Origin of the sequence: Sphingobium sp. LMA1-1-1.1, assembly GCF_040676365.1 — a bacterium.
In the GTDB taxonomy this organism is placed as follows: Bacteria; Pseudomonadota; Alphaproteobacteria; order Sphingomonadales; family Sphingomonadaceae; genus Sphingobium.
In genome coordinates, this window is record NZ_JBEGHS010000023.1 from 341163 (window position 1) to 456505 (window position 115343).

Below are 115343 nucleotides of genomic sequence, written 5' to 3' on the forward strand. Positions count from 1 at the left end.
GCCCAGTTTGGTCGCCGCGTGACCCTGATCGACGATCAAGCCCGAGCGACATTTCAGCGTACCCACGGCTTCTGGGGTTTGACCAAGGACGCTGTTGAGCGGGACCGTGAGATCAAGACACCGCTGGCAACGCGGGCGCTTGTCCCGTCGCTTGCATCCACGCAGGCTCCGTCACCCCCTGTCATGAAGAGCGCATCAATGTCCGACCCACAGTCGCGACCGGCGTGCGCAAGGTGATTGAGGATGCACTGCGCGCCACCGGCTTCACTGTCGCTCCGGACGATTTCCTCGACATGGGCGTTCGCGTGAGCGTGGTACCGCTCTGAAGGGGTGCAGGAAGGCCCATGCCCAACGCCGCTCTTTACATCCAGATACTGGCGGGCCTCGGTGCGATCATATTGATGACGGCCTGGGTTCCGATGATCATGCGGAAAATGCCGCTCTCGCTGCCAATCTTCTGTGTCGGGGCCGGCGCAGCCTTGTTCATGCTGCCAGCGTTGCACCCCTTTGCCGTTCATCCGCTACAACACCCGATCGCTGTCGAACGCCTGAGCGAGCTGGTCGTGGTGGTTTCACTGATGGGCGCCGGCCTGAAGATTGACCGGCTTATCGGGCTTCATCGCTGGGCACTCACCTGGCGTCTTCTTGCAATTGCGATGCCGATCACGATCCTGCTGGTCGCGGCGCTCGCCTCGTCCCTTCTGGGGCTGGGAATTGCCGCGGCAGTGTTGATAGGATCAAGTCTCGCGCCGACCGACCCCGTGCTGGCCAGCGACGTTCAGGTTGGAGCACCCGGAGAGGGGGAGGAAGGGGAAGCCCGCTTCGCGCTCACATCCGAAGCGGGACTGAATGACGGGTTGGCCTTCCCCTTCGTCAATCTGGCGATCGCCATGACAGGCCTGTCGTTCGGGACCGAGGCGTTCGGGCGCTGGCTGCTGATCGACCTGATCTGGAAACTTCTGGTCGGGCTCTGCATGGGTTATGGCATTGGCAGGGTGCTTGGCCATTTGACCTTCCACCTTCCCAATGTGGCCAAGCTGTCGCGCACCGGCGACGGTTTCGTCGCCCTGGGCGCCGCGCTGGTTGCTTACGGATTAACGCAACTGGCCGGTGGGTACGGCTTTCTTGCTGTGTTCGTCGCAGCGCTCGGCCTTCGTCATGCCAGCCGTGACCACAGCTATCAGCATCGGCTGCATGCGTTCGCGGAGGAAACCGAACGCCTGCTCATGATGCTGTTGCTCGTCCTGTTCGGCGGCATGGTCATGCATGCCGGCTTACTGGCAAAGCTGGACGCCCGGATCATTGTGTTCACTTCCCTCACCATTCTTGTCGCGCGTCCGCTCGCCGGCTTCATCAGCCTCAGCGGATCGCAGATACCCTGGCGGGAAAAAGTCGTGATCTCTTTCTTTGGAATTAGAGGAATGGGCACGATCTATTATCTCGCCTTCGCCCTCAATCAGGCTGATTTCCCTGACCCGGCGAAGCTTTGGAGCATCGTCGCCTTGACGGTGCTTGTTTCGATCCTGCTGCATGGCATCACCGTCACTCCGGCCTTGCAGTTCCTTGATAAATGGCAGGCGCGGCCGAAGGCCGATGCTGGAAGGCCACCCTCAATGTGAGGAAGCAAGCTTCTCCGAGGACATTCTGGCATTGCTGGAAGGGGCTTCTTCCAAACAAGTCGTTAGGTGGCCTCACCGTTACATGCTGAATAGCCCCTAGTTTTCTAGACGCCTTCAATCCTACTTTTGAGGACAGGAGGTGATGATGGGGAAGCCCAATTTCAGCGATGAGTTCAAGCGTGATGCGGTGGCCCAGATCACCGAGCGCGGGTATCCGGTAGCCGAGGTCTCGCAGCGGCTAGGCGTGAGTCAGCACTCGCTGTATGCGTGGAAGCGGCAGCTGGCGAAGCAAGTGTCGAGCGATGCCGGCAAGGATGCCGAGATCCGCCAGTTGAAGCGCGAGCTGGCCCGGGTGACCGAGGAGCGCGACATATTAAAAAAAGCCACCGCGTATTTCGCCAGGGATGCAAAGTGAGATACGCGTTCGTTGCTGAGCATCGTGACCAGTTCAGGGTTCGGTCGATGTGTCGATGCCTGCGCATCCAGCCCAGTGGTTTCTATGCCTGGCAGAAGAGCCCGCTGAGCCAGCGGGCTCGAGAAGATGCTCGGCAGACGGAACTGATCCGGCAGGCCTGGAACGACAGCGGCAAGATCTATGGCTACCGCAAGCTGCACGATGACCTGCTGGATCAAGGCGAGACCTGCTGCCCGAACCGCGTTGCCCGGTTGACCAGGCTGGCGGGCATCAGGGCGCAGATCGGCTACAAGCGCAGGCCCGGCAGCTATGGCGGCAGGCCGTCCCTGGTGGTCGACAACACCCTCGATCGCCAGTTCGACGTGGCTGCACCAGACCGGGCCTGGGTGACAGACATCACCTACATCCGCACCCTGGAAGGGTTTGCCTATCTGGCTGTCGTGATCGATCTGTATTCCCGCCGCGTGGTGGGTTGGTCGATGCAGAGCCGGCAGACCACCGATGTGGTGCTGCAGGCGCTGCACATGGCGGTATGGCGGCGTAAGCCGAAGCACCGGGTGCTGATCCATTCGGACCAGGGCTCGCAGTTCACCAGTATGGACTGGGCTGCGTTCATCCGGGCTCACAATCTTGAGCACTCGATGAGCCGGCGCGGCAATTGCCACGACAACGCGGTGGCCGAGAGCTTCTTCTCCTCGCTCAAGCGCGAGCACATCCGGCGCCGGACTTACAGAACCCGCGAGGAAGCCCGGCAGGACGTGTTCAATTACGTCGAGATGTTCTACAACCCGGTTCGAAAGCAGGTCAGGAACGGGATGCTGTCGCCTGTCGAGTTCGAACGGCAGAAGATTTTGAAAGCGGAAGGCGTCTAGAAAACTAGGGGCTATTCATGAACAATTGACGCCAGCGCCCTCAAGCGCCGCATTTGGATCATGGAAAAAGGCATCATGAATATATCCCAGAACAGCGTTGGCCTGGCGGTTTCACTGATACAGGCACAATCTCGCCTGCCGTCTGTGCCGGCAAGCGAACTGATAAAATTACAGCGGCTGGAATGTCTGCTCACGACTGCTCGCGACAAGCTTGCGCGCGGGGGAGCGCTGTCCCGGGCCGATATGCAACGCCTCAACGGCGCCCTCGACGACCTGCAAGCCACGTGAGCGTCGCTGGCGGGTCGCGTGGTGAAGAAGGACCGGCGGCGGCATTCCTTTCCGCCCTTTCCCGTCCGCCTCGATTAGGTGCAGCCCTGAGCCATATCTGTGCTACAATGTGCGATCACCCGGATTTTTGCCCCAGGCATGTCGTGACAGAGAGACCATCGTGTTCCCGCCTGCAAATGGGAGATAATCGATGTCAGACGCTTTGCCGCCTACATGCCCCTCTAACGAGCAGCCGTCATGATCAGCCAGACCACCCACAAATCGGTGATATTTTCCGAGCCATTCCAACTGCCGGAATTCGAAACGCCTCTTCCCGCCGGCACCTATGATGTGGAAACGGAAGAGGAGGTGCTTAAGGGCAATGTCCATACGGCCTTACGCCGGATAGCTACAACGCTGCGCATCAGAAATGGCGCGGCCATCGAGCGTCACCCGGTCAACCCTGAGCATCTGGATGCGGCCTGGGAGCGCGATCAAAGGGCAGCGCGAGTGGCCGGGGTCCCGCCCGCGAATCGGGCCTCGGTTCCTCTCTGGGTCCAAAACATACCCGCCGACGACAGCCGATAGGTCAGCCATGCTCAACAGTTCAGCCATGTGCAGGCGGCAGGCAGCGTATCATCGGCAGGTCGCGGCGGCCTCACCCCTTGAGAAGGTGCGCAGGATCGCGCTTGCGGCCGCCAACGCCTGGGAGGTCCAGGCCATGGAGGCGGAGGCACAGGAAAGCGGAGAGCGGGGCATGTTAAGCGCACAAGGCGCAGCGATCGCTCTGGAATTGCACCGGGAGGACGAGGAAAAGGAACGCGCCCTCATGAAGCGCGGCGCGGACAAGAGCGATTTCAATCGTCTGCAACGCCCTGCAGACGATTGAAAGACGCACCCGCCCAGCACGGATAACGTCATCAGCTTTTCAGCGTCACGATGCTCAATGTACCCGGCTTCTGCGAAGGGCTGGAGGCATTGTGCTTCCGGGGCTTTGCGGCCTTGGGTTTACGAACTTCGCGGTTCGATCTTTTCTGACTTTTGGCCATCGGAACGCTCCTTCAAGATCAAAATGGACGGCTCGCAGCAGGAACGGCGCAACCGGGATCAGCATTCCCGCTGAACCAGGCCGCCACCCTCATTCTCCCATTCGTCGAGGGCATCTTCGAGCTCAACCTTTCGTCCCGCAGCCCACGCCTCGTCGCCGGCTCTTCGAATATGGCCTTTCAACCAAATCCTGGCAGCGACGATTTTCTCATAGCCGTGGATCGATCCCGCATAGGCCATGCGGGCGACCGCCCCGACAAAATCATCATTCCTTTGGGGATTTTTCGTCTCATATTTACGCATCGTAATCATAGGAGGAGCTCCCATCAGGCAAGCGGGAGCGGATGTCTCTCTGTCACAGGATGCTTGCGATCAAAAGCGAGTGATGAAGCACTATACCATATATCCGGTTGGATGACGGCATCGATTCCATCCTCATGGCCAATATTTCTGCAGCCCGGAGAAAAGCTGCGAGATCACCGCATTCAGGTCGCCAGAACCGGCTGAGTAATTTCCGAGGCTTCTTTGCGAACAGTGAACCCGACATTGTCGGCGAAGCGCGCTCGGAAGTGCGGATGGTTGCAGCAATACGGGGCGAGTGAAGCGGAAACATGGGGGAATTGCCATGACAAATGTGGGTCTGCACCGAAAGGGATCGCGTTCGGGAAGGAACTCGGCTTCCGATATCCTGACCAGACAGGATTTTCATCCATCCGGCAGTCCCAATTCGATCCGTCTGCGTTATTTCGCCCCGCCAGCCGATCTGCGATTGCACATCGGCTGCATATATCTGGTCACGACGGATACAGATCATGCCACTGGCATGATGGGCGCAGACTTTCCCCAATTGCGCTTCATGCTGTCGGGCAGCGGCCACTATATCTTTGCCGATTCCGCCACCTTCGCGACGCCGATGGTCTGCATGCTCGGCCCGACCATGGGGGCGACCCGCTTTCTGTTGGCTGGGCCTCTGCAAATGTTGGGGGTCGCATTGCTGCCGTTGGGCTGGCTTGCGCTTACCGGCCGTGATGCATCGGCGCATATTGACCGCCTTTATGACATGACGGCGAGTGCTGGTGGCGCCGCCCATGAGGAGATTCTCAGTCGACTCAAGGCAGCTGATGAGCCGGAAGAAGCGGTGATCTTGCTCTGGGATTATCTGCGAGCGAATATGGCCGAGGTGCGTCCGGCGATAAGGGCATTTGTCGCTACGGTGGACGACTGGCTGGCCAGCGAGACATCGCCGCAAGTGCGCGAACTTCGGGCCGCCACCGGCCTCTCGGAACGGCAAGTCGGCAGGCTGACCAATCGCCTCTATGGTGCGCCCCCTCAATATCTGGCTCGCAAATATAGGGCGCTCCGCTTTGCCGTGCAGATCGCGCGCGGTGGTCAGGACCGGCACGGGCTTTGCTACGACAGTTTTTATGACCAGTCTCATTCCATCAGGGAAATCAAGCAGTTCCTTGGCCGCACGCCCAGTCAGATCAGGAAACTGCCGATGGCCACGCAAATACCAGACGCGCCAGTTCAGGAAGCGACCTTGCCCCCATTTTACGCATGATCGATGCCCGGTGATTTTCTACGGTACGCTGGCTGATGCCCAAATCCGCAGCGATATTCTTGCTGGGATGCCCCAAAAGCACCATGTCCATTATTTGATGCTGCCGCTTCGTCAATGCAGCGATCCGGCGTGAGGCGGCTTCCTGGACCCCGGACGATTTACCGGCATCATGAGATTGTTCGAGCGCACCGCCAATGCTGGCGAGCAGTGCCGCGCGTCCGACCGGCTTTTCGATGAAATCGCAGGCACCCGCTTTCATCGCCTGAACCGCCAGCCCGATTTCGCCGCTGCCCGTGATGATGATCGCCGGCAATCGGTCGCCCCTGTCCCGAAGCGCTTCCAAAAGTGCGATGCCGCTCATGCCGGGCAGGTTGGCGTCGATCAGCAGGCATCCCTCGCCCCCCGGCAGATATCCGGCGAGAAACGCCTCCGGGCTTCCAAAAGCCTCGACATGGCTGCCGTCGGCTTCCAGTACGTCGCGAAGGGACGCACAAATTTCCGGGTCGTCATCCACGACGAACACGGTGGGCACCGGACCGGCGCCCGACGCCCCATCCATCGGGGCGCCATGCGGCGCACTGTCCGGCAAGAGCCGCTCCATCGCCGCGGCAAGTTCGCGGGGCTGTACCGGCTTGCTCAGTTGCACACAATCCTGAAGCGCGATCTCCGCAAGGGAAGCCGTCGATATGTCGCCGGTCAGGATGATGCCGGGCACGGGATGATTAAGCAGATTGCGGAGCTTCGCCAGCAGTTGCAGGCCGTTCATGCCGCCCGGAAGATTATAGTCGGCCAGGATGATATCCGGCCGGATCGCTCCACCCGATACGAGCTTCACGGCAGTCTTTCCGTCCGGCGCGATCCTGACGATATGCCCTTCAGCCTTGAGCAGTTGCGCGAGCAGGTCAAGGACGTCGGGATCATCTTCAACAAGGATGATCTCGCAACCTGAGCGGGCCGTTTTTCCGGCATCATGCTCGCCCCGTTCGGCAACGAGCGCCGGGCGGGAGCCGCCGCTGCCTCGCCTGACGCCGATGGAAAAAACCGACCCTCTGCCGGGGGCCGACCGGACGCGCACTTCATGATCCAGCAATGCCCCGAGGCGCTGGACGATCGACAGGCCGAGGCCAAGACCAAGGCTGCGTTCGCGCGCGGCGTTGTCGACCTGATGAAATTCATCGAAGATCGCATGAAGCTGGTCTTCCGGGATACCGATCCCGCTGTCCCAGACTTCGATGCGCAGCCCGTCGCCGCTGCGTCGGCAGCCCAGCACTATGCGGCCCCGCTTGGTATATTTTATGGCGTTGGCAAGCAGATTACGCAGCATCTGTTCCAGCAGGCGCGGATCGCTTTCGACTATCGCAGAGCTTGGCCGGACATGCAGAGACAAATGCCTCGCCTGGGCCAGATAGGTGAATTCATTCTGCAGCCGGTCGAGCAAATCCCTGATCGGGAAGGCCACGGGCCGCGCCGTGATCACACCCGCTTCGATCTGGTTGATGTCGAGCAAAGCGTTGAGCATGCCCGACATCGCGCCGACCGTCTGATCGAACCGGGCGATCAGTTTCTGAGCATCCTCGCCTTCGACCAGCTGCGCCAGAAGCGCCTGTAGCAGCGTCAGCGATTGCAGCGGCTGCCGCAGGTCGTGGCTTGCCGCCGCCAGAAAGCTCGATTTGGCCAGGTTCGCCCGTTCAGCTTCCTGCCTCGCCGCGTCCACGGCCGATACGGCCAGCTTGCGCTCGGTGATATCGACGAAGGTAATGACGACGCCTTCGACCCGATTGTCATGGGCAAGATAGGGAAGAATGCGCCGCACGAACCAGACACCGTTCTTCGCGCCGATTTCGCGTTCAATGGCATCCTTGCCCGCCAGGACCGCCTGGGCATCGGTGAGCAGATCTTCATCCGTCGCGAGCGAATGGAGGTCGGCGAGCGGCCGGCCAATGTCGCCAGGTATGACGTTGAAAATGGATCTGGTTGCGGGCGTGAAAAAGCGGATGCTGAGTTCACGGTCAAGGAACAGCGTCGCCACATTCGTGCTGTAGAGCACGTTCTGCAAATCGTCGGCGGTCGTCCGCTGGCGATCAAGTGTTTCCTGGAGCTGCGAGTTCAGTGCCGTCAACTCCTCGTTGAGGGATTGCAACTCTTCCTTGGATGTCAGCAATTCTTCGTTGGTCGACTGGAACTCCTCGTTGACGGACAAGGCCTCCTCATTGATGGCTTTCTGTTCCTGGGTCGACATTTCCAGATTCTGCAGCGCATTCTGCAATTCGTCCTGGGTTTCTTCCAGTTCGCGTTCCAGATCGGCGATCCGGGACCGGTCGACACGCGCCAGGATGGAACCCGGCATGCGTTCCCGGCCAGTCTCTTCGATGAAGCAGACGAGCAACAGCTCCTCTCCCTCATGCGTCAGAAACCGGACATCGATGTCAAACCAGATCGTCGCGCCATCGCGGTTCAGCCGGCTGCGTCCGGCGCTGACCTGCGGCCTGTCCTTCCCGGCCTGTTCGATCGCGAGCCTCAGCTTCGTCCGCAAGGCAGGGGTCGCCATCGCGAGCAGGTCGTGCGAGGGGTAACCGGGCGCTACGCGCAGATATCGGTCCGTGGGGCCAAGCGAATAGAGGCACTGGCGCTGACGATTGACCAGCACGGCGGCCGGCGCATGCGTTCTGAGCACGGCCTGACGACACAGATCGGCAAGCGTCGCCTGACGCGCCGGCGGTTGCGTTCCGGTTGACGCGGCCAATGTGGGAATGCTCTCGTCGAAACTCAACGGAAAGCCCGGATCGCCGGGCCGGCTCCGCGTGATATGCCGATAGATTTTCTCGGTCTTCGCGATCAGTTCGAAGCGGTCGTCGATATTACCGGCGGCATCCGAAGGGCCGAGGAGCAATATCCCCTGTTCGCGCAGGGCGAAATGAAACAGCGCGACGGCCTTCGACTGCGCTTCGGGGTTCAGATAGATCAGCAGGTTCCGGCACGATATCAGGTCGATCCGCGAAAAAGGCGGGTCCGCCAGCAGATTCTGGACCGTGAATATGACGTCGCCCCGCAGGTCGGCAACGACGCGATAGCCGCCGCCATCCTCCTTCCTGAAAAATCGGGCCAAACGGTCGGGCGAAACATCCTCCGAAATGGTTCCGGGATAAAGGGCTTCGCGGGCGGCAGCGATGGCATCGGGCTCAACGTCGGACGCAAATAGCTGGAGCTTGATATCGCGCCTGGCGGCCGTGATGGCGTCACGGCAAACCATCGCAATGGAATAGGCTTCCTCGCCCGTGCTGCAACCCGGCACCCATATCCGCAGCGCCCGATGCTCTTTCAATCCCCCAATGAGGTCTGGAATGATCGTTTTGCCCAGGGTCGTGAAGACCTGCGGATCCCGAAAGAAGCGGGTGACGTTGATGAGCAGGTCCTTGGCGAGCTGATCGCGCTCCCGCGGGTCATTCCGCAACAGCTGCAAATAGCTGTGCATATTCTTCGCCTCGATCGGGGCAAGGCCGATCCGTCTTTCGATCCGCCTTTCCAGCGTGCCACGCTTGTACAGCCGGAAATCATGCGCGGTCGTCTGCCGGAGAAAGTCGATGACATCGGGCAAGCCGGTCGATTCAGGCCGATCGGGCAAAGCAGCGACATGCTTACCGAATTTCGCAAGTGCTTCCGGCATCCGGCCCACAGGAAGCACCGCGTCGACCTTGCCGGTGAGAATGGCGCTGCGCGGCATACCGTCATAGTCCGCTTCGTCAGGGTCCTGCGCGATGATGAAGCCGCCCTTTTCCTTGAGTGCAGGCACGCCGAGGCTTCCGTCCGCGCCTGTGCCGGAAAGGATCAGGCAGGCAGTGCGTGAACCGCAATCCTGCGCCAGCGATTTGATCAGGAAATCGAAGGGAAGACGCGCGCCGTGCCGAGCCTGGGGCAAAGACAGATGCAGCGCGCCGGAGCGTACCGACAGATAGCGCCCGGGCGGAATGACATAGAGGCAATCGGGCTCAAGCAGCGCACCGTCGCTCGCCTGGACGACGTTCATGGCGCCATGTTCGGCGAGCAGTTCTACCATCATGCTCTCATGCGTCGGGGCTAGATGCTGGACCAGAATGAAGGCCATGCCGGAATGGGCGGGTAATCCGGCGACGAGTTTGGTGGCGGCTTCGAGCCCACCGGCCGAAGCCCCTATGGCGATGATGGGAAAAGAGGGGCTCCGCTGCATCATGTGCGCTGGCAAGGTCGTTCGGCGGCTGACGGAGTCGCATGCCCTTCGACCGAGATGCCGCGGTGTCGTTGGCCGACACCCGACTCGGGAGTAAATGCTGCCATGGATCGGATTATAGCATGTCGGCCAGCGCAACCCATTACGCCCAAACGATATGGCATATGCGAGATTTGAGTAATTTCCGACCCTGATCGGTCTGGTGACGGCTCTGCTATGGTCATGGGCAAGCCCCTCGCCGGACCGCTCTTGGGCGCACAGCGCCGGTCAGAATCGAAGATCGTCCAGAGGTGCACGCTTGGAAAAGGCGACGCATGGGAGTATGCCGCATCATGAAGCCGCTTCAGATATTGCTCGTGGAAGACGATGCGGTCATCGCAATGTCCCTTGCAGATCTGCTAAGCGGCCTGGGACACACCGTCTGCGCATTTGCCGAGACCGAAGCGGAAGCGGTGGCCGCCGCCGTTCGATGCAGGCCCGATCTGATGATCGTCGATGCCAACCTGTATGAAAGCAGCGGCATCTCAGCTGTCGCTCAAATCCTCCTCGGGGGCTTCGTGCCGCATATATTCATGACGGGCGATCCCTATCAGGTGCAGGAATTGGCGCCAGGTGCGGTCATCCTGCGCAAGCCATTCAAACTTCATGAACTCATCAGTGCCATCGAACTTTCCAGCCAGTCATCGGACTGATCCTTCACTCGACCAAATGAGTAGTTTCCGATCCTCAAAATACATCCTTAAGCCGTATATGATCATCCCTAATGATTAATAGCAATCATGGCTGGAGAGAAACTATGCGTATCTTCATAGCAGGTGCAATGGCCGCGGCCATGCTTACGGGCTGTATGAACGACGGCAATAATCGTCGTCCGTACGCACAATGGCGACAATATGACTATAACCGGCCAGACCCGAATTATAGCGGATATTATGCCGATCGATATTATCGTGAGGACCGTCGCTACGGCGAGCGCCGCCTGACGCAAAATGACCGCATCTATCGCGGTCAGGACGGGCGCTATTATTGCCGCCGTTCGGACGGCAGCACAGGCCTGGTCATCGGCGCCATTGCGGGCGGCGTGCTCGGTAACATGATCGCGCCCGGCGGATCGGAAACGCTCGGTACAATCTTTGGCGCCGGCGCGGGGGCGCTTGCGGGCCGCGAGATTGATCGCGATACCCGTTGCCGCTGAAGCAGCAACGGCATGGGATCGAACATTGCCGATCCATCCGCAGTGAGGGGATGGATCGGCAGGAGATAGGTTATGTCCATCGGTATCATCCTCATCATCATCCTCGTCATCCTATTGCTGGGCGGTTTCAGTGGCCGCTTTGGCGGCTATGGCTATGGCTATGGTCACGGCGGAGTTGGGGTGATCGGCGTTATTCTGATCATCGTTGCGCTGCTGTTTCTGACCGGTCGGCTGTGAATATAGTTCCCGGCGCGCTCGCAAGCGCGAGGGGGCTTCAGCTTCATTGATGATAATAGAACAGCATCAAAGGATATTTTTCATGCGCGCATTCATTCTCATGGCGTCAGTAGCCGCACTGACCATACCGCTGGTGTCGCTCGCTCCTGCGGCCCAAGCCCAATCAGGATGGTCGCGGCATGATCGGACATCGGCCGGCTATACCTTGAGGCAGGTCAGTATGTGGGCCGGGCCGGACACCGATTATCCTGCCATACGCTCCATCCCCGGTAACCGCCGGGTCGATATTTACGGCTGCCTGAACAACTGGAGCTGGTGCGATGTGGGCTACCGTTCGGATCGCGGCTGGGTTGCCGGCCGCTTTCTGGGTGCCGATTACCGGGGGAGACGGCAGTCGTTTGTCACGGTTGCGCCCTATATGAGCATCCTTGTGTTGTCGTTCCGGTTCGACGACTATTGGGACAATCATTATCGCAGCCGTCCATTCTATTCCGATCGCTCTCGTTGGGAGAGTCACTATTACGACAATTACAGGCCTGAATGGGGACCCCGTCCCACCACCCCGGATCGGTATCGGCGCGGGAGCGACTGGCAGCGTCCGCAGATGGCGCCGGACAGGCGTGGGTCTGGGCACAGGGATCAGCCGGTAAATCCTTACCGCCGCGACGCGACCCCCCAGGCAGTACCGACGCCCGACCACCCCAGCGTTAGCCCCGGTGCGATGCGGCATCGTGATCAGCGGCCTTGGGAAGCCACGCCCCCTGCGCAAGGAAGGAATGACTCCGCTGCCGGGAAGCAAGACGATGCCCAGGAGCACGCCAGGAGGAAGGCCGAGGGCGACAATATGCACAATGACCGGCAATAACGATCCGCGTCGTCGAAGGGCATATACCCTCATGAATGAATATGGAGCCTTATTGTGAGAATTTCACATTATATTCGATTTGCAATTTTGCTGGGCGGCTTCGCCGTTGCGAGTTGCAACACTGTCGAAGGCGCCGGAAAGGATGTGCAATCGGCGGGTAGAGCTGTTGAGCAAACGGCGCAGGATGCAAAATGACGGCGCGTAACAGGAATTTATGAAATCAGCCCGCTGGAACAGCGGAGGGATTAAGGGTCTGAAGTGCGGCCTGACCTCCGCGATAAGCGATGAAAAAAGCTGCCGTCTTGCCGCTTCACCCGAAAAATCGCGAAACGTTTCCTATGAATTGCAACAGGATTTGGTTGCGCTGGCTGATGAACAGGGTGGCATAGGATGAGTGAAATTCAGGTTCAACCGGCTCGCAGCATGGCTGAAGGCAAACCAGCCGCACGCGTTGCAGATCTTGCCCAGCGATTACTGGAGGGAGGGCTGTCCGAACTTTCGGTGCGCGAACAGCGGGTCATTTCCACAATTGTCGACCGGCATCATGTCACGCGCAGCGTCAATCGTGCGGTAGACGACGACCAGACCATTGGCGACCATATCGCGGACCGGGTCGCGCGCTTTGGGGGTTCCTGGACCTTCATCATCATTTTCGTGGTGGCGCTGGTTGCATGGGTCGGACTCAACACGCTGGTGCTGATATATTTCGGTCCAGCGCTCGACCCATATCCTTTCATTTTCCTGAACCTGATTCTCTCGATGATCGCCGCGCTGCAGGCACCTATCATCCTGATGTCGCAGAACCGCCAGGCTGCACGCGATCGGATTTCGGCCGGCCTCGATTATGAAATCAATCTTAAGGCTGAACTGGAGATCATGGCCTTGCACGAAAAGCTCGATGCTCTGCGGATCGACCGATTGGAAATGTTGCTAAGGAGCCAGGGTGAATTGCTTGAACAGCTTGTTCAATTCAGGCCAATGGAGCGCGCTCCAGTCGTCTCATGAAGCTCGACAGCCTTCCGACGTTGATGACGTCAACCCCAGGAGTATGAGGATGCCTATCCTACGTCTGGATGGGATATCTGATCGAACGATTGCCCCGGCTTTACCAATCCCCGTGTTACACCGAATTTGACCCCGGCATCTTCGTGTGGCCGGATATAGACACGATAGATGCTGGGAAAGTCTGTTCGCAATATCTGTTCGATCTCCCTGATGATACGCTCGACATCTCCCGCCGAAATCCGATTATCGAAATCGACATTTACAGTGGCAATGATTTCGGTCGGTCCGTTGTGGACGGTGACGATCTCGCCGATACCCATCACGCCTTCCCGGGTCGCGGCGCGGCGAATGCCGGCGATAAGTTCAGGATCGGCCGCTTCACCGATAAGTAGGCCTTTCGCTTCCCTGGCCAAAAAGATAGCCACGGCCCCGAGCAGCAGGCCGATCAGGATCGACGCAACACCGTCAAACCGTGGTTCACCGGTCGCCTGGGAAAGGCCAAGCCCAATCGCGGCGATAACAACACCGACCATTGCTGCACCATTTTCCAACAAAATGATGACGGTCGCCGCATCCTTGGTAGAAGTAAGCGCCTGCCACCAACGCTTGTCGCCCCGAGCCGCGTCGAACCGGCGAAACGCTGCTGCGGTCGAGGCTCCTTCCAGAAAAAAGGCTATTGCCAAAACTGTGTAAGCTATCAGCGGTGAGACAGCCGGTTCGGGGGCCAGTAGGTGAACGATTCCTTCATAGATCGCCACACCCGCGCCGAGCGCAAAGACAAGGAGCGCCACGACAAAGCTCCAGAAATAAAATTCGCGGCCGTAGCCTCCAGGATGAGCAGCGTCCGGAGGCTTGGCTGCCTGCTTCTGGCCATAGATCAATAATAACTCATTGCCCGAATCGACGAGGCTATGCACACCCTCGGTCAACATCGCGGACGATCCCGTAATCGCTGCCGCTGTGAACTTGGCGATTGAGATTCCTCCGTTCGCAACGAGTGCGATTACGAGAATCTTTGTTTCTGAATTCATCCCACCTGCCATAGCGGTCATTCTCAGAATATTGCTCATTCTTGTTACCATATACGGCCTTGCACGTCGTGATTCTCAGCGCGTGTACCTTCAGACCAGTACCTGCCTCAAAGAGAGAACAGGCGTGAAGGCAGACCCGGCGTTGGCAAATTGTATAACCGGCCTGCGCACAAGCGAACGGCAAATTCTTGCGGCCTAGTTCCGTAACCGTCATTCCGAAATGTCCGACATCCCTGCCGTGAGCGCTTACCCTCGACAATGACATTTGAAGCATGATTCGGTAGAAATAGGGCCGACGAATCGGCCTTATTTTTGGTCTGTGTTTCCGCGTTTGAGAATCGAACCCATTTTGATTCCAGCGATGATGGACCGATTGATGGATTCATTTGTCATACAAGTGAAATTTTGTTTATTTTTCATTATCTTATTTAAGTAATTCGATTCCGGCTCGGTCCAGATTGCTGTCAGCCAATGCTCGCTGATAATTGAAAAAACCCATGATTTCCGCTAGTTTACAGGTAATCGCTGATTGGCAGCGACTGCCTCTATTTGCCTGTGACCGCAGACGATGGGGCCCTACCTTGGGGGCCTCGCGAGGCCCGCTGACATCCAAAGCGGTTGCCGAGACCCTTTTGAACATGGCCATCGCAGCCTGCCTCATTCCGCTGATCATGGCGTGGCTCTGGCGTCGTTTCCAATACGGGACCGACAGGCTGCGGAAGCCACAAGAGCCAATCTACGCGAACGCCACCGACGAGACGCGGGAAGCGCTTGAAAAGCTCTTTGCCTATCTCCAGCGCGAAAGCGCACCAAGGGCCTACTACCGCAACTGGAGGGGCACCCCGATCTATCTGGAGCACCGTTATTTCTTCGGAAATTTACGAGTCCTGCTTCTGTCGGAATTTGCCGCCGTCCGGGCGCTTTGCGTCTCGCCGGGCGGGAACCGGATTTCCGGCGCGATCAAGATCGAGAAAGACCCCGACGAGGTTATCAAGGAACTCGGCATCAAACCCAAGCGGGCCGGTAGTCCAGGCCGGAACGCGAAATATGCCTATAGCGACGCTCGACTGAGCGCGCTGGACATGAGCAACCGGACAGCGGCGATCAGGGCAATCAAGAAATGACTGTCGGAATGGTTTGAGGAACATGCAGACGAGACCGGGGACGTGCCACGTGGCGACCTTCTCGCTCCCTATGCAGAAAAAATTTGCGTGCATTTAGATAGGGCGAGAAGCGGCACCATAGGCCGCAACCATCGGCAGCCAGACTGGGCTAGAATTCATTCACACATCTATTCAAGTTCGAATGTTTCAAACAACAATTATGCACCATTGCACTGCACATAAAGGATGACCGCTAATCCGCCGAAGCCTTCCATGTCGTACGCGCTTCAAAAAGCCACGAATATCTCGGATCGGTTCCTGCCACGAAGTTATATCAAGCCTGTGGCATTTGCGTGACAGCTTGTTTGAAAATTTCTTAAATCACAATAGTTTATACTTTACAGCTTTGCTCGGGGAATTAACCTGACCATCGCATTCCGCAAGGGTTCGGTTGGGGCGGGATAGTGAGCGGGGGGCGCGTACTTCCAGAGCAAGGGGACTGGAGCATGAACAGAATTTTGAAGACCGCGCGCCTGCGCGCGGGTGCAGCCACGGCTCTAGCCGGGGTCGCTTTGATGCAGGCGTCACTGCATGCGCAGGAACAGGCGCCTCAAAATGAGCAAGACACCGTGGAAGCCGGAGAAACGATTATCGTGACGGGTTCCCGCATCGTGCGGCCCGAACTCGATGTCGCCAATCCCATTGTCGCCGTCACCGCAGAGCAGATTGAGCAGACCGGCCGCACCAACATCACCGACGTCCTGCTACGCAATCCGGCCTTGTCGGCGTCGACCGGCAGTTCGCTCGCAGGCGGCGCGGATGCGGGCTTCGGCGAGACAGGCGTAAACCTGCTCAACCTGCGCAACCTGGGCACTGATCGCACGCTCGTCTTGGTGAACGGCAAGCGTCACGTCGCCGGAATCGCAAATTCCGCGGCGGTTGACATAAACTCCATTCCACAAGATCTGATCGACAGGGTCGACGTGCTCACGGGCGGCGCCTCCGCAATATACGGGGCAGACGGCGTGTCGGGCGTGGTCAACTTTATCCTTAAGCGCAACTTCGAAGGGCTTTCCGTCCGGGGCCAGTCAGGCATCTCCTCAAAGGGGGATGCTGCGAACCGCTATTTCAGCCTGACGGCTGGCCAGAATTTCAGCGAAGATCGCGGCAACATCGCTTTCGCTTACGAATATAACAAGTCAGACCGCCTCAGCCCCTTCAAGCGGAGCTTTTCGGGCGATCCCGCCCGCTATGGCGAAATCCTCCAGAATCAGGACGATCTGGGCGACGATCCGAGCGTCCCTGATCGCATTCTCTACCGCAATCTCACATGGGCAGACAGCGCACCTGATGGCGCCGTCGATATCGATCTCGACGGCATTCCCGACTTCACGGGCAGCGGTTTGCCTTATGATCGCGGCATCCCGTTGATCGGCGGCAACGCTCGCGCCGTTGGCGGATCCAACACGCCGGTCGCAGGCTATTTCGGCGACCTGCAGCCCAAAACCGAGCGGCATGTTTTCAACATGTTGACCAGCTATGAATTCTCGTCGGCCATCCGCTTCTACGCGGAAGGCAAATATGCCGCGACGCAGGCCTATTCGGTCGGACAGCCCAGCTTTGACTTTTTCACTTATCTCCAGCCCGACAACGCTTATCTTGTCGATCGCTTTGGCGCCGGTGCAGCGCCAGACGGCGCCTATGTCTCGCGCGACAATTTCGATTTCGGCATTCGCGGTGAAACCGTAAAGCGCAAGACGATGCGCTTCGTTGCCGGCTTCGACGGGGATCTGGGCAGCAACCTCAAATATGATATTTCCTACATTTACGGCCAGACGAAAGTACGGAACCGCCAGACGGCAAATCTGATCGGTGATCGCTACTATGCCGCACTGGACGCGGTCCGCGATCCGACGACGGGTCAGATCGTCTGCCGGTCGACGCTTGAATATGACGGCGTGATCGATCCCGACAATTTCGGCGGGCCGGCCACCACCTTCTCGCCGGGCGCCGGCAGCGCCTGCCGTCCCCTCAACATCCTGGGTAACGGCGTGGCGTCGCAGGAGGCGCTCGATTTCGTGCTGGCGGACAATCTTAGCCGATCGAAGATCACTCAGGAGGTCGTTACCGGTTCGATTTCGGGCAATCTCGACTCTGCCTTCACCTTCCCCGGCGGCGGCTCCTTCGGCTTTGCCCTGGGCGGGGAATATCGGCGCGAGAAAAGCTCCGATACGCCCGACCTGCTGATCCAGAATGGCGATTTCCGCGACACGGCGGCCTTGTCCCCTAGCAGCGGCAAGTTCAATGTGAAGGAGTTCTTCGCCGAAGTGAACGCTCCGATCCTGTCCAACATGCGCTTTGCCGAACTGCTCTCGGTTGGCGGAGCCATCCGCTTTTCCGACTACAGCACGGTCGGCAAAACGACGACATGGAAGGTCGACGGCATCTATGCCCCGATACGCGACATCCGTTTCCGGGGTTCCTACTCGCAGGCGGTGCGTGCGCCCAACATCGGCGAACTGTTCCAACCTGCTACCGGAACATTCGATTTTGTCGTTGATCCCTGCGATTTTCGCCGCATAAATGACGGCACGCAGTATCGGCAGGCCAATTGCACTACCATCCTGTCGGGGTTGGGGTTGTCACCAGCAGAAATCGCCGCCTTCAGTCCGACAACCGATCCGCAGGCCACCACATCACGGCGCGGCACGACCGGTGGCAATCCCGACCTGACGGAAGAAACGGCCAAGTCCTGGACTGCGGGCGTCGTCCTCCAGCCGCGCTTCATTCCAGGGCTGACGCTGACGTTCGACTGGTACGACATCAAGATCAAGGATGCGGTCAACACACCGACGGCTACCGAGCTCGCCGAACTGTGCGTCGATCAGCCAACGGTCGACAATGTGTTCTGCGAGAACATCTTCCGCGACACGGGCACCGGCTTCGTCCTGGGCGATGGCGACGATATCCAGCGGCGGATCGGCTTCAATGTCCGGCCGCAAAACGTCGCAGCGATCAGAACGGCGGGCGCCGATTTCTCCGTTCGCTATGCCTTCACTCCAGCGGGCAATCTGGGCTCCTTCGCCGTCAGCCTTGTCGGCGGCTATCTCGACAAGAAAACCGAGGTGCCTTCTATCGGCGCTGATGTGGATGACGATATTCTCGAATCCTACAACCCGCGCTGGCGCGGAACGCTGGACCTCGTCTGGAAGCTCAAGGGGTTCACGGCCAATTATTCGTTCAACTATTTCAGCAAGACACGCCGCTACACGACCGAGCAACTGGCGGCCAATCCGGACCTCGTGGACCCCAAATATGTCTGGTACAAGGAACTCAAGCAACACGACCTTCGCCTTGCCTATGACGTCAACGACCGGTTTCAGTTCTACGCAGGCGTCAACAATTTGACCGACCAGACGCCGGATATCGGTCAACTGAGCTACCCGATTTCGGGTGTCGGACGGTTCGTCTACGCAGGCTTTAAGGTGCAGACCGACCGGCTGTTCTGACCGAGGACGGGCAGCGGTCTGGCCTTTAGCGTTCTTCAGATTTTCAGGATCGGACGCCATGGCGCCAACTTAGGGCCGGAATAGGAGATGACCGATGGTTCGATAGGTCGGCCGGCGACCCGTGAAGCGTGATGCACGTCACGCGCAAACTCCAAAGAGACGCTTATTATCCGGGCCGCGACCCGAGGAATTCAGGCTTGCCTGATTTCCAAACTTCTGGGCCCGGCAGCCTTCGCGCTGCTGGGCCTTTTTTTAAGAGCCATCAGCCGGTAGGTTCGACCGCGCTGGCCCACAGGGTTTTGGGGGAAAAGCTTGCTTGAGGCGGAACGGCTGGCCGTTATCAGAAGCGTGTTCTCGTGCGGGCAGGCTGGTGCCGAGGCTCTGGCATCTGCCGTTCGCGACGCGGTCTTTCCACACAAGGCCTTCGTCGCGCATCAGGGCGACCTGGCCCATCATTGCTGGGTCGTCGTGGAAGGGGCTGCGCAAGCCCAGATCAACTCGGCTGACGGTCAACGGACGTTGCTCGCTTCCCATGGTCCCGGCGAAATCTTCGGCAGCTACCCTGTGCCAGCAGTGTTGCGCAGCGACATCGTCGCCCAAGGTTCGCTCCATCTACTCTGTATTGAAACGGCGACGCTGGTGGACCTTGCCCGATATAGCGCGGAGATTGCCCATGGCCTGAGCATGCTGTTCGCCCGGCAGCTGGATGTGATGCTTGACCGTATGGCTGCACGAACCACTTTGACCGCCTATGGCCGGGTCTACGCCGAACTGCTGCGCCTGGCCGGCCCCTCTAACCGGATTGAGCCGCCACCCGTGCTGTCGGCGCTTGCATTGTCGGTTCATACCACGCGCGAAACGACATCCCGGGCGATCGCACACCTGTTGCGGCGTGGTATCGTTAGCAGGACCGATGAGGCGCTCAACATATTGGCGCCCCGCCTCCTGGCCGACTTGGTAGCCTGAGAACACCAACCAAGACTTGCTTAAAAAGCCATCGGTCCGCTCGCACCATTCCAAGCGTTGCGGGCTGAAAGTCAGCGACTCTGCCCTAATTAAGGAAACAGGCCATACAGCGTCAGATCGCCCAGCGCCGTCCTGATGTCGCCCATCGGTTGGACATTTGCCTCCGGCGCATGCAAGGCAAGGGCCAGGGCGGCGGCTTCGCTGAGAACCACCGCCCCCTTGAGATCCGCCACGGCAATCATGAGCACGCGATCCCAGCGCCCCGCCCGCGCATCTGAGACGGCCCGGTAATCCAGTCCCAGCCGGGCATCAGGATATTCACTCCGCAAGTCGGAAACCCGGCGAGCAGCTTCGCCGAGGGAAGGCAGACGATAGGCGCGCTGTCCCTCCTGCCTCGCCAGATCCACGCCGTCCCCATTCAAGCAGAAATGCAAAGATTCGGGTATCGCGATCAGGGCAGCAGCCTCAGCCTCTGTCGACAGGGTGACCCGTCGACTGTCGCTCCGTTCGAGTTCCAGACGATCCAGCCGAAGCCCGAGGGCCTCCCAGCGGGCCATGCACTTCCCGCGCTCTTCGCCCCGTCCGACGATCTGCAAGGCGCGGGCCGAAGATTGCAGGCGCTTTGCCTCGCACAAGGCAAGTCCCATGGCGGCCTGCCTCGACACCTCGACGGACGCATCGCTGAGCGGCTGCCAATCATCCATTTCCTTCACCGCGACTGCCTGCTCCAGCAGCGCATCGAACCGATCGGCCCAGCTAGGTCCGAAGGGCTCGACCGAGGTGGTCCGGAACAGTTCAGCCGGACAGGGCAGAACGACATGCAGTTGTCGGCCCGCGACGACGGCGGCTTCTGCCACCAATATGTCGGTCCCGGCCGCCAGCGCACCGACCACCATGGAAGGTGCCAATGCATCCACCGCCCCGGCAACCGCCTCGGCCGCCCGGTCATCATCCGTGGCAAGGCCCAATATGCCTTCGAAATAGAGCGGCGAGGCCGGGCGATGACGGTCCAGCCAGTCGACGGGCTGCCCCGCCTCGGCCAGGATCATGGCGAACTGCCGCAGCGTAGAGGCATGATCTTCCCATGCTTCGGGCTGATGTCCGATCGCTCGCCTCAGCATCCGTTCGGCATCCCGAGTCCGGCCCAGCAGCAACAGCGCTTCGGCGCGCGTCGCATCAATCCAATAAGGCGTCTCGGCGGCGCGCAGCGGATCATCGAGCAGCGCCATTACGGCATGAGCCAACGTTGTCGCCGCCTCGCCTCGTCCGGCAAGAAAAGCGAGCGTCGCCGCGTTGATTAATGGATAGGTCGCGCGCGAAAGAGCCGAAGCACGCTCATAAGCGGTGATCGCGCGGTTCAGCAGATCTTCCCGCACGGTGCCGCTTTCCGCCGCCGCGCGATCCTTGAGAAGGCGCCCGTAGACCGTCAGGACATCCGGATCGTCCGACTGTGGCGACAGGCCGGCGGCATGAAACGTTGCCCAGGCTTGTTCCAGCGCGCCCGCCCGCGCCAGTCGCGTAATGCTGTTAAGCTGCGGCCTGATCATTGCCAGCCTTGTCCCATAAGCGCCTGTTCGCCGCCACCGAATTCGCCCGCTGCGCTATTTGCGCGGCCCTTTGCTGACGCCGTCCGGATCGATTGCCAGGACAACGCCGCCATCGCCGCCATGTTCATAGCGACCGCGAATATACAGGTTGAAGATGAAGCCCTGCTCCTCCCCTTCCTTCAGCGGTTCGCCCGTATAGCCGTTGCACATATAGTTACGGCACCGCAGCGCCGGATAGCCGCCAATCTCAATCATCTCCAGGTCGAAGAAGCTGCGGTTGGGCGCCACCGGGGCGGGCGGCGGAGCCAGCGAGCTATTCTCCTTCTTCTCCAGGAACCAGAGCGGATCGGTATCCTTCCCATCATGGAAGCTGTAGCCGGGCGCATCCAGGATGATGGTGAAGAAGCACATATATTCGATGAACTCGATATTCTCGAATCCGTAGCCCCTGAATTCGGCATGGTGCGCGGGATCGCTCGACTGCGCCAGCTTCAGCAGGCGCGCCTCGGTGGCCTGTAGCCCCCGTTCGCAAATCGTCGCGAACCAGCGACTCACATTCCATACGCCTTCCCGCACGCGAATGTAGAGCAAGGTGACATGGTCGATCTCGTCGCCGGGTCCAACGGTCCTGACACTGTTTCCGTAAGGCAGCATTCAATCCCCCTTTGCCAAAGCCCTGTTATCGGCCTGCGCTATAGCATCCAGACGCTTGATCGACGTAATCCGAAATGCCGGATCTGCCGCGGCATTCGGGCTTGCGTCGTGCATGATCCGACGGGCCTGGCCGACGAGGCGATGGACCTCTGCTCCCTGGTGGCGCGCCCTCGCCACCTCTGCCGCATCCATCAGCAGCCGCAGATGCTGTTCGAACCAGTTCTGGTTTTGCGGGTCGCGCCGGCGGAGCGCCGAAGACTGGATTTGCGCATCCTGAATCAGCCTGACCGCCTTGGCCGTCTCTCCGGTTTCGAACGCAATTCGCGCGAGGGAACGAGTCGCCACCAGAGTATCATAGGCAATGTCGCCATTTTGCGGGTCTTCCCGCCGCAGCGGCTCGAGCAGCCTTAATTGCTCCAGCCGATGCTGGGCCGCGGCCTGGAAATCACGACGGTCATACTGCACGTCGGCCAGCCGCGCGTGGCGTTCGGCCACCTCCTTGCGAATGGTGAGAGATCGTGGATCGGCCTGCTGCGCTCGCTGGAACCAGTAAAGCGACTTTTCATAATTCCGGATCGCATCGGCATGGTCGTTCTTCGCCTCCGATTGGACTGAGGCGATATTGCTGAGCGCATAACCCACTTCCGTAAAGCTGCGCGCGGCATGGGGTTGATGCTGCAAAAGCTGACGGGCCCAATGCAGATAGGCCCAATAATGGTTGAGCGCCCTATCGGGCTGCCCGGACAGCTGATCGACCTGCCCGATCCAGAATTCGCTCTGCGCGTGGACGAAGATCCATTCGGGCCGTTCCGGATCGTCGTTCAGCAGTGCGGTTGTCGTGCGATGCGCTTCTTCGAACTTGCGCCGTGCAGCAGGCAGGCTGCCGCGGGCAATGTCATCCTCCCCCATGGCCTGAAGGATACGCGCACGCCTTTCCAGACTGTCGTCCGGCAGATCGTCGAGATTTCCCTGATCGCGATAATAGTTCATTGCCCGGTCGTTGACGACAGAGAGGGCATCCAGGCGACCGACGCTACGCAGACGTTCCCGCAAATCGGTCAGCATGAATTCGATGATCCCTTCTGCTTCGGCGCGTTGCCGCTCGGCTTCTCGCTGCGCCTGCAAAGCCGCAACCGACAGCGCGACGAAAGCTAGCATGATCAGCAACAGAGCCAGCGTGACAGCCATCACGCGCCGGATGCGCCTTTGCGCGTCGCGCTGCACCAGCCGGTCCAGACCAATCCCAGCCAGCCCGGCAATGATCTTCAAGGTGCCGAGCCGGACGCCATCGCCCTCCCGCCGAAGGTCGGCCGCAAGCGGTTCGACCCCATCCCTCAGCGCCGGCGGGAAGGCATCCGTCGGTTCGCCATCAATGATCGCCGCCAGGATCGGCCGATCGGGATGGAGGGCCCGGAACAGGCGAATTTCCTTGTCCACCCATGGCGACGCCGCTGAATTGGGTGAGCACAGGACCAGCAATGCTGCGGACTTTGACAGCGCCTGCTTGACGGCCTCCGACAGGTCGGCCGTTGCGGGCAATTCATCGCGGTCGCGAAAGATCGGCCCCAATTTGCGCTTACCATCCGAACGGACCGTCCTGCCTGGAAAGCGATAGGATTCCAGTCGCCGCTGCAACGGACGCGCCCACGCAACGTCCCTATGATTATAGCTCAGAAAGGCGGCATAGGTCGCCTTCGTTCCGTTGTCCTCCATCACAAGGATTGACCCTGTTCCTCTCTTTAGCGGGCGGTGCACCACATCGTCGTCCAGTGCCATAATTTGCACGCTCGCCCAATGGAGCCGAGGGGTTTGGCTATCGAAAAAGCCGCCGTGGGGGAAGGTTGCCTGCAAAGTTCGCATGGCGGCGCGGTGCTGTCAAAGCAAACCGGGGTTCGGTAAATGGTGGGTCATGACCAAGCCCACCATTAGTCCGTTTCGGTATTTCAACTCCTCCCCGGAGGTGATCCGGTTGGTGGTGATGATGTATGTCCGTTACCCGCTGTCGCTGCGGAACGTCGAGGACCTGCTGTTCGAGCGTGGCGTCGATATCTGCCACGAAACGGTGCGGCTGTGGTGGAACCGGTTCGGCCCGCTGTTTGCTGGCGAGATCCGACGCCAGCGGATCAACAAGATGTGCAGCTTTCGCCACTGGCGCTGGCACCTTGATGAGATGTACGTGAAGATCAACGGCAAGATGGTTTACCTCTGGCGCGCCGTCGATCACGAAGGCGAAATTCTGGAGAGCTACGTTACGAAGAAGCGGGATAAAAAGGCAGCTTTGGCCTTCATGAAGAAAGCATTGAAACGGCACGGATCACCAGCAAAAATCGTAACCGACGGACTCCGATCCTATCCAGCAGCAATGCGTGACCTGGGCAATATCGAGCAGCAGGAAATGGGGCAGTGGCTGAACAATCGGGTTGAAAACAGCCATCTCCCCTTCCGACGACGGGAGCGGGCTATGCTCAGGTTTCGACAGATGCGATCCCTGCAGAAATTCGCATCCGTCCACGCCCACTTTCACAATCACTTCGCCCTGGAGCGCCATCTCGTCGATCGAGAGATTTACAAGCAAAGACGCTCGGCCGCCTTGGCCCAGTGGCAGTCTCTCGCGAGCTGAGTTTCTCCGTTCTAAGCCCGAAGTGCATCGTGTGGAGAGCGGTTCGCCTTTGTCTGACAGCACCGAAAATTCATATAAAACTGTAGCAAGTTGGATTCCGGCTCGGCAGATATTTCGCGGCTAGGCGATCAGCCGCCATCCCACCACCACCAGCACCGCAGCCAGCAGGGGCTGGAGCACGCGATCCGACGTGCGCGTGGCCAGCAGCGATCCGATCACGATACCGGGCAGCGACCCCGCCAGCAGGTTGACCAGCAGCACCGGATTGACGTTCCCGATCCACAAATGGCCAAGTCCGGCGACAAGCGTCAGCGGCACGGCATGAACGATATCGGTCGCCACCAGCCGCTGCATCCGCATGCGGAGTGGATAGAGCGCCAGGAGCAACGTCGCACCGATCGCGCCCGCACCGACCGAAGTCAGCGTCACCATCGCCCCCAGCAGGGCGCCGGCCAGCACAGTCAGCGCCGGCTGCCAGCGGGTGAAACCGTCGGCCGTGCCCACCCGGCGGGCGAGCGCCCAGCTATGGAAACGGCCGCGCAGCAGGGTCGCACCTGCGGTAGCGATCAGCACCACGCCCAGCGCCGCCGTGATCACGCCCGTCTTGATCTGCCCAAGGTGCATCTGCGAAAGGATCGCCAACGTGATCAGCGAGGCGGGGATGCTGCCGATCATCAGGCGCTTCACGACTTCATAATCCGGACCGCCCTCGGTACCGCCCTGATGGTGGTGAACCGCGCCGCCGACCGCCTTTGTGATCGACGCGAACCACAGGTCGGTGCCGACCGCCGTGGTGGGCGCGACGCCGAACAGCAGGATCAGGATCGGCGCCATCAGCGAGCCGCCACCCACTCCGGTCATGCCGACCATCAGGCCGACGAAAAGGCCTGCGATCGCGTGCAACAAATCCATATTTCGCCCCAAATTCGTTACGTCGTGTAATCCGCGATGTGTAGGACCGAAAAACCGCGCCAGCCAGCCCCCTTTTGGATTGGAAATTTATCGCCTCCAAAACAAATGCTGTTGAATGCAAGAGTGACGCGATGCTCTCGACTTTCCTTGCCACCGGCGTCTAAGAGACTATCTGGCCAAAATGCGTTCCTCCGCGAATTTCCCAACAGGCTGTAAAGACAGGGACATGATGAAGCTGTTCATTGGCAACAAGGCCTATTCAAGCTGGTCGCTACGCGGATGGCTGGCGTGCAAGCTGTCCGGCCTCCCCTTCGAGGAGGTTGTTGTGCCGCTTTACGACGAAGCGTGGGAAAAGCGCCGCGAGGGTGACGAATTCGCCCCTTCTTCCGGGAAGGTGCCAATATTGTGGGACGGCGACGACGTCGTCGTGTGGGACAGCCTGGCGATCGTCGAATATCTGAACGAGAAGTCGGGCGGCGACCGATTCTGGCCGGCAGACATCGCCGCGCGCGCCATGGCCCGGTCAATGGCGGCGGAAATGCACTCCAGTTTCGCTGCGCTGCGACGTGAGCACAGCATGAACATCCGCCAGATCTATGCTCCCGTCCCTCCATCCGAGGCCGCGGCTCAGGATATCGCGCGCATCATGCAACTCTGGGCGGAGGCCCGCGCCCGCCATGGCGGCGAGGGAGAGTTTCTGTTCGGGGATTTCAGCGCGGTCGATGTGATGTTCGCGCCGGTGGTGACCCGCTTCATCACCTATCAACTCCCCGTTGCCCGCTTTGCGGAAGCCTATATGCGCGCCATCATCAATCATCCCTGGATGCAGGAATGGATTGGCGGCGCACAGGCGGAAGAATGGGTGATCGACCGTTTCGAAGCGCCTCCGCAATTGGGATAAGGCAAGTTTTCGGTCATTTGCGGAGGTTGGGCAAATGTCGCGAGCAGATGGCCCGTTCCGCCATTTCCGCCATGGAAAAGGGGCGGCAGGCATATCACCCCCGGCCCTTTTCCAGATTATCGTGCCCGATCAGCCGACGATTTCTTCAGGCTTGAAGAAATAGGCGATCTCGATCGCGGCATTTTCCTCGCTGTCGGAGCCGTGGACCGAATTGGCTTCGATCGATTCGGCATATTCCTTGCGGATGGTGCCTTCATCGGCATTGGCCGGGTTGGTGGCGCCCATGATGTCCCGATTGCGCTTCACCGCATCTTCGCCTTCCAGAACCTGGACGACAACCGGGCCGGAAATCATGAAGGCAACCAGATCGGCGAAGAAGGGGCGCTCCTTGTGCACGGCATAGAAGCCTTCAGCCTGTTCACGGCTCATGCGGATACGCTTGGAAGCGACAACGCGCAGACCCGCTTCCTCCAGTTTCCTGGTCACGGCGCCCGTCAGGTTGCGACGGGTCGCATCGGGCTTGATGATCGAAAAGGTGCGGGTAACGGCCATAAGGCTCAAAAGCTCCGAATTGTTGGGATAAGTTGGCGCGCCCTTTAGACCGGGCCGGAGCCTATCGCAAGAGGGCTGATGGGGCAGGGCCCTGCTAGGGGCCTTGCACCCATTTGCGGCCTTCCTGCCGCCAGAAGCGGGGGGGGACCCCGTCCCGTTTCGAGAGATCGCGCCAGTTGGAGCGCGCGCCCTCTATGGTTTCAGCGTCGAAGAAGTAGAAAGCCCGCTCGAAACCCATCGCTTGCTCACGCCAGAGGCCATCCGCCAGTGCGACATGCCGTGCCCCGTTGGCGGCCAACTCGCCCGCCGGGCAATCCTGTGCGAGCAGTATCGGCTGCACCGATTCGGCACCCTCGCCGGCCCGGCCATGCGCCAGGAAGCTTTCGGGCGGCCCGGCCCATAGCCCGGCGGAAATCCGATCCAGCCGCTCAGGCTCCCTTGCGACCACCATCAGCCGCGCGCCCATGGCCAGGATGCGGCCCGCAATCGCGGGCAGCACCTGTTCCACCGGATCGCGGCTGAGCTGGTAGAAATCGACCTGCATTATTTCTCTATCTTGTCAGCCACATAACGGTCGAGCAGCCGCACGCCATAGCCTGTCGCGCCCTTGTCCCAGGTTGCGCCGGGCTTGTCGGCCCACACCATGCCGGCGATGTCGAGATGCGCCCATTTGACGCCCTCCTCGACGAAACGCTTGATGAACTGCGCCGCCGTGATCGACCCGCCATAGCGCGGCCCGATATTCTTCATGTCGGCGATCGGGCTGTCGATCAGCTTGTTATAGGCATCCCCGAGAGGGAAGCGCCACAGCGGATCGCCCGCCGCCTTGCCAGCCGCGATCAGATCGTCGGCCAGCCCGTCGTCATTGGCGAAGATGCCTGCATATTCATTGCCCAGAGAGATGATCATCGCCCCGGTCAATGTCGCGAGATCGATGATGATCTCGGGCGCATAGGTTTTCTGCGCCCAGGTGATGACGTCGCACAGCACCAGCCGCCCCTCGGCATCGGTGTTCAGCACCTCGATGGTCTGCCCCGACATGGAGGTTACGATGTCGCCCGGACGCTGCGCATTGCCGTCGGGCATATTCTCGACAAGGCCGCAGATGCCGACGACGCGGGCCTTCGCCTTGCGTCCGGCCAGCGCCTTGATCGCACCCGCGACCGCACCGGCGCCGCCCATGTCCCATTTCATGTCTTCCATGCCCGCGCCGGGCTTGAGTGAAATGCCGCCCGTGTCGAAGGTCACGCCCTTGCCAACGAAGACCAGCGGCTTTTCGATCACGCCGCCCGTCCCCGCCGAATCTGTGCCATCCCATTCCATCGCCAGCAGCCGCGGTTCGCGCATGGAACCCTGCGCCACGCCCAGCAGCGCGCCCATGCCCAGTTCCGCCATCGCCGCCTTGTCCAGGACGGTGATCCTGACGCCCAGTTCCTCCAGATGCCTGCACCGTTCGACGAAGCTCTCGGGATAGAGGACGTTCGCCGGCTCCGCCACCAGTTCACGGGTGAAGGCCACGCCCGCGGCCACGGCAGCCTGTCTTTCCCAGGCCGCCCCTGCGTCGCTCGACACCAGCGTGACCTGCTTCAGGGTCGGCTTGGCCTTCTCCGCCTGCCGGGTACGGTAGGTGTCGATCCGCCAGCCGCGCAGCAATGCGCCGAAGGCAAGGCGCGCCGCTTGTTCGCCGCCGGGCGCGCCTACGAACTCCACCGCAGCGTGAACCGCCCCGCTTGTCGCCAGCCGGGCCGTCAACGCGGCGCCCGCCCGCTCGAAATCCACATCACCGCCAGCTCCGGTACCCACCAGAACGACGCGCAGCACCTTGCCGCCTTCGTCCACGAAGCTCTCGAAGCTGGATCCCGCTTCCCCCGTGAAACGCGCGGCCGCCGCCCCCCCGACCAGCACGGACGCGGCGCTCAGGGGCAAGGCGTCGAAGCCGCCCTTGGGCACGGCGAAGACCAGTGTATCGGCTTCGGGACGGACAGGGCTGAACGCGATTTCCATCTGGGGTCCTTTATTTCCTGCAAGGCTTGTATCTCTCTGCCCAGATAGTGCGGCCGGCCCGGTCTGGCAAAGCCGTTCGACTGATTTTCCGGCAAAACTCTTGGCCGAGACGATTGCAGCGCAGACAAAGCGGTGCAATAGGGCAGTGCAATAGTCCGGGAAACAGAACGCCCCGTCAAAGAGGCCCCATTCTTTTGCAGAACCGCCCCTTCCTTTTGCGTTTCAATCGGCTCTTGGCCGCTGGCGTCGCCTTTCCGTGCCTGGCGGTCATCCCGCATGCCGCCGCCCAGCAACTCCAGGAACCGCAGACGACAATCAGCGCGCCCGACGCCCCGGTGCCGGAGAATGACGATCAGATCGGCTTTTCCGCCGATGCGCTGGAATATGATAGCAATAAGGAGGTCGTGACCGCCAACGGCAATGTGCAGTTGCTGCGCCACGGCAACCGGCTGCGCGCCGACAAGGTCGTCTGGAACCGTGATACCGGCAAGGTGGAGGCGAGCGGCAATGTCTCCGTCACGGATCCCGAGGGCAATATCGCCTATGGCGACAGGTTCGACGTCACCGACAGCCTGCAGGACGGCATGGTCCAGAACATGCTGCTGGTGCTGCAGTCGGGCGGGCGCCTGGCCGCCGTGAACGGCGAGCGGAAGGGCGGCGTCTACACCCTGCAAAAGGCGGTCTATACCGGCTGCGCAGTGGAGGATCACAAGGGCTGCCCCAAGGAACCGACCTGGCAGATCAAGGCAGTGAAGGTCATCTATGATCCGGTGAAGGCCAGGGTCAAATATACCAATGCTAGCGTCGAGCTGTTCGGCCTCCCGCTCATCCCGATGCCCGGCTTCTCCCACCCGGTCGGCGACAATGGCGGCAGCGGCCTGCTGGTGCCGATATTGCGCTACAACCGCAACAACGGCTTCGAACTCGGCTTGCCCTATTATATGAAGCTGGGACCCAATCGCGACATCACCGTCACGCCCCACGTCTTCACCAACGCCCTGCCCCTGCTGGAGAGCAACTACCGCCACCTGTGGGATCGGGGCGCCTATCAGATCACCGGCTATGCCACCTATGGCAGCCGCGTCGCTACCGGCAGCACATCCACCACTACGCAGAAGGATTTTCGCGGCTATCTCGATGCCAGCGGCGCGCTGCAGCTGACGCCGGAATGGAGCATCAACGGATCGATTCGCGCGACGACCGACCGCACCTTCCTGCGCCGCTACTATATCAGCAATGATGACCGGCTGCGATCGACCATCAATGCGCAGCGGATCGGGGACAACAGCTATTTCTCGATCGCCGGGTGGGCCGTGCAGACTTTGCGCACCGGCGATCCTCAGGGGCAGATGCCGATCGCCTTGCCCGTCGTCGATTATCGCTTGCGGATGAAGGACCCGCTGCTGGACGGCGTCATCCAGTTCCAGGCCAACAGCCTGGCGATCACCCGCACCCATGGAGAGGATACGCAGCGCGCTTTCGCGGCGTTCGAATGGAATCTGCGCAAGCTGACGCCGATGGGTCAGGACGTCACCTTCACGACCTATTTGCGCGGCGATGTCTACCACAGCGACGAAAATCAGCTGGCCACCGTCGCCAGCTATGCCGGCGATCCCGGGTGGCAGGCGCGCGGGATCGCGGCGGCGGCGATCGACGTCCGCTGGCCGTTCATGGGTGAGGCCTTTGGCGGCGTGCAGCGTATCGCCCCTCGCGTGCAGATCGTGGCGGCGCCCAGAATCGCCAATCTGACCGTCCCGAACGAGGATGCCCGCTCCATCGACCTGGAGGACAGCAACCTTTTCGCGCTCAATCGCTTTTCCGGCTACGACCGGTTCGAGGATTCGACCCGCGTCACCTATGGGCTGGAATATAGCCTGGCGCTGCGCCATTTCTCGCTCGAAAGCGTGATCGGGCAGAGCTACCGCCTGAACAGCCGGGAAAATATCCTACCGGTGGGCACGGGCCTGTCAGACCGGCTGTCCGACATCGTCGGTCGCACCACGATCCGTTATCGGGATTTCCTCAGCTTCACGCACCGCTTCCGGCTGGACAAGGATAATCTCGCCATCCGACGGAACGAGATCGACGCCACCATCGGCAGCAAGAAGACCTATGCGATGGTCAGCTATCTGCGGCTCAACCGGAATGCCGACCTCAGCCTGGAGGATTTGCGGAACCGGGAGGAGCTCCGGCTGGGCGGCCGCTTGCAGTTTGCGCGTTTCTGGTCGCTGTTCGGTTCCACCGTGATCGACCTCACCAATGCGAGGGAAGATCCGTTGAGCGTCGCCAACGGCTATCAACCCGTCCGACACAGGCTGGGCGTCACTTATGAAGATGACTGCCTGACGCTCGGCCTGACCTGGCGGCGCGACTATCAGGTGCTGGGCGACGCACGAAAGGGCAACAGCTTCCAGCTTCGGCTGGCTTTTCGCAATATTGGCATATAAGGATCAGCCGTCCCGTTTCCTGCTCAGGGCCGGTTAAGGCGGATCGGCGCATCTCGTGCCGACCCGATTGGAGAGTTTTGTCGACGATGCAGCCTGTCGTTTCCCATTATGCCTTAAAAGGGTTTTCCCGCATTGGCAGCGCCGCCGCCAAGGGCCTGCGCACCCTGCTTCTGTCCTCGGCCCTGCTGGCCACCGGCGCCTCCGGAAGTTTCGCCCAGACGGTGAATGACGATGACAATGTCGCCACCCAGCAGCTCAACCTGCCCAAGGACGTGACCATCTTCGGCAAGAGCGATCCCAATGTCCGCAAGGCGACGGCGATCGTCAACGGCCGCATCATCACCGGCACCGACGTCGACCAGCGCCTCGCCCTCATCATCACCGCCAATGGCGGCAAGGTGTCGGACGAGGAAAAGGAAAGGCTGCGCGTGCAGGTGCTACGCAACCTGATCGACGAGACGCTGCAGATCCAGGAAGCCGCCGCCAACGATATCAAGGTGGACAAGGCCGAGATCGACCAGAGTTATGAACGGGTCGCGGCCAATTTCCGCCAGTCCCCCGCGCAGTTCGATCAATATCTGCGTCAGCAGGGCAGCTCCGCCGCCAGCATCAGGCGCCAGATCGAGGGCGAACTGGCCTGGAGCCGCCTGCTCCGCCGCAACATCCAGCCCTTCGTCAACGTGTCGGAGGATGAGGTGAAGTCGGTGGTCGACCGGATGAACGCCGCGAAGGGCAGCGACGAATTCCGCATCGGCGAAATCTACCTTTCGGCCACGCCGGAAAATCAACAGCAGATCATCGCCAACGCCCGCAACATCATCGAACAGATCAAGCAGGGCGGCAGCTTCGCGGCCTACGCGCGGCAATTCTCCGAAGCCTCTACGGCGGCGGTCGGCGGCGATCTGGGCTGGGTTCGCCCCGCGCAATTGCCCGATGAACTGGCGCAGGCGGCAGCGGAAATGCAGGTCGGCCAGATTGCCGGGCCCATCGGGGTGCCCGGCGGCATATCGATCATCTACGTCATGGACAAGCGGAAGGTGCTGACCGCCGATCCGCGTGATGCGCTTCTCAGTCTCAAACAGCTCTCCGTGAGCTTCCCGGCAGGCACGACCAAGGAGCAGGCGAGCACCAAGGCCGCGGCCTTTGCCGCACAGGTCAAGGCGATCAAGGGATGCGGCCAGGCCAATGAACTGGGCGGCAAGATCGGCGCGGACGTGGTCGACAACGACAATGTGAAGCTGCGCGACCTGCCACCGCAATTGCAGGAAATCCTGATCAACCTCCAGGTCGGCGAAGCGACGCCGCCATTCGGATCGATCAATGACGGCGTGCGCGTGCTGGTGGTCTGCGGCCGTGACGAAGCCTCTACCGCCGCTGCTCCCAATGCCGAACAGATCATGGCGCAGCTTGAGGAAGAACGAGTGAACAAGCGCGCCCGCATTTATTTGCGCGATCTTCGCCGCGATGCCGTCATCGACTATAACTGATCCTGCGGCCCCTCCGGCAATGGGGCCGCCCTTCGCCGTTTCGCTCGGCGATCCGGCCGGCATTGGCCCGGAAATCGTCGCCAAGAGCTGGGTAATGCGCGAGGCGCGAGGCCTGCCGCCCTTCTTCGCCGTGGGCGACGCAGCCTCTCTGCGCGCCGTCTGGCTTGGTCCGGTCGAACCGGTCAGCACGCCGGAGGAGGCCGCGGAAGTCTTCGGCAAGGCCCTGCCCTGCCTGCAAGTGGCCGACGCGGGAGAGATCACGCCCGGCATGCCCAGCATCGACGGCGCGCGCACGGCTTTTCAGGCTCTGGAAGTGGCGGTCGGCCTCGCCCGCAGCGGTTCGGCCGCCGGGATCGTCACCGCCCCGGTCGGCAAGGAACAGCTTTACGGTGTCGGCTTTACCCATCCGGGACAGACCGAATTCATTGCGGAGCGCTGCGGCGTTGCGCCGCATAACGCCGTCATGATGCTGGCGGGACCATCGCTGAAGGTGGTGCCGATCACCATCCATATCCCGCTGGCCGAGGTGTCGTCCGTGCTGACGATCGACCTGATCCGCGCCCGCGCCATTACCACGGCAAAGGGACTCCAGCGCAATTTCGGCATCGGTCGTCCCCGTCTGGTCGTCGCGGGCCTCAACCCCCATGCAGGCGAGGGCGGCGCGCTGGGGCGGGAAGAGATCGATGTCATCCGGCCGGCCGTGGAGTCGCTGCTGGCGGAAGGATACGACATTCAGGGGCCGATCGCCGCCGATGCCCTGTTCCACAGCCGCGCCCGCGAAACCTATGATGTGGCGCTCTGCATGTATCACGACCAGGCGCTGATCCCGATCAAGACGCTGAATTTCGACGAGGGGGTCAACATCACCCTGGGCCTTCCCATCGTGCGCACCTCACCCGACCATGGCACCGCATTCGGCATTGCAGGCAAGGACAGTGCCAATCCCGGCGCGATGATGGCCGCGATCAAGATGGCGGCCGAGGCCGCGCGTGCACGATTGACCCCTGGCTGCTAAGGTCGATGACCGCCGATACCCACCCCAGGCTGTCACCGCCCAAGCTCCCGCCGCTGCGAGACGTCATCGCCGCCCATGGGCTGCAGGCGAACAAGGCGCTCGGCCAGAATTTCCTGCTGGACGAGCAATTGCTGGACAGGATCGCCGCCATTCCCGGACCGCTCAAGGACCAGCCTGCCTTCGAGGTTGGGCCTGGTCCCGGCGGCCTGACCCGCGCCGTCCTGCGCGCCGGGGCGCGGCTGGTCGCGGTGGAGCGCGACCGGCGCTGCCTGCCCGCCCTTGCCGAACTGTCAGAGGCGTTTCCGGACCAGCTTCGTGTGATTTCCGGCGACGCGATGGCCGTCGACGTCCGCGCCGAAGCCGGCGAAGGGGCGCATATCATCGCCAATCTTCCCTATAATGTGGGCACTGCACTGCTCATCGGCTGGCTTTCGGCCGACTGGTCTCCGCTCCCCTGGTGGTCGAGCCTGACCCTCATGTTCCAGATGGAGGTCGCCGAACGGATCGTCGCAAAGCCCAATGGCGATCATTATGGCCGTCTGGCCGTGCTCGCCCAATGGCGCGGCGACGCCCGCATCGCGATGAAGGTCCACCGCAGCGCGTTCACCCCACCGCCCAAGGTCATGTCCGCCGTGGTTCACATCACGCCCAGGCCAGCCCCCCAAGGCGTGCAGCTCAAGCATCTCGAACGCCTCACCGCCGCCGCCTTCGGCCAGCGCCGCAAGATGCTGCGCCAGAGCCTCAAAGGGCTGCCCGGCGCTCTGGAAGCGCTGGAGACCGTCGGCATCGACCCGCAACGCCGCGCCGAAACCGTCAGCGTCGAGGAATTCGTGGAGACGGCGCGCGTACTGGGTAGTCTTTGACCTTCACGCGGTTTCGGACGGATCCACGATGGGTCGGCAGCCACTTGCCCTTGCGAATTCAGCCTTCTGTCGGGACGAAAGCGCCCTTTTCCCTATCCTTCACGACCTTGTCGGCCCGGAACACCGATCCGCTCATCGTGATGTAAACCCCAGGAGCGGCGACCTGCACCGTCGCAAAGGCCATGCCGAGGTTGAAGCTGGCGTCGCTCTCGCCAAAGCGTGCCGGTGCGAGCGCGCCGACCAGCACCACTGTCTTGCCGGCAATGGCGGACAGCAGCTTCGCAGTCTCGGTCATCGTATCGGTGCCATGGGTGATGATGATGTGGCTTTCGGGCGCCGTCGCGACCCGGTCGCGGATCAGGGCGCGGTCGGCATCGTCCAGCTCCAGGCTGTCCTTGCGCACCACTTCCTCAATGCGGAATGGCCGCTTGACCCGGGCGATGTCGAGCAGCTTCGATACTACGGTCTCACCCACCTGATAGTCCGACAGTGCATCGAAATAGATCTTGTCGATCGTTCCCCCGGTGGTGAGGACAAGAATGGGCATTTCGGGGGACAACATTGCAGGACTCCCATAGGAACGCCGAGCCCGTAGAGCATTTCCAGGCCAAGGTGAACCGCGTCGGCGCTATTCGCCCCGGGCCATCGCATCGCCCCGGTCGCGGGCAGCGGCCAGCGTGTCGGTGAGCAGATCCAGCAATCGATCGTCGGCATCGAGCACGTTCAGTCCCTGCCGCGTCATGCCGCCAGGGCTGGCCACTCGATCCGCCAGCACCGCCGGGCTTTCGCGCGCCATGGCAGCCATGCTTGCCGATCCGCGCACGGTGGCCAGCGCCATACGCTCTGCCTGATCGCCGAGCAGACCGATCGACTCGCCAGCCCGCGCCAGGGCATCGATGAAGCGGAACAAAAAGGCGGGGCCACAGCCGGACAGCGCGGTGACCGCGTTGAACTGGCCTTCATCCTCAATCCATTCGGCCAGACCGAGCGGAGCGATGAAGGCTTCGACCGCTTTTCGCGAGAGCGCCGCGCAAGCGTCTTCCGCATGCAGGGCGATGACGCCCTCCCCGATACCCACCGGAAGGTTGGGCATTGCGCGCACGATTTCTCCTGCTGCAGGAAAGGCCGCGCGCAGTTCGGTCAGACGTGTTCCCGCGAGAATCGAGGCGATCCGCATATCGCCGCGGCAAAGAGGCGCGAGACAGCCCGCGACATCGCCAAGCTGATAGGGCTTCATGCCCAGCAGGACCGTAGTGCTGCCCGGCAGCGAGGCGGGATAGTCGGTGACCACTCTTACTCCCTCGGCCACCGGCTTGCCGCTGGGGCGCAGTACGGTGACTGTTGCGGGATCAAGACCGCAGGCGAGCCAGCGCTGCAGCATCTGCCCCGCCATATTGCCGCAGCCGACAAGGAAGAGATGATCGGGCCAGATGTCGGTCATCGAATTGCGCCTCAGGCTTCGCCGCGCGTTTCGATGAGGCTGGCGGAAATCGCTTCGGTCGGCGTCTTGCCGCCCCAGAGGACGAACTGAAACACCGGGTAGAAGCGCTCGCATTCGTCGATAGCGGTTTCCACAAGAAGCTGCGCCTGATCGAGGGTCAGCGTGCCGCCCGCCCCCAACAGCGCGCCGTGGCGGAACAGCACGATGCCGCTGGAGGACCAGAGTTCGAAATGGCCAAGCCAAAGCTGTTCGTTGATCAGGCCCAGCGTTTCGTAGATGGTGCTGCGCTTGTCGTCGTTCACCCTTATGTCGGGGAGGGCGAGCATTTGCAGTACCTGATCCTCGTCACGCCAGATGCCGCGAAGTTCATATTGTGCCCAGGATCCCTGGGTACTGGCGACGATTTCGTCCTCACCGACCTGATCGTAGCTCCAGCCATGCGCCTCGAAAAAGGCGGCCAGCATGTCGATCGGTGCGGCCTCCTGACCGCCATTTTCAAATTCGTCGCTGTCCATCATCTGCGCGCCTTAAAGCATTTTTTGCGCCGGTGGAAACCGGGGCGGCATGGAAAATGCGTGGACAACTCCGCTTTCGCCCGAAACCGGCCGCTTATTCTGCATCCTTGGGCTTGGCGCGGACCGTCTGCTTGACGGGTTCGGACGCCTTGCCCTCCAGCGCATCGAGGCGGGCTTTCAGCGATTCCACCTCTTCACGAGCAGCGGCGGCCAGCGCCTTGACGGCGTCAAATTCGTCGCGGCTGACGAAATCCATGCCGCCGATCCACTGCTTGGCCTTTTCGCGGGCGTTGCTCTCAAATTCGCGGCTCATGCCCGCGACCGTTCCGGCCGCGCCGTTCACCAGCTTGGCAAGGTCGTCGAAAAAGCGGTTTTCGCTCTGCATGATGCTATGTCCTTCCGTGCAGCACCACGGTCGTGGCGCCAAAAATCATATCTGGGTCTGGAAAGCCGGTTTGCCAAGGCTTTCCGCGTCCGGATTGAGGCGGCCGATCTCATAGTTGAGGTAGGAGGCAAAGGCCAGCCAACACAGATAGGGCAGCAGCAGAAGCCCCGCGACACGCCGCACGCGCCAGAACAACAGGATCGTGACGGCCACAAGCCCTAACAGCGCGACGATCAGGACCAGCGCCTGATCCACCAGATGCGCACGAAAGAACAACGGGGACCAGAGAAGATTGAGCGCCAGTTGCGCGAGGAATGCGACTATCGCGATCCCCCGGCCCCTCGCGCCCCTGGCATGCAGCACGACGGCGAAGGCGAGCGCCATCATTATATAGAGGATGGTCCAGGCAAGGCCAAAGACCCAGCCGGGCGGGATCAGGTCGGGCTTGGCCAAGGCCGCGAACCAGCGATTGCCATAGCCGCTATTGGCGAGCTTGCCTGAAAGAAAGCCAAGGAAAACAAGCGCCGGCACAGTAACCAGTGCCCAGCGCGCATAGGCAAGACGTAATTGACCCGGAGACGCAATCTCGTTCATCGGCAACGAAGCTCCACCTTTTACTCGGCGGCGTCGGGCGAATCCTTCAAGGCCGAGTCCAGCCGCCGACTGACGGTTTGCGGTGAAACGGTTCGTCCTGCAACCCGTGAATAGAGAATCGGGATCAGGAACAGCGTGATCAATGTCGCCAGGCTGACGCCGGAAACCACCACCACCCCGATCGAATGCCGGGCCGCCGCGCCTGCGCCGCCCCGTATGACCAGGGGAACAGCGCCGATGACCGTTGCGATGGAGGTCATCAATATGGGGCGCAGGCGACGGACGGCAGCCTGACGAACGGCCGCGCTGATCTCCAGCCCTTCGTCCCGCAACTGGTTGGCGAATTCGACGATCAGGATGCCATTCTTCGCCGCCAGTCCCACCAGCATGACGATGCCGATCTGGCTGTAGAGATTGATCGACCCGCCCGCCAAGGCAAGGCCCAGCACCCCGCCCGCCACGGCCAGCGGCACGGTGGCGATGATCACGCCGGGATGGACGAAGCTCTCGAACTGGGCGGCGAGCAGCAGATAGACGATCAATATGGTCAGGCCGAAGACCAGCCAGATCGATCCGCCGGTTTCACGCAGCGACTGACTCTCCCCCCTATAGCCGACGGCAAGGATCTCCGGTGACTGGCGCGCCTGGTCCTCGAGAAAGTTCAACGCCTCGCCCAGCGAGTAACCCGGCGCCAGAGCCGCTGTCAGGGTGATGGCGCGCAATTTGTTGTAGCGGTTGAGCTGGCGCGGCCCCGCGACTTCGCGAATCGTGACGACGGCGGACAGGGGCACCAGCGCGCCGGTGCGGCTGCGCACGTTGATCCGCTCCAGATCGGCCTGGGTCTGGCGCCCCTCCCGCTCTGCCTGAAGCAGCACGCGATATTCCTCGCCCCGGTCGACATAGGTGGTAACGCGGCGGGACCCAAGCAGCGTCTGCAGCGCCTGGCTGATGTCGTTGGCGAACACGCCCAGATCGCCCGCGCGTTGCTGATCGACATCGATCCGCATCTGCGGCTTGGTTTCCTTATAGTCAGAATCCAGATTGATGAGGCCCGGATTGGCGGCCGCGGCGGCCATGATGCGATCACGCGCGGCGACCAGCCCCTCATAGGTCGCTCCTGCCAGCACGAGATTGACCGGCAGGCCCCTTCCCCGGCCCAGCCCCGAACGCGGCGCGACATTACCGCGGACGCCGGGCTGGTCGGCGATCACCTTGTTGATCATGTCGGCCACCTGCACCGTCGTGATCGTGCGGTCCTCCCACGGCCGCAGGAAGGCGATGATATTTCCGCCGTTGAAATCGTCGCTGTTCGAAAAACCGGCGGGCGCGCGTATGTTCAGCACCTGGAGCGTGCCCTCGTCCCGAAGCGGCTGCAGATCGGTTTCGATTTTCCGCATATAGCCTTTCATGCGATCGAAGCCGGTGCCCTCAGGCGCCGTCACCTGGCCGTCAACGACGCCCGTATCTTCCGCTGGGACCAGTTCGGTCGGAAGCATGGTGAACAGGCCGCCGGCGACGGCAAGGAACAGCGCAACGGCGACGATGGCGCCCGCAGGCCGCGTGAGCACCCGGTCGAGAAGGCGCGCATAGGTCCCCTCCAGCCGCTGGAATCGCGCATCCACCCAGAGCGACAGGCGTGACCGCTCCGAACGTCGCAGCAGCTTTGAACAGAGCATCGGCGCCAGGCTGAGCGAAATGAAGCCCGAAAAGGCGATGGCGGCGATCATCGATATAGCCAGTTCGCGGAACAGCAGGCCCGTCTGCCCCGCCAGGAACATGACCGGCACGAACACCGCGCAGACCACCAGCGTGGTCGAAATGATCGCAAAACCCACCTGGCGCGTGCCGAGATAGGACGCGACCAGCGGATCCTCCCCCTGTTCTATGCGGTGATAGACATTCTCCAGAACGACAATGGCATCATCCACGACCAGGCCGATGGCCAGCACGAAGGCGAGCAGCGTCAGCAGGTTGATCGACAGCCCCAGCAGCCACATGACGGCACAGGTCGCCAGCAGGCAGATCGGCACGGTGACGGACGGAATGATCGTCGCCCGCAGGGAGCCGAGGAAGAGGAATATGACCAGCACGACGAGCAGTGCCGCCTCGGCCAGCGTATCATAGACATTGTCGATGGCGCGGCTGATGAACAGCGACTCGTCCGATCCGATCGTGACCTTCATGCCCGGCGGCAAGGTAGGCCGCAGCTCGTCGATCAGCGCCTTGGCCTTCTCCGCAACTTCCAGCGTGTTGGCGCCCGACTGACGGATGATGCCCACGCCGATGCCCGTCGCCGCGTTGGAGCGGAAGGACGTATAGGGGTTTTCGGCGCCCTGCTCGACCCGCGCCACGTCGCCCAGCTTCACCTGGTAACCGTCCGCACCGCGTCCCACGACCAGCCCGGCAAATTGTTCTGGCGTCGAAAAGGCCCGCTCTACGCGCAGCGTCTGGTTCTGGTCCTTCGATTCGAAGCGCCCGGCCGGCAGTTCCACATTCTGCGCGCGCAGCGCCGCCTCTATGTCGCCCGGCGTGATGCCGAAGGCTGTCAGCTTCTCCGCATTCAGCCAGATGCGCGTGGAGGGCCTTTCCTCGCCCCCGCCGGTGACTCGGGCGACGCCATCAATGGCGGAAAAGCGATCCAGCACATTGCGGTCCAGATAATCCGCAATCTGCGTCGGGGTCCAACCATCCTTGGTGAAGACGATGAACAATATCGCCCGCGCATCGGCGTCGACCTTCCGGATTTCCGGCGCGAGCGCATCCTCCGGCAGATCCTCCACCACAGCGCCCACGCGATCGCGCACGTCATTCGCCGCCGAATCGATGTCCCGCGAGGGGTCGAATTCAATACTGACTGAAGAAACGCCATCGCGCGAGGTCGAGGTGATGTTCTGGATGCCCTGGACCCCGGCGACGCCATCCTCGATGATCTGGGTGATGCGCGTTTCCACGACCGAAGCCGCCGCCCCGGTATAGCTGGTCTCGACCGAGACGATGGGCGGGTCGGTATCGGGATATTCGCGGATGGAAAGGCTGAGATAGCCGACAATGCCGATGATGCAGAGCAGCACGGCAACCACCGCCGCGAAGACCGGACGACGGACGGACAGGTCCGAAAGCTGCATCGCCTCGCCTCCTCAGCCGGCCGCTTGCCCGGCGCTGGCGCTCTTTGCTTCCGGCTTGCCCCCCGGGACGCGCACCGGCACGCCATCGGTCAGTTTGACAACGCCGTCGGTGACGACCGTCTGGCCCGGCTTCACTCCCCCCAATATCTCGACCAGGCCGTTCTGACGGATGCCGGTATCGACCTTGACCCGCTTGGCCTTGCCCTTCTCCACCAGGAAGACGAAATGGTCGCTGCCGTCGCCGACCACGGCCAGTTCAGGAACGGCCAGTGACTGGCGCTGCCCTGCAACCACATTTACCGTCAGCAGCATGCCCGGCTTCAAGGCGCGGTCGGGATTGGGCAGAATGGCGCGTATCCGGACGGCGCGGGTGGCAGGATCGATCACGGGATCGATGGTGGCGATCGTGCCGGCGAAGCGCTGGTCGGGCCAGGCGGCGGACACCGCCTTGATCGGCTGCCCCTCCCGCACCAGCGAGAGGCGGGTTTCCGGGATGGTGAAGTCCAGCTTGATCCGCGAGATGTCGCTGACCGTGGCAATCGGCGTGCCTGCCGTGACAATGGCGCCAGGCGACACCATGCGCAGGCTCACCCAGCCCGCAAAGGGCGCGCGAACCACCCGGTCGCCGATCGAGGCGCGGGCCTGCTGTGCACTGGCGCGGGCGGCGTTGGCGAGCGCGACCTGGCTCTCCAGGCTGGCAGCAGTGGCAAAGCCCCGCGCCTTCAAGGCCTGAATACGCTCCAGTTGCTGCTGGGCTGCAAGCGCCTGGGCCTGGGCGGCGGCAAGTTCCGCCTTCTCCTGCCCAACGGCCAGGGTGGCGATCACCTGCCCGTTGCTGACATAACCGCCATCGCTGAAATGGAGGGATGTGATCCGCTCCGTCACGGGAGCGGACAAGACCACCTGCTCATTGGCGAATGCAGTCCCGACCGCATCCAGATTGTCGGTGAAGGTTTCGTGCAGAATGGGCGCGGCCTCAACCAGCGCGGAAGGGCGCGGCTTTTTCTCCTTTGGCGCGCCGCAAGCGGAAAGGCTGAGCGCGATCAGGAAGATTGGCAGGAAAATGCGCATCGGATCAGGCTAATCGGCCTCTGCAAGCGACTCAAACCGGCATTTGTCGCAAATGGTAATCATAGCGGCGAAACGAACGGAGTGCGATTATCCGCCAAATGTTGCGAAGAGGAGAAATTCCACATTGCCCTGCGGGCCGGTGATCGGGCTGGCGGTGATCCCTTCGACCTGCCACCCCCGACCCGACACCCAGTCCCGCACCTCGTTGCACACCCGTTCATGGATGGCAGGATCGCGCACGACGCCACCCTTGCCGACTTCCTCTCGCCCTGCCTCGAATTGCGGCTTGATCAGGGCGATCAGGCGCGCGCCGGAACGGGCAAAGCCCAACGGGCAATCCAGCACCTTGGCGAGCGAGATGAAGCTGGCGTCGCAGACGATGACATCCACAGGCTCCGGAATGTGATCGGCAGTGAGGATGCGGGCGCTGGTCTGTTCATGGACAATGACGCGCGGGTCCGAACGCAGCTTCCATGCAAGCTGGTTGGTGCCGCTGTCGACCGCATAGACCCGCACCGCGCCGTTGGTGAGCAGGACGTCGGTGAAACCGCCGGTCGAACTGCCGACATCGATGGCGACGGCATCCGACACGTCGATATGAAAATGCTCCAGCGCATGCGCGAGCTTGATGCCGCCGCGCGAGACCCAGGGATGGTCACGGCCCTTCACCTCCAGCTCGGCATCGGCCGCGACCTGTTGCCCGGCCTTGTCGACCTTCCGCTCCCCCAGGAAAACGAGGCCGGCGAGGATCAATGCCTGGGCGCGCGCGCGGCTTTCCGCCAAGCCGCTGTCGACGAGGAGCTGGTCGGCGCGGACCTTGGCCATCAGGACACCAGCGCCGTCAGCGTGGCAGGGGTCAGGAGCTGGGGCAATGTCTGCGCGTCCCTGCCCGGCGCATACCAGAGATAGAGCGGAACGCCCGAACGCCCCTGCGCCTCCAGAAAGCGGGTGATGGCGGGATCGGCATTGGTCCAGTCCCCGACCATCATGGTGACGCCCGCTTTCTCGAAAGCGGCGCGGGTTTCACTGCGGTCGATGGCCGCGGCCTCATTCGCCTTGCAGGTGAGGCACCAGTCGGCGGTGAAATAAAGGAAAACCGGCTTTTTGGCGGCACGCAGGCTGGCCAGACGCACCTCGTCAAAGGGGATGCCATGGGCGGAGGCGGTGATGGCAGGCGCATGGGTCGGCAGCACGAAGGCGGTTCCCGCAAAGAGAATGAGCGCGGCGCAGACCACGGCAAATCCGCCGTGCCGTCCGTGATGCTGCCTGCGCCCAAGCCACCAGAGCACAGCGGCCAGAATCAAGGCTGCGCCGGCCCCCAGCAGGATGGCAACCGTGCCGCGTTGCTGCCCCAGCAGCCACAACAGGCCCAGCGCGGTCAGCGCCATGGGAATAGCGAGTATTTTCTGGAACCGCCCCATCCAGGCGCCTGGTTTCGGCAGGCGTGTACGGATTGGGGGGATGTAGGCCAGAGCCAGAAATGGCAGTGCGAGGCCCAGGCCAAGCCCGGCAAAGATTGCCAGAGCGGCGCCGATCGGCAGTACCAGCGCCGCCCCCATCGCCGCGCCCATGAACGGCCCAGTGCAGGGCGTGGCGACGAAAGCGACCAGCGCGCCAGTCCAGAAGGCGCCGGACGCGCCTGCCTTTCCCGCCAGCCGCTCGCCGCCACCGAAAGCGCTGAGTTCGAACAGGCCGGTAAGGTTGAGCGTGATCGCGGTCACCAGCAACAGCAGCAGCAGGATGATGCGCGGATCCTGCAACTGGAAGGCCCAGCCGACCGCCGTTCCCGCAGCGCGCAGGCCAAGCAGCAGGCCGCCCAGGGCAAGGCAGGTGAGAATGATGCCAAGGCTGTAGGCTAGCGCCTCCCGCCGGACGATATGCTCGTCCCCCCCCGCACGCGCCAGTTTCATCGCCTTCAGTCCCAATATGGGGAACACGCAGGGCATGATGTTGAGCAGCAGGCCGCCGAGCAGTGCACCGCCCAGCGCAAGGAAGAGGGTCCGGGCAGTGGCGGATCGAGCAGCAGGCACGGTGCCGGGACGGGCCGTCAGCAGAAAACCGACATGGTCGCCGGTGCGCAGCACCGCCTGAACCGGGCCGGACAGCGGGCCTTGCCCGGCTTCGGTTTCGATCAGCAGCCGGTCACCCTGCCGCGCGACGCTCTGCGGAGCCGCGTAACGGGTGAGACCATCGGCCAGCGCGAAGAGATGGACGTCGCGGGCTTCGGCCGCTGCGGGAAAGGGGATGGAGAGGCGCAGGCGGCCGTCAGCCAGGGCATAGGTCGCATCGCTGCCCAGCGGACGCGGCAAGTGGCTGCGCCAGCCATCGAACTGCGCCCTGCCGCCCGGCAGGACAGATCCGTCGCCCGCTATCAGGTCCAGCGACAGCTCCGCGCCTTCTGGAACGCAAACCTTGTCGGTGCAGGCCAGCCAGTTGGCGCGGACGCGGATCGGCAGCTTCGTACCCCTGGGCACGTCCGGCGCCACGGTCAGCTTTGCAAGCACTCCATAAGGCCCCTCATAGACATGGTTCATGAGGCCGGCGATCAGCAATGTCTCCGGCACGGGATAGCGCAGGGGACCGACCATGACTCCCTTGGGCAGCGTCCATTTGACCGTCATGCCCAGGCCGGCATCCCCCGGATTTTCCCAATAGCCGTGCCAGCCGGATTCCGGCGTCATGGAAAAGGCGATCGTCGTGCCACTGCCCCGATCCTGGCCCGGCCGCGGCGCATTGCTTTCGGCGGTGAGTTCGGCCGCAATGTGGGGGACGCCCTGGCCAAACGCACCCTCCGCCCGCGCCGCCACCGGCGCGAGCAACAGCAGCATTGTCATCAGAAGGACATGAAAAATGCGCATCGGGCCTCTGTTCCGGTGGACGCAAGGGGGCTAGGTCTCGATGCATCCGCCGTCAAGGCATGAGAAGGTACTCCATAATGTTGAAAAATGTCGCGGCAGCCCTACTTCTTGCCGGTTCGCTGCCGGCCCTGGCCCAGACCGAGGCTCCGCCCGCCGTGGCGGCTGCCGCGCCCGCCACGCCGCCCAGGCTGATCGTCGCCATCGCGGTGGATCAGTTTTCGGCCGATCTGTTCAGCGAATATCGTCAATATTACAGCGGCGGCCTCAGGCGGCTGACGGAACAGGGCATCGTCTTCCCCCGCGGCTATCAAAGCCATGCCGCCACCGAAACCTGTCCGGGACACAGCACCATCCTGACCGGCAGCCGCCCCTCGCGCACCGGCATCATCGCCAACAGCTGGTTTGACCTTGGCACCGCGCGCGCCGACAAGCTGGTCTATTGCGCGGAGGACGAGACGCAGCCGGGCACCGACAGCGAACATTATCAGGCTTCTCCCGTACATCTGAGGGTGCCGACGCTGGGCGGGCGGATGAAGGCCGCCAATCCGGCGACACGCGTCGTATCGATTGCGGGGAAGGACCGTGCGGCGATCATGATGGGCGGGCCAACCGCCGACCAGGTCTGGTGGCTGGGCGGACCGGAGGGCTATGTCAGCTACAAGGGAGTGGCGACCCCACCGCTGGTCGCCAAAGTCAATGAGGTCATGGCGCGGCGGCTGGCAGAGGGCAATCCCGGCTTCGAGCTGCCGCCGCAATGCGCGGCCAAGGATTTCCCCGTGAAGGCCGGAGATCGCACGGTCGGGACAGGTCGCTTCGCGCGGGCGGCGGGCGATTACAAGGCCTTCCGCATCTCGCCGGAACAGGATGCGATGACCCTGGCTTTTGCCGCCGCCGCCATCGAGAGCATGGCGCTGGGCAAACAGGCGCAGACAGACATCATCTCCATCGGCCTGTCCGCGACGGACTATATCGGTCACACCTACGGCACGGAGGGTACGGAAAGCTGCATACAGGTCGATCGGCTGGATCGCGAGCTGGGCGCCTTTTTCGACCGACTCGACAAGGACGGCATCGACTATGCCGTGGTGCTGACCGCCGATCATGGCGGGCATGACCTGCCCGAACGCCACCGGTTGAATGCCATGCCGATGGAACAGCGCGTCGACAAGGCGCTCACGCCCAAGGCGTTATCGGCCGCCATCGCGGAAAAGACTGGCATCACGGGCAGGACGCTGATCTGGGGCGATGGCCCGGCGGGCGACCTGTATTTCGACCGCGGCCTGACGGCGGCGCAACGCGCCAGGGTGGAAGCGGCAACTCTCGCCCTGCTCCGCGTCCATCCGCAGGTCCAGACCGTCTTCACCAAGGCGGAGATCGCCGCCACCCCCGCTCCATCCGGTCCTCCGGAAAGCTGGTCGCTGATCCAGGAGGCCAGAGCCAGCTTCGACCCGCAGCGTTCGGGCGACCTGCTGCTGCTGCTGAAGCCGCGGGTCATGTCGATCCCCGAAGCGGCGGTGATGGGGTCGGTCGCGACCCATGGATCGCCTTGGGATACGGATCGCCGCGTGCCTATCCTGTTCTGGCGCAAGGGGCTGCCCCACTTCGAACAGCCGCTCGGCGTGGAAACGGTCGACATCCTGCCGACCCTGGCGGCGCTGATCAAATTGCCCGTAGCAAAGGACCAGATCGACGGACGCTGCCTTGACCTGATCGCCGGCGACGGGGATAGCTGCGCTGAATAACGCATCTTCAAACTGATCGTTAAGGCCAACGCCTCGGAAACGCGGCATCAGATGGCTGGGGCTTTTCCGCTCATGGTGAGAATGCTCCAGCCATCGGCGCCATATTCCTGCGCATAGGCCCTCAAATATTCTCCGCTATCCCATCGCGTCCTTCCTCCAGCAGCGCGTGGACGCGATGGGGGGCGGACACCTCAACCCGGCTGGTCACTTCATAATGCGCCTTGGCCTGCCGGACATTGCTGTCGGCCGGCACGCTGTCGGTCAGCCAGACATTGCCGCCGATCACGGACCGGCTACCGATGATGATGCGGCCCAATATCGTCGCGCCGGCATAGATCACCACATCATCCTCGATGATCGGGTGACGCGGCAGGGCCTTTTCCAGCGCGCCCTTGCCATCGGCCGGAAAGCTGCGCGCGCCCAGCGTCACGCCCTGATAGATGCGAACCCGATCCCCGACGATCGCCGTTTCCCCGATGACGACGCCCGTGCCGTGGTCGATGAAGAAGCTGTGGCCGATCTTCGCGCCGGGATGAATGTCGATCCCCGTACTGCCATGCGCGATTTCCGAAATGATCCGCGCCACGAGCGGTGCTCCCAACTGGTGCAGCCGATGTGCCAAGCGATGGTGCGTGATCGCCATCATCGAGGGATAGCAGATCAGCACCTCATCGACGCTGCGCGCGGCGGGATCGCCCAGGAAAGCCGCCTCCACGTCGCTGTCCAGCAGTTCGCGGAGCGCTGGCAGTCCTTCGGCGAAATCGCCGATGATGCGCGACGCCTCCCTGTCGACCTGCTCTATCGGCGCGTCCTTCATCGCGTAGATCAGCTCCAGCCGGATCTGGCCGTAAAGGCGGCTGAGCACCGTCTGAAGGGTCTGCGCGACATAGGCGTCCTCATTGTGCAGACGCACGAAGCTGGGCCCCAGACGAAGCGGAAACAGTGCGCCGCAAAGCGCCTCCATGATCTTGGTCAGCGTCGCGCGCGACGGAAAACCCTCCGCCCCATATTCGGCATGATGTTCCTGACCCTGGCGCCAACGCCGCCGGACCGTGCCCAGTTCGGCCGCCAGCCTGTCAATGTCCCAATAACCCTGGGCGATTTCCTTTTCGCCTTCTGCCGTCATACATGCCTCTTTCCGAACAGGCGTCCGGCATAGCGCGGCATGGCGCCCGGCAGTAAATGAGTTTTGCTTGGGGGTGGGCAGATTCTCTTTGTCAGTGCTTCTGGGGCTGGGCCGGAAGATACAGGCATATTTCGGCCCGCAATCCGCCTTCGGGCCGGTTGGCGAGGATCAGTTCCCCACCCTCCAGTTCCACGGTGCGCGCAACGATGGCAAGGCCCAGGCCCAGCCCGCGCGTGTTGCGCTGCCGGGCCTCATCCAGGCGGGCAAAGGGCTTCAACACCTCCTCCAGCTTGTCGCGGGGAATGCCGGGACCGTCATCGTCGACCCGGATCAGCACTTCGCGATCGCGACGCTCCAGCGCGACCCGGGCGCGGCTGCCATAGTGCAGCGCATTTTCTATCAGATTGACGATCGCCCGACGCAGGCTGAGCGACCGAACCGCCATTTCCAGGTGGTCGGGCCCGACATAATCGACCGGCCTGTCCTGGTCCTGAAAGGCGTCGACCACGGTCGCGACCAGCACGGCGAGGTCGGTGCGGACGGGCGGCTCTCCATTTTTCTCCCCACCCAGGAAGGCAAGCAGCGAATCGATCATCTCGCCCATTTCGCTAAGGTCGCCCTCGATCGCCTCCCGCGCTTCCGTGTCCGGCAGGTTCTCCAGCCTCAGCCGCAGCCGCGCGAGCGGGGTCCGCATGTCATGGCCCACGGCGGCCAGCGTCTCCGTCCGTTCCGTGATCAACCGATGAATGCGCTTTTGCATGGCATTGAAGGCGCGGATGAGGTTGCGGACATCGTTGGAGCCACCCTCCTCCACAATGACTTCATCGCTAAGGCCGATGCGTTCGGTTGCGCGGGTGAGGTCGCGCAGCGGCGCCAGCGTACGCCGGATCAGGATGCCGCCCACGAGCAGCAGCGCCAACACCGGGATCAACGCGAGCCCCATGCGGCCGATGGTGAAGGTCCATTTGCCGCCGCTGTGGCGCATGCCGAAATAGAGCCAGCTTCCGTCCGCGAGGCGCAGGCCGCCGTTGATCTCCGAAACGCGTCCGGGCGAGGCCAGACGCAGCCACAGGCCCGACTGTTCAAGGGTCGGTTCCCAGTTGACGATCTGTCGCCGCATCCTCTCCAGCCCCGGCGCAAGCGCGGGTGGCGGCGGCGAGGACGGGGTCCAGTGCACGTCGTAGCGATCCGTGGTGAGTTGCAGTGACAGCGCATGCCGCTCATCGGGCGCATGCTCCGTCAGCAACTTGCGGGCAATCACCAGATGTTCGGCCAGGCGCCGGGCCTCGTCATCCTGCAGCGAAAGATGATTGGACCGTTCGTTCAACAGGATGCCGACGGCGAATTCCAGCGTCAGGGTCAGCAGCAGGATCGCGAAGATCTGCCCGACCAGGCTGACATGCCGTCTCAAGCGCGGCTGACCTCCGCATTGAACATATAGCCGACGCCCCGCACGGTGGTGATCGGCGCCGCGCGATCCTGCGTCGAGAGCTTGCGGCGCAGGCGGCTGACCAGCACGTCGATGCTGCGGTCGGAACTGTCGCCCATGCGGGTGCGCGAAAGTTCGATCAACCGTTCGCGGGCGATCACGCGCTGCGGATGGCTGAGAAAGCTGCCGAGCAGATCGAATTCCGCACCAGTCAGGTCGACGATGGCGCCAGTGGGCGAACGCAGTTCGCGGCGCGGGAAATTGACGATCCAGCCGTCGAACCGTGCTTCATTCTCGCGATGCTCGTCCGGGCCGCGTTCCACCCCGACGCGGCGCAATATGGCGCGGATGCGCGCGATGAGTTCACGCGTGCCGAACGGCTTGGGCAGGTAATCGTCGGCGCCCAGTTCCAGCCCCACGATACGGTCAGTCTCGCTGCCCTTGGCGCTGATGAAGATGATGGGAACGTCGCTCTTGCGCCGGATCTGGCGGCAAAGATCGATGCCGTTGGTGCCGGGGAGCATGACGTCGAGCACGACAAGGTCGACAGGACCGGCGTCGAACGCTACCCACATTTCGGGGCCGGAAGAAGCCGGGCGGACCTGATAGCCATGCTCCTGCAGGGCGCGCGCGGTCAGGGTACGCAGCGGCGGATCATCTTCGACAAGGATTATGGTCGGCGCGGTCATGACAATGTCGGCACGGCTTTGAGCATGACAGCGGGATAGGGGTGGCCGGAGCCATGGTCAACCGCAGGGGCGGCCGGAAAGCCCCGGATGCAACAGCAGAAACAATTTGTCACAGCCGGGAAAGAAGCATGGCCGGGCCTGGGTCCACCAGGCCCGGCGCAAGGGATCAGAAAGCAGCGGTCAGCGAGAAGAGGACCGTGCTGCGCGCGATCGACTTGCCGAAATCCTTGCTGTCGTTGACCATGAAGTTCGGGCGCAGATAATTTTCCTCCACGCGCGCGATATCGGTGTCGACATAGGCCACGCCAACGGTCAGCGGCGTGCCGGGAATGGCGAAGTCGGCGCCCACCAGCCAGTCGAGATATTTGCCGGTAGGAGCGATCGAAGTGCCATTGGGACCAAGGCCCGGATTGCCGTCCGACCAACCCAGATGGGCCTTCACCGTGACGGGAGTGTCGGGGATGGCGGCATTGACGTCGCCCCAGACATAGAGATTGTCTTCCTTGTCACCCGGATTGTCGATGCCGCTGGATGCGCTGCTCTGCCAATTGCCCAGCGCCTGCTGCTTGGGAGCGTAGGCGACACCGACCAGGCCCTTGACCGGACCGAACTGGTGCGACAGCTTCACATAAGGCTCGGCGAAATCCGTCTTGTCGGCACCCGACGGATACATGTACCAGGTCAGGCCGACATCGACCGTCGTGCCCTCGCCCAACGATGTCGAATAGCCGCCGACCAGGTCGAGTTCCATGTTGGCGCCGCCGAAACGACCCCAGCCGCCGAGGTTCGAACCCCAGGTGCCGATGTAGAAGCCGCTTTCATGCGTTGCCGTGATACCGCCCTGAATGGCCATGCCACGGTCGCTCTGCGATACGCCGCGGAAGCGGTAGTCGGACACCAGGCCGACGCTGCCGGTAACGGTGACGGGGCCTGCCGGCTCCTCCTGAGCGAAAGCCGGAGCACTGGAAAGCAGCGCAAGCGCGGCACAGGCAATCTGATACTTCATGAACATTCCCCTTTTAGGCAAGAATGTTCCGTCCTGCGTCCATTTCGTCCGAAGATCTTTTGTGTTGTCGTCGTCGGTACGGCGGATCGCAGGCAGGTTATGAGGACTATGCCAAATGGGGAAACGACTTTTCGCACCTGCGAGAAGGAATGTCGTCACTGTGTTGCCTGCAACACGATTATTGTCTTTTGGATTTCCTAATATTTCTATATTGTTTCTAATATATATCATAAATAAACCGCCGCATCGCTTCAGGAGCGATGCGGCGGCTCGTTCGACGCCTGACGAGGGGGTAGTATCAGGCGGCGAGGTGGCGCATGCGGCCGGTGGCGCCGAACAGTTCGACCTGCGCTCCGGTACCCCGACGGCGGTCCACCCATTCGCGGACCATTTCCGCACAAGTATGGTCGATATGGCTCAGGCGCTCGACGTTCAGGATGACGAGCCTTCCGGAAGGAAGCCCCTCAAGCCTGGCCGACAGCTTCGGCAGGTTGAGGAAAGTGGCCGTGCCGTGCAGTGCAACTTCATGCGCTTCTTCGCGGCTTTCCTCGTCCACGCTCAACCGGAGACGGCGGGCATGGGGCAGAAGCTCCAGCAGCGAGAGGCCGATGCCGACCAGAACGCCGGTCAGCAGGTCAGTCGCCACGACGCAGATCAGCGTCGCCGCCCACACCACGGCGGGAAGCGGGCCATAGCGGTGGAGAAGATGCTTTACATGGTCGACGCTCACCAGACGCACGCCGGTGACCACAAGGACGCCTGCCAGCGCCGCCATGGGAATTTCGCGCAGCAACCAGGGGAGCAGGGCGACGAAGCCCAGAATCCAGACGCCGTGCAGGATCGCCGACAACCGCGTCCGGGCGCCGGCCTGGACGTTGGCCGAACTGCGGACGATCACGCCAGTCATCGGCAATGCACCCGCCACGCCGCAGAGCAGGTTGCCCACGCCCTGTGCACTGAGCTCCCGGTTGTAGTTGGTGCGAACGCCGTCATGCATCCTGTCGACCGCCGCCGCGGACAGCAGCGTTTCGGCACTGGCGATGAAGGCGATGGCGATGGCCGTGGTGATGGTCGTCGGATTCAGGAGCTGCTGGACCAGGTTATCGCCCGGCAGCGAAATGGCCGAGACGATCGATTCCGGCACCACGACGCGCGCGACGGGCAAGCCGAGGGAAAAGGCGACCAGGGTCGCCAGCACCACGCCGACAAGAGCACCCGGGAGCAGCTTCATCGAGGCAGGACGCAGCTTCTCCCAACCCAGCATGCCGCCGATGGTGACGAGGCCGACCGCGAAGGCAGTGGCTGCGTCCTGATTGCTGAGGCCGAAAATCTGCCCTGGCATGGCGACCAGATTGGCAAGGCCGCTCGAAAGCGGCTTGTCGTCGAAAAGCACATGAAACTGGCCGACGACGATCAGCACGCCGATACCCGCCAGCATGCCGTGCACGACCGCGGGCGAGATCGCGCGGAACCAGCCGCCTACCCGCAGCAGCCCTGCAATCACCTGAATGGCACCGGCCAGGATCAGGATCGGCCCGAGAGCGGACAGCCCCTGTTTCTGCACGATTTCGAAGACGATGACCGCCAGGCCCGCCGCCGGGCCGCTGACCTGAAGGGGCGAACCCGCCAGCAGGCCGACGATCAGACCGCCGATCATGCCCGTGATCAGACCCTTTTCCGGCGGCACCCCGGAAGCAACGGCGATACCCATGCAGAGCGGCATCGCCACCAGGAAGACGACAATGGAGGCCGTGAAGTCGCGGCTGAAGGTACCGCCGGAAAATGCCTTGAGCATGGGTTTACTCCGCGGCCTCGGCATAGGCGATGTCGACCGCCAGTCGCTTGGCGTGGGGCAGCGCCACGGGCAGCGGCTGACCTTCACGCAGAGGCAGGAAACGGCCGGTCTCGCCGTCAAGGCCCAGAACGTGGCCGGCATGGATATCGACATACCAGCCGTGCAGGGCGATCTCGCCGCGGGCAATGCCCGACGCAACGGACGGATGGGTGCGCAGATGGGCGAGTTGCGCCACCACATTCTCAAGTGCCATGTTGCGCAGCTTCTCCGCATCGCTGAGATCGGCAGGGTAGCTTTCGCGACAGACCTTCTGCGCGGCATGGCTGTGACGCAGCCAGGCGGCGACGTTGGGCATGGCGCTCAGGTCGGCATTGGTGGACAGCGCCTTCATCGCGCCGCAATCGCTGTGGCCGCACACGATGATGTCGCGCACGCCCAGTACCATGACGGCATATTCGACCGTGGAGGTCACGCCGCCATTCTGCGTTGCATGGGGCGGCACGATGTTGCCGGCATTGCGGCAGACGAACAGGTCGCCCGGGTCAGCCTGCATGATATGTTCCGGCACGATGCGCGAGTCCGCGCAGGAGATCATCAGCGCCTTGGGGTTCTGCCCATCGCTGGCGAGGCGGTTGTAAAGCGCGCTCTGGTTCGGAAAGACATGGCTTTCGAAGCTGAAGACGCGACCGATCAGATCGTTCATGTCGTTGCATCCTTCTTGTCTGGTGACCGGTCAGGGGCAGACCGGCCTTGAGGATGCACAATAGGGAAGCGTTTTTGCTGCGCCGCAGCGGCTTTGTTAAATAATATGTCTGAGCGATGGAAAGCGCGATCAAGCTCGCGGTTCGTCCGATTTTGCCGCAGAATCAATGCAATGGAAGAGAAACATTCGGCCGCGCCCGGGTGGATCAGCGCCGGTCGACCTCGGCGCTGAACATATATCCGCCGCCGCGCACCGTAACGATGGGCGCGGGCCGGCCGCCATGGCTCAGCTTGCGCCGCAACCGGCTGACCAGCACGTCGACGCTGCGGTCGGAGGATGGCGTGTCGCGCACGCCGGCCAGTTCCATCAGGCGCGGACGGGCGATCACCACCTGCGGATGATCGAGCAAGACCAGCAGCAACGAAAATTCGGCTGCGGTCAACTCGACCTGCGCACCGTCGGGATCGAGAACTTCGCGCCGGGAAGAATCAACCACCCATCCTTCGAACCGCGCCTCGGCCGGGCGGCGCGCGCCCAGGGCTCGTTCATTACGTCCCCGCCGCAGCACGGCGCGCAGGCGGGCGGCCAGCTCGCGCGTCGAATAGGGCTTCGCCATGTAATCGTCGGCGCCCAGTTCCAGCCCGACCACGCGGTCGACCTCGCTGCTGTTGGCGCCGACCAGGATGATCGGCACGTCGCTGCGTTCGCGCACGTCGCGACACAGATCCATGCCGTCCGCACCACGCAAAGCAGCATCCAGCACGACCGCTCCAACGGGCATGCTGTCTATCGCATTCCAGATTTCGTTCGCGGAGGCGGCGGCGAGGGCGCGAAACCCGTTCTCCTCCAGCGACTGGCGCACGTCGTGGCGCGCATCCCGCTGGGCCTCCGCGATCAAAATGAGCGGTGGACTCATTCGCGGGTTACGAACCCTTTGTGGACAGCGCCTGAATGCCGTCCAGTTCACCCAGCAACACGGCGCGGTCCTGCTGCGCCACGGCCACGGCCTGGGCCGCACGGGCGCTGTGATGGCGTGCGACTTCCGCCTGGATTTCATCGCGGGCGGCAGTGCAGCTGCCGGCATGGCTGCCCGACAGCGGAGCAAAGCGGTGGATCGGCTTGGCGACGGCAGCCAGCGTGCGACCCTGCGTCGCGACGTCGCGGTTCACCACCAGTTCGGCCTGCCAGCGGCATACCGGCATGGACGGACGATTGGCCAAACGCGATTCGACCTCACGGAAGCGGACGGTCGATTCGGTTTCGTAGCGCGCCTGATAGGCGTTCGATGCATGGGCGATTTCAGCGCTGTGGATTGGCGTGGCGACGGCGAGTGCCGCCGCGCTGGACGCAAGAATGAGCAACATGGAGCCTTCTCCCTGACAACCGGAAATGGTCATCAGGCTTTAGGCGGACTGAATGTCTCCGAAATTTGCCGAGCGTTACAAATTGTTGCTCAAGCATTTTCCGACCCAGACGGGTGGGAGGACATGAGACGCGACCCGTATCCTTCCCCACCATCTATTCCGATGGCCGATCTGTCACGCCATGCGCATCAGGATGGGAGCCTCGACCTTGTGACTGGCGATATGTTCCAGCAGTGACGACAGCCATAGCGCATCACTCGCCGCCCGGTGACGTTGCGGGCGAAGCGCGTCGGCAAAGGCGACCGCATCCATGATCTGCTGCTCGCTTGCGCGATGTTCGTCAAGCAGCAGCGAAACATGGTCGATCAGGAAGGGCGTGGCCTGCCCTGCCGCATCAGCCAGGGTGTCGAGCCAATATTGGTCGATCATGCTGTCGGCCACCATCCGCGATTTCCCGCAGGCATCGGTCAATTCCGCCAGCACGGTTTCGACGGGCAAACCCTCGCGGAAGATCCGATCGAGGGTCAGTCCGTGCAGCCCCTCCGCCTCGGCCGACCAATGCCAGCCCGCCCAATCGTCATGCGGCCGGATCAGCCAGCTTCGCGCCTTGCCATTGCAGGCTATGCCGACTTCGATGGGATAGGACAGGCCATGCCGGGGCAGGCACGACGCCTCGAAATCGATCGTGAGGATCGTCAACTCGCTCTCCATATTCCAAGGCCATGTCCGCCCCCTCTTCGGACCGGCCAGCCAGATTCTCGCTGAGGCTTTCCTAAGCGGCGACTATGTCAGACCGAAGTCAGCGGCTTGGAAAATGATGCGGACGGGCGCTTTCCGGCGACCGGCCGAGCGGGCTCACCCATCGGAAAATCCTGACATGAAAGCGCAATGGCCATGCAACCTGCAGGCCGTTCACGCTTTTAACGATGGGCGCCCATCGCAGGTCGGGGGATCGGTGGAGGCGCTCTCTTCACGAAAGGGATGCCCCCGACCATGAAAATCGCACAAATCGCTCCGCTTGCCGAAAGCGTGCCGCCGCGCCTTTATGGCGGCACCGAACGCATCGTGTCCTATCTGACCGAAGAACTGGTGAGGCAGGGTCATGAGGTGACGCTGTTCGCCAGCGGCGATTCGGTGACCCAGGCGGAACTGGTGCCGGTGACCGACATGGCGTTGCGGCTCAATCCGGACGTGCGCGATCCCATTCCCTACCATATGATCCTGCTCGACGCGGTGCGCCGTAGGGCGGATGAATTCGACGCCCTGCATTTCCACATCGACCTCATCCACATGCCGCTGGTGCAGGATTTCCTCGGCCGCTGCGTGACGACGCTGCACGGCCGGCTGGACCTGCCTGATCTTCCCGCCTTCTACCGCGCCTTTCCCAATCACAGCCTGGTGTCCATTTCCGACCATCAGCGGCTGCCGATGCCGCCGGTGAACTGGGCGAGGACCATCCATCACGGCCTGCCGGCCGACCTGCTGCTGCCCCGTATCGGTCAGGGCGAGGGCTATCTCGCATTTCTTGGCCGGATTTCGCCGGAAAAGCGCCCCGACCGGGCCATCCGCATCGCCGCGCGATCGGGATTGCCGCTCAGGATGGCGGCGAAGATCGACGCGGTGGACCGCGCCTATTGGGAGCAGGAGATCGCACCGCTTATCGAGCGTTATCCCAATGTCTACTATGTCGGGGAGATCAACGAGGCGCAGAAGGCGGAATTTCTGAGCCGTGCAAGCGCTCTGCTGTTTCCCATCGACTGGCCCGAACCCTTTGGCCTGGTGATGATAGAGGCCATGGCCTGCGCCACCCCGGTCATCGCTTTTCGCTGCGGGTCCGTCCCGGAAGTGATCGACCATGGCCGGTCGGGCTATATCGTCGAAAGCGAGGACGAAGCAGTCGAGGCGGTCCACGGGGTTCACGAGCTCGACCGCGCGAAGGTACGCGCCGCCTTTGACGCACGCTTCACGGCAGAGCGGATGGCCGCCGATTATGTTCAGCTTTATCACGATCTTCCCGGTGCGCGGACGCAGGCCGCGATGCTGCGCCGGTTACGCGGCGAAGGTTCGGAACTTCAGGTCGTGGGATAAGATCAGGAGAGAGGCATGACGGCAAGCCAGTTGCAGCCGGAAAACCCGACCCCTCCGGTCCGGAATGTCGATCCCGGCGCCATGGACCCCGGTACCGGCAATCCAGGACAGGCGCTATCGCAGGCGCAGACGCAATTCTTCATTCCGGCGACGGCGTCGCTCCATGAGCGACGCCCCCGGACGCTGAAACATGGAGACAGCTTCGCCGTCTTCGACCATAGCGGCGACGCGATCGCGGGTCCGGGCAGTCCGGAAGGGCTGTATCATCGCGACACCCGGCATTTGTCGCATCTCTATCTCACCATCAACGACACCCGGCCGATCCTGCTCAGTTCAGGCCTTCGCGACGATAACGCGATGCTCACCTGCGACCTTACCAATCCCGATTTCACGGGCGAGGACGGACAAGTGGCGGTGGAACATGATCTCATCCACCTGCGTCGCACCCGTTTCCTGTGGGAAGGTGCGGTCCATGAACGGATCACGATCCGCAATTTCGACACGGAAGTCCGCACGGTGGAGGTGAATATCAGCTTCGCTGCTGATTTTGCGGACCTGTTCGAAATACGCGGCATGACCCGGCTGCGGCGCGGAACCATGCGTGAGCCGGTGATTGGCCCCCGGTCCGTACGGCTTGGCTATGACGGGCGCGACGACATGCGGCGCGAAACCTTGCTGTGCTTCGACCCGGCGCCGCAGATCCTGACGGAAAGCCGGGCGCGGTTCGAGGTGAGCGTTCCGCCCGGTGAGCGGCGCACGCTCTACCTGCTCATCTGTTGTCAACCGCGGGACGACGAGCCGGCAGGTGACCTGTCCAAGCATTTCCTCAAGACGCTGCGCGAATCGATGCAGGCGTTGAAACAGGCGCGTACGCGCGGGGCGACCATCATATCATCCAACCAGTTGTTCAACGAGGTTACACGGCGATCCGTCGCCGACATTACCATGTTGTCGACCGACACCGAATATGGGCCCTATCCCTATGCCGGCATTCCGTGGTTCAGCACTGTGTTCGGGCGCGATGCGATCATCACCGCGTTGGAGACGCTATGGCTGGACCCGGCGATCAGTCGGGGAGTCCTGGGCTATCTGGCCGCGAACCAGGCGACCGCCTACGACGCCGCCGCCGATGCAGAACCGGGCAAGATCCTGCATGAAGTGCGCCATGGCGAAATGGCGGAACTGGGGGAAGTCCCCTTCCGCCATTATTATGGCAGCATCGATTCGACGCCGCTGTTCGTCATGCTGGCCGGCGCCTATCTGGAACGAACGGGCGACGGCGGCTTCATCGCCTCCATCCTGCCAAATGTCGAGGCTGCGCTCAGATGGATAGACGAGCATGGCGACCGCGACGGCGACGGCTTCGTGGAATATGGTCGACTGACCGATCAGGGGCTGGTCAATCAGGGGTGGAAGGACAGCCATGATTCGGTCTTCCACGCCAATGGCACCATTGCGCGCGGCCCGATCGCGCTGGCGGAGGTGCAGGCCTATGTCTACGGCGCCTGGCGGGCGGCGGAGGCGATCTTCACTGCGCTGGGCGACCGGGACAAGGCGCTGAACCATCGGGCGCGGGCGGACGATCTGCGGGACCTGTTCGACGCCGCCTTTTTCGACGCCGGGATCGGCACCTATGTGCTGGCCCTGGATGGGGAAAAGAGGCCGTGCCGCGTCCGCTCCTCCAATGCCGGACACGTGCTGTTCACCGGACTCGCCAGGGAAGAGCGCGCGGATATGGTGGTACACACGCTGATGGCGCCCGCTTCCTTTTCCGGCTGGGGCGTGCGGACCATCGCCTCGACAGAGGCGCGCTACAACCCGATGAGCTACCATAACGGATCGATCTGGCCGCATGACAATGCGCTGATCGCCGCAGGCTTCTCCCGCTATGGTTATCGCGCGCAGGCGGCGCAGATTTTCGAAGGGCTGTTCGCCGCCGCGACCTATGTCGACCTGATGCGGTTGCCCGAACTGTTCTGCGGCTTTCCCCGGCGGCGGGCGCAGGGTCCAACCTTCTACCCCGTGGCGTGCAGTCCGCAGGCATGGTCCGCGGCGGCGCCCCTGTCGCTGGTCCAGTCGAGCCTGGGCCTGACCTTCGATGTCGCGGGGGCGGAGATCGCCCTGCGCGACCCCACGCTGCCCCGCTTCATCGACGAGCTGACGCTCTACGGCCTGCGCCTCGGGGACGCGGCGGTCGACATCGCCTTCGACCGGATGGGCGACAAGGTCGTGGTGAAGCCGCTCGACCGGAAGGGACATGCGCGCGTCGTGACCATTGCCTGACAAATGGCGCTTGGCATTGCCGCAAATCGGCTTACATCCCCCGTCATTGGCTGACAGGATGGAATGAAGCATGGCAGGAACGGCGCTGATCACCGGAGCAACCGCTGGCATCGGTGCCGCGTCCGCGCGGCGCTTTGTCGCTGCCGGATGGAAGGTGGTCGTCACTGGCCGCCGCGCCGAACGGCTGGAGGCGTTGGTCGGGGAACTGGGCGCGGACAAGGTGCATGCGATCAGCTTCGACATGCGCGACGAAGGCGCCATCGACGCCGCCCTGGCCGAACTGCCCACAGACTTTGCCGATGTCGACCTGTTGATCAACAATGCCGGACTGGCGCTGGGTACGGCGCCCGCACAACAGGCCGATCTCGACCAATGGCGCCAGATGATCGACACCAATGTCACCAGCCTGGTCACCATCACCCACAAGCTGTTGCCCCGCCTGATCGCGCGCAGGGGAGTGATCATCAACATCAGCTCGGTCGCGGCGACCTATCCCTATACGGGCGGCAATGTCTATGGCGGCACCAAGGCGTTCGTCAGCCAGTTTTCTCTGGGGCTGCGGTCTGACCTGCATGGCACCGGCGTGCGCGTGACGTCGATCGAGCCGGGCATGGTCGAAACCGAATTCACCCTGGTCCGCACCGGCAGCCAGGCGGCTTCGGACGCGCTCTATGGGGCCGCCAATCCGATGACGGCGGAGGATATCGCCGAGACCCTGTTCTGGGTCGCCAGCCAGCCGCCCCACATCAATCTCAATCGCATCGAACTCATGCCGGTCACCCAGTCCTTTGCCGGGTTCCAGGTCGCTCGCGAGGGTTAGGGAAATTCACGCCGTCACTGCCGGGCCATGCATGCACCGGCATTGTGACAGCACCGTCACGGAAACGTCTCCCTCCCGTCAAACACTCCACATCGCAGTGCAACATTGAGCCGCTAGGGCGCCCCCCAATCCACGATTGCGGAAAAAGGGGAAGTTCACATGCGTATCACCACAACCTTGCTGATGGCCTCCACGGCCATGATCGCCATGCCAGCCTTCGCGCAGGAAACCGCGCCTGCGCCATCAGCGGCGGAAGCAGCAGCCGAAGATGCGAACATCATCGTCTTCGGCCGGGGCGAAACCCGTCAGGTTCAGGAAATCCAGGCGCAGGACATCGTCACGCTGACGCCCGGCACCAACCCGCTGAAGGCCATCGAAAAGCTGCCCAGCGTCAATTTCCAGTCGGCTGATCCGTTCGGCAATTATGAATGGTCGCAGCGCGTCACCATCCGCAGCTTCAACCAGAATCAGCTCGGCTTCACCTTCGACGGCATTCCGCTGGGCGACATGAGCTATGGCAACCATAATGGCCTGCACATCACCCGCGCCATCAGTTCTGAAAATATCGGCAATGTGCGCGTTTCGCAGGGGGCCGGCTCCATCGGCACCCAGGCGACCAATGCGCTGGGCGGCACTGTGGAAACCTTCTCCGCCGATCCGGCCGATTATCTGAGCGGCGGCGCGCTGGCTGGCCAGGGCAACCTTACCTATGGCAGCAATGAAACCTGGCGCGCCTTCGCCCGCCTGGCGCTGGGCCGCCGCGACGGCATCCGCGGCTATGCCTCTTATGCCTATGGTTCGACCGACAAATATAAGGGCAATGGCACGCAGGACCAGCATATGGGCAATGCCAAGGTCGTGATCCCGGTCGGTGACGTGACGGTCGACGGTTGGCTCAGCTATTCCGACCGGCGTGAACAGGATTATCAGGACATGTCGATGTCCATGATCCGCCGGCTCGGCTGGAATTGGGACAACACCTATCCCGACTATGCCCGCGCGATCGATTATGCCAGCCGCCTCAACGACGTGGACCGGGTCAGCAACAGCGGCGGGTCGCCCTTCCCCGATGGGCGCTACGACTATAGCGGCGCGCTGGTCGCCACGGGCCAGGTCTATCCCGGCAACGTTACCAGCGCGGACGACGCCTATTATGATGCCGCCGGCCTGCGCAAGGACTGGCTGGGCGCGGTCGGCATCGCCGCACCCTTGGGCGAACAGGCCAGCTTCAAGCTCAAGGGCTATTACCACCACAACAAGGGCATGGGCCTGTGGGCGACGCCCTATGTGCCCAGTCCCAATGGCGTGCCGATGTCGGTTCGCACCACCGAATATGAGATGGACCGGATCGGCGTCTTCGGCAGCGTCGACGTCGCGCTGGGCATACAGAATTTCACCATCGGGGGTTGGTATGAGAACAACAGGTTCAACCAGGCCCGCCGTTTCTATGCGTTCGCCAGCCGGACCGAGCCGGGCCTCAGCTTCCGCGACTATCCGACAAATCCCTTTGCAACGCAGTGGGAATTCGACTTCACCACCGACACCGCCCAATATTATGTCCAGGACAAGATCGACCTTGGCATGGTGAAGATCAACCTGGGGTGGAAAGGCTTCAAGGTCACGAACGAAGCCGATGCCGTCGTCAAGGCCAGCTTCCCGGAGGGGCGCATCAAGGCGGAGGACTGGTTCCAGCCGCATGCCGGTTTCGCGGTGGAACTGTCCCCGCAGACGGAAGTTTTCGGCGGGTTCACCCAGGCGACCCGCGCCTTCGCCAGCGCGACGACGACCGGCCCCTTCTCGACCAGCCAGGCCGGCTTCGACGCGATCAAGGGCAGCCTGAAACCCGAAGCGTCGGACACCTATGAACTGGGCCTGCGTCATCATGACGGCATCTTCAACGGCGTGATTGGCGCATATCTGGTCAACTTCCGCAACCGTCTCCTCGCGGTGCAGGTCGGCAGCCCCATTCAGGGCTTCGCATCCGCCCTTCAGAATGTCGGTAATGTCCGCGCAATCGGCGTGGAAGCGGCAGGCACGCTGACGCTCGGCCGCGGTTTCAGCCTCTATGGTTCCTACAGCTACACGGATTCGACCTATCGCGACGATGTGGTTGACGCCAGCGGCACCGTCACGCCGATCAAGGGCAAGACTGTGGTCGACAGCCCCAAGCATATCGCCCGGGCCGAGATCAGCTACGACCATGAGGGCGCGTTCGGGCGGATCGGCGTCAACTATATGTCGCGCCGCTATTATACCTACACCAATGATCAATCGGTACCGGGCCGGATGATCGTGGATGCCAGCGTCGGCTATCGCTTCAACCAGAATCTGGAGTTGCAGCTCAACGCCACCAACCTGCTCGACAAGCGCTATATCGGCACGATCGGTTCGGGCGGCTTCGGCAATAGCGGCGACGCCCAGACCCTGCTGGTCGGGGCCCCCGCGCAATTCTTCGCCACCTTGAAGGCCGGGTTCTAAGGCGATGAACAAGGTCGCGCTGCTGCTGGCCGCCCTCGCCGCTCTTCCGGGAGCGGCCATGGCGAACCCGGTCCTGCTCATCTCCATCGATGGGCTGCGCCCCGGCGACGTGCTGGAGGCAGACAAGCGCGGCCTTGCCATCCCCAATCTGCGCCGCTTCGTTCGGGAGGGCGCATACACCTCCGGAGTGACCGGGGTGCTGCCCACCCTGACCTATCCAAGCCATACGACATTGATCACCGGCGTGGCGCCTGCGCGGCACGGGATCACGGCCAACAACAGCTTTGATCCCACCGGGATCAACCAGGGCGGCTGGACCTGGTATGCTTCCGATATCCAGGTGCCGACCCTGTGGGAAGAGGCAAGCAAAGCGGGTCTCACCACCGGCAATGTCCATTGGCCGGTCAGCGTCGCGGCGAAGGGCGTGACCTGGAACCTGCCGCAAATCTGGCGCACCGGCCATGCCGATGACGTCAAGCTGCTGGATGCTTTGGCAACGCCCGGGCTGCGAGCAGAACTGGAACGCGCCACCGGCACATCCTATGCCATGGGGATAGACGAAAGCCTGGCGGGCGATGAAAATCGCGGCCGCTTTGCCACTGCGCTGATCGAAGCGCATCGGCCGGATTTCCTGACCGTTTATCTGACCGCGCTTGACCATGAGCAGCACGCAAAGGGTCCGGACACGCCGGAAGCCCATGCTGTGCTGGAACAGATCGACGGGATCGTCGGCCAACTGGTTGCCGCGGAACGCAAGGCACATCCCGATGCGGTGATCGCGCTGGTCAGCGACCACGGGTTCGAGACCACGCACAGCGCCGTCAACCTGTTCCGTCCCTTCATCGACGAAAAGCTGATCACGCTGGGGCAGGACGGCAAGGTCGCCTCCTGGCTGGCCATGCCCTGGATATCCGGCGGATCGGCCGCGATCATGCTGGCCCGGCCGGATGACAGGGCGCTCGCCGCGCGGGTCAGGGCGCTGCTCGACAGGCTGGCGGCCGACCCCGCTTATGGCATTGCGCGCATCGCCGACCGCGCACAGATCGCGCAGATGGGCGGCAATCCGCTGGCGGCCTTCTATGTCGATCTCCAGCCTGACTTCGTGACCGACATCTTCCGCGGGCCTGCCGCGCCGCTGGTCGCGCCTGCCCCGATCAAGGGCATGCACGGCTATTTTCCGGGACCAGCCCATCTGCAGTCAACCTTCCTGCTGATGGGTGAGGGCATTCCCGCCGGTCGGAAACTGGGGCAGGTCGACATGCGCGCCATCGCCCCGACGCTGGCGCGGATCATGGGCGCTGGTCTGCCCGACGCAGAGAAGCCGGCGATCGATCTGCGCCCCTGACCGATATGCCGTTGCGGCAAAATCCCGCGATCAAACCGCCGCTTCGAAACCCCGCATGAGTGCAATGGCGGAGTTGCGGAAACGCAGGTCGTCGGTCACCTCCTCCCCCACCCAATCGGGCAGGTCGAACCGTTCGTCCAGGGATCGCATCTCGACCTCTGCCAGCACCAGTCCCTCAGCTGCCCCCGCAAAGACGTCGACTTCCCAGATCTTGCCGTCATGCGGCACGCGGTAACGCGTTTTCCTGATCAGCGTATCGGTGCAGAGCCGGTCGAGCATGTCCGCCGCATCCGCAGCCGGTATCGCATATTCGAATTCGTCCCTGACCATGCCCGCACGGGCGCTCTTCACGGTGAGCCATGCCTGGTCCCCCGACAGGCGGACGCGGACGCTGGCATGCCCTTCATGCGAGACATAACCCTGGCGCAGGGGCCGCCCGGCATCCGCCATCCTTCGCCATGCATCGCTCACGACCAGGAATTTCCGTTCGATCTCGACTGCCATGAACGCTCCGACAAAGGATCGCCAGTCGCCGGCGAACTGATCCATGTTTAGCGCATGCGGGACGTGAGCGGGAGTCGGTTCGTCGCAGCTGAACAATCATGCTTCCCGAAACCACCGGTGCACGGCTTCGGGCCGATGGCTGGAATCGCCTTCAGGGGTCGATCGTCCGCCCGATCAGCAATTTTTCCCGCATCACCGTCTGAGACATGGCAATCACGTGATCCACGCCCTCAATGGTGATCGCCAATGTCCCATGCTCGGTAATTTCGATGAGGCCCTTCGCCTTCAAATACCAGAGATGGAATTCAAAATGCGCATCTGAACAGCCGAGCATCTTTTGAACATAATAGCGCCCCACGCCGGCATCCTGCGCATTCTCCCTTCTCCTCTTGTACAGGAACAGCAGAATTTTGGAGTGGGCGTCCGCGTCGTCATAAGCCGATTGTTCGCCATCCCCTTCATCTTCCGCCTGAAACCGAAAGCCTGTCCTGGCCGAGTAGAGGAGGTCGTATTGCGCGCGTTGCTCCGGGTTTCTGAGCGCCTTGTATGCGGCAACCACGTCGTTGAACTTCGTGACGTCGGCGGTTTCCGCATGATCGGGATGGTACATCTTCGCAAGCAGGCGATAGGCGGCCTCCAGCCTGCGCGCATCGCAGTTCGGGCTGACCTGCAAGACACTGTAGTAATCAATGAATGATTGGCCATCAGCCATCACGACGTCCCCCGAACAATATCCCCCTGCATATGCCCGCCCGGACAGCCGCCAGCAACAACTCTGACGCTGATGTCGACTGCCCGAGGGGTAGGCCATATCGACCCCGGCCAATCGGGCAGCATAGCCACAACATCCAGATCGAAATCGCATAGCGCCGCCGCCCCATTCAGCCCAGGCCGGTAGCGGCAGAGGGACGATGAGAGCAGGCTGGCAACGCGGCCGTCCCGCGTCTAAGGAGCGGCCGACGAAAGCGAAGTGAAAAGGCGACCGGTTTTGAACTTGCAGGTGCGGGCCTATGCCATGCTGGGCATGACCATGACCTTCTGGGCGGGCAATGTGATAGTCGGACGGGCGGTACGGGGCGAGATTCCGCCGCTGATGCTGGCCTTCAGCCGCTGGACGCTGGCGCTCCTGATCCTGGCCCCGTTCGCGTGGCGCCGGGCCGTCGCCCAGCGCGCGCTGATCCGCCGCCATTGGGGCGCGATCCTGCTCCTCGGCCTGGCCGGCGTCGCTGCGTTCAACGGCTTCCTCTATTCGGGGCTGCGCTACACGACCGCGGCGAACAGCATGTTGCTGCAGGGATTGATCCCGACATTGGTGGTCATCGTCGGTAGCGTTGTTTTCGGCGGCAAGGCGCCCTGGCGCCAGGTCGCCGGCATCGCATTGTCGACGCTGGGCGTGACGTTCATCGTGTTCCGGGGCGAGCTGTCCGAAATCCTGCGGCTGCGATTGGGCATGGGGGACTTTCTGGTGCTGTGCGGCTGCGCCTCATGGGGGATCTACACCGCGTCCCTCCGCCTGCGCCCACCCATCGATCCGCTGGTCTTCCTGTTCGTGACCTTCGCCATCGGCGCGCTGGCAATGGGTGTCGGCGCCCTGAGCGAAGCGCAGGCGATCGCGCAGATGCACTGGAACACACACATGGTCGCCGCCATAGCCTATGTCGCGATCTTTCCCTCCATCCTCGCCTATATGTCGTTCAATGCGGCGGTCAGCCATGTGGGGCCCGGCGCGGCCGGACAGGCGATCAGCCTGATGCCGCTGCTGGGCGCCGTCCTGGCCGCGATGATCCTGGGGGAACCGCTGTTCGCCTATCATCTGGTTGGCATGGCGCTGATATTGGGCGGCGTATTGCTGGGCTGGGGCGCACGCACGCGGATGGCGGAGAAGCGAGGCTGACCGATCCCGTCCTGGACGGCGTCGCGGACCTTAGAGCATCGTGCGCATAAGTGGGAACCGGTTTTGCGCAAAAACGATGCGCCATCAAAAACATAGAGCGGGTTTCGATCTGATTGAATCAGATCGCCGCTCTGGTTTCCTTGTTTGCCGCGATTTCTTGACCAGCGATCGGTTCCGATCGCTTGGAAATCGCTCTTACCGATCGCGCCCCGGCCTTGCCGCGTACAGGCCATGGTGCGAGAGGATGAAGAGGGTTCTGCCCCCTTCCCCGCCGAAGAGAAGTTGCAGGGGCCGTTCGGGCACATCGATGCGGCCGATCTCCTTGCCATCGGGGGCATAGACGAAGACCTGCCCATTGGCGACATAGACCCGCCCCTGCGCATCCACCGCGACGCCCTCCCCTCCGCGATCCGCGAAGGGCCGGAGGTCGGTGATCTCGCCGCTCGCGCCCAGCAGGCCGCTATAGGTGCGGTTTTCCGAACCATTGGTCAGGAAGACGCGCTGGCCCGGCTCTCCCTGGATGAAGCCGTAGCTGTCGAGCGAATCGGAGAAGCGCAGGCCGCGATGGTCGGCCGGACCCTGCGCGAAGGTGCGGAAGGCCGGCAGGGCGATGCTGCCGTCCGGGGAGACATATTCGCTCGCCTTGGGCAATGCCATATCGCGCGCGAACATCTCCGCCAGCGTCGTGAACGCGTAGCTTTGGGGATCGATCTGGTCGCGGAATTCGCCATTGTTCCACCAGTTGACCGGCAGCACCGTCCTTCTGCCCGGGCGGGCGGCGACGGGCGTTGCCGGAATGACGCTGATCTGGCCATCGGGCGCGCCGGGCCTGACGCTGTAGACCGTGCCGTTGCGTCCGTAGGAGGAGAGGACGAGCAGATTGCCGGAACGGTCGATGCTGAGGTTGACCGGATCAAGCGAGGCGTCGCGCACTATCTCCAGCCTGCCCTCGTCCGACCAGCGCCAGATGCGCTGGAACCGGCGATCGATGAAATAGAGCCGCCCCTGCGCGTCCACCGCGCCGCCGCCTGCCGAATGGAAGCCGTCGGCCAGCTTCTCCACATTTCCACCCAGGAAATTGGCGGACTTCACCGGCGCCGGTCGGGCGGGCACATCCAGCACCGCAAATTCCCGTTCACGCACGTCGAGCCCGTGGGTCACGTCGCGAATGGCGTTTTCGAACGGGAATTTGGTGAGCCGCAGGAAGGTCGCGCAGCCATTTTCATCGCAGGTGCCAAGGCCGCTTTCGCCGTTCACATGGACATTGCGGAAACGGATGTCATGGGAATTGTAGAGGGTGACGGCGGCGGGTGCGGGTTCCCGGGTGCGGGTGACGCGATAGCCGTGGAAATTGGCGACCAATATGTTGCGCGAATCCCTGATCTCCAACGCCACGGCATCGCCACTCTCGCCCGCTTCGCCCTCCGTCTGGGGGGCGAGCAGTTCCCAGTTGGCGACGCGGTTCAGGCCGATTTCGGTGCGGACATGATGTTCGACCGATGCCTGGATGAGGCGGCCGGGCGTGTCCGTGTCGGAAATCAGGATGCCCGGATGACCGAAGGTGCTGGGGCTCCAGATATTGGCGAAAGTTCCCCCGCCGCCCTGCGTGACCCAGAGGCTGGCATATTGGCCGGCCCAGCGGCGGGCGGCGTCGGGATCGCCGGTCGCATTGTTGTTGTAGGGATCGACCCGGCTGCCGTCGAAGCGGTCGGTGCCATGGCCGCCCTGGAATTTGACATCATTGACCATGGAACGGGCGCCGGCCTTCCACAACAGCGCCGTGGCGCGGGGATTGGCGCCGTTGGTGTTGAGGCCAAGCCCCGCGACGATGGCGTCGCCGCCCTGCGCGCTTTCCACCAGCGCCTTGGGCGCGCCCACTCCTGACCAGGCGGGCGCGCCGTCGGGCAGCACGATCTGCGTCAGGCTGGGGTGCAGGCCCAGCAGCACCGTATCGGGGCGCAGACGCAGCGTGTCGCTGACATGATAGAAGCCGGCGGGCAGATAGACGACGCGGTGACTGTCGATCGCCTTCTGAATGGCGGCGGTGTCGTCGGTCTTGTCATCCCCTTTGGCGCCGAGCGCGCGGACGCTCACCCATTCCGACACGGGCGGCAAGGGACGGATGGCGGGAGCCGGCGGGGCCGGCAGGGCGCCCATGGCCTCCGCCTGCATGTCCGTCCGGTAGGCGCCCATTTGTCCGACCCCCGGCAGCGTCAGGCCGTGGGTGAAGGAGGCGATCTTGTAATCCGGCCCCTTGCCCGCGATGGTGCGGCCGCTTTCCCGGAAACGGGCGAAGACAGGCGTGTTGGCGGCCAGCACGTTCTGAAAGCCGATCTGGGTATAGACATTCTTTTCGTTCGAGATGACGATGCCTGCCTTCGCCACATTTTCGAACCGCAGGTCCTGGCCCCAGAGCCAATCGCCATAGCCCCGGTCGATCTCTATGCCGACCGGCACGTTGCGGAAGGCGACATTGACCATCGTCAGCCCGGCCTCATGTTCGCGAATGGCGGCGTCGCGCTGCCCTTCGAACGTGGCGTCGACCAGCGCGAAGCCCCAGGCGGGAGACGGCTTTTCCGCGAGGATGCCGTAGCGCCCGCCCCTGAAATGCAGGTCTTCCGCTTCATTGGCGACATGGTAGAGGCCGGCAAGGCCCGAGCCGATGTCGAAATCGGCATGGCTGACGAAGCTGTGCTGGGCGGAATGAAAGCGGATCGCGGTGGCAGCCGGATTGCCGTCCATGATGCGGAAGTCGATATTGCCGAGCGCGGAATAGAAGGTGCCGGAATTGGCGTCCGCGATATTCCTGTTGAACGGAACGCTGCCCGCCGGGGGGAAGGCAATAGGCGGGGTGTCCCCGTCGGTCTGGCGCCTGTTGGCGGTGAACATCAGCATATGGGCGACGCCGTGCTGAAAGCCCGGCGTGCTCCTGCCGAGCAGGATGACGGGGCGCTTTTCCCCGATGCCGAAGATGCGGACACCGGACCAGAGGAAGATGGTCCGACTGATGCGGTAGGTGCCGGCCGGCAGGAAGACGATGCCCCCGCCGCCCTTTTCCGCCGCCGCGTCGATGGCGCGCTGGATCGCCGCGCTGTCGTCCGCCCGGCCGTCGCCCACAGCCTTGACGGTAATGGCGCGCGGTTCGTCGGGCGCGCGCGTATAGACAGAGGACGAAGCGAGAGCAGGCTCCTGCGCCGCCAGCAACAGCAGCGCCGCCGCGCAGGCCCCGCTCAATCCACGAACCATCGACATACTCCGGTTACAAAGAAGTCCCGGCCGGTGAAGGCCGGGACGAGGTGGGGGAGAGAGTGGCAGGTCAGAAGTTGAAGCGAACCCCCGCGCGGTAGATGCGGCCCAGCGTGTCGTAGAGCGCGGGGTTGATGTCCAGCCCGGTGTTGGTCTGCGGAGCGGCCACCGGATCCTTGTCGAAGAGATTGTCCACCTTGCCGTAGATCGACAGATTGTCGCCGAATTTGAAGGTTGCGCCGATGTCGACGTAGAAGGCGCCCTTCATCCTGTTATAGTCGATGGTCGGGTGGTTGGCGGTCGAGGCCGGGCAGGACGACTGGCACACCACATATTGGTTGCCGAAGGTGCCGTCGCTGATCCAGCGTTCCTGCACCGTGAAGCTGAACCGGCCGCTGTCATAGGTCTGCACCGCCAGCCATTTCCAGTCCGGCGTCGCGCCGTTGTTGGCGCCTGCCTGATCGACCGGATCAACGCCCGCAATGCCCGCATTGACGATGAACTTGCGGATGTGCGTGCCCAGCGCCCGGATGGTGAAGGTGCCCGGCAGGCCCAGCGGCTGTTGCCACTGATAGCTTGCCTCTATGTCGAAGCCGCTGGTCTTCCAGGAGGCGAGGTTGAAGGGCTGGACATTGACGAAGTTGGTGCCCTGCGGCCCATCAAGCTGGAAACCGCCGCAAAAGGCCTGGTTGCCCTCGAAGCAGAAGCGGACGATCTGGTCCGCGGACAGGGAAGAGACGACGCCTTTCAGCTTGATATCATAATAGTCGAAGGACAGGCTGAGGCCCGGCAGCCAGGACGGCCGCGCGAGCACGATGCCCAGTTCGGTGTTGCGCGCCACTTCGGGCTTCAGATTGGTGTTGCCGATCGTGTTCTGGAACACCTGCACCGCCTGGTTGCGGAACGGGTCGTTGAAGTTGGGCAGCGTCGTCACCGTGGGCGCCGCGAACAGTTCCGACAGGTTCGGCGCGCGCACGTCCCGCGAGGTCACCGCGCGCAGGCGGATGCCGTCGAGCGGCGTGTCCCATGTGCCGCCGACCTTCCACGTCCAGACCGTGCCCGACGTGCTGTAGTTGGTGACGCGGGCCGCGCCGTTCAGGTTCGCGCGACCCATGGCGTCGCTGTTGATCAGCGGCAGGTCGACTTCGACATAGCCTTCCCACACTTCATATTTGCCGCGACCATTTTTGTAGTTGCCGGCTGCCCAGTTGCTGCCCAGCGTCGAGTTGAGCAGCGGGTCCGCGGGATATTCGGCGCTGTTCGGGCTGAGCGGCGATACGCCCGCGCCATAGGGATCGGCGTTCACGCGGTAGAATTCGCGGCGATATTCGCCGCCGAACGCGACCGAGACGGGTCCGGCCCACAGTTCGAAGGGGTTGCCCGAAAAGTTCAGGCTGGCGACGTCCTGCGTCAGCTTCGTATGCTGGAACGGTCCGTTCTCATGGGGCGCGACATAGGCGAGCGCGGCGTCCGACGGGGTGAAGCCGCCGAAGATGTTGATCGGCTGGCAACCGGCCGCCCGCGCCGCCGGATCGGCGCAGACGATGGCGCCGTTGAGCGTGATGGCGTTGGTCGCGGCGACATAGCGGTTCTGGAGGACGATATCGCGCACCCGGATGTCGGAGATGGTGATGCCATGTTCATAATAGGCGTCGTAATTCCAGTCCGTCCCGCCGACGCCGACCTTGCCCTTCAGGCCGCCGACGAAGCGATATTGCCTGCGGTCGGTATGGACATTGGGGTCCGGGAAGGCGCCGTTGCTGGAGCCGAAGCCGAATTCCGTGATGCCCGCCGTGGCGCAGCGGTCACGCACCAGTTGCGGCAGGAAGGGATTGGCGCACTGCACAGTCAGGCTGGGCCGGTTATAGCCGGGGCTTGGCTGGTTGCTGGTCTTCACCTGCGCGACATTGACCGTCACATAGGCTTCATTGTCGTCGGCAAAGTCGTAACCGATGCGGGTATAGCCATTGATGCGTTGCAGCGCCGATTTCAGCGAAGCGCCCGACCCCGGCGCACCCGACAGGTCCCCGCCCTCGCAAAAGCTGTTGCCGCGGAAGCAATTGCTGACCTGCCCATTGCCCAGGGGCTGGCCACCCGATCCATAGTTGAAATTATAGGGCATGCCGTTCCGGTCGAAGGCTATGCCCTGCAACGGGCCGTTGTTGATCAGGCCGTACAGCGCATATTGATAGGGCTGCGCATAATCGCGATAATTGAACTGCGGCAGGCCGTTATTGGCCTGGCCGGTGTTCATCAGCGTGGTCGCGCGGTACCAGTCGCGGCTGCCGGCAAGGTCCGTGCCGAAATTGCCGGCGCCCACGCCCCCTTCATGGTCATATTCGCCGCTCACCACGACATGCAGACGATCGTCGAGGAAGGATTTGCCCCAGGCCGCCTGCACCAGCGCGGTTTCATCGTCGCCATATTTCGTGATGCTGCCAAGGATATTGCCCTTGAAGCCTTCGAACCGGGTGTCGGTGATGAAGTTGACGACACCGCCGACCGCGTCGGAGCCATAGGAGGCGGAGGCGCCGCCCGTCACCACGTCGACGCGCTTCACCAGAAGCTGCGGGAACATGCTGATGTCGGGAACGCCGGTGACGTTCGCGCCGACGACGCGCTGGCCATCCAGCAGGGTCAGGGTGCGGATCGGCTGGAGGCCGCGCAGGGAGAAGGAGCTGAGGCCCTGCAGGCCGCTCGACGTGCTGAAGGTGCCGGTCGCCGCGCCGGTCGACCCCTGCAGCGAGGGGAGCTGCGCGATGGTGTTGAAGACATTGGGCTGCGCATTGTTGATGATCTGCTCCTCACCAATCACCGTGGTCGGCGTCGGCGCGTTGAAGCCGCTGGTGGTGATGCGCGATCCGGTGACGACAATGTCGGCGCTGCGGCGCGCGCCTGCATCTTCCGTCTGCGCCTGGGGCGCGGCTGCGGGGGCCGGGGGCGCTGCCGCGTCCTGGGCCTGCGCCATGCCGGCCAGCGCCATGCTGGCCATGACGGCCAGGCTGGCGCCCGTCAGATGTCGATGTGCGATCTTCACTTTCATGGATCCTTCCCTGCCTTCTGTCTATGTTATCTGTCCGCCTGTTGCCGGCTGACCGCGCCCCCGCCGGCGATCCTGCAAAGCTTATCCTCCGGCCCGTTCGACCGCACTTACGACATAGGTCGTAGGCAGGGTGGCACGGCGTTTTTCATGGCTTCGCGGCGTAAAGGGCGTGATGCGTCAGGATGAACAGCATGCGCTTGTCCCGCCCCCCGAACAGGATCTGCAAGGGACGATCCGGCACGTCGATCCGGCCGCTTTCCTGGCCGTCGGGGCCATAGACGAAGATCTGCCCGTTCGCGACATAGACGCGGCCCTGCCCGTCCACGGCCACGCTTTCCCCGCCGCGATTGGCGAAGCGATGAAGGTCGGTCAGCGCGCCGCCCGCGCCGACGGTGCCGCTGTAGGTCATGTTTTCCGATGCATTGGTGACGAACAGGCGATCGCCCGACTTGCCCGAAACGAAACCATAGGCGTTGAGGCTGTCGGACCAGCGCCAGCCCGTATGGTCGACCGGCCCCTGCTGCCAGGTGCGGAAGGCGGGCAGCGAGAGGCTGCCGTCGGGCGACAGATATTCCTGCGCCTTGGGCGTTCCGGCATCGCGCGCGAACATCTCCGCCAGCGTCGTGAACTGATTGGTCATGAAGTCGAACTGGTCGCGAAACTCGCCATTGTTCCACCAGTTGACGGGCAGCAAGGTTCTGGCCGCACCGCCGCTGCGCACCGGGGTGGGCTGGATCAGCGTCATGGCGTCCTTCGGCCCCGCCGGATCAAAGGAATAGACGCCCGCCTTCGATCCCAGGGAGGACAGCACCATCACATGGCCCGACGCGTCGATGGCGAGGTTCACAGGATCGAGCGCATGGTCGCGCACGATCTCCAGCCCCTTGTCCTCGCTCCAGCGGTGGATGCGCTGGAAACGGCGGTCGATGAAATAGAGTGCGCCCTGCGGGTCCACCGCGGCGCCGGAAATCGACCAGAAGCCGTCCTCCAGCTTCTCCACCTTCATCTTGCCGGGCGGCGTTGCGGGGATCGTGCTCCCCGCCGGGCCGATGTCCAGCCTGGCGAACTCCCTTTCCCGCACGAAGAGCTTGCGCGTCACATCCTCTATCGCATTGTCGAACGGATATTTGCTGGCGCGCAGGAAAGTGCCGCAGCCCTCCTCGTCACAGGTCGCATAGCCGCTTTCGGCGTTGATGTGGACGTTGCGGAAGCGGATGTCGCCCGAATTGGTGAGCTTCACCGCGCTTTCCTCCGGCGCATAGGTGCGCGTCACGCGATAGCCGTGATAATTGGCGAACAGCAGCTTGCTGGAATTGCGGATGTCGAGCGAGATGGCGTCTGGCCCGTCGCCCACTTCCTGCTCGGTCTGGGGCGCGAGAAATTCCCAATTGTGCACATTGTCGAGCACGAATTCATTGCGGGCGTGATGTTCGACCGACATTTCATAGACATGGCCGGACGTGCTGGTGTCGGTGACATAGAAGCCCGCCTGCGCGAAGCTGTTGGGGCTCCACACATCGACGAAGGTTCCGCCGCCCCCGTCCGTGACCCAGATGCTGGGATATTGCGCGTCCAGCCGGTCGTCCGTGACGGGATCGCCCGTGTGGACGCGCAGGGTGCCGAGCATCCTGCCGTCGGCCGTCGGCGTGCCGCCGCCGCCCATGATCTTGACGTCGTCCACCAGGCTGTTCGCACCCGATCGCCACAGCAGCGCGGAGGCGCGCGGGTTCACCCGGCCGGTGAAGAGGCCCAGGCCCGAGAGGATATTGTCGCCGCCTTTGGGACTTTCCAACAGGGGCAGCACTGCGCCCAGGCCGGCATGTCCGGGGTTGTTGTCCGGAATATAGAGCTGGGTAATCGCCGGATGCAGGCCGATCAGCACGCTGTCCGGGCGCAGTTTCAGCCGGTCGGTGACCTTGTAGAAGCCGGTCGGGAAATAGAGGATGGGGTGGCTGTCGATCGCCTTCTGGATCGCGGCGGTGTCGTCCGCCTTGCCGTCGCCCATCGCACCCAGCGTGCGGACATTGACCCATTGCGCCATTTCAGGAAGCGCGCGGATGGCGGGCGCGCGGGGCGCTGGCATGGCGGGCAGCGCCTCCACCTCCGCCTGCGTGCCGTACGCACCCATCTGGCCGAGCGCGGGCACGTCCAGACCGTAGGAGAAGGAGGTTACCTTATAGACTTTGCCCTTGCCGTTCACCGCCTGCCCGCTGTCGCGGAAGCGCGCGAAGACCGGGCTGTTTGCAGCGATCGCATTTTCGAAGCCGATCTGGGTGAAGACATTCTTCTCATTGGAAATGACCACACCCGCCTTCGATACATTTTCGAAGCGGACATCCTTGCCCCAGAGGCTGTCGCCATAACCCCGGTCGATATCGATCCCGACCGGCGTGTTGCGAATTGTGACGTTGACCAGCGTCAGGTCCACCTCATGTTCCCGGATGGCGGCGTCGCGCTGACCGTCAAAGGTGGAATCGAGCAGGGTGAACTGCCAGGCGGGCGAGGTCTTTTCCGTCACGATGCCATAACGGCCGCCCTGGAAATGCACATTGTCCATGACGTTGCCGGCCTGATAGACGCCCGCAAAGGCGGTGCCGAGGCGAAATTCCATATGGCTGAGGAAGGCGTGCTGCGCCATGCGAAAGCGAACGCCCGCGGCCGCCGGATTGCCCGGCGCGATCTCTATGTCGACATTGCTCATCGACGAATAGAAGGTGCCTGAATTGGCGTCGCGCACCACCTTTTCGCGCGGGACGATGGTGGGCACCGGCACGGGCACCTGGCCGACATTATACTGGTCGCCGCCGCCGAAGACGATCATGGTCGACACGCCCTGCTGGAACCCAGGCGTATTGGCGCCCAGCAGGATCACGGGGCGCGTCGGCCCCACGCCATAAACGCGCACGCCCGCCGGGATCACCAGCGTGCGCGTGATGCGATAGACGCCGGACGGCAGGAAAACGATGCCATGGCCGGTCTGGTCCCGCGCCCTGTCGAGCGCCTGCTGGATCGCGGCGCTGTCATCGGCACGGCCGTCGCCCTTCGCCCTGACGGTGACGGCATTGGGTTCGTCGGGAGCGATGGGGAAGAGCGATCGGCCGGCAGGGGATGCCTGTTTCGCCCGGACCTGTTCGACGTGGCCCTGTTCGGCGTGGTCCTGTTCGGCGTGCGCCTGTTCCGCCCCGGCCAGGGCCGTCGCCGCCAGCAGAGCCGCCATCATGGCCGGTCGGATCATCGCTCTCTCCCAAGATGGTTGTCGCCTCGATCCATGGCTAGAGCCAGTGGCGCGCCTTGGCACTTGCGACAAAGGTCGTAGTTTTCATCCCTCTGTCCGCAAAGCTATAGCAACAGCGACAAGGGGGCGGTCCGCCAGGGCGTGCCGCCGCCCGCCTGCTAGGGACGCCATTTTGCCTTCATCCGCCGATATTGCCCCTGCCCCGCCGCTCGTCGTCATCGTCATGGGCGTCAGCGGTTGCGGCAAGTCGACGCTGGGCGCGCTGCTGGCACAAACGCTCGGCTGCCCGTTCCTGGAAGGCGACGATTTCCATTCGGCCGATGCGGTGGAGAAGATGCGGGGCGGACGTGCCCTGACGGACGAGGACCGCTGGCCCTGGCTCGACCGGCTGGGACAGGCGGCAGCGGCAACCATGGCCGCGAACGGCGCAGTGGTCCTTGCCTGTTCGGCGCTGCGCAGAAGCTATCGCGATAGGCTGCGCGTCGGGATCGGGGCACCTGTCCGCTTCATCCTGCTGGAAAACAGCCGCGACCTGCTGCTGGCGCGCCTCGGCAACCGACCCGGCCATTATATGCCCGCCTGCCTGCTGGACAGCCAGCTCGCCACGCTGGAGCGGCCCTTGCCCGACGAAGGCGCGATGATCCTGATCTCCGACACGCCCGCCGAGGCGTTGCGCGACATCGCGCTGGACTGGTTGCGCTGATCGCCCTTACGGCATCAGCCGGCGGCGTCCTTCCCACAAATGCCATCGCATGGCGAGGGCCGCACCCTCCGGATCCTGCGCGCGGATCGCGTCGACGATCAGTTCATGTTCGCGCAGCATGGTCGCGATAACCTCCGGCGGGCGCGAGCGGGAGATGTCGACGCCGGCCCGCATGATCTTCTCGACATCGCCATAGAGCGCATCGAAGGCGATCACGAAGGCGGGATTGCCGGTCGCTTCGGCAATGCGGCGATGCAGGTCCATGTCCTCCACATGGGCGGGCTCGCTCGACAAAAGGGCTTCGCGCAGCCGGACCAGGCCTTCATCGACATGCGCCATCTCCGCCGCGGTGCGGCGCGTCGCCGCCAGCCGAGCCGCCTCTGCCTCCAGCACGAAGCGCACCTCATAGCTGCCGAGCGTCGTCGGCAATTCGCTGAGCGGCATGAAGGCGGTCAGCCGCTCCGACGGGCGGCTCTTGACGAAGGAGCCGGCGCCTCGCCGCGCCTCGGTGATGCCGTCCGACGCCAGCCTGACCAAAGCCTCCCGCACGATGGCGCGGGACACGCCGAACATTTCCGCCAGTCGCGATTCGGAGGGCAGGCGTTCCCCGACCTCCAGACCCTCGGACTTGATGATCTCGACTATGCCGGCATAGACGTGATCGGAAAGTCGTACCTGCGTCATCGGGATGCCTGCATGTCTGCCCAAGTCATCGCTGCCCCCCTTATTGGAAGATACTGCTCGCCACGAGCACCAGAAGCAGGCCGACGACGGCGACGACCGTTTCCATGATCGACCAGGTCTTGAAAGTGCCGGGCATGTCGGTGCCAAGATAGCTTTTCACCAGCCAGAAGCCGGGATCGTTCACATGAGAGAAAAACAGTGACCCCGCCCCGATCGCGAGGACCATCCATTCGGGCGCGACGCCGGAGGCCGCGACCAGCCCCTGCATCACGCCCGCCGTGGTGATCGTCGCCACAGTGGCCGATCCGGTCGCCAGACGGATGCAGACGGACACGCCCCAGGCGAGCAGGATGGGCGAGATCGCCCCGCCCTGCGCCAGCCGCACCAGCATGTCGGAAAGTCCAGCCGTCACCAGCACCTGCTTCAACGCGCCGCCGGCGCCGATGGCCAGGATGATGCCGCCCGCCGGCGTCATCGCCTCCGTCCAGATGGCGTTCTGGATGCTCCGATCCGCGATGCGCCGTCCGAACAGCAGCGGCAATGCGGCCAGCACCGCCACGAGCAGCGCGACCACCGGGTCGCTGATCCAGCGCAGCCACTGGAACAGCGCCGCCATGTCCGGCGGCATCAGCGCGACCGCCTGCCCCGCCGCGATCAGCACGACCGGCAGCAGCACGGCGATCAGCGCACGGCCCACGGAGGGCGTCGGGACATCCACCCGCACCGGATCGAGCAGCGGCGGGCTGAGCTTCACACCGGGCGCGGTGAAGCGCGCCAGCAACGGGCCGGCGATGATCGCGGTGGGAATGCCCACGATCAGGCCATAGACGAGCGTCAGGCCCAGATTGGCCCCCAGCGCATTCACCGCGAGCAATGGACCGGGATGCGGCGGCACCAGCGCATGGACCACCGAAAGTCCCGACAGGGCAGGCAGCATCAGGCGAAGCTTGGCCGTGTCGTTGTTCTGGCCATTGGGCAGGGCCGCCGCCGCCGATGCGACGATGGGCAGCAGAAGCACCAGCCCCGTTTCGAAGAAGAGAGGCAGGCCGATCACGATGGCGGTGAAGAGGCTGGCCCAAGGGGCGCCCCTGATGCCCGAAATGCGCAGCGCCCCGCGGGCAAGGCCCCCTGCGCCGTCGGACAATTGGAGCATGGCGCCAAGGCCAAGGCCCAGGGCCACGACAAGACCCGTGCCGCCCAGGATCGCGCCAGCGCCCTTTTCCACGGCCTTGGCGGTTTCCTCCATCGGCAGGCCCGCGAGCAGGCCGACCGTGAAGGCGCCGCAGAGCAGGCCGACAAATGGGTGCAGCCTGCCCCGGATGATCAGCGCAATAGACAAGGCTATGCCGACGATGGCTGACAATATCAGCCGGTAATCCGCCGGGCTCATGGCTTGCCCGCTCCAACCCTGGCGCGCGGCAGCGGCGGATTGGGAACCAGCGCCGCCATGACTGATGAAAACGCCATCCTCTCCCCTCACTTTACATGGCGATCCGGCTATATTGTGGTCAGCCGTTCCAGAAACCTGTTGGACAGGTCATAATCCCGATTTCACCGCAAAACCACAATCATGGGGTCGTATATCGCATTTTCCGCTTGAAGCTGTCTGACTGATTCCGATATGTTAGCGTTATCGAATCCGGCATTGCGGCCGCGCCGAAATCCGCGCCGCAGCAGGCCGGGCATAACAGGGAGAGAGAGGATGCACATCGCATTGGATCTGCATGAGAGCCTCGGTCATCAGGATCAAAGGCCCCAGGGCTTCAGAACCGCCGAACCGCCTCCGCTTACCCCGACCCAGATGAAAGTGCTGCGCTGTGTCCATTCGGGCCTGCTGAACAAGCAGATCGCCTATGAGCTTGGCATGGCCGAAGCGACGGTCAAGGTCCACATGACGGCCCTGATGCGCAAGCTGAACGTTCGCAACCGGACCCAGGCCGCCATTGTTGCGCGCAATCTGGGTTGGCTGCGCCCTGCGCTAGGCCGCGCCAACGACTAGGACGGGGTTCGATCCGACTGGATCGGATCGTCGCCCCGGATTGCCCGTTGTCCCGCGATTTCCCGACCAGCGATCGGTTCAGCTTGCCGGGAAATCATTCTGAAAGTCCCTTCATCCTCCGAACATTGGGAGACCCGCATGGCGATCACTTCCCGTCGTGAAATTCTGGGCGGCCTTGGCGCCGGAATGGTTCTGGCCGGCATGGGCACGCATGCGAACGCCGCACCGGCGCGCAAGATCGGCTATGCCGTGGTCGGGCTCGGTTCCTACGCCACGCGCCAGATCATGCCGAACTTCGCCGGTTGCGAGCAGGCCCGGCTGGTGGCGCTGGTGAGCGGCACGCCTGCCAAGCTCGACCAATATGGGACGCAATATGGCATCCCGAAGACCCATCGATACAGCTATGCCGACTTCGACCGCATTCGCGACAATCCGGATATCGACGTCGTCTATGTGGTGCTGCCCAACAGCATGCATGCCGAATACAGCATTCGCGCCGCACAGGCGGGCAAGCATGTGATGTGCGAAAAGCCGATGGCGGTTTCCGTCGCGGAGTGCGAGGCGATGATCGCCGCCTGCCGCAAGGCCGGAACCAAGTTGATGATCGGCTATCGCTCGCGCTTCGAACCCTATAACCGCCTGGCCATCGAACTGGCGCGCAGTGGTCATGTCGGCCCTACCCGCCTGATCACGGCCGAACATGGCTTCCCGGCCGGGCCGAACCAGTGGCGGCTCGACCGGCCGCTGTCGGGCGGCGGATCCATGATGGACATCGGCATCTACAGCCTGAACGCGGCCCGATACCTGACCGGGGAAGAGCCGGTTTCGGTCAGCGCGGTCGAGTCGACTGACCGATCCGACCCCCGGTTCAGGACGGTCGAGGACCGGATCAGCTTCCTGTTGCGCTTTCCGTCGGGCATCGTCGCCAACTGCATCTCCAGCTACAGTTCCTCGCACAACAGCTATCGCGTCATCGGCGCGCAGGGCTGGATCGATATGGAACCGGCGACACCCTATGAAGGGCACAGGATGACGATTCGCAAGGACGGCGTCTCGACCTCGCGCACGCTGCCGGCGGCTGCCAAAAACCAGTTTGCCGGGCAACTGGACCATATGGCCGAATGCATCGTCAATGGCACGACCCCGATCGTTCCAGGCGAGGAGGGCCTGGCCGACATGCGCGTCATCGAGGCGATTTACCGTTCAGCCGCCGAGCGGCGGGAAGTCGCCGTAAAGGCATGATCGCGCGTCGAATGGTCCTGGCCGGTCTGGCAAGCCTGTCGGCCGGCGCCCGCCTGAACGCGGCCGCCCCTTCCGCGATCGGCTCGATCACCCGGCTCGATCCCGGTCTGGACCGGATCGTTGCGCCATCGGCCGTGGTGACCGTCCTTGGCAGAGGTTATAAATGGGCCGAGGGTCCGGTCTGGGTGCAGCGGGACAATTGCCTGCTGTTCAACGATCCACCTTCCAACATGCTGTATCGCTGGCGGGCGAAGGATGGGGTGCGTCCCTTCCTGTCTCCGTCCGGGCTGCAGAGCGCCGTTCCGCCGGGCATAAGGGAGCCGGGCGTCAACGGCATGGCGATCGATTCCTCGGGCGCGCTGATCGCCGCCGACAGCGGCACGCGTGCGATCGTGCGGATCGACCTGCGCACGCGCGCCCGGACCATCCTGGTCGATCGGTTCCAGGGCAAGCGGTTCAACAGTCCCAATGACCTGTGCGTCGCGCCGTCGGGCATGATCTATTTCACGGACCCGCCCTATGGGCTGACGGATGGCGACGCATCTTCGCTGCGCGAACTGGAGCATTGCGGCCTTTATGCGCTGAGCCCGGACGGTAGGCTGTCGTTGCTAGACGGCAGCCATCGTCGGCCCAATGGCGTCGCGACCTCCCCTGACGGCAAGACGCTTTATCTTGCACTGTCGGATGAACGGCAGCCGGAAATACTGGCCTATGCGCTGGACGAGCGCGGCTTTCCCACGGGTCGGCACCTGTTCCACGACATGCGCGCCGAGCAGGGGAAAGGCCTGCCTGGCCTGCCCGACGGCATCAAGCTGTCCAGGCATGGAAATATATTCGCGACGGGTCCGGGGGGCGTTCATATACTGACGCCGGACGGCCGGGCGCTGGGCATGGTCGGGACGGGCAAGGCGGTGGCCAATTGCGCGCTGGACAGCGCCGAGCGGCGACTGTTCCTCACATCCTCCGACATGCTGGCGGTTGTGCCGATCCGTTCGGCTTGAGCGGCCGATCAGGCGACCCGACCGGGAGATCAGGTCGCGGCGCCGAGCCTGCCCAACTCTCCATCGGCGCGTGCCCGCCTTCCATAGAATATCTCGAAGAGCGGTCCCGCCATCATGGTGGTGACGATGGCCATCAATACGAGCATGGAGAACAGGGCCGGTTGGATAATGCCCTTCTGAATCCCGATATTGATGATGATCAGTTCCATCAGTCCACGGGAATTCATCAGCGCGCCTATCCCCAGCGCGGTCCGATTATCCTCGCCCGACAGGCGCGCCGCCGCATAGCAGGCGCCGAACTTGGCGAGGATGGAGGCGACCAATATGCCCAGGGCGATGAGCAGGAAAGACAGGGAATTCACCATGTCGAGCCGCGTGTTCAACCCGGAATAGGTGAAGAACATCGGCAGCAATATGACGACGGCAAGCGGTTCGACCTTCTTTTTCAGCTCTTCCACGAACAGCCCGCGCGGCATGAACACGCCCAGGATGAAGCCGCCGAATATGCCGTGAATGCCGATTGCGTCCATGATGAAGGCAGACAGACAGAAGAGCGCCAGCGTGATCGCCAGCACGGTCATGCTCATTTCGCCCTGCGCCTCCACCGCGCGACCGAGCGGCGCGAGCAGGCGTCGCCCGAACAGCAGCAGGAAGCTGACATAGAGGAAGGCGCCGACGATCGCGAGAATGGCAACGCCGCTGCCACCGCCGAACAGGGCGAGGACGATAGCCAGCACGCACCAGGACGCCGCGTCATCAAATGCTCCGGCGGTCAATGAGAGCGTGCCGAGCGGGCTGTCGGCCAAGCCCCGTTCGTTGATGATCCGGGCGAGCATCGGAAAAGCCGTGAGCGCAATGCAGGCACCCATGAAGAGCGTCGCGCTGCCCTGGCCAATGCCCTCAGCGAAGAGGCCGGGCATGGTGACAAGCCAGGGCGTGATCAGGATGGCAATGACGAAAGGCGCGAACAGTCCCGCCGCCGACACCATCGCGGCATTCCGCGCCTTGGACTGGAAATGATCCAGGCGCAGGGTCAGGCCGACAAGGAACATATAGAGCGCGACGCCGAATTGCGCGCCGGCATAAAGCACATTGTTGGTTTCCCGGGGGAAGACCATCGCCTGCAGGTCGGGCGCGACAAGGCCGAACAGCGAGGGGCCCAGGATCACGCCGGCGATCATTTCGCCCACCACCTGGGGCTGCGCCAGATATTTGTGGCAGAACCAGCCCACCCCCCTGCAGGCAAGGACGATGAGCGCGAGTTGCAGGAAGAAATGAATGCTGTAGTCGCCGGGAACGAAGCTCATCAGTTTCGCGCCTACCGGCGGCCCGTGAGGCGCCAATATGTTCGCCAGCGACGGAAAAATCTCCCCAGCCATCTCCACCCTCTCCTCTTATTGTTGGGAGCGCTACCACATATTGCGGGCGGAAGAAAGGGTTTGTGCCCGGCCGGCCCCTGCGCAAATCGCTGGATGCCGCGGGAAGAGGGAGGAGAGGCCTAAGGCAGGGCGGGGGAGGGGGAAACCGCCGCTGCCATGGTCCGGACAAGGCCCGGACGCAAACCTCTCCCCAGTTCAGCGTCATGCCGTCTGGCGCGCTTCGTCGCGCACGGCATGGTCTTTTCGTGCTGCCTGGAAATCGCCTAGAAGCGGAAACGTACGCCCGCCCGATACATGCGCCCGACCACATCGTAGAGCGCGGGATTGACGAAGAATGGGGATTTGGCCGGGTCACGATCGAACAGATTGTCGACCTTGAAATAGGCCGTCACCTGCGGCGTGACATTATAGGTGCCACCAATGTCCATGTAGAAGGCGCCGGGCATGAAGTTCTGGTCGATGGTCGGATGATTGTTGGTGGATGCGGGGCAGGTGCCCGGTTGGCAAACCACATATTGATGGCCCAGCACACCATCACTGAACCAGCGTTCCTGGACCATGAACGAGAATTTCTCATTCTCGTAGCTCTGGATCGCCAGGAATTTCCAGTCGGGCGTGTTGCCGGTATTGACGCCCGCGCTGTCGACCGGGATCGTACCGATCAGGCCGGAGTCCGTCACGAACTTGCGGACATGCGTCGCCAGGCCGCGCAGCGTCAGGGTGCCCGGCAGTCCCAGAGGCTGGCGCCACTGGTAGCTCGCCTCTATGTCGAACCCGCTGGTGTCGATCGACGCCAGGTTGAACGCCTGTACGTTGATGAAGTTCGGCCCCTGCTGGTTGTTCAGATTGAACGCGCTGCAGGTTTCGGGACGGACATTCTGGAAGCAGAGGTTGACGATGTCGCCCGCGCCCAGGCTGGAGATGACGTCCTTGATCTTGATCTTGTAATAATCGACGGAGACGCTGAGGCCCGGCAGCCATGATGCACCGGAAAAGGCGATGCCCGCCGTCGTGTTGCGCGCGGTTTCCGGACGCAGGTTGGGGTTGCCGATGCTGTTCTGGATCGCCAGCACGTTGACGCCCCGGAACGGGTCGAAGAAATTGGGCAATGTCGTGGTGACGGGCGCGGCGAACAGTTCCGATAGGTTGGGCGCGCGAACGTCCTTGGACGTCACGCCCCGCAGGCGGAAGCCCTCGACCGGCAGGTTCCAGGTGCCGCCGACCTTCCACGCCCAGATGGTGCCGGACGTGCTGTAGTCGGTCACGCGCACCGCGCCGTTGATATTGGCGCGACCAAGCGCGTCGCTGTTGATGACCGGCAGGTCGGCTTCGAAAAAGGCTTCCTTCACGCCATAGGCGCCGCCGCCGCTCTTGTAATTGCCGGCATACCAGTTGTTGCCCCCCGGCAGCAGCGTAGGATCGAACGGGTAATCGGGTTCGTTCGGCTGGAAATTGGTGCCGACGCCATAGGGATCGGCCCTCACGCGATAGAATTCGTGGCGATATTCGCCGCCGAACGCGATCGACAGCGGCCCGGCCCACAGTTCCACCGGCGAGCCGGAGATGTTGATGCTGACCACGTCCTGCGTCTGGCGGGTCCGCTGATAGGGTCCGTTCTCCGGCATGATATAGGCAAGGGCCCCCGCCGACGGGTTGCCGCCGAAGATGTTGAGCGGCTGGCATCCGTTCGCCCGCGCCGCCGCGCTGGCGCACACCACCGCGCCGTTCAGCGTGGTCGCGTTGATCGCGTCGTTGAAACGGTTGGTGAGCAGGATGTTCGAGACATCGACGTCGGTATAGTTCGTGCCGTGCTCATAATAATTGTCGTAGGACCATTCGGTGCCGAGGAAGTCGAACTGACCCTTGGCGCCGATCACCGCGCGATATTGGCGGCGGTCGGTGTTGACCTGCGTATTGCCGAGCGAGGCGTTGCTGGTGCCGTAGCCGAAGCTGGTGATGCCCGCAGTGGCACATGCAGCGGCGATCGACGCGGGTACGAACGGGTTGGAACATTGAATGGTCAGGCCCGGACGGTTCATGCCGCCCACCGGCTGGTTCTGCGTCTTCACCTGACCGAAGTTGAAGGTGAAGTAGAGTTCGTTTTTATCGGCAAAGTCAAAGCCGAGACGGGTATAAGTGTTGATCCGTTCTATCGACGACTGGAGCGAACGGCCCGCGTCGACATTGCCCGACAGGTCTCCGCCAAGACAGAATCCGGGGAAGCAACCGCGCACGTTGGTCGTGCCGTCCCGCGCGGGAACCCCGTTCGATCCATAGTTGAACTGGAACGGGCTTCCGTTCTGGTCGAACGCCGTGCCCTGCAGCGGACCGGAAGTGATGAGACCATATTTGGTGTAATTATAGGCCTGCGCATAATCGCGCAGCACATAGCGCGGCGATCCGTCATTGGTGATGCCGCGGTCGATCAGGCTGGTCTGCTTGAACCAGTCGCGGCCGCCAGCCAGGCCGATGCCCCATTCGCCGCCCCCTACGCCATCTTCATTGGCATATTCGCCGCTGACCACCAGATGCGCGCGATCGTCCAGGAAGCTGGTGCCGGCCGCAAGCTGGACCAGCACCTGTTGATTGTCGTCATATTTGCTGATGCCACCCTGGATATTGCCCTTCAGCCCCTTGAAACGGGTGTCGGTGATGAAGTTGACGACGCCGCCCACGGCATCCGACCCGTAGGACGCGGACGCGCCACCGTTCACCACGTCCACTCGCTGGATCAGCAATTGCGGAAACAGGCTGACATCGGGAACACCGGTTACGTTCGCGCCGACAACCCGCTGGCCATCGATCAGCGTCAGGGTACGGATCGCGCCCACGCCACGCAGCGAGAAGGAACTCAGGCCCTGTTGGCCGCTTGACGTGCTGAAAGTGTTGACCGTGGTGCCGCTCGACCCCTGGAGGGACGGCAACTGGGCGATGGTGGTGAAGATGTTCGGCTGCGCATTGGCCTGGATCGAGCCTTCGTCGATCACGGTCGTGGGCGTCGGCGCGGTATAGCCGCTGGCCTTGATGCGTGATCCGGTCACGACGATGTCCGACGTGCTGGCACGCTCTTCACCGCCTTGAGGCGCCGAATCCTGAGCCGTCGCCTGCGCGAAAGCGGGCGCATGGACAAGGCCGACACTGAGCGCCGCCATGCTTGCCACTGCGCAACCCGCGCGCATCAGGCTATGCTTGAACTGGAAATCCGACATCCTGCTCTCCCCAATATTATGATGCTTTGCATCTGAATGTGGGGCAGCCGCCCCGACGCCACACCTTTCCGTCTGACGATAACAATGAATCGACGGTTTTTTAGTTAGCGCTAACAATCCCTATTGATTGGAGCGGGATTATTGTCAATACTCCTACAAGATTATTGGGAGGGGACGTTGCTTTCGAACCACAAATGCCCACATCGCGCGATGTGGCCAGACGATGGCCGTCCGGCTCTCCACGCCCGAAAACGGCGGCAGCTCCTTGCTTCGCGGGAGAGCGGGGCGCCATGCTGACCCTGGCCGGCAAGTTCCGCTGGACGATCATCGGCCTGTTTGTGGGCGCGATGGTCATCAACTATCTCTCGCGCTCCGTGCTCGGCGTCGCCGCGCCCGTGATCCTGGCCGAGCAGAAGATCAGCAACATCGAATATGGCTGGATCACCGGCGCCTTCCAATTGGGCGTGATGCTCCAGCCGGCCGCCGGCTATTTCCTCGACAGCGTGGGGCTGCGCGTGGGCTTTGCCCTGTGCGTCGCGCTCTGGTCGCTCATCACCATGGCGCATGGCCTGGTGAATGGCTGGTTCGGCTTCGCCGCGCTACGTGGACTGCTGGGCCTTGCGGAAGGATCGGCCCAGCCGGCCGGCCAGAAGCTGGTGGCGGAATGGTTCCCGTCCAGGGAACGCGGCGCCGCGGGTGGCATCTACAATATCGGTGCTTCCTTCGGCGCGGTCTTCGCTCCGCCGCTCGTTGCCTGGGCCGTAATGGTGCATAGCTGGCGGCTGGCCTTCGTCGTCGCGGGCGGCATCGGCCTTATCTGGTCGGTCCTCTGGTTCCTCAATTACAACAGCCCGGCGCGGCATCGCCGCCTGGGCCAGGCGGAACGCGACTATATATTGAACAACCAGGAAGTGCGCCTGGCCGCTCGCGCGGAACGGCCCTCGGTGCTGGCCCTCGCGCGGCGGCGCGACCTCTGGGGCATAGCGCTCCCCCGCCTGCTGGCCGATCCGGTCTGGGGCATGCTCTCCTTCTGGATGCCGCTCTATCTCGCCCGCGTGCGCGGCTTCGATCTGGGGCAGATCGCGCTATTCGCCTGGCTTCCCTTCCTGGCCGCGGACCTTGGATGCCTGTTCGGCCCGGCCGTCGTCGCCTTTCTCCAGCGTAAGGGGATCGACCTTATCGATGCGCGCCGCGCGGCCTTTACGCTGGGCGCCGTGCTGATGACCGGCATGGCCTTTGTCGGACTTGCCACCAATCCCTATGCCGCGATCGCGCTGCTTTGCCTGGGCGGCTTTGCCCATCAGACCCTGTCCGTGACGGTCATCACCATGGCGTCCGATCTGTTCGCCAAAAATGAGGTGGCGACCGCCGCCGGCATGGCGGGCCTGGCGGGTAATCTGGGCGTGCTGATCTTTTCCCTCTCTCTGGGGCAGATGGTCGACCGGGTCGGCTATGAACCCTTCTTCATCCTTCTCGGCGTGCTCGATCTGGTCGGCGCCGCCCTTTTGTGGACGCTGGTGCGCAAACCTCGATGACAAACATTTCCAACCCGATTTTGCGGGGTTTCAATCCTGATCCGTCGATCGTGCGCGTGGGCGACGATTTCTACATCGCGACATCCACCTTCGAATGGTATCCGGGGGTGCAGATCCACCACAGCCGCGATCTGGTGAACTGGCGGCTCGTCGCCCGCCCGCTCGATCGCGCCGCGCAACTCGACATGCGCGGCGATCCCGATGGCTGCGGCGTTTGGGCTCCGGATCTCAGCCATGCGGACGGCCGCTTCTGGCTGGTCTACACCGACGTCAAGCGGTACGGGGCCACCACGGTCCAGGGAGCGAAGGGCATGTCGCTGCGCGACTTCCCCAATTATCTCGTCACCTGCGAGACGGTCGATGGTCAATGGTCGGACGCGGCGCACCTCAACAGCAGCGGTTTCGACCCGGCGCTGTTCCATGACGATGACGGGCGCAGCTGGATGCTCAACATGCTGTGGGACCACCGCCCCGGCCATGGCCGGTTCGCCGGAATCCAGGCGCAGGAGCTGGACCGCGCGACGCAGAAACTGGTCGGCGAACCGACGCTGATCTTCAAGGGTACGGAGCGCGGCTTTACCGAAGGGCCGCATATCTACAAGCGGGGCGGCTTCTATCATCTGCTTGTCGCCGAAGGGGGCACTGGCTGGGACCATGCCGTCGTCATGGCCCGCTCGCGCGACCTGCTCGGCCCCTATGACGTGCATCCGGATGGAGCCGTGCTGACCAGCGCGGGCCGCAGGGACGCGCCCATCACCCGTGCCGGCCATGGCGATCTGGTGGAACTGGCGGACGGCAGCCCCTGGCTCGCCTATCTATGCGGCCGGCCATTGCCGGGACGCGAACGCTGCATCATGGGGCGCGAGACCGCGATACAGCCGATGCGATGGGGCGAGGACGGGTGGCTGCGCACCATTGCGGGCGACGCGCAGCCCGACGAAACGCCGCCGGCGCCGGATCTGCCGCACGCCCCATGGAATATCGAGGCCTGGGACGGCCGCTTTGACCTTCCCCATCTGCCAAAAGATCTGCAATGGCTGCGCAGCCCCGCCCCGGAACGGCTGTTCAGCTTGACCGCGCGGCCCGGCTTCCTGCGGCTTTACGGCCGCGAAACCGTTGGCAGCCTGTTCGAACAGGCGCTGGTGGCCCGGCGGCAAACCGCCTTCCGCTTTACCGCGACGACCACACTCTCCTTCGAACCCCAGGGGTTCCAGCAGGCGGCGGGCCTGATTCATTATTATAACAGCACCAAATTCTACTATCTGTGCGTCAGCGCGGAGGGAGGCCGGCAGCAGCTTCAGCTTCTTTCCGCGTCACCGGAAAATCCGGAGGGCAACAGATTCGACGTCGCCGTTGATCGGCTGCCCGACGGCGCGATCGATCTGCGCGCCGATGTGGATGGCGACCGGCTGACCTTCGCCTGGCGGGCCAATGGAGAGGTGGGGTGGCATATCCTTCCGGATGTCCATGACGCCAGCATCCTGTCGGACGAAGTCACCCATCCCGGACTGCCGAATTTCACCGGCGCCTTCATCGGCCTGGCCTGTCAGGATCTGTCGGGGCAGGCCCATCCAGCGGATTTCGCCAACTTCGTCTATGTGGAGGAAGAATTCGGCGCTCCGGTGGACTGACGCTCCACGATCCGATGCTCCAAAATCCTTTCACGTGGAACGCGGGAACGACGGGGCCCCGCCGCGATTTCCGCGACCAACAGGCTCAGAGCCTCCGCCGCCAATGCGCGCACCGGCTGGTGCACGGTCGTCAGCGGCGGCCACAGCGTCTGGGCGGCGGTCGTATCGTCGAACCCCACGACGGTCAGTTCCGCCGGAACGTCGAGATGGCGACGGTGCGCCACGGATACCACGGCGGCCGCCATGTCGTCATTGCTCGCGAAGATCGCCGTGGGCGGTTTGTCCGCGCCCAACAACTGCTCCGCCGCGGCGAGGCCGGACATATAGGTGAAATCGCCCTGGGCGACCTGCACCTCCACCCCGCCTCGCTCCCGAACGGCGGCGTAGAAACCGGCCATGCGTTCGGCGCTCGCCGCCTGATCGGGATTGCCAAGGATGAACCCGAGACGGCGATGCCCCTTGTCCAGCAGCAGCCCGGTCATCTGATAGGCGGCCGCCCGATCGTCGATCCGCACGCAAATCGTCTCTGGCGACTGATAGGCGCCCACCGCCGCCATGACGCAATCCCTGTTCCGCAGGACGCGGAGCAACTCCGGCGCTTCGCCCAGCGGCGGCGCGAGCAGCACGCCGCTGATCCCCGAATCGATCCAGTCCTCCAGCGCGGTGCCGGACGGAGCCCGACCCCCTTCCCCCTTGAGCAGCACCAGCCGCGCGCTGCGGGCGGACGCCTCCTCGAATACCCCGGTCAGGAATTCGCTCATGAACGCGGCGCTGGGATTGGAGTAGATGACGCCGATCCTCAGTTCGCTGGACGTCACCAGGCTGCGGGCCGCGACGTTCGGGGTGTAGGAAAGCGCCTTGATCGCTTCTTCCACCACGGCGCGTGCCTGGGCGCTGACGCCCGCGCGCCCGTTGATGACGCGCGACACCGTCATGGACGACACGCCTGCCCGCGCCGCCACATCGACGATCGTCGCCCCGCGCGCCGGACGCTCCAGTCTCGCCATGTCCACCCCCAAGTCTTCGCCAAACCCGCAAATGATCTAAGCCAAGGATCGCCTTCGGCAAAGGGGCAAAGAGGCAGGTACCGGCACGGTTGGCGTCGTCGCTGGGTAGCGCGGCCGCGCTGCCGGGTGGCGAAGCCGTGCAACGCCATTGCAAGCACGCGTCATGGCCTGGTGCGCGGGCGCCATATCATTTCAAACTCATCATCATAAGGACTTTCCTCCCATGCGCCGATCGCTGTTCCCCTTCCTTGCCCTTGCCGCCATGGCCGCGCCCGCTTTGTCGCAGGACGCGGCGCCCGGGAGCAATCCCATCATCCGCGACAAGTTCACCGCCGATCCCGCGCCCATGGTCGATGGCGAACGCCTCTACCTCTATGTCGGCCATGACGAGGCACAGCGGGACGAGATGTTCAACATGAAGGAATGGCTGGTCTATTCCACCACCGACATGCGCCACTGGACCGACCATGGGCCGATCATGAAGGTGTCCGACTTCAAATGGGCGAAGAAGGATGCCTGGGCGGCGCAGGCGATCAGGAAGAACGGCCGGTACTGGTTCTACGCCGCTGTCGAGCATGATCAGACCCATCCGGGCAAGGCGATCGCCGTCGCGGTATCGGACAAACCGACGGGCCCGTTCGTCGACGCCAAGGGTTCGGCGCTCATCACCAACCAGATGACGCCCAAGGGCACGCATAGTTGGGAAGACATCGATCCTACAGTTTTCACGGACGATGATGGCACGACCTGGATCGCCTGGGGCAATCGTCAGGCCTATATCGCAAAGTTGAAGTCCAACATGATCGAGTTGGACGGGTCGATCCGCAAAATCACGCCGCCCCATTTCGAGGAAGGCCCCTGGCTGCACAAGCGCGGCAAATTCTATTATCTGACCTATGCTTCCCTCGACCGGGCGACGCACCGGGACGAGCGCATCTCCTATGCGACGGCAACGTCCCTTGACGGTCCATGGACCTATCGCGGCGAACTCACCGGATCGGGCAAGTACAGCTTCACCATCCATCCGGGGATCGCGCAATATAAGGGCGACTGGTATATTTTCCTGCACAACGCCTCGCTCGCGATCGGGGATCTCAACGGCGCCATCGGTCGCCGGGCCGTCACCGTGGAGCGGCTGGAATATAATCCCGACGGCACCCTGAAGCCGGTGGTGCAGACGGAGGCCGGCATCACGGCGCCCCGCGCGCAGAACTGAGCATCCCGCTCGACACATGGCGATGGTAGCGTTATCAATATAAGACGCCGCAGGATGGTCGGCACTTCAAGGAGAGATTGATCGTGACGCACCGGACCCTGCGCCTTCTGCCCCTTTCCTCCGCGCTGCTGTACGTTGCGCTGGCCATGCCGGGCGCCGCCGCCGCCGCGCCCGCCCGCTTCGATCGCTTTGCCTATGAGGGAACATCGATCGAGAAGATCGCGGTCAAGCCCGGTGAGTATCGCAACCCGATCCTGACCGGCTATTATCCCGACCCATCGGTCATGCGGGTGGGCGACGACTATTATCTCGTCAACTCCTCCTTCGCCCATTATCCCGGCCTGCCGATCTTCAGGTCGAAAGATCTCGTCAACTGGACGCAAATCGGCAACGCCATCGATCGGCCGGAACAGCTCGACTTCAACGGCCGCCGCATTTCGCAGGCGGTATTCGCACCAGCCATAAGCTGGCACGACGGCACCTTCTACATCGTCAACACTTGCGTCGAATGCAGGGGCAATTTCATCATCACGGCGAAAGACCCCGCGGGCCCATGGTCCAACCCCATATGGCTGCCGTTCGAAGGAATAGACCCGTCCCTCTACTGGGAAGGGGACAAGGCCTGGATCGTCAACAACCGCGCCCCCGACGAGTCGCCTCGCTATGATGGCCATCGCGCCATCTGGATCCAGGAATATGACTGGCGCGCGGGCAAGATGGTGGGGGAAAGCACGCAGCTCATCAATGGCGGCGTCGACATCAGCCGGAAGCCGGTCTGGATCGAAGGGCCGCACATCTTCAGGAAGGACGGCTATTATTATCTGACCGCAGCCGAAGGCGGCACCAGCGTCAACCATTCGCAGGTCGTGTTCCGATCCAAGGAGCTGCGCGGCCCCTACACCGCCTATGAGGGCAATCCGATCCTCACCCAGCGCGATCTCGACCCCGACCGCCCGGACATGATCGCGGCGGCCGGCCATGCGCAGCTGGTCGAGACGCAAAAGGGCGACTGGTGGGCGACCTTCCTTGCCGTGCGCCCCTATGATGCCGCCGATCACTATAATATCGGGCGCGAAACCTTCCTGCTGCCGGTGACATGGAAGGACGGCTGGCCGATCATCCTGCCCCGCGGTCAGGCTATCCCCCATGCAGGGAAAATCCCCGACCTGCCGCCGCAGCCCAGACCGGCGATCCCGACGAGCGGCGACTTCTCCTATGTCGAGGAATTCGACGGCGCGCATCTCCCCATGCAGTGGATCGGCATCCGCACCCCGCACGCACCCTTCTACCGGCTGAGCGGCGGCGCGCTGGAACTGGAGAGCGGGTCGCCGATCGGCGACCTCAACGGCGTCCCCGCTTTCATCGGGCGACGGCAGCAGCATGCCAATGCCACCTTTTCCACCACCCTGCGCTACACGCCGGTCAAGGACGGCGACCGCGCCGGGCTGGCCGCCGTGCAGAGCGATCGCAGCGACCTTTTCTTCGGCCTGACCCGCCTGGCCGGGAAGCCGGTCGTTGCACTCTACACCCGCGATGCGGCCGACGCAGACACGCTGGTCGCTGCCGCGCCAGTCTCCACGAGCAGCCCCCTGACACTCACGATCCGCATCACGGGCGGAACGATGGCGTTCGACTATGGCGTCGGCGGCAAGACCCGGACGCTGAAGCAGGGGGTCGACGCCACGCTGCTCAGCACGAAGAAGGCCGGTGGCTTCGTCGGAACGATCGTCGGCCCCTATCACTACACGCCCGCCTCATGAGGAAGCGCACCATGCTCCGCCCCGTTACCGTCGCATTGGCCGCCAGCCTCGCCGCCGCCGCGCCCGCGCAGGTGTGGCGCGCCGACCAGGGCGACGGCACCTATCGCAATCCCGTCCTCTTCGCCGACTATCCCGATCCCGACATCATCCGCGTCGACGAGGATTTCTATTTCGTCTCGACGACCTTCGCCAATTCCCCGGGCGTCACGATCCTGCATTCGAAGGATCTGGTGAACTGGCGCATCGTCAGCCATGTCGTCGACCGGCTCGACGGCGACCCGCGCTATGACCTGAAGGATGGCGGGGACTATCGCCACGGTTTCTACGCCGCCAGCCTGCGTCGCCACAATGACATGTTCTACGTCGCGGTGACGCCCGTCGGGCACCGGACGCGCATCTATCGCTCGGCGTCCATCACCGGCCCCTGGCCTTACAGGGAACTGGACCGCGAAGCCTTCGACCCTGCGCTGTTCATCGATGCGGACGGAACCGCCTATCTCGGCACCTCGATCGGCACTGACGGCACGGTGACGTTGCTGACCCTCAACAAGGACTTGAGCGCCGTCACCGCCGCGAAGGTCACCTATTACAACAAGGGCGCGGAAGGATCGAAGATCATCCGCCATAATGACTGGTACTATCTGTTCAATGCCATTCCCGGCAAGCTGGCGATGACCGTCTCACGATCCCGCAGCATCTGGGGACCATGGGAGACAAAGCGCTCCATCGACGACAGGACAGGCGGGCATCAGGGCGCGATCGTCGATATGCCTGATGGCAGCTGGTACGGCTTCGTCATGGTGGACGCGGGCGCGATCGGCCGCATGACCAACATCAGCCCGATCTTCTGGAAGGATGACTGGCCCTGGTGGGGCACCCCCGACCGGCCCGACCAGGTGCCCGAACGATCGCCCAAGCCGATCAAGGGCCGGGGCTTCGCCGAACCAGCCTCTTCAGACGATTTCTCGTCACGCGTGCTTGGCCTGCAATGGCAGTGGAACCATAATCCCGACGACCGCAAGTGGTCGCTGACGGCGCGTCCTGGCTATCTGCGCCTTCACGCCACGCAGGCCGACGGCATCTGGACCGCGCGCAACACGCTGACTGAGAAGGCGCAGGGGCCAAGGATGCGCGCCGTGGCGAAGATCGACACCGCCGGCATGCGGCCGGGCGATGTTTGCGGCCTTGGCAGCTTCGGCAAATATAGCGCCCAGCTTTCGGTTGTCGGCGGCGCCAGGGGCAGGCGGTCGCTTCGCATGATGCTGACCGAGAGCATGAAGGACGGGCCCAGGACGGAGGTGCGCGTCCCCGCCCTGTCCATCCCCGGCCGCACGCTCTGGCTGCGCATCGACATGGATTTCGACAGCAGCCGGGGGCGCGTCGCCTACAGCCTCGATAACCGGAAATGGGCGGAGGCGGGCGGTGCCTTCCCGCTCGCCTTCGACTGGCGCACCGGCACGTTCCAGGGGCAGCAGATCGCGCTTTCCTGCTACAATCCCGCGCCGGCGGGCGGTTATCTCGACATTGACAGCTTCACCCTCATGCCGCTTCCGCAGGGTGCGCGGCCATGAGCTCCATCCGCCGCGCTGTAGCGCTGATCCTCTCCGCCCGTCACCGCGTGAAGGGCAATTCGAACGATCCGACCGGCAGCGGCGCTTCATCATAGAGGTTGACGACCGGCGATTCCGCCCAGGCATAGCGCACACGCGTCGCCGGCAGGCCATCGCCCGCCAGCATGACGCGTGCCCCCTCGACCCGGCCGGGTACGAACCGGCAGCTTCCCGCCTGCGTACCGCATAGTTCGAAGCCGATTGCCTGGCTCGCGCTGCGCAAGCGCAGCATTCCGGTCAGCCCGGTGAATTCGACCGCCGCGCCGCCGTCAGCGGTGGCCGTCACCCGCGCCGCCTGCGGCCCGATGCGCGACACCGGCTCGCCATAGGCGACGGCCCGCATCGCGCGGGCCAGGCGGCGACCGACCTCCTGCTTCTCGCCCGGATGGATGTCGAACGGGTCGCCCAGATCGATGGCGGTGGCGAGGCCGCCATGCGCATCCCGCGCCATCGCCTGATATTGCACCTGCCGCATCGCCGCCCATCCGCTTTCCTCCGGCTGGGTCACCGGCAGCCCGTAAGCGGCGAGCTGGACGGCGACGAAGGCAAGGTCCGGCGCGCCGAACTGCCGCCGCCAATCCTCCATCATCGCTTTCATGCGGTCGGCATAACCCGGCAGGTCGACATCCGATTCGCCCTGGTACCAGGCGACGCCCTTCAGCCCGATGGAACCCAGCGGCGCGATCATGCCGTTATAAAGCGTGCCGGAGCCGGTCGTGTCGCCCCATGGAACACGCGGGGCGCCCGCAGGCGAAGTCGCCGGCACCGCATAGCGCCAACCCTGGCCCAGCGGCAGTTCCACGCCCTGCCCAAGCCCCAGTTTCATGACCTCCGCCGGGCCCGACAGCCCGCCATTGGCGTAATTGTCCTGCACATTGACGATCAGCACATTGCGCCCCGGCTTCAACATGCCGGGCGGCACGTCGAACATGCTGGGCTGCCAGCTTCGCGCGCTCATCGCCACCGGCTTGCCATTGATCCACACGCGCCCGACATCGTCCAGCAGACCCAGGGACAGCGTGGCCGCCTGCCTCGCCTGCGCCGCCGTCAGATCGATTTCACGGCGGAACCAGATCATGCCATTATAATCCGCCAGCCTGGGAACACCCCATTCTTCCCAGGGGCCTATGCGAGGCACGTCCTGCCACGCAAGGCTGCTGTCCGGCTGCCAGGGTTCCTTGCCGGGGGTGTCGCCGGTTTCCTTGCGCCACCATTTTTCCCATTCGGCGCTCGCCGCCCGTTCTGCCGCGAAGGGGTCCCGCCCATGCAGCGACACGAGCGCGGATTGCGCCGCCTGGCCAATGACCGCCTGCGCCTGCGCGCCCATCCACGGGCTGATCCGCGAACCGCCCCAGCTGCTGGCGATGGCGCCGACCGGCACCCCTGCCGACGCCCCTGTCATCTTCCGCAATTCCCGCGCCATATAATAGCAGGCCGCCGAAAAATCAGCGACGCTGTCGGGTCCGGCCGGGCGCCAGGACGGCGCCTGCGGGAAGTCGCGCAATGGCACGTCCGCGACCGCGCGCGGCACCAGCATCAAGCGCAACTGGGCGTCGGCAGAAGCGCGAATCTGGCCAACCGCATCCTGCGCGTTGCGGACCTCCAGCTCCATGTTCGACTGGCCTGAACAGAGGAAGACATCGCCCACCATCACGTCCTGCGCGACGATGCTGCCCGAAGCGGCGCGCGCCTCCAGCACCACCGGGCCAGCGGTGGCGAGGGAACCGAAGGACGCCGCGAAACGCCCTTCCCTGTCGGCGCGAACCTGACGAACCTGATCCGATAGCGTGACCGCGATGGTTTCGCCGGGATCGGATCGGCCCGTAACCGTCACCGGATGGTCACGCTGGATCACCGCATGATCGCCAAACATCGGATCGAAGCGCGGCGCTGCCAATGCCGGAACCGCACCCAGCGCTGCCAATATGGCGGTCAGGCCGGAATGGCGGATGATGTGGCGGGAAAACATGGGCCGTTGCTCCTCCCTCTGGCATGGCCCTGTGCCGGGCCGTTGCGCGCCGGGATAATCCACTTTCCTCCGGCGGCAACCGTTTTTGTTATCGCTACCCAAAGGCTGTTCTATTTCGTCGCTCCGAAATCAAGATGGGTGGAGAAGAAGGGGAGCACATCGTCCTGAAAGCGCTGCGTTATCCTGTTGCCATGGTCGCCGTCATAGATCTGGAAGCTGTTGGCAATGCCGTAGCGGTCGAGCGCTTCATGCAGCGTCTGCGTATCATCCTTCAGGCTATCCTTGTCCCCCACGTCGATGGCGATGGCCCGGTAGCGGCGCAGATTGCCGACATATTGGTCGACAAAGGCAAGCGGCGCGTTGGCCGCCCAGCGAGCCAGGACCTGCGGCTGCATCTGGCCGTCCTTGATCGGCAGGTCCAGATAGAGTGGCGGATTTTTGGGGTTGGGAGACCAGGCGGCAGCAGCTGCGAGTTGCGCCCGGAGGAAGAAAGGCAGGCCAGCCGAATCGGCGGGGGCCTTCAGCGCCTCCAGCGTCTTCATCGCTGCCGCGTCCATCTGCCCGGCGGGGCGCGCCGACATGCAACAGGGGCTCATGATGTAAAGGGCGCCGAACATGTCCGCATGCTTCATGCCGATGCGGCTGGCGCCATAGCCGCCCATGCTGTGCCCCACCAGGCCGCGACTTTCCCGCCGGGCGATCGTGCGATAATGAGCGTCGATATAGCGGATCAGGTCACGCGCGATGAAGGTTTCGAAGTCGCCCGTGGTCACCGAAGATGAATACATCGACCCGTTATGCGCAGTCTTCGAATCGGGAAAAACGACGATCATCTCCCTGGTGCCCTTCGCAAAGGCATTTTGCGCAGTCGTCGGGACGTTGAGATCCTTCGTCCATTGTTCGGCGCTCAGGGTATAACCGTGCAGCGCATAGATGACGGGATAGCGCCTGGCCGGTTCGCGGCCATAGCTGGGCGGCAACAGGACCAGAACGTCGCGATCGGCGGCGTCTCCCTCCAGATTGCCCTGGATGGTCGGCGCATGCACCTTGATGCGCTCGATGGTCGCGGCTTTCGCGCCTGCTGCGGCCGCGGGTCCGTCCGTCGCCGGCTGCGCCTTGCCGGGCGCGGCGCCCATCGCCAGTGCCGACCCGATCAACGCCGCCATGATCCTGTTCTTCATATCGTCCCCTCTTCTTCCTTTGATTTGTCGTTCCGGCTCAGCCGCCGCGCAGCAGGCGCATGACCAATGTTCGGATGCGGCCGTAATTGCCCTGCGCCAGCGGACCCAGGACGCCATGCCGTTCATCCGGCAGATGCGCCAGCGGATGCCCGTTCGGGCGAAAGACATAATGGTCGAAATAGGCCCGCCACGCGGCGCGTTCAGGCGCGGGCCGCTCGGCAATTGCGATCATCGCGAGCAGCATCGCCGTATAGGGCGCGTCAGGCCCTGCCGCGAACCCATCCCACCAATAATTGGCGAGGATGTTGACGTTATCCGTGGCCTCGACCTGATGCCACCAGAGCTTGGGCAGGTAGAGAGCGTCCCCCGGAAGGAGGTCGACCACCAGCGCCCTTGCCTGCGCGGCAGCGAAACGGGGATAGGTCGTCGCCGCATCGGCTTTGCCCGCCGCCATGGAAACGGGCTGACCGGACAGCGTATGATCCACCGGCCCGACATAAAGATCACCGATCGCATCCGGCGGATAGAGGGTGAAGCGCCGTCGCCCCGCCACCACGCAGGCGAGATTGTCATAACCGTCATAATGACAGGCAATCGTCGATCGATTGCCGATCCACAGGCGCGGATGGACCCCTGCACTCACCAGTCCGCAGGGATTTTCCTCCGCGAAACCGGGAAAATAGGCATCTGCCGGCAGCGACCCCAGATAGGCGGTTTCCGCGCCGCTCTCCGCATTGGCTGCGATCCGGCCCAGCGCGTCGCCGACGCTGGCCGTTTCCCGCCTGAAATTATAGCCGCCCGGCCCCGTGCCATAATGATAACGTCCACTCAGCTCGGCGCCGGCAGTGAAATATTCCGCGCTCAGTCCGGCCGCGAAACGGGCGATGTGCGACAGTGCCGACGCGGCGCTTTGCCTGCCTGCCGCCACCGCCGGCCAGTCGCTGAACCCCTGCCGGATCACTGCGGGCCGGCACAGTGCGGCGAGCGAGCGCAGGTCATCCGCGGTCGCCATGTCCGCTGCCGCAAGCTCCACCATTGGCCCGGAGCCGCCCATGGTCAGGCCGGCACCGCCAGCCGTTCATTGCGCCGGCGCGCCATCAGCGCGATATGCCGGAGCGAGCCGGTCATTGCATAAGCGCTTTGCATATGGCCAGCGCGGAACAGCCTGAGCACCGTCGCGTCGTCCAGATCGCCGAGCGCGTCGAGGCTGATGGTATAGAGGCCGTCGAGTCGCAGCCGATCCCCGTCGTCGAAGCTGAGCGAGATGTCGATCGGCTCTATCAGCCGATGCTCCAGCATGGCCGCGATGAAGGCGTCGGTCGCCTCGGCCCCCGCCATAAGGCGCCCCAGCGCGTTCTGAACAGCCTTGAGCGATGCCGTCGGCGCGCCCTGCGCGTCGAACAGCGATTCGCCGTCCCACTCGCCAAAACGGCTGTGCGCCGCGTCGAAGGCGATACTCTCCCCCATCGCGAAGAAGCCTGCGCGATCCGCCTCCAGCGGCCGGAACGCCGGGCGCCCGTCCGGCGAATCGATCAGGCATTCTCCCTTCCTGAAACCCATGAGCGCGCCGACATAGAATGCGCCGGTATCCGCATGCTTGGAAAAAAGCAGCGGACAGGCAATGGCGGCGGCCGGAAATTCGCTGATCACGATACGGACGAAGGGATCAACCTCCCTATATGCCGGTCGCATCCGCAAGGCCGCGTGACGCGCGCTGTTCAGCAGTTCCACCTTGTCCATATCCTCACCCTCCCGATTCGCCGCCATTCGACTTGCCTTCCCGGCCAGCTTCAGGCGCATGCGGAGACTGCATCCTGGCGTATAATGATTACACCTACAATTCCGCTTGATCACGCTTTTAGATAGCGCTAACATTTTCCCACAGAAAAAAGAAGAGAAGGGTGAGGATGATCAAAACCGCTTAAAAAGAGCGGCGCAAATCACCCCGATCAAGAAAACATGATCGCCGCAGCAATAGTGCAGCGGCGTTCGGGCGAGATATTGTCTGAACAAGGGGAGGATCATGACGCATAGAATGAACAAAGCACAGTCGGGGCGTGGCCGGGCCGCGCTTGCTGCCACGGCAAGCCTGCTGGTCCTGGCCATCGCGACGCCGGTCCATGCGCAGGAGACGGCGAAGGATGCTGCCGCCCCTTCGGCGAGCGATGCGGACATCATAGTCACGGGCATTCGCGGGTCGCTGCAGCGCAATCTTGATATCAAACGCGAATCATCCGGCGTCGTCGATGTCATTTCTGCCGAAGATATCGGAAAATTCCCGGACTCGAACGTTGCGGCTTCATTACAAAGACTGCCCGGCGTGTCGATCCAGCGCAATGGATCGCGCGGTGAACCGCAGGGAATAACGGTACGCGGCTTTGGTAGCGACTTCAATGAAACTCTGGTGGATGGACGACGACTTTCTACTGCATCAGGCGGTCGTTCGGTGGACTTCACCACCGTTGGCGCCGACTTTGTCGGGCAGCTCGCGGTCTACAAGACGCCGGAAGTTTCGTTGTCGAGCAGTTCCATCGGCGCCACGCTGAACATTTCCTACCCCAAGCCGTTCGACAAGCCCGGCACCCATGTGGCGCTGAGCGCCGCCGGATCGATCCAGGATGATGCCGGAAAGATCGTCCCCACCGTGGGCGGCCTGTTCAGCACGACCTTCGCCGACGACACGATGGGCATATTGGTGGACGCCATCTACACCCGTCGCGACACGCAGACGAACCGCGTCTATGTGTCGGGCTGGCAGGGCGGCCGCTATGCGCCGTGCCAGATCGCGGGCAGCACCGCGGCGGCATGTTCGCCCACCTCCGACCCCACCTCCACTGCCTGGGCGACGCCGACCAACAGGCAGAATGTGGTCGGCTGGTACCAGCAGCAATATGGCGCGGACCAGCGTTATACCAAGGATGAGCGCCTCGACGGCCGGATCGCCTTCCAATGGCAGCCGTCCGACGATGTCGTGCTGACGATCGACGACAATTATTCGCGCCAGAAGGTGGTGACCGACATTGCCGGTTTCGGCATCTGGTTCAACCAGGGCGATCTGCGCAATGTCGAACTGGACAGCAACGGCACCACGGTCAACTTCCTCCAGGCAGGCTCGCCCACGGACTTTACCGCCGGGACCGACAAGAACATCCTGGAAACCAACCAGGTCGGCGGCAACATTAAATGGGAAGCGACCGAAAATCTGACGATCGATGCCGACGCCAGCTATTCCAAGAGCCGGCTCAACCCGGATGGTCAGGTCAGCAGCGAGAATGGCGACATCGGCTATGGCGGCCTGCTCGGCACCTCGCTGGGCGTCCGCGTCACCGGCAACAGCAGCAATTCCTTCCCGGAACTGACGACCTACGGCCCGGCGGGGGATCAGGCACGCTGGACCGACCAGTCGATCATCGGTTCGCATGTAACCGTCCGCCAGGCGCAGAAGAACAGCGACACCATCAAGCAGTTCCGGCTGGGCGCGACCTGGAAGCAGGACGATCTCACCATCAAGCTGGGCGGTCGCTATATGGAGGATCGGTTCACCCTCCAGAACAGCAACACATTCGCCAATAATTTCTGGCAGGCCTATGCCGGTTACGGCACGCCTTCCGGCCGTACCAGCGGCGTGCCGATCCCGGCGAGCCTGATCCAGGGCACGATCAGCACGAAAGGCTGGATCCCGGGCTTCTCCGGCTCGCTTCCGCCGGTCCTGCTCAATTATGATGCGCGCGCTTACCAGCAATATCTGGAAGGGCTCTGGACCGGGCCGAACACCCCCGGATATAATAGCGGCTGTTGCACGGGCTTTAACGGTACATTTGATCTCGCCCTCGACCCGGGCAGCGTCCAGGATATCAAGGAAAAGAGCTGGTCTGCCTGGATCAGCGTGAACTTCAATACCGAAGTGGCCGGCATGCCCTTCCACTTCAACGCGGGCGCACGCGAGGAGATCACCAGCCTGGTATCGTCCGGCATCGGCCGCTTGCCGATATCGATCACGGGCAGCGCGGCGGATCCCACACTGCTGACCGTCGCCTTCTCTCCGAACCAAGCGGTTACGGAGCGCAACAAATATTCCTACTTCCTGCCCGCCCTGGACATGAAGCTGGAACTGACGAACAATCTGCACCTGCGGTTTGATGCGTCGCGCACCATGACCCGGCCCCGTCTCGATTATCTCGGGCCGGTCCTGAACGTCGGCGCCGGCCAGCGCGTGGGCGCACTGGGCGCGACGGGCAATAATCCCTTCCTCAAGCCCTATCTGGCCGATAATTTCGACCTTGGGATGGAATGGTATTACCAGCGCAACTCCTACGCGGCGGTCAACCTGTTCCTGAAGAATGTGTCGAACTTCATCGTCGCGGGCACCCAGCGCCAGACCATCAACAATGTCATCGATCCAACGACCGGCCAGCCGGCAATATTCACCGTGTCGCAGCGCGTGAATGGACCCAATGCGACGGTCAAGGGCATCGAACTGGCATGGCAGCATGTGTTCGGCGACAGCGGCTTTGGTTTCAACGCCAACGCCACCTTCGTGGAGACCAACAAGCCCTACGATCGGGCCGACCTGTCGCAGAGCGGCTTTGCCGTGACGGGCCTCGCTAATTCTGCGAACCTCGTCGCCTTTTACGACAAGAACGGCTTCGAATTCCGGACTGCCGTGAACTGGCGCGACAAATATCTGCTCCAATTCGGCCAGGCGCAGAACAATTCGGCCTTCGGTGCGGAACCGACCTTCGTCAATTCCGCGCTTCAGATCGATCTCAGCACCAATATCCGGTTGACCGACCAGTTCAGCGTCTTTGGCGAAGCGCTGAACATCACGAACGAAACCTACAGCACCCATGGCCGCTTCAGCAATCAACTGCTTGACGTCTATGGCTATGGCCGGCGGTTCACCGCGGGCGTTCGCTACCGCTTCTGAACTATCTCGCCCTGGAGGGGATGTCGGTTGACATCCCCTCCCTTTTTACGGGTAATTTCGATATGGTCCATCCGGTCCGCAACATCGTGATCGTCGGCGGCGGCACCGCCGGCTGGTTGACGGCAGGCGTGATCGCTGCCCGCCATCGCAGCCGCATCGGCCGCGGATTCAGCGTCACGCTGGTGGAATCCCCCAATGTCCCCATCATCGGCGTGGGCGAAGGGACATGGCCGACACTGCGCGCGACCCTGTCGCGCATGGGGATTTCCGAAACCGACCTGTTCCGCGAATGCGATGCCGCGTTCAAGCAGGGCGCGCGCTTCGCCCGCTGGACGACGGGAACGCCAGACGACGGCTATTACCACCCCCTGATGCTGCCCCAGAATTTCGGGCAGGTGAACCTTGCGCCCCATTGGCTGGCGAGCGAGGGGGACGAAAGTTTCTGCGACAGCGTCTGTTCGCAGGGCCGCATCTGCGACGACGGCCTGGCGCCCAAGACGATCGCCACCGCCGAATATGATGCGCTGGCCAACTATGCCTATCATCTCGACGCGGGCAAGTTCGCCCCCTTCCTGCAACGCCATTGCACCGAAAAGCTGGGCGTGCGCCATGCCCTGGCCGATGTGGAGCAGGTGCTGATGAAGGAAGACGGCGACATTCGCGCCATCCGCACCGCCCAGGCCGGCGAGATCGAGGGCGACCTGTTCGTCGACTGCACCGGATTCAAGGCGCTGTTGATCGAGGGCGCGATGAAGGTGCCGTTCAGGGACTGCGGGGACGTGCTGTTCTGCGATACCGCGCTTGCGATGCAGGTGCCCTATGAACGACCCGACAGTGCCATGGCGTCGCACACCATTTCGACGGCGCAGAGCGCGGGATGGATCTGGGACATCGGCCTGCCGACGCGGCGCGGCGTCGGCCATGTCTATTCCAGCAGCCATATTTCGGAGGATGAGGCGGAACGGGAACTGCGTGCCTATATCGGTCCGCTTGCCGACGGGCTGACCGCGCGGAAGATCGCGATCCGATCCGGCCATCGCGAAACCTTCTGGAAGGGCAATTGCATCGCCGTCGGGCTGGCGGCCGGTTTCCTCGAACCGCTGGAAGCATCCGCGATCGTCCTGATCGAATTGTCGGCCAAGATCATCGCCGAACAGATGCCCGCCTGCCGCGAGGTGATGGACATCGTTGCTGCCCGCTTCAATGCGACGACCCATTATCGCTGGGGCAGGATCATTGATTTCCTGAAGTTGCATTATGTGTTGACCAAGCGAACCGACAGCGAATTCTGGCGCGACAATGTCCGTGATGACAGCATTCCCGATCGGCTGAAGGAACTGATGCTGCTATGGCGCTATCAGTCGCCCTGGTTCCTTGACGAGTTCGACCGGGTTGAGGAAATATTCCCCGCGGCGAGTTATCAATATGTGCTCTACGGCATGGGCTTCCGCACGGAAGTGGAGCAGCCTGCCCTGGCGCGCGACGTTCATCTCGCAGAACGCGCGCGGCGCGAAAACGCGGCCATGACGGCGAAGCTGCTCGCCGGCCTGCCGCGGCATCGCGACCTGATCGACAAGATCATGAGCCATGGGTTGCAGCCCGTCTGACCTGCAGGTCTGGCGATCGAAGATCGTCGAGGGTGCCGGATAATTTGTCAGAGAAGATTGCGTTCACAAAATGGTAGCGCTATCGTGAAAGTTATAACAGAGAGGATCAGCATGCCCAAGATGTTGCGCGCCGCAGAGCGATTTCCAGCCGATCGGGCCTGGTCGCAGGTCAGGACATTTGCGCAGGCCGCGAATCGGGAGCGGCAATCTGGTTCAGGAAGATCGAAACCTGCCCTGGAAGTGCTGCCGCTCGCCGTCCTCTTGCTCACCGCCGGGTGCCAGCAGTCGCAGCCGGCGAACGAAGCCCAGCCAAAGACTGAGGCGAAGCGCGACGCGTCCGAATATCTGTCCCAGCCTCTCGTCAAGGACATCTACACCGCCGATCCATCTGCCCATGTGTGGAACGGGAAGATCTATGTCTATCCCAGCCACGACATTGACGGGCCGACGCCGGAGGATGACCTGGGCAGCCATTTCGAGATGCGCGACTATCGCATCCTGTCGATGGACAAGATCGGCGGCCCCGTGACCGTCGGTCCCGTGGCGCTGGACGTTAAGGACGTGCCCTGGGCCGACAAGCAGATGTGGGCGCCGGACGCGGCGTACAGGAACGGCACCTATTATCTCTACTTCCCGGCCAAGGACAAGGCAGGCGCCTTCCGCATCGGCGTCGCCACTGCCAAGAACCCGATGGGCCCGTTCAAGGCGCAGCCGCAGCCGATCAAGGGCAGCTATTCGATCGATCCCGCCGTCTTCACGGACGATGACGGTTCGAGCTACATCTATTTCGGCGGCATCTGGGGCGGGCAGCTTCAGCGCAATGTCGGCGGCACATATGATCCGGACGGTTCGAAGACCGACCTGGGCCAGGACAACAAGCCCGCGCTGGCGCCACGCGTCGCGAAACTGACCGGCGACATGCTGGAATTCAGCGAAGCGCCCCGCGCGATCCAGATCCTGGACGACAGGGGCAAGCCGCTGCAGGGCGGCGACCATGACCGCCGCTTCTTCGAGGCGTCGTGGATGCACAAATATAAGGGCAAATATTATTTCAGCTATTCGACCGGCGACACCCATTATCTGGTCTATGCCGTCGGCGATTCCCCTTATGGCCCCTTCACCTACAAGGGCCGTATCCTGGAGCCGGTGGAAGGCTGGACCACCCATCATTCCATCGTCGAATGGAACGGGAAATGGTGGCTGTTCTACGCCGACAGCCAGTTGTCGGGCCAGACCCGCCTGCGCAACGTGAAGGTGACCGAACTGCATTATAACCCCGACGGCACGATCCGGACGATCAATCCCTTCGTCGCCAAGGGCGCGAAGGGGGGCGCCGCCCAATGAGCGCGCCGGGCGCGGGGGAAGTGCCATCCCCCGCGCCCACCTGTTTGTTTGACTGAAAGCGACGGGCGATGCCGAAAACGGCGCGCTCATGGGGAAATGATCATGAAGACCGCACTCGCCCTTTGCGCGGCCGGCGCCTTATCGTGCCTTGCCACATCCCCCATGGCCCATGCCCAGGCCAGCGACATTCGGGCGGAGGCCGACAGCAAGGCGCGGGCGATTGTCGACAAGCTGACGCTGGACGAGAAGGTCGCGCAGCTTCTGAACGTCGCGCCTGCCATTCCGCGGCTCGGCATACCCGCCTATAACTGGTGGACCGAATCCCTGCACGGGGCGATCGGTGCGGTGCCCACGACCAATTTCCCGGAGCCGATCGGCCTCGCCGCTACCTTCGACGCGCCGCTGATCCATCAGGTCGCCTCCACCATCGGGACAGAGGTCCGCGCGCTGCACACTTTGGGGCGGCAGACCGGACATCTCGGACGGATCGGCACCGGCCTCGACAGCTGGTCGCCCAACATCAACATCTTCCGCGATCCGCGCTGGGGCCGGGGTCAGGAAACCTATGGCGAAGATCCCTATCTGACAGCGCGGATCGGCGTCGCCTTTATCCAGGGCATGCAGGGGGACAATCCGGACCTGCCACTCGTGGTCGCGACGCCCAAGCATTTCGCGGTCCATAGCGGCCCGGAACCCAGCCGCCACACCGACAATATCTTCGCCACGCCGCACGATCTGGAGGATACATATCTGCCCGCCTTCCGCGCCGCCATTGTCGAGGGCAAGGCCGGATCAATCATGTGCGCGTACAACCGCGTCGACGGGCAACCGGCCTGCGGCAGCCATATGCTGCTTCAGGATTATCTGCGCGGCGCCTGGGGCTTCAACGGCTATGTCGTGTCCGACTGCGACGCCGTGGTCGATATTTACGAGCATCACAAATATGCGCCCGACGCCGCCACTGGCGTCGCCGTTGCCCTGCGATACGGGGTCGACAGCGAATGCAACAACGCGACGCTGGGCGGGCGCACCGACCTGGGCGATCGATACAAGGAATCGCTGGCGCGGGGCCATATCGGCATGGCCGACATCGACACCGCCCTCGTCCGGCTCTTTTCCGCGCGATACCGCAATGGCGACCTGCCGGGCCTGTCATCCCGTCAGCCCGACGCGACCCCGCCGAGCGCCATCGGCACGCCCGATCACCAGGCGCTGGCGCTGCGCACGGCGGAAAAGAGCATCGTGCTGCTCAAGAATGACGGCGTCCTGCCGTTCAAGCCCGGCACGAAGATCGCGCTGGCCGGACCTTTGGCGGATGCGACCCGCGTGCTGCGCGGCAATTATTCCTCCGCCCGCAGCGCGCCGCCCATTTCCGTTGCCGAAGGCCTGAAGCAGGTCATGGGCGGGGATGCCGTGACGGTGATCCCCTTCAGCCCGTCCATCACCGACGGCGACCTCGTTCCGGGCACCGCGCTGCTGACGCCGGATGGCAAGCCGGGCATCAAGGCCGAATATTTCAACGCCACGGGCAAGGACCAGTTTGCAACCCGTCCGGTGCTGACGCGGACCGAGACCAGCATCGTGTCGCGGGCGAGCGAGTTCAGGCAGGTATCGGAAAAGCATCGGGTCCGCTGGAGCGGCTATCTGGTTGCGCCCGAAACCGGCGTTTATCGGCTGGCCCTGACCGGCGTGAAGGGCGACGTTTCGCTGAACAGCAGAGCCGTCGTCTCGGCCAGCGAATATTCGCGCTGGGCAGAACCGCTCAAGCTGGTCGACGTGCGGATGACCAGGGGCGAGCGCTACGCCATCCACCTGCAGGGAGAGAGCGGCGTCGCCGCCAGCCCGGCCATCTTCTGGAAGCGCGTCACTGACGATGTTGACCGTGACCTGACCAACGGCGCGAAGGACGCGGACGTCGTGGTCGCGGTGGTCGGTCTGACCTCCGACCTGGAGGGCGAGGAAATGCCCATCAAGGTCGATGGTTTCGACGGCGGCGACAAGACGACGCTGGACCTGCCCGCCGACCAGCGCGCCTTTCTGGAAAAGGCCAAGGCGCTGGGCAAGCCGCTGGTCATCGTCGCCATGAACGGCAGCGCCATCGACCTGTCCTGGGCGAAGGACAATGCCGCCGCCATCGTCGAGGCCTGGTATCCGGGCCAGTCGGGCGGGCTGGCGATAGGCAATGTCCTGTCGGGCAGGGTTGATCCGGGCGGCCGGCTGCCTGTCACCTTCTACAGAAGCGTGAACGACCTTCCGCCCTTTGGCGACTATGGGATGGAGGGACGCACCTATCGCTATTTCAGGGGGAAGCCCGTCTATCCCTTCGGCCACGGCCTCAGCTACACCAGCTTCCGCTACGCGCTGCTGGCGGTCGAACCGGTGAACGGTTCGGTCGAGAATGGACTGCATGTGCGCGCCGCCATTACGAACACGGGCGCGCGGGCCGGCGACGACGTGGCGCAGCTCTACATCACGCCGCCCCGCTTCGAGGGCGCGCCGCGCCTTGCCCTGCGGGGCTTCCAGCGCGTGACGCTGAAGCCCGGCGAGACCAGGAATGTCGAATTCACCTTGAGCCCCCGGGATCTCAGCTTCGTCACCATCGCGGGCGAGCGCGGCCTGATACCGGGCGACTATGGCCTGAGCGTCGGCAGCGGCCAGCCGGACGAGGGCGTGCAGGGCCAACAGGCCCGCTACACCATCACCAAAATGATCCCCCTGCCCAAATAGGTTTCACCCATTCCGCCGCCAATTTCCCAAGAGGACGACCATGATCAAGACCCTGCGCCGCAAGACTGCCGCGTTGCTCCTGTGTGCCAGCGCATTGGCAGCGACGACCGCCAGCGCCGATACCAACGGCAAGCCGACCACCGCCACCGTCCATGCCGACCGGCCCGGTCCGGTCTATGACCGCCGCATCTTCACGCAATTTGCCGAACATCTGGGGCATGGCATCTATGGCGGCCTGTGGGTGGGCAATGATCGGTCGATCCCCAATACCAACGGCTTCCGCAATGACGTGGTGGCCGCGCTGCGCAACCTTTCCGTCCCGGTGATCCGCTGGCCGGGCGGCTGCTTCGCGGACGAATATCACTGGCGGGAAGGCATCGGCCCCAGGGCAAAGCGCCCGATCAAGGTCAACACCAATTGGGGCGGCGTGACCGAGCCCAATAGCGTGGGCACGCATGAATATTTCGAGTTGCTGCGGCAAGTGGGCGCGGAAGCCTATATTTCCGGCAATGTCGGCAACGGCACACCGCAGGAAATGGCGGAGTGGGTCGAATATATCACCGCGCCCGCCGGCAGCCTGGCCGATGAGCGCGCGAAGAATGGACATAAGGAACCCTGGGCGCTGCCCGCCTTCGGCATCGGCAACGAGCTTTGGGGATGCGGCGGCAATATGCGTGCCGAATATGCCGCCGACGTGACGAAGCGCTATTCGACCTTCCTGAAGGTTCCCGCTGGCAAGACGCTGGTGCGGATCGCGTCGGGCGCGAATGGCGGCGACTATAACTGGACCGAAGTGATGATGCGCGATGCCGCCAAGCAACTGGATGCGCTCTCCCTCCATTATTACACGCTGCCGCAGGGTGGCTGGCCGCCCAAGGCCGACCCGGTCAATTTCGACGAGACCGCATGGGCCGACACGCTGGCCGCCACCTGGAAGATGGACGAGCTTATCACCGGCCACAGCAGGGTGATGGACAAATATGATCCGCAGAAGCGCATCTTCCTGACGGTGGACGAATGGGGCACCTGGTATGCGCCCGATCCCGGTACCAATCCCGGCTTCCTGCGACAGCAGAACACGCTGCGCGACGCGCTGGTCGCCTCGGTCAACCTGGACATATTCGCCAGGCATGCCGACCGGGTGCGGATGACGGCCATCGCCCAGATGGTGAACGTGCTCCAGGCGATGATCCTGACCGAGGGCAGGAAGATGGTGCTGACGCCCACCTATCATGTCTTCGAGATGTACAAGCCCTGGCAGGACGCGACGGTGCTGCCGATCGACATCGACACGCCCTGGTACAACAAGGACAGGTTCGTCATGCCGGCAGTCAGCGGATCGGCGGTGCGGGCGCGGGACGGCAAGGTGCATGTCGCCCTGTCCAACCTCGACCCCAACCAGGCCAACACGGTGACGGTGAAGCTGGACGGGCTGAACGCCGCGAACGTCTCAGGCCGCGTCCTGACCGCCCCGGCGATCAATTCGCACAACAGCTTCGACGCGCCGGAGGTGGTGAAGCCCGCGGCCTTTGCAGGTGCGCAGATCAGCGGCGGCGCGCTGACGGTGACGTTGCCGCCCAAGTCGGTGGTTGTGCTGGATCTGCAATGAGAATGGATGATCAGAGGAGGATGACATGATGCTTCTATCTGCCGGCGACGCATTGCGGCGCCCCTTCCGTTTCCCGGCGGCATGCGCCCTCGCCATCGGCATCGCCGCATGCGCCCTTGCTGCTCCGTCACCGGGGCAGGCACAGGACGACAGGATGACGCCTATTGCCGCCCCTGCCCAGCCCGACGCGATCGAACTGGGCACCGGCGCGCTTCCCGGCGCCACGGCAAAGGAAAGCTGGCACCGCCAATATGGCAGCCGCTTTGCGCGCAATGTCACGGTGGCGACATTGACGCCCTTCCTTCCCGATCCGGCCAAGGCGTCGGGCGCAGCTGTAGTCGTGGCGCCCGGCGGCGGCTTCCGCACGCTTTCCATGGACAATGAGGGCTATGACGTCGCGCGAGCGCTGGCCGCCAGGGGCGTTGCGGCTTTCGTCCTCAAATATCGGCTGCGCCAGACACCGGCCGACATGGCTGGTTTCGAACGGTCGATGCAGGAAATGTTCTCCGGCGCGGCCAGGACGCCGCTGCCCGCTCCCACCTCCGCGGCGACCGACCTTGCTCCGCAACTGGCGGATTCCACGGCGGCCTTTCGCCTGATCCGCGCCCGCGCGTCGCAGTGGCATGTCGATCCTGACCGGATCGGCATGATCGGCTTTTCCGCCGGGGCGATGCTGACCATGGCGACGACGCTGTCGACCACGGAGGCGAAACCCGCCTTCATCGGCAACATCTACGGCCCGCTGGGCAGCATGACCGTGCCCCAGGACGCGCCGCCGATGTTCGCGGCCATCGCCGCCGACGATCCGCTGTTCGGCAATCGCGACTTCAAGCTGATCGACGACTGGCGTGCAGCACGTCGCCCCGTGGAATTCCACCTGTACGAAAAGGGCGGCCACGGCTTCGGCATGTATCCGAAGGCGACCACCAGCACCGGCTGGTTCGATGCCTTCGTGCGGTGGATCGACATGCACGGAATGCTCAAGCGGACGCGGTAAAATTGGGATGGAGGGGTTGATCTCATGCGGCCGGATTGCCCCTTTTCCTATCCTGAAATGACTTCTTGCAAAGGGATCAGAAAGCGTTTCTGTGCATCAGAATCTGGATGGTGCCGAAAAGGATCACGATGTCGCGCATCAGGCTCCAGCCATTCATATATTCAAGGTCGGCTTCAACCCGCCGTAAAATATCCGCCCGGGTTTCCGTTGCACCCCTGAATCCGCGAATCTGCGCGAGACCAGTGATTCCGGGTTTCAACGCATGCCGCTTCCAATATTGGTGGTCGATGCGCCAGAACAATATGTCCTCCGCAGTAGATCCAATGGCATGAGGTCTTGGCCCGACAAGACTCATCTCCCCCAGAAGGACATTGATGAGCTGCGGCAATTCATCGATGCTGGTCCGGCGAATGATCCGGCCGACCCGCGTGGTCCTGTCGTCAGTGCGACTGGCCGACCGGACGCCGTCCAGGTCGCATCGCTCCGCCTTCATGCTGCGGAACTTCAGGATGCTGAACAAGGTGTTGCCCCGCCCGATCCGCTGCTGGCGGAAAAAGACCGGACCGGGCGAATCCAGCTTGATCGCAATGGCGACGGCAATCATCAGCGGCAACAATCCGATCAGCAAGGGCACCGTGACGATCAGGTCCAACAGTCGCTTCGTCGCCCGGTTCGCCAGGTTCAACGGCCCGCGCGCGACTACCAATGTAGCCATGTCCTGCCAGCGCCCGACCGTCAGCGGCGCCATGGATTCGACTTCGGGAGAAATGATCTCGCCCAATATATTTCCGCCCTTCAGCATCTGCGCCCAGACCACACGCCGATCAGCTGGACAGGCGACGACCACCCGATCGTGATCACGCAGCAGCATACCCAGTCTGTGCAGCATATAGGGGTCGTCCAGATCAGCGCGAAGGCCGATGGCCTGCGCATCGATCAATGCCAACCGGCCCGGATCCTCGGGGATCGGGCAATCGTCCACGATCAACAACTCGGCAAACAGCCGATCCCCGAAATGACGTTCGATAAGACGGCTCAGCAGCAGCCGTTGCGCAAGCAGCAGCCCGCCCGCACAGCTCAGCCCGGCCAGCACTGCGGTGCGTGAGAAGGTCGAGGCGGATTTCACCGCGAACAGCAGGAGGAAGAAGATCAGCACCATGCCGGCGAAGGCCCTTCCGGCATTGCGGCAATTGGTCGTCGCGTTGGTAAGGCTGCGGGGGTCATAGGCCTGATTGTGGAAGGCGATGATGAGATAGGCCATGAGCAGCGCCGCGACAGAAGCGCCGCTATCGCGAAGCCCGACATCCAAGGGCGCAAGCGCCAGTCCAACGCTCAGTCCGCATGTCAACGCCACCATGTCCCACAGGGCAAGTGCAAGGCAAAGCCCGATCCGCACCGCGCGATGCGCCGTGGCAGGACCCCGTCCGCCGGCTGGACGGGTCGCCATCGCCAGGTCAATTCTCGACATGCACACCTCATTTTGCGCGCTCGGAGGGCTCTCCGCGCCATGGCACGCATTCGATCGAAACGCAGTTGTCGCAGAATATCCGTTCCTGCAACCGATCCTTGCCCCCTCCAAATCAGACATATTATCGCTTTACGTACAATCCGGAAGAATACAGAGGGGTTGACGGGTCGTCCCGATATCCATCGGTGCGTATTCCTGCGTAGATGACAGGTGATTACTTTCATCTATATTTTGTCTGAAAACAGCTTCGCGACGCATCCCGAAGAGCTGCGATTGGATGATGGAGCAGGATGGCAATGATTATCGCGATGGCAGTCCTCTCCGGGATATGGGTTCATGGTTCCTGCAATCTGTGGCGATTGCAGAACAAGTCGCGGAACATTGTGAAGGTTGGATGGCGCGATCGGCTCTTCGCGATCATATGGTTGCCGGTATCGCTTTATCTTCTGGTCATTTCGCTGCCCTATCTCACCTGGGATCTGATCAGGCGAAAGCGGAGAGGACGTTCATGGCGCCGGTCGGCTCACGCCAAACGGGCCTCGCTGCGGCTGGTGAAATCGTCTGTCCAGCTGGACGGAAAAAGCAGGCAAACCAGCCTGCCGCATGCCCCCAATGGCGGATCGCAATTGCAGGTCGTCAGGAACGGGGCAGCGCCCGACGATGCCCTGTTCACGATTAGATTGCCAGCAGGACGACCGCGCTGAACTTCCAGAACAAGGAGGAAAAGGCATCGTCGCGCCATGGAACGGAGGACGAAGGCTCGGCATCCAGGCGCGACAGAGCGGTTCGACCGAAAACATTGCCGGTCGAACCGCTCTTATGACTCATTCATCCGAAGTGGCGGCCGAACGCGATGCATTTTCAAGAAACTGCCTCTTCAGCGCAGAAAACCTACAGGTCGCAAATCGCCAGTCTTCTCAACAATCCAACTGCCCGCCGATCCCTGCGGCAAAGGCCACGCGCAACGCATCGGACAGGCTTCGCGTCTCCAGTTTGGACATCAGATTGGCGCGATGTATTTCCACGGTACGTGGGCTGATCCCCAATTGCAGCGCGATATGCTTGTTAGGCAGGCCCATGGTCAGGCCCGACAGCACGTCGCGCTCCCGGGGCGTGAGCTTTTCCACCATGGCCCCGGCGCGTATCGCCCGCTGACGACGCGCACCGCTATCCTGGAACAGCGTCCAGCAATTTTCCACCGCGCGCAGCAGCGTTTCCCGCTCGAACGGCTTCACCAGGAAATCGACCGCGCCCATCTTCATCGCGGTCACGGTGGAGGCAATGTCACCGTGGCCGGTCAGCATGATGATTGGGAAATAGAGCTCCGCCTCGTTCAGACGCCGCTGCACCTCTATCCCGTCCATTTCCGGCATACGCAGATCCATGATCACGCAACCCGTCGGCTCATTCGCGGCCGCAGCCAGAAAATGCGTGCCGCGCTGCCAGGTACGGACCGTATAGCCCTCCAGCTCCAGCAGGAAGGCCGTTGCGGCGCGAACGGAATCTTCGTCATCCACGATGTGGATCAGCTTAGTGACTTCCAATGGCGTTTCCCTTCTTGCGTCTGAGACTGAAACCGAAGCAGCTTCCCGTGGCGCTCGGTTCCAGCCAGATCCGTCCGCCATGGGCTTCGACAATGGTGCGGCAGATGGACAGGCCGACGCCGGTACCCTCTTCCTTGCTGCTGACGAAGGCATCGAAAATCCGGTCCTTGATCGCGGGTGGAATGCCCGAGCCTGTGTCGGAAACGAGAAAATGCGTAGTGAGGTCATCTGCCGCCGCGACCCGCACGGTCAGTCGCCGTTCCGGCTCGTCGCGCATGGCGTCGATGGCGTTCCGGCAGAGATTGCCGATCACCTGCTGAATCTGGATCGGATCGGCAAATATCGACCCGGTGTCCGGCGCGACCTCCATTTCCACGGTGATGTCCGCCGCCGCGGCCATGGCCGCAATCAGCGCCAGGCTGCTGCGCACCACATCTTGCGCATCATGAATTTCCAACAGCGCCTCGCCGTCGCTGGCGAAATCCCGCAGGCGGCGCATGATCGCGCCGGCCCGCACCGCCTCTTGCGCGGCAGAGCGGAAGATACGGTTCAGCTTCGGCCGGTCGGCCTCCTGCCCGCGCATCAGCAGGATCGAACTGCCCTCCATATAGGCGGCGAGCGCGGTCAGCGGCTGGTTCAGTTCATGCGCCAGCATCGATGCCATCGCACCCATTGCGCTGTAGCGGGTACCGTGCAGCATCTCGGTCTGGAGCAGTTCCAGCCGCGCCTTGGTCGCCTCCGGTTCGGTCAGGTCGCGGATGAAGGCAGTATAGTGCGTCTCATGCGCGCCCTCCATCTTCACGAAGCTCATCTCGATAGGAAAGTTGGAGCCATTGCGGCGGCGACCGATCAGCCTGCGTGGATAGGATAGCGGGGTATCGCTCTCGACATGGAGAGGCTCTTCGCGAACCTCTCGCGGCGGCTGCGCCCCGGTCAGGAGAAGATCGAATTCTCCGCCTTCCAGTTCGCGCAGACCATAGCCGAACATGCGACAGGCGGTGCTGTTCATATAATCGATTCGCCCCGAAATATCGACGACGAACACCGCATCGGGGGCCGTTTCCAGAATGGAGCGCAGTTCCGCTTCCCGTTCCTGCAGGGCGACTTCCTGCGCCCTTTCCGCCGTCACGTCGCGTACCAGCTTGGCGAAACCCTGGAGCCGACCCTTGCCGTCCCGCAGCGCCGTCACCACGCAATTCTGCATGAAGGCACTACGGTCGTTCCTGATGAAATAGCAGTCGAATTCGCAACTCCCATGCTCCTTGGCAAGGGCGAAGGCTTCGGCCATATTGTCCCCCATGCCGGGAAGCTGTGAGT

Annotated in this window: 92 protein-coding genes (1 of these 92 only partly in view); 45 read left to right on the plus strand and 47 right to left on the minus strand. The window is 63.0% G+C overall.

All coding sequences use genetic code 11. From position 1 onward, the window contains the following. Positions 1 to 344 precede the first annotated feature (344 nt). The 5 genes from MRBLMA1_RS13075 (at position 345) to MRBLMA1_RS13095 (ending at position 4062) form a co-directional block, all read left to right on the plus strand. Positions 345 to 1619 (plus strand): cation:proton antiporter, encoded by a 1275-nt coding sequence (locus MRBLMA1_RS13075; protein WP_363737258.1) that lies wholly within the window; start codon positions 345 to 347, stop codon positions 1617 to 1619. A 145-nt stretch (positions 1620 to 1764) separates the two neighbouring features. Beyond that, positions 1765 to 2906 (plus strand): IS3 family transposase gene (locus tag MRBLMA1_RS13080; protein WP_363737444.1). Its coding sequence is split into 2 segments (ribosomal slippage): positions 1765 to 2005 and positions 2005 to 2906, totalling 1143 coding nucleotides; the frame shifts between segments, so codons are not numbered across the junction. Between the two features lie 60 nt (positions 2907 to 2966). Next, complete coding sequence (locus tag MRBLMA1_RS13085) at positions 2967 to 3194, plus strand: hypothetical protein (protein ID WP_363737259.1); 228 nt, start codon at positions 2967 to 2969, stop codon at positions 3192 to 3194. 237 nt (positions 3195 to 3431) lie between these two features. Beyond that, entirely contained in the window at positions 3432 to 3761 is a 330-nt protein-coding gene (locus MRBLMA1_RS13090; RefSeq protein ID WP_363737260.1) for a hypothetical protein, read from the plus strand. 7 nt (positions 3762 to 3768) lie between these two features. Beyond that, positions 3769 to 4062, plus strand: coding sequence for a hypothetical protein (locus MRBLMA1_RS13095; protein ID WP_363737261.1), 294 nt, complete (start codon positions 3769 to 3771; stop codon positions 4060 to 4062). Positions 4063 to 4093: 31 nt separating this feature from the next. On the opposite strand, the gene MRBLMA1_RS13100 is transcribed toward MRBLMA1_RS13095, so the two are convergent. Then, complete coding sequence (locus tag MRBLMA1_RS13100) at positions 4094 to 4222, minus strand: hypothetical protein (RefSeq protein ID WP_363737262.1); 129 nt, start codon at positions 4220 to 4222, stop codon at positions 4094 to 4096. A gap of 58 nt (positions 4223 to 4280) precedes the next feature. Continuing rightward, on the minus strand, positions 4281 to 4460 hold the full coding sequence (locus MRBLMA1_RS13105) for a hypothetical protein (protein WP_363737263.1): 180 nt from the start codon (positions 4458 to 4460) through the stop codon (positions 4281 to 4283). 385 nt (positions 4461 to 4845) lie between these two features. On the opposite strand from MRBLMA1_RS13105, the gene MRBLMA1_RS13110 reads away from it, so the two are divergent. Continuing rightward, entirely contained in the window at positions 4846 to 5781 is a 936-nt protein-coding gene (locus MRBLMA1_RS13110; RefSeq protein WP_363737264.1) for an AraC family transcriptional regulator, read from the plus strand. Here the strand turns inward: MRBLMA1_RS13110 and MRBLMA1_RS13115 are convergent. Beyond that, positions 5705 to 9988 carry a chemotaxis protein CheB gene (locus MRBLMA1_RS13115; RefSeq protein ID WP_363737265.1) on the minus strand — a complete coding sequence of 1428 codons (4284 nt, stop codon included), beginning with the start codon at positions 9986 to 9988 and terminating at the stop codon, positions 5705 to 5707. The genes MRBLMA1_RS13110 and MRBLMA1_RS13115 overlap by 77 nt on opposite strands. A gap of 329 nt (positions 9989 to 10317) precedes the next feature. Here MRBLMA1_RS13115 and MRBLMA1_RS13120 point away from each other — a divergent pair, with 329 nt between their 5' ends. The 7 genes from MRBLMA1_RS13120 to MRBLMA1_RS13150 all read left to right on the plus strand — a co-directional run bounded on the left by MRBLMA1_RS13120 (position 10318) and on the right by MRBLMA1_RS13150 (position 13287). After that, complete coding sequence (locus tag MRBLMA1_RS13120; protein WP_363737266.1) at positions 10318 to 10677, plus strand: response regulator; 360 nt, start codon at positions 10318 to 10320, stop codon at positions 10675 to 10677. Positions 10678 to 10781: 104 nt separating this feature from the next. Then, positions 10782 to 11180, plus strand: a complete 399-nt coding sequence (locus MRBLMA1_RS13125; protein ID WP_363737267.1) for a glycine zipper 2TM domain-containing protein — start codon at positions 10782 to 10784, stop codon at positions 11178 to 11180. A gap of 72 nt (positions 11181 to 11252) precedes the next feature. Beyond that, positions 11253 to 11417 (plus strand): DUF3309 family protein, encoded by a 165-nt coding sequence (locus MRBLMA1_RS13130; protein ID WP_363737268.1) that lies wholly within the window; start codon positions 11253 to 11255, stop codon positions 11415 to 11417. Between the two features lie 82 nt (positions 11418 to 11499). Then, positions 11500 to 12282: an SH3 domain-containing protein gene (locus MRBLMA1_RS13135; RefSeq protein WP_363737269.1), complete on the plus strand. Its 783-nt coding sequence runs from the start codon at positions 11500 to 11502 to the stop codon at positions 12280 to 12282. Positions 12283 to 12354: 72 nt separating this feature from the next. Next, a complete protein-coding gene (locus MRBLMA1_RS13140) occupies positions 12355 to 12477 on the plus strand; it encodes an entericidin A/B family lipoprotein (protein ID WP_363737445.1) in 123 nt (40 codons plus the stop codon). A gap of 19 nt (positions 12478 to 12496) precedes the next feature. After that, complete coding sequence (locus MRBLMA1_RS13145; protein ID WP_363737270.1) at positions 12497 to 12676, plus strand: hypothetical protein; 180 nt, start codon at positions 12497 to 12499, stop codon at positions 12674 to 12676. Next, positions 12673 to 13287 (plus strand): DUF1003 domain-containing protein, encoded by a 615-nt coding sequence (locus MRBLMA1_RS13150; RefSeq protein ID WP_363737271.1) that lies wholly within the window; start codon positions 12673 to 12675, stop codon positions 13285 to 13287. The genes MRBLMA1_RS13145 and MRBLMA1_RS13150 overlap by 4 nt, the downstream gene beginning before the upstream one ends. Positions 13288 to 13340: 53 nt before the next feature. Here the strand turns inward: MRBLMA1_RS13150 and MRBLMA1_RS13155 are convergent, their stop codons facing one another. Beyond that, on the minus strand, positions 13341 to 14357 hold the full coding sequence (locus MRBLMA1_RS13155; RefSeq protein WP_363737272.1) for a cation diffusion facilitator family transporter: 1017 nt from the start codon (positions 14355 to 14357) through the stop codon (positions 13341 to 13343). Between the two features lie 458 nt (positions 14358 to 14815). On the opposite strand from MRBLMA1_RS13155, the gene MRBLMA1_RS13160 reads away from it, so the two are divergent. The 3 genes from MRBLMA1_RS13160 to MRBLMA1_RS13170 all read left to right on the plus strand — a co-directional run bounded on the left by MRBLMA1_RS13160 (position 14816) and on the right by MRBLMA1_RS13170 (position 19896). Then, positions 14816 to 15442, plus strand: a complete 627-nt coding sequence (locus MRBLMA1_RS13160) for a hypothetical protein (RefSeq protein WP_363737273.1) — start codon at positions 14816 to 14818, stop codon at positions 15440 to 15442. 485 nt (positions 15443 to 15927) lie between these two features. Continuing rightward, positions 15928 to 18930 carry a TonB-dependent receptor plug domain-containing protein gene (locus MRBLMA1_RS13165; protein ID WP_363737274.1) on the plus strand — a complete coding sequence of 1001 codons (3003 nt, stop codon included), beginning with the start codon at positions 15928 to 15930 and terminating at the stop codon, positions 18928 to 18930. A 312-nt stretch (positions 18931 to 19242) separates the two neighbouring features. After that, the gene (locus MRBLMA1_RS13170) at positions 19243 to 19896 is read left to right on the plus strand and encodes a Crp/Fnr family transcriptional regulator (RefSeq protein WP_363737275.1); all 654 of its coding nucleotides are present in this window, start codon (positions 19243 to 19245) and stop codon (positions 19894 to 19896) included. 89 nt (positions 19897 to 19985) lie between these two features. Here MRBLMA1_RS13170 and MRBLMA1_RS13175 read toward each other — a convergent pair whose 3' ends face one another. Genes MRBLMA1_RS13175 through MRBLMA1_RS13185 form a run of 3 tightly spaced genes read right to left on the minus strand, consistent with a single transcriptional unit; the run spans position 19986 to position 23810 of the window. Continuing rightward, entirely contained in the window at positions 19986 to 21443 is a 1458-nt protein-coding gene (locus MRBLMA1_RS13175) for a TRAFs-binding domain-containing protein (RefSeq protein WP_363737276.1), read from the minus strand. A 54-nt stretch (positions 21444 to 21497) separates the two neighbouring features. Further along, positions 21498 to 22097, minus strand: a complete 600-nt coding sequence (locus MRBLMA1_RS13180; RefSeq protein WP_363737277.1) for a hypothetical protein — start codon at positions 22095 to 22097, stop codon at positions 21498 to 21500. After that, positions 22098 to 23810 (minus strand): TIR domain-containing protein, encoded by a 1713-nt coding sequence (locus MRBLMA1_RS13185; protein ID WP_363737278.1) that lies wholly within the window; start codon positions 23808 to 23810, stop codon positions 22098 to 22100. It abuts the gene before it with no gap. Positions 23811 to 24006: 196 nt separating this feature from the next. Between MRBLMA1_RS13185 and MRBLMA1_RS13190 the strand changes: the two genes are divergently transcribed. Beyond that, entirely contained in the window at positions 24007 to 24717 is a 711-nt protein-coding gene (locus MRBLMA1_RS13190; protein WP_363737279.1) for an IS6 family transposase, read from the plus strand. Positions 24718 to 24837: 120 nt separating this feature from the next. Here MRBLMA1_RS13190 and MRBLMA1_RS13195 read toward each other — a convergent pair whose 3' ends face one another. After that, on the minus strand, positions 24838 to 25629 hold the full coding sequence (locus tag MRBLMA1_RS13195) for a sulfite exporter TauE/SafE family protein (RefSeq protein WP_363737280.1): 792 nt from the start codon (positions 25627 to 25629) through the stop codon (positions 24838 to 24840). A gap of 226 nt (positions 25630 to 25855) precedes the next feature. Between MRBLMA1_RS13195 and MRBLMA1_RS13200 the strand changes: the two genes are divergently transcribed. Continuing rightward, positions 25856 to 26530: a glutathione S-transferase family protein gene (locus MRBLMA1_RS13200; protein ID WP_363737281.1), complete on the plus strand. Its 675-nt coding sequence runs from the start codon at positions 25856 to 25858 to the stop codon at positions 26528 to 26530. Positions 26531 to 26659: 129 nt separating this feature from the next. Here MRBLMA1_RS13200 and ndk read toward each other — a convergent pair whose 3' ends face one another. The 3 genes from ndk to MRBLMA1_RS13215 all read right to left on the minus strand — a co-directional run bounded on the left by ndk (position 26660) and on the right by MRBLMA1_RS13215 (position 29086). After that, positions 26660 to 27082, minus strand: a complete 423-nt coding sequence (gene ndk / locus MRBLMA1_RS13205; RefSeq protein ID WP_133652867.1) for a nucleoside-diphosphate kinase — start codon at positions 27080 to 27082, stop codon at positions 26660 to 26662. A 94-nt stretch (positions 27083 to 27176) separates the two neighbouring features. Further along, a complete protein-coding gene (locus MRBLMA1_RS13210) occupies positions 27177 to 27626 on the minus strand; it encodes a DNA polymerase III subunit chi (protein WP_363737282.1) in 450 nt (149 codons plus the stop codon). Then, positions 27626 to 29086: a leucyl aminopeptidase gene (locus MRBLMA1_RS13215; protein WP_363737283.1), complete on the minus strand. Its 1461-nt coding sequence runs from the start codon at positions 29084 to 29086 to the stop codon at positions 27626 to 27628. The genes MRBLMA1_RS13210 and MRBLMA1_RS13215 overlap by 1 nt, the downstream gene beginning before the upstream one ends. Positions 29087 to 29280: 194 nt before the next feature. Here MRBLMA1_RS13215 and MRBLMA1_RS13220 point away from each other — a divergent pair, with 194 nt between their 5' ends. The 4 genes from MRBLMA1_RS13220 to rsmA all read left to right on the plus strand — a co-directional run bounded on the left by MRBLMA1_RS13220 (position 29281) and on the right by rsmA (position 34898). Further along, positions 29281 to 31533, plus strand: coding sequence for an LPS-assembly protein LptD (locus tag MRBLMA1_RS13220; protein WP_363737284.1), 2253 nt, complete (start codon positions 29281 to 29283; stop codon positions 31531 to 31533). 86 nt (positions 31534 to 31619) lie between these two features. Then, positions 31620 to 33020, plus strand: coding sequence for a peptidylprolyl isomerase (locus tag MRBLMA1_RS13225; RefSeq protein ID WP_363737285.1), 1401 nt, complete (start codon positions 31620 to 31622; stop codon positions 33018 to 33020). After that, a complete protein-coding gene (gene pdxA, locus MRBLMA1_RS13230) occupies positions 32998 to 34035 on the plus strand; it encodes a 4-hydroxythreonine-4-phosphate dehydrogenase PdxA (protein ID WP_363737286.1) in 1038 nt (345 codons plus the stop codon). Before MRBLMA1_RS13225 ends, pdxA begins: the two co-directional genes overlap by 23 nt. 5 nt (positions 34036 to 34040) lie before the next feature. Continuing rightward, positions 34041 to 34898 carry a 16S rRNA (adenine(1518)-N(6)/adenine(1519)-N(6))-dimethyltransferase RsmA gene (gene rsmA / locus MRBLMA1_RS13235; protein ID WP_363737287.1) on the plus strand — a complete coding sequence of 286 codons (858 nt, stop codon included), beginning with the start codon at positions 34041 to 34043 and terminating at the stop codon, positions 34896 to 34898. A gap of 58 nt (positions 34899 to 34956) precedes the next feature. Here the strand turns inward: rsmA and MRBLMA1_RS13240 are convergent, their stop codons facing one another. The 9 genes from MRBLMA1_RS13240 to MRBLMA1_RS13280 all read right to left on the minus strand — a co-directional run bounded on the left by MRBLMA1_RS13240 (position 34957) and on the right by MRBLMA1_RS13280 (position 44887). Then, entirely contained in the window at positions 34957 to 35460 is a 504-nt protein-coding gene (locus MRBLMA1_RS13240; RefSeq protein ID WP_363737288.1) for an asparaginase domain-containing protein, read from the minus strand. A 66-nt stretch (positions 35461 to 35526) separates the two neighbouring features. Beyond that, the gene (locus tag MRBLMA1_RS13245; protein ID WP_363737289.1) at positions 35527 to 36339 is read right to left on the minus strand and encodes a pyrroline-5-carboxylate reductase family protein; all 813 of its coding nucleotides are present in this window, start codon (positions 36337 to 36339) and stop codon (positions 35527 to 35529) included. A gap of 11 nt (positions 36340 to 36350) precedes the next feature. Continuing rightward, positions 36351 to 36857, minus strand: a complete 507-nt coding sequence (locus tag MRBLMA1_RS13250; RefSeq protein WP_133652858.1) for a YbjN domain-containing protein — start codon at positions 36855 to 36857, stop codon at positions 36351 to 36353. 91 nt (positions 36858 to 36948) lie between these two features. Then, positions 36949 to 37239 carry an accessory factor UbiK family protein gene (locus MRBLMA1_RS13255; protein WP_363737290.1) on the minus strand — a complete coding sequence of 97 codons (291 nt, stop codon included), beginning with the start codon at positions 37237 to 37239 and terminating at the stop codon, positions 36949 to 36951. A 45-nt stretch (positions 37240 to 37284) separates the two neighbouring features. Next, positions 37285 to 37833: a TspO/MBR family protein gene (locus MRBLMA1_RS13260; RefSeq protein WP_363737291.1), complete on the minus strand. Its 549-nt coding sequence runs from the start codon at positions 37831 to 37833 to the stop codon at positions 37285 to 37287. A 20-nt stretch (positions 37834 to 37853) separates the two neighbouring features. Continuing rightward, positions 37854 to 40958: an efflux RND transporter permease subunit gene (locus MRBLMA1_RS13265; RefSeq protein ID WP_363737292.1), complete on the minus strand. Its 3105-nt coding sequence runs from the start codon at positions 40956 to 40958 to the stop codon at positions 37854 to 37856. 12 nt (positions 40959 to 40970) lie between these two features. Then, the gene (locus MRBLMA1_RS13270; protein WP_363737293.1) at positions 40971 to 42029 is read right to left on the minus strand and encodes an efflux RND transporter periplasmic adaptor subunit; all 1059 of its coding nucleotides are present in this window, start codon (positions 42027 to 42029) and stop codon (positions 40971 to 40973) included. An 87-nt stretch (positions 42030 to 42116) separates the two neighbouring features. Further along, the gene (locus MRBLMA1_RS13275; protein WP_363737294.1) at positions 42117 to 42854 is read right to left on the minus strand and encodes a TlyA family RNA methyltransferase; all 738 of its coding nucleotides are present in this window, start codon (positions 42852 to 42854) and stop codon (positions 42117 to 42119) included. Then, positions 42854 to 44887 (minus strand): protein-disulfide reductase DsbD family protein, encoded by a 2034-nt coding sequence (locus MRBLMA1_RS13280; RefSeq protein ID WP_363737295.1) that lies wholly within the window; start codon positions 44885 to 44887, stop codon positions 42854 to 42856. Before MRBLMA1_RS13280 ends, MRBLMA1_RS13275 begins: the two co-directional genes overlap by 1 nt. 77 nt (positions 44888 to 44964) lie before the next feature. On the opposite strand from MRBLMA1_RS13280, the gene MRBLMA1_RS13285 reads away from it, so the two are divergent. Then, entirely contained in the window at positions 44965 to 46629 is a 1665-nt protein-coding gene (locus MRBLMA1_RS13285) for an alkaline phosphatase family protein (protein WP_363737296.1), read from the plus strand. 121 nt (positions 46630 to 46750) lie between these two features. On the opposite strand, the gene epsC is transcribed toward MRBLMA1_RS13285, so the two are convergent. From epsC to MRBLMA1_RS13330, 9 genes are all read right to left on the minus strand, one after another. Continuing rightward, positions 46751 to 47755 (minus strand): serine O-acetyltransferase EpsC, encoded by a 1005-nt coding sequence (epsC, locus tag MRBLMA1_RS13290; RefSeq protein WP_363737297.1) that lies wholly within the window; start codon positions 47753 to 47755, stop codon positions 46751 to 46753. Between the two features lie 91 nt (positions 47756 to 47846). Then, on the minus strand, positions 47847 to 49166 hold the full coding sequence (locus MRBLMA1_RS13295; RefSeq protein WP_363737298.1) for an ATP-binding protein: 1320 nt from the start codon (positions 49164 to 49166) through the stop codon (positions 47847 to 47849). Beyond that, a complete protein-coding gene (locus MRBLMA1_RS13300) occupies positions 49163 to 49873 on the minus strand; it encodes a response regulator (RefSeq protein WP_150290862.1) in 711 nt (236 codons plus the stop codon). The genes MRBLMA1_RS13295 and MRBLMA1_RS13300 overlap by 4 nt, the downstream gene beginning before the upstream one ends. 166 nt (positions 49874 to 50039) lie before the next feature. Further along, positions 50040 to 50885, minus strand: coding sequence for a TorF family putative porin (locus MRBLMA1_RS13305; RefSeq protein WP_363737299.1), 846 nt, complete (start codon positions 50883 to 50885; stop codon positions 50040 to 50042). Between the two features lie 292 nt (positions 50886 to 51177). Continuing rightward, positions 51178 to 52674 (minus strand): SulP family inorganic anion transporter, encoded by a 1497-nt coding sequence (locus MRBLMA1_RS13310; protein ID WP_363737300.1) that lies wholly within the window; start codon positions 52672 to 52674, stop codon positions 51178 to 51180. 4 nt (positions 52675 to 52678) lie between these two features. After that, positions 52679 to 53377 (minus strand): carbonic anhydrase, encoded by a 699-nt coding sequence (locus MRBLMA1_RS13315; RefSeq protein WP_363737301.1) that lies wholly within the window; start codon positions 53375 to 53377, stop codon positions 52679 to 52681. Between the two features lie 205 nt (positions 53378 to 53582). Then, positions 53583 to 54293, minus strand: a complete 711-nt coding sequence (locus MRBLMA1_RS13320; protein WP_363737302.1) for a response regulator transcription factor — start codon at positions 54291 to 54293, stop codon at positions 53583 to 53585. Positions 54294 to 54300: 7 nt separating this feature from the next. Next, positions 54301 to 54741 carry a hypothetical protein gene (locus tag MRBLMA1_RS13325; RefSeq protein WP_363737303.1) on the minus strand — a complete coding sequence of 147 codons (441 nt, stop codon included), beginning with the start codon at positions 54739 to 54741 and terminating at the stop codon, positions 54301 to 54303. A 174-nt stretch (positions 54742 to 54915) separates the two neighbouring features. Further along, positions 54916 to 55452, minus strand: a complete 537-nt coding sequence (locus MRBLMA1_RS13330) for a hypothetical protein (RefSeq protein ID WP_363737304.1) — start codon at positions 55450 to 55452, stop codon at positions 54916 to 54918. 282 nt (positions 55453 to 55734) lie between these two features. Here MRBLMA1_RS13330 and MRBLMA1_RS13335 point away from each other — a divergent pair, with 282 nt between their 5' ends. The 5 genes from MRBLMA1_RS13335 to MRBLMA1_RS13355 all read left to right on the plus strand — a co-directional run bounded on the left by MRBLMA1_RS13335 (position 55735) and on the right by MRBLMA1_RS13355 (position 63755). Further along, the gene (locus tag MRBLMA1_RS13335; RefSeq protein ID WP_363737305.1) at positions 55735 to 56829 is read left to right on the plus strand and encodes a glycosyltransferase family 4 protein; all 1095 of its coding nucleotides are present in this window, start codon (positions 55735 to 55737) and stop codon (positions 56827 to 56829) included. A 15-nt stretch (positions 56830 to 56844) separates the two neighbouring features. Further along, positions 56845 to 59112, plus strand: a complete 2268-nt coding sequence (locus MRBLMA1_RS13340; RefSeq protein WP_363737306.1) for an amylo-alpha-1,6-glucosidase — start codon at positions 56845 to 56847, stop codon at positions 59110 to 59112. A 70-nt stretch (positions 59113 to 59182) separates the two neighbouring features. Next, entirely contained in the window at positions 59183 to 59932 is a 750-nt protein-coding gene (locus tag MRBLMA1_RS13345) for an SDR family NAD(P)-dependent oxidoreductase (protein ID WP_363737307.1), read from the plus strand. Between the two features lie 159 nt (positions 59933 to 60091). Further along, complete coding sequence (locus MRBLMA1_RS13350) at positions 60092 to 62410, plus strand: TonB-dependent receptor (protein ID WP_363737308.1); 2319 nt, start codon at positions 60092 to 60094, stop codon at positions 62408 to 62410. Between the two features lie 4 nt (positions 62411 to 62414). Next, positions 62415 to 63755 carry an alkaline phosphatase family protein gene (locus MRBLMA1_RS13355; RefSeq protein WP_363737309.1) on the plus strand — a complete coding sequence of 447 codons (1341 nt, stop codon included), beginning with the start codon at positions 62415 to 62417 and terminating at the stop codon, positions 63753 to 63755. Positions 63756 to 63785: 30 nt separating this feature from the next. On the opposite strand, the gene MRBLMA1_RS13360 is transcribed toward MRBLMA1_RS13355, so the two are convergent. Then, complete coding sequence (locus MRBLMA1_RS13360) at positions 63786 to 64304, minus strand: CYTH domain-containing protein (protein WP_363737310.1); 519 nt, start codon at positions 64302 to 64304, stop codon at positions 63786 to 63788. 106 nt (positions 64305 to 64410) lie between these two features. Next, positions 64411 to 64971 (minus strand): DnaJ domain-containing protein, encoded by a 561-nt coding sequence (locus tag MRBLMA1_RS13365; RefSeq protein WP_363737311.1) that lies wholly within the window; start codon positions 64969 to 64971, stop codon positions 64411 to 64413. Positions 64972 to 65247: 276 nt separating this feature from the next. On the opposite strand from MRBLMA1_RS13365, the gene MRBLMA1_RS13370 reads away from it, so the two are divergent. Continuing rightward, entirely contained in the window at positions 65248 to 66153 is a 906-nt protein-coding gene (locus MRBLMA1_RS13370) for a DMT family transporter (RefSeq protein ID WP_363737312.1), read from the plus strand. Between the two features lie 195 nt (positions 66154 to 66348). On the opposite strand, the gene MRBLMA1_RS13375 is transcribed toward MRBLMA1_RS13370, so the two are convergent. The 3 genes from MRBLMA1_RS13375 to MRBLMA1_RS13385 form a co-directional block, all read right to left on the minus strand. After that, a complete protein-coding gene (locus MRBLMA1_RS13375; protein ID WP_363737313.1) occupies positions 66349 to 69399 on the minus strand; it encodes a glycosyl hydrolase family 28-related protein in 3051 nt (1016 codons plus the stop codon). 70 nt (positions 69400 to 69469) lie between these two features. After that, complete coding sequence (locus MRBLMA1_RS13380) at positions 69470 to 72442, minus strand: TonB-dependent receptor plug domain-containing protein (protein WP_363737314.1); 2973 nt, start codon at positions 72440 to 72442, stop codon at positions 69470 to 69472. Positions 72443 to 72587: 145 nt separating this feature from the next. Beyond that, positions 72588 to 75677 (minus strand): glycosyl hydrolase family 28-related protein, encoded by a 3090-nt coding sequence (locus MRBLMA1_RS13385; RefSeq protein WP_363737315.1) that lies wholly within the window; start codon positions 75675 to 75677, stop codon positions 72588 to 72590. A gap of 172 nt (positions 75678 to 75849) precedes the next feature. Here MRBLMA1_RS13385 and MRBLMA1_RS13390 point away from each other — a divergent pair, with 172 nt between their 5' ends. Next, entirely contained in the window at positions 75850 to 76380 is a 531-nt protein-coding gene (locus tag MRBLMA1_RS13390; RefSeq protein WP_414714769.1) for a gluconokinase, read from the plus strand. A gap of 6 nt (positions 76381 to 76386) precedes the next feature. On the opposite strand, the gene MRBLMA1_RS13395 is transcribed toward MRBLMA1_RS13390, so the two are convergent. Together MRBLMA1_RS13395 and MRBLMA1_RS13400 are read right to left on the minus strand one after the other, a co-directional pair. Further along, positions 76387 to 77064, minus strand: coding sequence for a FadR/GntR family transcriptional regulator (locus MRBLMA1_RS13395; RefSeq protein ID WP_363737316.1), 678 nt, complete (start codon positions 77062 to 77064; stop codon positions 76387 to 76389). A 40-nt stretch (positions 77065 to 77104) separates the two neighbouring features. Next, positions 77105 to 78454 carry a gluconate:H+ symporter gene (locus MRBLMA1_RS13400; RefSeq protein ID WP_363737317.1) on the minus strand — a complete coding sequence of 450 codons (1350 nt, stop codon included), beginning with the start codon at positions 78452 to 78454 and terminating at the stop codon, positions 77105 to 77107. 312 nt (positions 78455 to 78766) lie between these two features. On the opposite strand from MRBLMA1_RS13400, the gene MRBLMA1_RS13405 reads away from it, so the two are divergent. From MRBLMA1_RS13405 to MRBLMA1_RS13415, 3 genes are all read left to right on the plus strand, one after another. Next, positions 78767 to 79063, plus strand: coding sequence for a response regulator transcription factor (locus tag MRBLMA1_RS13405; RefSeq protein WP_363737318.1), 297 nt, complete (start codon positions 78767 to 78769; stop codon positions 79061 to 79063). Between the two features lie 138 nt (positions 79064 to 79201). Further along, positions 79202 to 80305 (plus strand): Gfo/Idh/MocA family protein, encoded by a 1104-nt coding sequence (locus tag MRBLMA1_RS13410; protein ID WP_363737319.1) that lies wholly within the window; start codon positions 79202 to 79204, stop codon positions 80303 to 80305. Beyond that, positions 80302 to 81306, plus strand: coding sequence for an SMP-30/gluconolactonase/LRE family protein (locus tag MRBLMA1_RS13415; RefSeq protein ID WP_363737320.1), 1005 nt, complete (start codon positions 80302 to 80304; stop codon positions 81304 to 81306). The genes MRBLMA1_RS13410 and MRBLMA1_RS13415 overlap by 4 nt, the downstream gene beginning before the upstream one ends. 29 nt (positions 81307 to 81335) lie before the next feature. Here the strand turns inward: MRBLMA1_RS13415 and MRBLMA1_RS13420 are convergent, their stop codons facing one another. Both MRBLMA1_RS13420 and MRBLMA1_RS13425 read right to left on the minus strand, forming a co-directional pair. Beyond that, a complete protein-coding gene (locus tag MRBLMA1_RS13420; RefSeq protein WP_363737321.1) occupies positions 81336 to 82685 on the minus strand; it encodes a cation:proton antiporter in 1350 nt (449 codons plus the stop codon). 263 nt (positions 82686 to 82948) lie between these two features. Next, positions 82949 to 85894 (minus strand): TonB-dependent receptor plug domain-containing protein, encoded by a 2946-nt coding sequence (locus MRBLMA1_RS13425; RefSeq protein ID WP_363737322.1) that lies wholly within the window; start codon positions 85892 to 85894, stop codon positions 82949 to 82951. Positions 85895 to 86184: 290 nt separating this feature from the next. On the opposite strand from MRBLMA1_RS13425, the gene MRBLMA1_RS13430 reads away from it, so the two are divergent. Together MRBLMA1_RS13430 and MRBLMA1_RS13435 are read left to right on the plus strand one after the other, a co-directional pair. Continuing rightward, entirely contained in the window at positions 86185 to 87429 is a 1245-nt protein-coding gene (locus tag MRBLMA1_RS13430; RefSeq protein ID WP_363737323.1) for an MFS transporter, read from the plus strand. Continuing rightward, entirely contained in the window at positions 87426 to 89060 is a 1635-nt protein-coding gene (locus MRBLMA1_RS13435; protein WP_363737324.1) for a glycoside hydrolase family 43 protein, read from the plus strand. The genes MRBLMA1_RS13430 and MRBLMA1_RS13435 overlap by 4 nt, the downstream gene beginning before the upstream one ends. Here the strand turns inward: MRBLMA1_RS13435 and MRBLMA1_RS13440 are convergent. Next, a complete protein-coding gene (locus MRBLMA1_RS13440) occupies positions 89024 to 90067 on the minus strand; it encodes a LacI family DNA-binding transcriptional regulator (protein ID WP_363737325.1) in 1044 nt (347 codons plus the stop codon). The two genes, MRBLMA1_RS13435 and MRBLMA1_RS13440, sit on opposite strands and share 37 nt — an antisense overlap. Before the next feature lie 223 nt (positions 90068 to 90290). On the opposite strand from MRBLMA1_RS13440, the gene MRBLMA1_RS13445 reads away from it, so the two are divergent. The 3 genes from MRBLMA1_RS13445 to MRBLMA1_RS13455 all read left to right on the plus strand — a co-directional run bounded on the left by MRBLMA1_RS13445 (position 90291) and on the right by MRBLMA1_RS13455 (position 94614). Beyond that, positions 90291 to 91283, plus strand: coding sequence for a glycoside hydrolase family 43 protein (locus MRBLMA1_RS13445; RefSeq protein WP_363737326.1), 993 nt, complete (start codon positions 90291 to 90293; stop codon positions 91281 to 91283). A gap of 146 nt (positions 91284 to 91429) precedes the next feature. After that, positions 91430 to 93043, plus strand: a complete 1614-nt coding sequence (locus MRBLMA1_RS13450) for a glycoside hydrolase family 43 protein (protein WP_363737447.1) — start codon at positions 91430 to 91432, stop codon at positions 93041 to 93043. Positions 93044 to 93054: 11 nt separating this feature from the next. After that, positions 93055 to 94614, plus strand: a complete 1560-nt coding sequence (locus MRBLMA1_RS13455) for a glycoside hydrolase 43 family protein (protein ID WP_363737327.1) — start codon at positions 93055 to 93057, stop codon at positions 94612 to 94614. A 40-nt stretch (positions 94615 to 94654) separates the two neighbouring features. Here the strand turns inward: MRBLMA1_RS13455 and MRBLMA1_RS13460 are convergent, their stop codons facing one another. The 4 genes from MRBLMA1_RS13460 to MRBLMA1_RS13475 all read right to left on the minus strand — a co-directional run bounded on the left by MRBLMA1_RS13460 (position 94655) and on the right by MRBLMA1_RS13475 (position 99570). After that, a complete protein-coding gene (locus MRBLMA1_RS13460; protein ID WP_363737328.1) occupies positions 94655 to 96622 on the minus strand; it encodes a sialate O-acetylesterase in 1968 nt (655 codons plus the stop codon). Between the two features lie 110 nt (positions 96623 to 96732). Continuing rightward, complete coding sequence (locus MRBLMA1_RS13465; protein WP_363737329.1) at positions 96733 to 97803, minus strand: alpha/beta hydrolase; 1071 nt, start codon at positions 97801 to 97803, stop codon at positions 96733 to 96735. A 37-nt stretch (positions 97804 to 97840) separates the two neighbouring features. Next, positions 97841 to 98815: a cupin-like domain-containing protein gene (locus MRBLMA1_RS13470; protein ID WP_414714729.1), complete on the minus strand. Its 975-nt coding sequence runs from the start codon at positions 98813 to 98815 to the stop codon at positions 97841 to 97843. A gap of 44 nt (positions 98816 to 98859) precedes the next feature. Further along, positions 98860 to 99570: a SapC family protein gene (locus tag MRBLMA1_RS13475; RefSeq protein ID WP_363737331.1), complete on the minus strand. Its 711-nt coding sequence runs from the start codon at positions 99568 to 99570 to the stop codon at positions 98860 to 98862. Between the two features lie 268 nt (positions 99571 to 99838). On the opposite strand from MRBLMA1_RS13475, the gene MRBLMA1_RS13480 reads away from it, so the two are divergent. From MRBLMA1_RS13480 to MRBLMA1_RS13505, 6 genes are all read left to right on the plus strand, one after another. After that, complete coding sequence (locus MRBLMA1_RS13480; protein WP_363737332.1) at positions 99839 to 102730, plus strand: TonB-dependent receptor; 2892 nt, start codon at positions 99839 to 99841, stop codon at positions 102728 to 102730. 20 nt (positions 102731 to 102750) lie between these two features. Continuing rightward, the gene (locus MRBLMA1_RS13485; RefSeq protein ID WP_363737333.1) at positions 102751 to 104337 is read left to right on the plus strand and encodes a tryptophan halogenase family protein; all 1587 of its coding nucleotides are present in this window, start codon (positions 102751 to 102753) and stop codon (positions 104335 to 104337) included. 111 nt (positions 104338 to 104448) lie between these two features. Then, positions 104449 to 105681, plus strand: a complete 1233-nt coding sequence (locus tag MRBLMA1_RS13490; protein WP_363737334.1) for a glycoside hydrolase family 43 protein — start codon at positions 104449 to 104451, stop codon at positions 105679 to 105681. Positions 105682 to 105783: 102 nt separating this feature from the next. Then, positions 105784 to 108408 (plus strand): glycoside hydrolase family 3 C-terminal domain-containing protein, encoded by a 2625-nt coding sequence (locus MRBLMA1_RS13495; protein WP_363737335.1) that lies wholly within the window; start codon positions 105784 to 105786, stop codon positions 108406 to 108408. 40 nt (positions 108409 to 108448) lie between these two features. Next, the gene (locus MRBLMA1_RS13500) at positions 108449 to 110017 is read left to right on the plus strand and encodes an alpha-N-arabinofuranosidase (protein ID WP_363737336.1); all 1569 of its coding nucleotides are present in this window, start codon (positions 108449 to 108451) and stop codon (positions 110015 to 110017) included. Positions 110018 to 110042: 25 nt separating this feature from the next. Then, entirely contained in the window at positions 110043 to 111014 is a 972-nt protein-coding gene (locus tag MRBLMA1_RS13505; RefSeq protein ID WP_363737337.1) for an alpha/beta hydrolase, read from the plus strand. A 76-nt stretch (positions 111015 to 111090) separates the two neighbouring features. On the opposite strand, the gene MRBLMA1_RS13510 is transcribed toward MRBLMA1_RS13505, so the two are convergent. Continuing rightward, positions 111091 to 112482, minus strand: coding sequence for a sugar transferase (locus MRBLMA1_RS13510; protein WP_414714728.1), 1392 nt, complete (start codon positions 112480 to 112482; stop codon positions 111091 to 111093). A gap of 277 nt (positions 112483 to 112759) precedes the next feature. On the opposite strand from MRBLMA1_RS13510, the gene MRBLMA1_RS13515 reads away from it, so the two are divergent. Continuing rightward, complete coding sequence (locus MRBLMA1_RS13515; protein WP_363737338.1) at positions 112760 to 113161, plus strand: hypothetical protein; 402 nt, start codon at positions 112760 to 112762, stop codon at positions 113159 to 113161. On the opposite strand, the gene MRBLMA1_RS13520 is transcribed toward MRBLMA1_RS13515, so the two are convergent. The 3 genes from MRBLMA1_RS13520 to MRBLMA1_RS13530 all read right to left on the minus strand — a co-directional run. After that, positions 113158 to 113310: a hypothetical protein gene (locus tag MRBLMA1_RS13520; protein ID WP_363737339.1), complete on the minus strand. Its 153-nt coding sequence runs from the start codon at positions 113308 to 113310 to the stop codon at positions 113158 to 113160. The two genes, MRBLMA1_RS13515 and MRBLMA1_RS13520, sit on opposite strands and share 4 nt — an antisense overlap. A gap of 89 nt (positions 113311 to 113399) precedes the next feature. Beyond that, positions 113400 to 114026 (minus strand): response regulator transcription factor, encoded by a 627-nt coding sequence (locus MRBLMA1_RS13525; RefSeq protein WP_363737340.1) that lies wholly within the window; start codon positions 114024 to 114026, stop codon positions 113400 to 113402. After that, positions 114013 to 115343 carry the 3' portion of a PAS domain S-box protein gene (locus tag MRBLMA1_RS13530; RefSeq protein WP_363737341.1) on the minus strand. The gene runs 604 nt beyond the window's last position, so only the last 1331 of its 1935 coding nucleotides appear in the window; the start codon falls outside the window, past its right edge; the stop codon is at positions 114013 to 114015. The genes MRBLMA1_RS13525 and MRBLMA1_RS13530 overlap by 14 nt, the downstream gene beginning before the upstream one ends.

Excerpts from the sequence above, each read along its gene's own strand:
- MRBLMA1_RS13075 (WP_363737258.1), top strand. The coding sequence starts at position 345 with ATGCCCAACGCCGCTCTTTACATCCAGATACTGGCGGGCCTCGGTGCG.
- MRBLMA1_RS13085 (WP_363737259.1), top strand. The coding sequence starts at position 2,967 with ATGGAAAAAGGCATCATGAATATATCCCAGAACAGCGTTGGCCTGGCG.
- MRBLMA1_RS13090 (WP_363737260.1), top strand. The coding sequence starts at position 3,432 with ATGATCAGCCAGACCACCCACAAATCGGTGATATTTTCCGAGCCATTC.
- MRBLMA1_RS13095 (WP_363737261.1), top strand. The coding sequence starts at position 3,769 with ATGCTCAACAGTTCAGCCATGTGCAGGCGGCAGGCAGCGTATCATCGG.
- MRBLMA1_RS13100 (WP_363737262.1), bottom strand. The coding sequence starts at position 4,222 with ATGGCCAAAAGTCAGAAAAGATCGAACCGCGAAGTTCGTAAACCCAAG.
- MRBLMA1_RS13105 (WP_363737263.1), bottom strand. The coding sequence starts at position 4,460 with ATGGCCTATGCGGGATCGATCCACGGCTATGAGAAAATCGTCGCTGCC.
- MRBLMA1_RS13110 (WP_363737264.1), top strand. The coding sequence starts at position 4,846 with ATGACAAATGTGGGTCTGCACCGAAAGGGATCGCGTTCGGGAAGGAAC.
- MRBLMA1_RS13115 (WP_363737265.1), bottom strand. The coding sequence starts at position 9,988 with ATGATGCAGCGGAGCCCCTCTTTTCCCATCATCGCCATAGGGGCTTCG.
- MRBLMA1_RS13120 (WP_363737266.1), top strand. The coding sequence starts at position 10,318 with ATGAAGCCGCTTCAGATATTGCTCGTGGAAGACGATGCGGTCATCGCA.
- MRBLMA1_RS13125 (WP_363737267.1), top strand. The coding sequence starts at position 10,782 with ATGCGTATCTTCATAGCAGGTGCAATGGCCGCGGCCATGCTTACGGGC.
- MRBLMA1_RS13130 (WP_363737268.1), top strand. The coding sequence starts at position 11,253 with ATGTCCATCGGTATCATCCTCATCATCATCCTCGTCATCCTATTGCTG.
- MRBLMA1_RS13135 (WP_363737269.1), top strand. The coding sequence starts at position 11,500 with ATGCGCGCATTCATTCTCATGGCGTCAGTAGCCGCACTGACCATACCG.
- MRBLMA1_RS13145 (WP_363737270.1), top strand. The coding sequence starts at position 12,497 with ATGAAATCAGCCCGCTGGAACAGCGGAGGGATTAAGGGTCTGAAGTGC.
- MRBLMA1_RS13150 (WP_363737271.1), top strand. The coding sequence starts at position 12,673 with ATGAGTGAAATTCAGGTTCAACCGGCTCGCAGCATGGCTGAAGGCAAA.
- MRBLMA1_RS13155 (WP_363737272.1), bottom strand. The coding sequence starts at position 14,357 with ATGAGCAATATTCTGAGAATGACCGCTATGGCAGGTGGGATGAATTCA.
- MRBLMA1_RS13160 (WP_363737273.1), top strand. The coding sequence starts at position 14,816 with ATGATTTCCGCTAGTTTACAGGTAATCGCTGATTGGCAGCGACTGCCT.
- MRBLMA1_RS13165 (WP_363737274.1), top strand. The coding sequence starts at position 15,928 with ATGAACAGAATTTTGAAGACCGCGCGCCTGCGCGCGGGTGCAGCCACG.
- MRBLMA1_RS13175 (WP_363737276.1), bottom strand. The coding sequence starts at position 21,443 with ATGATCAGGCCGCAGCTTAACAGCATTACGCGACTGGCGCGGGCGGGC.
- MRBLMA1_RS13180 (WP_363737277.1), bottom strand. The coding sequence starts at position 22,097 with ATGCTGCCTTACGGAAACAGTGTCAGGACCGTTGGACCCGGCGACGAG.
- MRBLMA1_RS13185 (WP_363737278.1), bottom strand. The coding sequence starts at position 23,810 with ATGGAGGACAACGGAACGAAGGCGACCTATGCCGCCTTTCTGAGCTAT.
- MRBLMA1_RS13190 (WP_363737279.1), top strand. The coding sequence starts at position 24,007 with ATGACCAAGCCCACCATTAGTCCGTTTCGGTATTTCAACTCCTCCCCG.
- MRBLMA1_RS13195 (WP_363737280.1), bottom strand. The coding sequence starts at position 25,629 with ATGGATTTGTTGCACGCGATCGCAGGCCTTTTCGTCGGCCTGATGGTC.
- MRBLMA1_RS13200 (WP_363737281.1), top strand. The coding sequence starts at position 25,856 with ATGATGAAGCTGTTCATTGGCAACAAGGCCTATTCAAGCTGGTCGCTA.
- ndk (WP_133652867.1), bottom strand. The coding sequence starts at position 27,082 with ATGGCCGTTACCCGCACCTTTTCGATCATCAAGCCCGATGCGACCCGT.
- MRBLMA1_RS13210 (WP_363737282.1), bottom strand. The coding sequence starts at position 27,626 with ATGCAGGTCGATTTCTACCAGCTCAGCCGCGATCCGGTGGAACAGGTG.
- MRBLMA1_RS13215 (WP_363737283.1), bottom strand. The coding sequence starts at position 29,086 with ATGGAAATCGCGTTCAGCCCTGTCCGTCCCGAAGCCGATACACTGGTC.
- MRBLMA1_RS13225 (WP_363737285.1), top strand. The coding sequence starts at position 31,620 with ATGCAGCCTGTCGTTTCCCATTATGCCTTAAAAGGGTTTTCCCGCATT.
- pdxA (WP_363737286.1), top strand. The coding sequence starts at position 32,998 with ATGCCGTCATCGACTATAACTGATCCTGCGGCCCCTCCGGCAATGGGG.
- rsmA (WP_363737287.1), top strand. The coding sequence starts at position 34,041 with ATGACCGCCGATACCCACCCCAGGCTGTCACCGCCCAAGCTCCCGCCG.
- MRBLMA1_RS13240 (WP_363737288.1), bottom strand. The coding sequence starts at position 35,460 with ATGTTGTCCCCCGAAATGCCCATTCTTGTCCTCACCACCGGGGGAACG.
- MRBLMA1_RS13245 (WP_363737289.1), bottom strand. The coding sequence starts at position 36,339 with ATGACCGACATCTGGCCCGATCATCTCTTCCTTGTCGGCTGCGGCAAT.
- MRBLMA1_RS13250 (WP_133652858.1), bottom strand. The coding sequence starts at position 36,857 with ATGATGGACAGCGACGAATTTGAAAATGGCGGTCAGGAGGCCGCACCG.
- MRBLMA1_RS13255 (WP_363737290.1), bottom strand. The coding sequence starts at position 37,239 with ATGCAGAGCGAAAACCGCTTTTTCGACGACCTTGCCAAGCTGGTGAAC.
- MRBLMA1_RS13260 (WP_363737291.1), bottom strand. The coding sequence starts at position 37,833 with ATGAACGAGATTGCGTCTCCGGGTCAATTACGTCTTGCCTATGCGCGC.
- MRBLMA1_RS13265 (WP_363737292.1), bottom strand. The coding sequence starts at position 40,958 with ATGCAGCTTTCGGACCTGTCCGTCCGTCGTCCGGTCTTCGCGGCGGTG.
- MRBLMA1_RS13270 (WP_363737293.1), bottom strand. The coding sequence starts at position 42,029 with ATGCGCATTTTCCTGCCAATCTTCCTGATCGCGCTCAGCCTTTCCGCT.
- MRBLMA1_RS13275 (WP_363737294.1), bottom strand. The coding sequence starts at position 42,854 with ATGGCCAAGGTCCGCGCCGACCAGCTCCTCGTCGACAGCGGCTTGGCG.
- MRBLMA1_RS13280 (WP_363737295.1), bottom strand. The coding sequence starts at position 44,887 with ATGCGCATTTTTCATGTCCTTCTGATGACAATGCTGCTGTTGCTCGCG.
- MRBLMA1_RS13285 (WP_363737296.1), top strand. The coding sequence starts at position 44,965 with ATGTTGAAAAATGTCGCGGCAGCCCTACTTCTTGCCGGTTCGCTGCCG.
- epsC (WP_363737297.1), bottom strand. The coding sequence starts at position 47,755 with ATGACGGCAGAAGGCGAAAAGGAAATCGCCCAGGGTTATTGGGACATT.
- MRBLMA1_RS13300 (WP_150290862.1), bottom strand. The coding sequence starts at position 49,873 with ATGACCGCGCCGACCATAATCCTTGTCGAAGATGATCCGCCGCTGCGT.
- MRBLMA1_RS13305 (WP_363737299.1), bottom strand. The coding sequence starts at position 50,885 with ATGTTCATGAAGTATCAGATTGCCTGTGCCGCGCTTGCGCTGCTTTCC.
- MRBLMA1_RS13310 (WP_363737300.1), bottom strand. The coding sequence starts at position 52,674 with ATGCTCAAGGCATTTTCCGGCGGTACCTTCAGCCGCGACTTCACGGCC.
- MRBLMA1_RS13315 (WP_363737301.1), bottom strand. The coding sequence starts at position 53,377 with ATGAACGATCTGATCGGTCGCGTCTTCAGCTTCGAAAGCCATGTCTTT.
- MRBLMA1_RS13320 (WP_363737302.1), bottom strand. The coding sequence starts at position 54,293 with ATGAGTCCACCGCTCATTTTGATCGCGGAGGCCCAGCGGGATGCGCGC.
- MRBLMA1_RS13325 (WP_363737303.1), bottom strand. The coding sequence starts at position 54,741 with ATGTTGCTCATTCTTGCGTCCAGCGCGGCGGCACTCGCCGTCGCCACG.
- MRBLMA1_RS13330 (WP_363737304.1), bottom strand. The coding sequence starts at position 55,452 with ATGGAGAGCGAGTTGACGATCCTCACGATCGATTTCGAGGCGTCGTGC.
- MRBLMA1_RS13335 (WP_363737305.1), top strand. The coding sequence starts at position 55,735 with ATGAAAATCGCACAAATCGCTCCGCTTGCCGAAAGCGTGCCGCCGCGC.
- MRBLMA1_RS13340 (WP_363737306.1), top strand. The coding sequence starts at position 56,845 with ATGACGGCAAGCCAGTTGCAGCCGGAAAACCCGACCCCTCCGGTCCGG.
- MRBLMA1_RS13345 (WP_363737307.1), top strand. The coding sequence starts at position 59,183 with ATGGCAGGAACGGCGCTGATCACCGGAGCAACCGCTGGCATCGGTGCC.
- MRBLMA1_RS13350 (WP_363737308.1), top strand. The coding sequence starts at position 60,092 with ATGCGTATCACCACAACCTTGCTGATGGCCTCCACGGCCATGATCGCC.
- MRBLMA1_RS13355 (WP_363737309.1), top strand. The coding sequence starts at position 62,415 with ATGAACAAGGTCGCGCTGCTGCTGGCCGCCCTCGCCGCTCTTCCGGGA.
- MRBLMA1_RS13360 (WP_363737310.1), bottom strand. The coding sequence starts at position 64,304 with ATGGATCAGTTCGCCGGCGACTGGCGATCCTTTGTCGGAGCGTTCATG.
- MRBLMA1_RS13365 (WP_363737311.1), bottom strand. The coding sequence starts at position 64,971 with ATGGCTGATGGCCAATCATTCATTGATTACTACAGTGTCTTGCAGGTC.
- MRBLMA1_RS13375 (WP_363737313.1), bottom strand. The coding sequence starts at position 69,399 with ATGGTTCGTGGATTGAGCGGGGCCTGCGCGGCGGCGCTGCTGTTGCTG.
- MRBLMA1_RS13380 (WP_363737314.1), bottom strand. The coding sequence starts at position 72,442 with ATGAAAGTGAAGATCGCACATCGACATCTGACGGGCGCCAGCCTGGCC.
- MRBLMA1_RS13385 (WP_363737315.1), bottom strand. The coding sequence starts at position 75,677 with ATGATCCGACCGGCCATGATGGCGGCTCTGCTGGCGGCGACGGCCCTG.
- MRBLMA1_RS13395 (WP_363737316.1), bottom strand. The coding sequence starts at position 77,064 with ATGACGCAGGTACGACTTTCCGATCACGTCTATGCCGGCATAGTCGAG.
- MRBLMA1_RS13400 (WP_363737317.1), bottom strand. The coding sequence starts at position 78,454 with ATGAGCCCGGCGGATTACCGGCTGATATTGTCAGCCATCGTCGGCATA.
- MRBLMA1_RS13405 (WP_363737318.1), top strand. The coding sequence starts at position 78,767 with ATGCACATCGCATTGGATCTGCATGAGAGCCTCGGTCATCAGGATCAA.
- MRBLMA1_RS13410 (WP_363737319.1), top strand. The coding sequence starts at position 79,202 with ATGGCGATCACTTCCCGTCGTGAAATTCTGGGCGGCCTTGGCGCCGGA.
- MRBLMA1_RS13415 (WP_363737320.1), top strand. The coding sequence starts at position 80,302 with ATGATCGCGCGTCGAATGGTCCTGGCCGGTCTGGCAAGCCTGTCGGCC.
- MRBLMA1_RS13420 (WP_363737321.1), bottom strand. The coding sequence starts at position 82,685 with ATGGCTGGGGAGATTTTTCCGTCGCTGGCGAACATATTGGCGCCTCAC.
- MRBLMA1_RS13425 (WP_363737322.1), bottom strand. The coding sequence starts at position 85,894 with ATGTCGGATTTCCAGTTCAAGCATAGCCTGATGCGCGCGGGTTGCGCA.
- MRBLMA1_RS13430 (WP_363737323.1), top strand. The coding sequence starts at position 86,185 with ATGCTGACCCTGGCCGGCAAGTTCCGCTGGACGATCATCGGCCTGTTT.
- MRBLMA1_RS13435 (WP_363737324.1), top strand. The coding sequence starts at position 87,426 with ATGACAAACATTTCCAACCCGATTTTGCGGGGTTTCAATCCTGATCCG.
- MRBLMA1_RS13440 (WP_363737325.1), bottom strand. The coding sequence starts at position 90,067 with ATGGCGAGACTGGAGCGTCCGGCGCGCGGGGCGACGATCGTCGATGTG.
- MRBLMA1_RS13445 (WP_363737326.1), top strand. The coding sequence starts at position 90,291 with ATGCGCCGATCGCTGTTCCCCTTCCTTGCCCTTGCCGCCATGGCCGCG.
- MRBLMA1_RS13450 (WP_363737447.1), top strand. The coding sequence starts at position 91,430 with ATGCCGGGCGCCGCCGCCGCCGCGCCCGCCCGCTTCGATCGCTTTGCC.
- MRBLMA1_RS13455 (WP_363737327.1), top strand. The coding sequence starts at position 93,055 with ATGCTCCGCCCCGTTACCGTCGCATTGGCCGCCAGCCTCGCCGCCGCC.
- MRBLMA1_RS13460 (WP_363737328.1), bottom strand. The coding sequence starts at position 96,622 with ATGTTTTCCCGCCACATCATCCGCCATTCCGGCCTGACCGCCATATTG.
- MRBLMA1_RS13465 (WP_363737329.1), bottom strand. The coding sequence starts at position 97,803 with ATGAAGAACAGGATCATGGCGGCGTTGATCGGGTCGGCACTGGCGATG.
- MRBLMA1_RS13470 (WP_414714729.1), bottom strand. The coding sequence starts at position 98,815 with ATGGCGACCGCGGATGACCTGCGCTCGCTCGCCGCACTGTGCCGGCCC.
- MRBLMA1_RS13475 (WP_363737331.1), bottom strand. The coding sequence starts at position 99,570 with ATGGCGGCGAATCGGGAGGGTGAGGATATGGACAAGGTGGAACTGCTG.
- MRBLMA1_RS13480 (WP_363737332.1), top strand. The coding sequence starts at position 99,839 with ATGAACAAAGCACAGTCGGGGCGTGGCCGGGCCGCGCTTGCTGCCACG.
- MRBLMA1_RS13485 (WP_363737333.1), top strand. The coding sequence starts at position 102,751 with ATGTCGGTTGACATCCCCTCCCTTTTTACGGGTAATTTCGATATGGTC.
- MRBLMA1_RS13490 (WP_363737334.1), top strand. The coding sequence starts at position 104,449 with ATGCCCAAGATGTTGCGCGCCGCAGAGCGATTTCCAGCCGATCGGGCC.
- MRBLMA1_RS13495 (WP_363737335.1), top strand. The coding sequence starts at position 105,784 with ATGAAGACCGCACTCGCCCTTTGCGCGGCCGGCGCCTTATCGTGCCTT.
- MRBLMA1_RS13500 (WP_363737336.1), top strand. The coding sequence starts at position 108,449 with ATGATCAAGACCCTGCGCCGCAAGACTGCCGCGTTGCTCCTGTGTGCC.
- MRBLMA1_RS13505 (WP_363737337.1), top strand. The coding sequence starts at position 110,043 with ATGATGCTTCTATCTGCCGGCGACGCATTGCGGCGCCCCTTCCGTTTC.
- MRBLMA1_RS13510 (WP_414714728.1), bottom strand. The coding sequence starts at position 112,482 with ATGTCGAGAATTGACCTGGCGATGGCGACCCGTCCAGCCGGCGGACGG.
- MRBLMA1_RS13515 (WP_363737338.1), top strand. The coding sequence starts at position 112,760 with ATGATGGAGCAGGATGGCAATGATTATCGCGATGGCAGTCCTCTCCGG.
- MRBLMA1_RS13520 (WP_363737339.1), bottom strand. The coding sequence starts at position 113,310 with ATGAGTCATAAGAGCGGTTCGACCGGCAATGTTTTCGGTCGAACCGCT.